General features: G+C 53.6%; 101 protein-coding genes, 2 tRNA genes, 1 riboswitch and 1 other annotated feature (1 of these 105 cut by a window edge). Of the genes, 64 read left to right on the top strand and 39 right to left on the bottom strand.

From position 1 onward, the window contains the following. The 3 genes in view from GVO84_RS15065 to GVO84_RS15055 are tightly spaced (at most 46 nt apart) and all read left to right on the top strand, a layout consistent with a single transcriptional unit that may run on beyond the window. On the top strand, positions 1-474 hold the 3' portion of the coding sequence (locus tag GVO84_RS15065; protein ID WP_032642882.1) for a sensor histidine kinase. It extends 1212 nt beyond the left edge of the window; 474 of the gene's 1686 nt are visible here — the last part of the coding sequence; its start codon lies off the left edge, out of view; the stop codon is at positions 472-474. Further along, positions 468-1187 (top strand): two-component system response regulator BtsR, encoded by a 720-nt coding sequence (gene btsR, locus GVO84_RS15060; RefSeq protein WP_032658907.1) that lies wholly within the window; start codon positions 468-470, stop codon positions 1185-1187. Before GVO84_RS15065 ends, btsR begins: the two co-directional genes overlap by 7 nt. Positions 1188-1233: 46 nt before the next feature. Beyond that, the gene (locus GVO84_RS15055) at positions 1234-1704 is read left to right on the top strand and encodes a DUF1456 family protein (protein WP_058686259.1); all 471 of its coding nucleotides are present in this window, start codon (positions 1234-1236) and stop codon (positions 1702-1704) included. A gap of 107 nt (positions 1705-1811) precedes the next feature. Here the strand turns inward: GVO84_RS15055 and metG are convergent, their stop codons facing one another. Continuing rightward, a complete protein-coding gene (gene metG / locus GVO84_RS15050; protein ID WP_159514558.1) occupies positions 1812-3845 on the bottom strand; it encodes a methionine--tRNA ligase in 2034 nt (677 codons plus the stop codon). Positions 3846-3982: 137 nt separating this feature from the next. Here metG and apbC point away from each other — a divergent pair, with 137 nt between their 5' ends. Then, positions 3983-5092 (top strand): iron-sulfur cluster carrier protein ApbC, encoded by a 1110-nt coding sequence (apbC, locus tag GVO84_RS15045; protein WP_029740176.1) that lies wholly within the window; start codon positions 3983-3985, stop codon positions 5090-5092. 92 nt (positions 5093-5184) lie between these two features. Here apbC and GVO84_RS15040 read toward each other — a convergent pair whose 3' ends face one another. After that, positions 5185-5640 (bottom strand): GNAT family N-acetyltransferase, encoded by a 456-nt coding sequence (locus GVO84_RS15040; RefSeq protein WP_236545864.1) that lies wholly within the window; start codon positions 5638-5640, stop codon positions 5185-5187. Next, positions 5615-5947 carry an RcnB family protein gene (locus GVO84_RS15035; protein ID WP_023336316.1) on the bottom strand — a complete coding sequence of 111 codons (333 nt, stop codon included), beginning with the start codon at positions 5945-5947 and terminating at the stop codon, positions 5615-5617. Before GVO84_RS15035 ends, GVO84_RS15040 begins: the two co-directional genes overlap by 26 nt. Before the next feature lie 486 nt (positions 5948-6433). On the opposite strand from GVO84_RS15035, the gene GVO84_RS15030 reads away from it, so the two are divergent. The 4 genes from GVO84_RS15030 (at position 6434) to GVO84_RS15015 (ending at position 10794) form a co-directional block, all read left to right on the top strand. Then, a complete protein-coding gene (locus GVO84_RS15030; RefSeq protein ID WP_121425340.1) occupies positions 6434-7573 on the top strand; it encodes a polysaccharide export protein in 1140 nt (379 codons plus the stop codon). Beyond that, positions 7573-8022, top strand: a complete 450-nt coding sequence (locus GVO84_RS15025) for a protein tyrosine phosphatase (RefSeq protein WP_159514556.1) — start codon at positions 7573-7575, stop codon at positions 8020-8022. The genes GVO84_RS15030 and GVO84_RS15025 overlap by 1 nt, the downstream gene beginning before the upstream one ends. Then, positions 8022-10202, top strand: a complete 2181-nt coding sequence (locus tag GVO84_RS15020) for a polysaccharide biosynthesis tyrosine autokinase (protein WP_159514555.1) — start codon at positions 8022-8024, stop codon at positions 10200-10202. The genes GVO84_RS15025 and GVO84_RS15020 overlap by 1 nt, the downstream gene beginning before the upstream one ends. Positions 10203-10278: 76 nt before the next feature. Next, the gene (locus GVO84_RS15015) at positions 10279-10794 is read left to right on the top strand and encodes a protein disulfide oxidoreductase (RefSeq protein ID WP_159514554.1); all 516 of its coding nucleotides are present in this window, start codon (positions 10279-10281) and stop codon (positions 10792-10794) included. Between the two features lie 35 nt (positions 10795-10829). On the opposite strand, the gene GVO84_RS15010 is transcribed toward GVO84_RS15015, so the two are convergent. The 3 genes from GVO84_RS15010 to GVO84_RS15000 all read right to left on the bottom strand — a co-directional run bounded on the left by GVO84_RS15010 (position 10830) and on the right by GVO84_RS15000 (position 15032). Next, positions 10830-12296: a pyridoxal phosphate-dependent decarboxylase family protein gene (locus GVO84_RS15010; RefSeq protein ID WP_159514553.1), complete on the bottom strand. Its 1467-nt coding sequence runs from the start codon at positions 12294-12296 to the stop codon at positions 10830-10832. Between the two features lie 18 nt (positions 12297-12314). Further along, positions 12315-13691, bottom strand: coding sequence for a diaminobutyrate--2-oxoglutarate transaminase (locus GVO84_RS15005; protein WP_014884533.1), 1377 nt, complete (start codon positions 13689-13691; stop codon positions 12315-12317). A gap of 333 nt (positions 13692-14024) precedes the next feature. Then, positions 14025-15032: a LacI family DNA-binding transcriptional regulator gene (locus tag GVO84_RS15000; protein WP_159514552.1), complete on the bottom strand. Its 1008-nt coding sequence runs from the start codon at positions 15030-15032 to the stop codon at positions 14025-14027. Positions 15033-15270: 238 nt separating this feature from the next. On the opposite strand from GVO84_RS15000, the gene GVO84_RS14995 reads away from it, so the two are divergent. Continuing rightward, complete coding sequence (locus GVO84_RS14995) at positions 15271-16512, top strand: MFS transporter (RefSeq protein WP_159514551.1); 1242 nt, start codon at positions 15271-15273, stop codon at positions 16510-16512. Between the two features lie 17 nt (positions 16513-16529). Continuing rightward, entirely contained in the window at positions 16530-17963 is a 1434-nt protein-coding gene (locus GVO84_RS14990) for a glycoside hydrolase family 32 protein (protein ID WP_159514550.1), read from the top strand. Between the two features lie 67 nt (positions 17964-18030). Here the strand turns inward: GVO84_RS14990 and GVO84_RS14985 are convergent, their stop codons facing one another. Further along, on the bottom strand, positions 18031-18501 hold the full coding sequence (locus GVO84_RS14985; RefSeq protein WP_159514549.1) for a hypothetical protein: 471 nt from the start codon (positions 18499-18501) through the stop codon (positions 18031-18033). A gap of 159 nt (positions 18502-18660) precedes the next feature. Continuing rightward, positions 18661-19659, bottom strand: a complete 999-nt coding sequence (locus GVO84_RS14980; protein WP_236545861.1) for a YadA C-terminal domain-containing protein — start codon at positions 19657-19659, stop codon at positions 18661-18663. A 618-nt stretch (positions 19660-20277) separates the two neighbouring features. Then, positions 20278-20374, top strand: a riboswitch (TPP riboswitch). Positions 20375-20409: 35 nt separating this feature from the next. Between GVO84_RS14980 and thiM the strand changes: the two genes are divergently transcribed. The 3 genes from thiM to GVO84_RS14965 are packed head-to-tail and all read left to right on the top strand — an operon-like array spanning position 20410 to position 22766. After that, on the top strand, positions 20410-21180 hold the full coding sequence (gene thiM, locus GVO84_RS14975) for a hydroxyethylthiazole kinase (protein WP_159514548.1): 771 nt from the start codon (positions 20410-20412) through the stop codon (positions 21178-21180). Then, complete coding sequence (thiD, locus tag GVO84_RS14970; protein WP_159514547.1) at positions 21177-21977, top strand: bifunctional hydroxymethylpyrimidine kinase/phosphomethylpyrimidine kinase; 801 nt, start codon at positions 21177-21179, stop codon at positions 21975-21977. Before thiM ends, thiD begins: the two co-directional genes overlap by 4 nt. 42 nt (positions 21978-22019) lie before the next feature. Then, entirely contained in the window at positions 22020-22766 is a 747-nt protein-coding gene (locus GVO84_RS14965; RefSeq protein WP_023312428.1) for a GntR family transcriptional regulator, read from the top strand. Here the strand turns inward: GVO84_RS14965 and GVO84_RS14960 are convergent. Genes GVO84_RS14960 through GVO84_RS14950 form a run of 3 tightly spaced genes read right to left on the bottom strand, consistent with a single transcriptional unit; the run spans position 22740 to position 25968 of the window. Beyond that, on the bottom strand, positions 22740-23693 hold the full coding sequence (locus tag GVO84_RS14960; protein ID WP_159514546.1) for a PfkB family carbohydrate kinase: 954 nt from the start codon (positions 23691-23693) through the stop codon (positions 22740-22742). The two genes, GVO84_RS14965 and GVO84_RS14960, sit on opposite strands and share 27 nt — an antisense overlap. After that, positions 23690-24694 carry an ADP-ribosylglycohydrolase family protein gene (locus tag GVO84_RS14955; protein ID WP_159514545.1) on the bottom strand — a complete coding sequence of 335 codons (1005 nt, stop codon included), beginning with the start codon at positions 24692-24694 and terminating at the stop codon, positions 23690-23692. Before GVO84_RS14955 ends, GVO84_RS14960 begins: the two co-directional genes overlap by 4 nt. Further along, positions 24691-25968, bottom strand: coding sequence for a nucleoside permease (locus GVO84_RS14950; protein ID WP_159514544.1), 1278 nt, complete (start codon positions 25966-25968; stop codon positions 24691-24693). The genes GVO84_RS14955 and GVO84_RS14950 overlap by 4 nt, the downstream gene beginning before the upstream one ends. Positions 25969-26218: 250 nt before the next feature. On the opposite strand from GVO84_RS14950, the gene fbaB reads away from it, so the two are divergent. Next, positions 26219-27271 (top strand): class I fructose-bisphosphate aldolase, encoded by a 1053-nt coding sequence (gene fbaB, locus GVO84_RS14945; protein ID WP_023312424.1) that lies wholly within the window; start codon positions 26219-26221, stop codon positions 27269-27271. Between the two features lie 53 nt (positions 27272-27324). On the opposite strand, the gene yegS is transcribed toward fbaB, so the two are convergent. The 12 genes from yegS to yegD form a co-directional block, all read right to left on the bottom strand. Next, a complete protein-coding gene (yegS, locus tag GVO84_RS14940; RefSeq protein ID WP_159514543.1) occupies positions 27325-28224 on the bottom strand; it encodes a lipid kinase YegS in 900 nt (299 codons plus the stop codon). 162 nt (positions 28225-28386) lie between these two features. Next, positions 28387-28992 (bottom strand): hypothetical protein, encoded by a 606-nt coding sequence (locus GVO84_RS14935; RefSeq protein ID WP_159514542.1) that lies wholly within the window; start codon positions 28990-28992, stop codon positions 28387-28389. A gap of 7 nt (positions 28993-28999) precedes the next feature. Beyond that, positions 29000-29965 carry a hypothetical protein gene (locus GVO84_RS14930; protein ID WP_201283069.1) on the bottom strand — a complete coding sequence of 322 codons (966 nt, stop codon included), beginning with the start codon at positions 29963-29965 and terminating at the stop codon, positions 29000-29002. 416 nt (positions 29966-30381) lie between these two features. Then, entirely contained in the window at positions 30382-31743 is a 1362-nt protein-coding gene (yegQ, locus tag GVO84_RS14925) for a tRNA 5-hydroxyuridine modification protein YegQ (RefSeq protein ID WP_023312421.1), read from the bottom strand. A 154-nt stretch (positions 31744-31897) separates the two neighbouring features. Continuing rightward, on the bottom strand, positions 31898-32230 hold the full coding sequence (locus tag GVO84_RS14920) for a YegP family protein (protein WP_159514541.1): 333 nt from the start codon (positions 32228-32230) through the stop codon (positions 31898-31900). 134 nt (positions 32231-32364) lie between these two features. Then, positions 32365-33087, bottom strand: a complete 723-nt coding sequence (gene baeR, locus GVO84_RS14915; protein WP_029741119.1) for a two-component system response regulator BaeR — start codon at positions 33085-33087, stop codon at positions 32365-32367. Continuing rightward, entirely contained in the window at positions 33084-34487 is a 1404-nt protein-coding gene (gene baeS / locus GVO84_RS14910) for a two-component system sensor histidine kinase BaeS (protein ID WP_159514540.1), read from the bottom strand. The genes baeR and baeS overlap by 4 nt, the downstream gene beginning before the upstream one ends. Beyond that, positions 34484-35899 carry an MFS transporter gene (locus GVO84_RS14905; RefSeq protein WP_121425356.1) on the bottom strand — a complete coding sequence of 472 codons (1416 nt, stop codon included), beginning with the start codon at positions 35897-35899 and terminating at the stop codon, positions 34484-34486. The genes baeS and GVO84_RS14905 overlap by 4 nt, the downstream gene beginning before the upstream one ends. Further along, positions 35900-38977: a multidrug efflux RND transporter permease subunit MdtC gene (mdtC, locus tag GVO84_RS14900; RefSeq protein WP_159514539.1), complete on the bottom strand. Its 3078-nt coding sequence runs from the start codon at positions 38975-38977 to the stop codon at positions 35900-35902. Continuing rightward, positions 38978-42100: an MdtB/MuxB family multidrug efflux RND transporter permease subunit gene (locus GVO84_RS14895; RefSeq protein ID WP_159514538.1), complete on the bottom strand. Its 3123-nt coding sequence runs from the start codon at positions 42098-42100 to the stop codon at positions 38978-38980. Then, entirely contained in the window at positions 42100-43302 is a 1203-nt protein-coding gene (locus GVO84_RS14890) for an MdtA/MuxA family multidrug efflux RND transporter periplasmic adaptor subunit (RefSeq protein ID WP_121425359.1), read from the bottom strand. The genes GVO84_RS14895 and GVO84_RS14890 overlap by 1 nt, the downstream gene beginning before the upstream one ends. 255 nt (positions 43303-43557) lie before the next feature. Continuing rightward, positions 43558-44910 carry a molecular chaperone gene (gene yegD / locus GVO84_RS14885; RefSeq protein ID WP_045355491.1) on the bottom strand — a complete coding sequence of 451 codons (1353 nt, stop codon included), beginning with the start codon at positions 44908-44910 and terminating at the stop codon, positions 43558-43560. 255 nt (positions 44911-45165) lie between these two features. Between yegD and alkA the strand changes: the two genes are divergently transcribed. Beyond that, on the top strand, positions 45166-46038 hold the full coding sequence (gene alkA, locus GVO84_RS14880) for a DNA-3-methyladenine glycosylase 2 (RefSeq protein ID WP_121425361.1): 873 nt from the start codon (positions 45166-45168) through the stop codon (positions 46036-46038). Here alkA and GVO84_RS14875 read toward each other — a convergent pair. After that, on the bottom strand, positions 46003-49332 hold the full coding sequence (locus GVO84_RS14875) for a diguanylate cyclase (RefSeq protein WP_159514537.1): 3330 nt from the start codon (positions 49330-49332) through the stop codon (positions 46003-46005). The two genes, alkA and GVO84_RS14875, sit on opposite strands and share 36 nt — an antisense overlap. A 344-nt stretch (positions 49333-49676) precedes the next feature. Between GVO84_RS14875 and udk the strand changes: the two genes are divergently transcribed. The 3 genes from udk to asmA all read left to right on the top strand — a co-directional run bounded on the left by udk (position 49677) and on the right by asmA (position 52864). Continuing rightward, on the top strand, positions 49677-50318 hold the full coding sequence (udk, locus tag GVO84_RS14870; RefSeq protein ID WP_008500855.1) for a uridine kinase: 642 nt from the start codon (positions 49677-49679) through the stop codon (positions 50316-50318). Positions 50319-50409: 91 nt separating this feature from the next. Continuing rightward, positions 50410-50991, top strand: coding sequence for a dCTP deaminase (gene dcd / locus GVO84_RS14865; protein WP_032646484.1), 582 nt, complete (start codon positions 50410-50412; stop codon positions 50989-50991). Positions 50992-51013: 22 nt separating this feature from the next. Then, on the top strand, positions 51014-52864 hold the full coding sequence (asmA, locus tag GVO84_RS14860) for an outer membrane assembly protein AsmA (RefSeq protein ID WP_159514536.1): 1851 nt from the start codon (positions 51014-51016) through the stop codon (positions 52862-52864). Between the two features lie 126 nt (positions 52865-52990). On the opposite strand, the gene GVO84_RS14855 is transcribed toward asmA, so the two are convergent. Beyond that, positions 52991-54574: a TerC family protein gene (locus GVO84_RS14855; protein WP_023312406.1), complete on the bottom strand. Its 1584-nt coding sequence runs from the start codon at positions 54572-54574 to the stop codon at positions 52991-52993. 692 nt (positions 54575-55266) lie between these two features. Here GVO84_RS14855 and GVO84_RS14850 point away from each other — a divergent pair. The 35 genes from GVO84_RS14850 (at position 55267) to ugd (ending at position 94162) form a co-directional block, all read left to right on the top strand. Next, complete coding sequence (locus GVO84_RS14850) at positions 55267-56406, top strand: polysaccharide export protein (protein WP_014170829.1); 1140 nt, start codon at positions 55267-55269, stop codon at positions 56404-56406. Between the two features lie 6 nt (positions 56407-56412). Further along, complete coding sequence (gene wzb / locus GVO84_RS14845; RefSeq protein ID WP_023312405.1) at positions 56413-56856, top strand: low molecular weight protein-tyrosine-phosphatase Wzb; 444 nt, start codon at positions 56413-56415, stop codon at positions 56854-56856. Between the two features lie 2 nt (positions 56857-56858). Continuing rightward, positions 56859-59021: a tyrosine-protein kinase Wzc gene (wzc, locus tag GVO84_RS14840; protein WP_159514535.1), complete on the top strand. Its 2163-nt coding sequence runs from the start codon at positions 56859-56861 to the stop codon at positions 59019-59021. Between the two features lie 96 nt (positions 59022-59117). Then, positions 59118-59960 carry a colanic acid biosynthesis glycosyltransferase WcaA gene (gene wcaA / locus GVO84_RS14835; protein ID WP_023312403.1) on the top strand — a complete coding sequence of 281 codons (843 nt, stop codon included), beginning with the start codon at positions 59118-59120 and terminating at the stop codon, positions 59958-59960. Then, positions 59960-60451, top strand: a complete 492-nt coding sequence (gene wcaB / locus GVO84_RS14830) for a colanic acid biosynthesis acetyltransferase WcaB (protein ID WP_023312402.1) — start codon at positions 59960-59962, stop codon at positions 60449-60451. Before wcaA ends, wcaB begins: the two co-directional genes overlap by 1 nt. Next, on the top strand, positions 60448-61665 hold the full coding sequence (gene wcaC, locus GVO84_RS14825) for a colanic acid biosynthesis glycosyltransferase WcaC (protein WP_121425364.1): 1218 nt from the start codon (positions 60448-60450) through the stop codon (positions 61663-61665). The genes wcaB and wcaC overlap by 4 nt, the downstream gene beginning before the upstream one ends. Then, on the top strand, positions 61640-62860 hold the full coding sequence (gene wcaD, locus GVO84_RS14820) for a colanic acid polymerase WcaD (RefSeq protein ID WP_029742034.1): 1221 nt from the start codon (positions 61640-61642) through the stop codon (positions 62858-62860). Before wcaC ends, wcaD begins: the two co-directional genes overlap by 26 nt. Positions 62861-62876: 16 nt before the next feature. Further along, on the top strand, positions 62877-63623 hold the full coding sequence (gene wcaE, locus GVO84_RS14815) for a colanic acid biosynthesis glycosyltransferase WcaE (protein WP_039263104.1): 747 nt from the start codon (positions 62877-62879) through the stop codon (positions 63621-63623). Between the two features lie 15 nt (positions 63624-63638). Continuing rightward, the gene (gene wcaF / locus GVO84_RS14810) at positions 63639-64187 is read left to right on the top strand and encodes a colanic acid biosynthesis acetyltransferase WcaF (protein WP_023336272.1); all 549 of its coding nucleotides are present in this window, start codon (positions 63639-63641) and stop codon (positions 64185-64187) included. Between the two features lie 24 nt (positions 64188-64211). Further along, positions 64212-65333 carry a GDP-mannose 4,6-dehydratase gene (gene gmd, locus GVO84_RS14805; protein ID WP_121425366.1) on the top strand — a complete coding sequence of 374 codons (1122 nt, stop codon included), beginning with the start codon at positions 64212-64214 and terminating at the stop codon, positions 65331-65333. A 2-nt stretch (positions 65334-65335) separates the two neighbouring features. After that, positions 65336-66301 (top strand): GDP-L-fucose synthase, encoded by a 966-nt coding sequence (gene fcl / locus GVO84_RS14800; RefSeq protein ID WP_024908102.1) that lies wholly within the window; start codon positions 65336-65338, stop codon positions 66299-66301. A gap of 2 nt (positions 66302-66303) precedes the next feature. Beyond that, positions 66304-66783 carry a GDP-mannose mannosyl hydrolase gene (locus tag GVO84_RS14795; RefSeq protein WP_159514534.1) on the top strand — a complete coding sequence of 160 codons (480 nt, stop codon included), beginning with the start codon at positions 66304-66306 and terminating at the stop codon, positions 66781-66783. Beyond that, positions 66780-68003, top strand: a complete 1224-nt coding sequence (gene wcaI, locus GVO84_RS14790) for a colanic acid biosynthesis fucosyltransferase WcaI (protein WP_159514533.1) — start codon at positions 66780-66782, stop codon at positions 68001-68003. Before GVO84_RS14795 ends, wcaI begins: the two co-directional genes overlap by 4 nt. A 3-nt stretch (positions 68004-68006) precedes the next feature. Further along, positions 68007-69443 carry a mannose-1-phosphate guanyltransferase gene (gene cpsB, locus GVO84_RS14785; RefSeq protein WP_121425370.1) on the top strand — a complete coding sequence of 479 codons (1437 nt, stop codon included), beginning with the start codon at positions 68007-68009 and terminating at the stop codon, positions 69441-69443. Between the two features lie 111 nt (positions 69444-69554). Next, positions 69555-70925: a colanic acid biosynthesis phosphomannomutase CpsG gene (gene cpsG, locus GVO84_RS14780; RefSeq protein WP_159514532.1), complete on the top strand. Its 1371-nt coding sequence runs from the start codon at positions 69555-69557 to the stop codon at positions 70923-70925. A 45-nt stretch (positions 70926-70970) separates the two neighbouring features. Further along, positions 70971-72365, top strand: coding sequence for an undecaprenyl-phosphate glucose phosphotransferase (gene wcaJ, locus GVO84_RS14775; RefSeq protein ID WP_121423368.1), 1395 nt, complete (start codon positions 70971-70973; stop codon positions 72363-72365). Position 72366: 1 nt separating this feature from the next. Further along, positions 72367-73845, top strand: a complete 1479-nt coding sequence (gene wzxC / locus GVO84_RS14770; protein ID WP_159514531.1) for a colanic acid undecaprenyl disphosphate flippase WzxC — start codon at positions 72367-72369, stop codon at positions 73843-73845. Between the two features lie 17 nt (positions 73846-73862). Continuing rightward, complete coding sequence (gene wcaK, locus GVO84_RS14765; protein ID WP_033145972.1) at positions 73863-75143, top strand: colanic acid biosynthesis pyruvyl transferase WcaK; 1281 nt, start codon at positions 73863-73865, stop codon at positions 75141-75143. Further along, positions 75140-76360, top strand: coding sequence for a colanic acid biosynthesis glycosyltransferase WcaL (wcaL, locus tag GVO84_RS14760; protein WP_159514530.1), 1221 nt, complete (start codon positions 75140-75142; stop codon positions 76358-76360). The genes wcaK and wcaL overlap by 4 nt, the downstream gene beginning before the upstream one ends. A 12-nt stretch (positions 76361-76372) precedes the next feature. After that, entirely contained in the window at positions 76373-77770 is a 1398-nt protein-coding gene (wcaM, locus tag GVO84_RS14755; RefSeq protein ID WP_159514529.1) for a colanic acid biosynthesis protein WcaM, read from the top strand. A gap of 182 nt (positions 77771-77952) precedes the next feature. After that, positions 77953-78948 (top strand): NAD-dependent epimerase/dehydratase family protein, encoded by a 996-nt coding sequence (locus tag GVO84_RS14750; protein ID WP_159514528.1) that lies wholly within the window; start codon positions 77953-77955, stop codon positions 78946-78948. Positions 78949-79163: 215 nt separating this feature from the next. Further along, positions 79164-80063, top strand: a complete 900-nt coding sequence (galF, locus tag GVO84_RS14745) for a GalU regulator GalF (protein WP_159514527.1) — start codon at positions 79164-79166, stop codon at positions 80061-80063. Between the two features lie 353 nt (positions 80064-80416). Beyond that, complete coding sequence (rfbB, locus tag GVO84_RS14740; RefSeq protein ID WP_061714800.1) at positions 80417-81502, top strand: dTDP-glucose 4,6-dehydratase; 1086 nt, start codon at positions 80417-80419, stop codon at positions 81500-81502. Further along, complete coding sequence (gene rfbA / locus GVO84_RS14735) at positions 81499-82368, top strand: glucose-1-phosphate thymidylyltransferase RfbA (RefSeq protein ID WP_159514526.1); 870 nt, start codon at positions 81499-81501, stop codon at positions 82366-82368. The genes rfbB and rfbA overlap by 4 nt, the downstream gene beginning before the upstream one ends. A 6-nt stretch (positions 82369-82374) precedes the next feature. Continuing rightward, complete coding sequence (locus GVO84_RS14730; protein WP_061714802.1) at positions 82375-82773, top strand: sugar 3,4-ketoisomerase; 399 nt, start codon at positions 82375-82377, stop codon at positions 82771-82773. 81 nt (positions 82774-82854) lie between these two features. Beyond that, a complete protein-coding gene (locus tag GVO84_RS14725) occupies positions 82855-83961 on the top strand; it encodes a DegT/DnrJ/EryC1/StrS family aminotransferase (protein WP_159514525.1) in 1107 nt (368 codons plus the stop codon). Then, positions 83949-85229, top strand: a complete 1281-nt coding sequence (locus GVO84_RS14720) for an O-antigen translocase (RefSeq protein WP_159514524.1) — start codon at positions 83949-83951, stop codon at positions 85227-85229. The genes GVO84_RS14725 and GVO84_RS14720 overlap by 13 nt, the downstream gene beginning before the upstream one ends. Beyond that, the gene (locus tag GVO84_RS14715; RefSeq protein ID WP_159514523.1) at positions 85226-86233 is read left to right on the top strand and encodes a glycosyltransferase family A protein; all 1008 of its coding nucleotides are present in this window, start codon (positions 85226-85228) and stop codon (positions 86231-86233) included. Before GVO84_RS14720 ends, GVO84_RS14715 begins: the two co-directional genes overlap by 4 nt. Further along, a complete protein-coding gene (locus tag GVO84_RS14710) occupies positions 86220-87089 on the top strand; it encodes a glycosyltransferase (RefSeq protein ID WP_159514522.1) in 870 nt (289 codons plus the stop codon). Before GVO84_RS14715 ends, GVO84_RS14710 begins: the two co-directional genes overlap by 14 nt. Beyond that, the gene (locus tag GVO84_RS14705) at positions 87089-88246 is read left to right on the top strand and encodes an EpsG family protein (protein WP_073961499.1); all 1158 of its coding nucleotides are present in this window, start codon (positions 87089-87091) and stop codon (positions 88244-88246) included. The genes GVO84_RS14710 and GVO84_RS14705 overlap by 1 nt, the downstream gene beginning before the upstream one ends. An 8-nt stretch (positions 88247-88254) precedes the next feature. Beyond that, entirely contained in the window at positions 88255-89334 is a 1080-nt protein-coding gene (locus GVO84_RS14700) for a glycosyltransferase family 4 protein (RefSeq protein WP_159514521.1), read from the top strand. After that, positions 89331-90143, top strand: a complete 813-nt coding sequence (locus tag GVO84_RS14695) for a glycosyltransferase (protein WP_100121837.1) — start codon at positions 89331-89333, stop codon at positions 90141-90143. Before GVO84_RS14700 ends, GVO84_RS14695 begins: the two co-directional genes overlap by 4 nt. 21 nt (positions 90144-90164) lie before the next feature. Continuing rightward, entirely contained in the window at positions 90165-91253 is a 1089-nt protein-coding gene (locus tag GVO84_RS14690; RefSeq protein ID WP_159514520.1) for an acyltransferase family protein, read from the top strand. Positions 91254-91362: 109 nt separating this feature from the next. Then, a complete protein-coding gene (gndA, locus tag GVO84_RS14685) occupies positions 91363-92769 on the top strand; it encodes an NADP-dependent phosphogluconate dehydrogenase (RefSeq protein WP_159514519.1) in 1407 nt (468 codons plus the stop codon). A 226-nt stretch (positions 92770-92995) separates the two neighbouring features. Then, positions 92996-94162: a UDP-glucose 6-dehydrogenase gene (ugd, locus tag GVO84_RS14680; RefSeq protein WP_159514518.1), complete on the top strand. Its 1167-nt coding sequence runs from the start codon at positions 92996-92998 to the stop codon at positions 94160-94162. Positions 94163-94240: 78 nt separating this feature from the next. Here the strand turns inward: ugd and GVO84_RS14675 are convergent, their stop codons facing one another. Next, complete coding sequence (locus tag GVO84_RS14675) at positions 94241-94795, bottom strand: GNAT family N-acetyltransferase (RefSeq protein ID WP_159514517.1); 555 nt, start codon at positions 94793-94795, stop codon at positions 94241-94243. Between the two features lie 35 nt (positions 94796-94830). Continuing rightward, positions 94831-95835, bottom strand: coding sequence for an NAD-dependent epimerase (locus GVO84_RS14670; protein WP_159514516.1), 1005 nt, complete (start codon positions 95833-95835; stop codon positions 94831-94833). A 192-nt stretch (positions 95836-96027) separates the two neighbouring features. On the opposite strand from GVO84_RS14670, the gene wzzB reads away from it, so the two are divergent. Beyond that, a complete protein-coding gene (wzzB, locus tag GVO84_RS14665) occupies positions 96028-97008 on the top strand; it encodes an LPS O-antigen chain length determinant protein WzzB (RefSeq protein WP_159514515.1) in 981 nt (326 codons plus the stop codon). Positions 97009-97049: 41 nt separating this feature from the next. Here wzzB and hisIE read toward each other — a convergent pair whose 3' ends face one another. From hisIE to hisL, 9 genes are all read right to left on the bottom strand, one after another. Next, positions 97050-97661 carry a bifunctional phosphoribosyl-AMP cyclohydrolase/phosphoribosyl-ATP diphosphatase HisIE gene (gene hisIE, locus GVO84_RS14660; protein WP_047173629.1) on the bottom strand — a complete coding sequence of 204 codons (612 nt, stop codon included), beginning with the start codon at positions 97659-97661 and terminating at the stop codon, positions 97050-97052. Continuing rightward, positions 97655-98431, bottom strand: coding sequence for an imidazole glycerol phosphate synthase subunit HisF (hisF, locus tag GVO84_RS14655; RefSeq protein ID WP_023330862.1), 777 nt, complete (start codon positions 98429-98431; stop codon positions 97655-97657). The genes hisIE and hisF overlap by 7 nt, the downstream gene beginning before the upstream one ends. Then, positions 98413-99150, bottom strand: coding sequence for a 1-(5-phosphoribosyl)-5-[(5-phosphoribosylamino)methylideneamino]imidazole-4-carboxamide isomerase (gene hisA, locus GVO84_RS14650; protein ID WP_159514514.1), 738 nt, complete (start codon positions 99148-99150; stop codon positions 98413-98415). Before hisA ends, hisF begins: the two co-directional genes overlap by 19 nt. Beyond that, the gene (gene hisH, locus GVO84_RS14645) at positions 99150-99740 is read right to left on the bottom strand and encodes an imidazole glycerol phosphate synthase subunit HisH (RefSeq protein ID WP_032646447.1); all 591 of its coding nucleotides are present in this window, start codon (positions 99738-99740) and stop codon (positions 99150-99152) included. Before hisH ends, hisA begins: the two co-directional genes overlap by 1 nt. Next, entirely contained in the window at positions 99740-100807 is a 1068-nt protein-coding gene (gene hisB, locus GVO84_RS14640) for a bifunctional histidinol-phosphatase/imidazoleglycerol-phosphate dehydratase HisB (protein WP_032642809.1), read from the bottom strand. Before hisB ends, hisH begins: the two co-directional genes overlap by 1 nt. Then, positions 100804-101865 (bottom strand): histidinol-phosphate transaminase, encoded by a 1062-nt coding sequence (gene hisC, locus GVO84_RS14635; RefSeq protein WP_032658765.1) that lies wholly within the window; start codon positions 101863-101865, stop codon positions 100804-100806. The genes hisB and hisC overlap by 4 nt, the downstream gene beginning before the upstream one ends. Beyond that, positions 101862-103166 (bottom strand): histidinol dehydrogenase, encoded by a 1305-nt coding sequence (gene hisD, locus GVO84_RS14630; protein ID WP_159514513.1) that lies wholly within the window; start codon positions 103164-103166, stop codon positions 101862-101864. Before hisD ends, hisC begins: the two co-directional genes overlap by 4 nt. A gap of 5 nt (positions 103167-103171) precedes the next feature. Beyond that, positions 103172-104071, bottom strand: a complete 900-nt coding sequence (hisG, locus tag GVO84_RS14625; RefSeq protein WP_028018500.1) for an ATP phosphoribosyltransferase — start codon at positions 104069-104071, stop codon at positions 103172-103174. Positions 104072-104116: 45 nt separating this feature from the next. Beyond that, positions 104117-104240 (bottom strand) — a sequence feature (His leader region). After that, the gene (gene hisL, locus GVO84_RS14620) at positions 104216-104266 is read right to left on the bottom strand and encodes a his operon leader peptide (protein WP_001364200.1); all 51 of its coding nucleotides are present in this window, start codon (positions 104264-104266) and stop codon (positions 104216-104218) included. It overlaps the preceding feature by 25 nt. Before the next feature lie 175 nt (positions 104267-104441). Between hisL and GVO84_RS14615 the strand changes: the two genes are divergently transcribed. From GVO84_RS14615 to GVO84_RS14600, 4 genes are all read left to right on the top strand, one after another. After that, complete coding sequence (locus GVO84_RS14615) at positions 104442-105266, top strand: SDR family oxidoreductase (protein WP_121424360.1); 825 nt, start codon at positions 104442-104444, stop codon at positions 105264-105266. 42 nt (positions 105267-105308) lie between these two features. Further along, positions 105309-106238 (top strand): LysR substrate-binding domain-containing protein, encoded by a 930-nt coding sequence (locus tag GVO84_RS14610; protein WP_159514512.1) that lies wholly within the window; start codon positions 105309-105311, stop codon positions 106236-106238. A 219-nt stretch (positions 106239-106457) separates the two neighbouring features. Continuing rightward, on the top strand, positions 106458-106520 hold the full coding sequence (gene yoeI / locus GVO84_RS14605) for a membrane protein YoeI (RefSeq protein WP_099458931.1): 63 nt from the start codon (positions 106458-106460) through the stop codon (positions 106518-106520). Then, positions 106510-107868: an APC family permease gene (locus GVO84_RS14600; protein ID WP_023336236.1), complete on the top strand. Its 1359-nt coding sequence runs from the start codon at positions 106510-106512 to the stop codon at positions 107866-107868. Before yoeI ends, GVO84_RS14600 begins: the two co-directional genes overlap by 11 nt. Before the next feature lie 128 nt (positions 107869-107996). Here GVO84_RS14600 and sbcB read toward each other — a convergent pair whose 3' ends face one another. Next, positions 107997-109433: an exodeoxyribonuclease I gene (gene sbcB, locus GVO84_RS14595; RefSeq protein WP_370686479.1), complete on the bottom strand. Its 1437-nt coding sequence runs from the start codon at positions 109431-109433 to the stop codon at positions 107997-107999. Between the two features lie 198 nt (positions 109434-109631). Here sbcB and dacD point away from each other — a divergent pair, with 198 nt between their 5' ends. From dacD to GVO84_RS14575, 4 genes are all read left to right on the top strand, one after another. After that, a complete protein-coding gene (gene dacD / locus GVO84_RS14590) occupies positions 109632-110798 on the top strand; it encodes a serine-type D-Ala-D-Ala carboxypeptidase DacD (protein ID WP_032658759.1) in 1167 nt (388 codons plus the stop codon). A 119-nt stretch (positions 110799-110917) separates the two neighbouring features. Next, the gene (gene sbmC, locus GVO84_RS14585) at positions 110918-111391 is read left to right on the top strand and encodes a DNA gyrase inhibitor SbmC (RefSeq protein WP_032646437.1); all 474 of its coding nucleotides are present in this window, start codon (positions 110918-110920) and stop codon (positions 111389-111391) included. 92 nt (positions 111392-111483) lie between these two features. Continuing rightward, on the top strand, positions 111484-112542 hold the full coding sequence (locus GVO84_RS14580; RefSeq protein ID WP_023312358.1) for an FUSC family protein: 1059 nt from the start codon (positions 111484-111486) through the stop codon (positions 112540-112542). Between the two features lie 158 nt (positions 112543-112700). Beyond that, complete coding sequence (locus tag GVO84_RS14575; RefSeq protein ID WP_008499467.1) at positions 112701-113036, top strand: DUF496 family protein; 336 nt, start codon at positions 112701-112703, stop codon at positions 113034-113036. 47 nt (positions 113037-113083) lie between these two features. On the opposite strand, the gene GVO84_RS14570 is transcribed toward GVO84_RS14575, so the two are convergent. After that, positions 113084-113419, bottom strand: coding sequence for a gamma-glutamylcyclotransferase family protein (locus tag GVO84_RS14570; RefSeq protein WP_159514510.1), 336 nt, complete (start codon positions 113417-113419; stop codon positions 113084-113086). Positions 113420-113472: 53 nt separating this feature from the next. Continuing rightward, positions 113473-113548, bottom strand: a tRNA-Asn gene (locus tag GVO84_RS14565). 161 nt (positions 113549-113709) lie between these two features. Between GVO84_RS14565 and emmdR the strand changes: the two genes are divergently transcribed. Together emmdR and GVO84_RS14555 are read left to right on the top strand one after the other, a co-directional pair. Continuing rightward, complete coding sequence (emmdR, locus tag GVO84_RS14560) at positions 113710-115164, top strand: multidrug efflux MATE transporter EmmdR (protein ID WP_121424357.1); 1455 nt, start codon at positions 113710-113712, stop codon at positions 115162-115164. Positions 115165-115267: 103 nt separating this feature from the next. After that, positions 115268-115343, top strand: a tRNA-Asn gene (locus GVO84_RS14555).

Raw genomic sequence — 115343 nt, 5'->3', positions numbered from 1 at the left:
CTGGTGCAGTTTCTGTCGACCTTTTTCCGCAAGAACCTGAAGCGGCCGTCCGAGATCGTCACCCTCGCCGATGAGATTGAGCACGTAAATGCCTATCTGCAGATTGAGCAGGCGCGTTTCCAGTCGCGCTTGCAGGTGACGCTCTCCGTTCCGGACGAGCTGGCGTATCAGCATCTCCCGGCCTTTACCCTGCAGCCTATTGTCGAAAACGCCATTAAACACGGCACGTCACAGCTTCTGGGGACAGGGGAGATAACCATTGCCGCCAGCCGTTTTAACCACCATCTGGTGCTGGACATTGAAGATAATGCCGGGCTTTATCAGCCTTCCGCCTCCGGCGGTTTAGGGATGAGCCTGGTGGATAAACGCCTGCGCGCGCATTTCGGCGATGACTGTGGCATTACCGTCGCCTGTGAGCCAGACCGATTTACCCGTATTACCGTACGACTGCCACTGGAGGAAAACGCATGTTAAGAGTGCTGATTGTGGATGACGAGCCGCTGGCACGGGAAAACCTGCGCGTTCTGCTGCAGGAGCAGCCTGATATTGAGATTGTGGGGGAGTGCGCGAACGCCATTGAGGCCATCGGAGCGGTTCACAAGCTTCGCCCGGACGTGCTGTTCCTCGACATTCAGATGCCCCGCATCAGCGGGCTGGAGATGGTCGGCATGCTCGACCCGGCGCATCGCCCCTACATCGTGTTCCTGACGGCGTTCGACGAATATGCCGTTAAGGCCTTTGAGGAGCACGCGTTTGACTATTTACTCAAGCCGATTGAAGAGACGCGTCTGGAAAAAACGCTCACCCGTTTACGCCAGGAGCGAACCGTACAGGACGTCACGCTGCTGCCGGAAAACCAGCAGCCGCTGAAGTTTATCCCCTGCACCGGGCACAGCCGAATCTATCTTCTGCAGATGGATGATGTGGCGTTTGTCAGCAGCCGCCTGAGCGGGGTGTTTGTCACCAGCGCGGAAGGGAACGAAGGGTTCACCGAGCTGACCCTACGCACGCTGGAGAGCCGCACGCCGCTGATCCGCTGCCACCGCCAGTATCTGGTGAACATGGCGCACCTGAAGGAGATCCGCCTGGAAGATAACGGCCAGGCCGAGCTGGTACTGCGTGCCGGGCAAACGGTACCCGTCAGCCGTCGCTACCTGAAGAGTTTGAAAGAGGCGATTGGCCTGTAAAACTGGTACACTGCGCGCCATTGCATCATCGACATTCGAAGGCTCTATGCTAAGTAACGATATTCTTCGTAGCCTGCGCTACACCCTGAAAGCAAACAATAACGACATGGTGCGCATTCTTGCGCTGTCCGACATGGAATCCACGTCTGCCGGTTTCGATACCTGGATGACCAAAGAAGATGAAGAGGGGTTTGTTCGCTGCCCTGACATCATTCTGTCGGGATTCCTGAACGGCCTGATTTACGATAAGCGCGGCAAAGATGAGTCTGCGCCTGAGCTGGCGCTGGAGCGTCGCGTGAACAACAATACGGTGCTGAAAAAGCTGCGCATCGCGTTCTCGCTCAAAACGGACGATATTGTGGCGATCATGACCGAGCAAAAATACCGCGTGTCCGTGCCGGAAGTGACCGCCATGATGCGCGCGCCGGACCATAAAAACTACCGCGAGTGTGGGGATCAGTTTCTGCGTAATTTCCTGCGTGGGCTGACCCACCGGGTGCATCATCCGAAGGGGTGATTGCGGAATGGATGCGGCCTGATGCCCTCACCCCGACCCTCTCCCACGGGGAGAGGGAGAAAACAAAATGCCATAAAAAAAGCCGGAGATAATCTCCGGCTTTTTTGTTATTTCACCTGCTGACCCGGCTTAGCGCCTTCGTCTGGGCTTAACAGGAAGATATCTTTCCCGCCAGGGCCTGCGGCCATCACCATCCCCTCGGAGATACCGAAGCGCATTTTGCGCGGTGCCAGGTTCGCCACCATCACGGTCTGACGACCGATCAGCACCTGCGGGTCCGGATACGCTGAGCGGATGCCGGAGAAGACGTTACGCTTCTCGCCGCCAAGATCCAGCGTCAGGCGCAGCAGCTTGTCAGAACCTTCCACGAACTCCGCGTTCTCGATAAGCGCCACGCGCAGGTCGACTTTGGCGAAATCGTCAAAGGTAATGGTTTCCTGAATCGGATCGTCCGCCAGCGGGCCGGTAACCGGTGCCGCAGCCGCCTTCACCTCTTCTTTAGATGCTTCCACCAGGGCTTCAACCTGCTTCATCTCGATGCGGTTGTACAGCGCCTTGAAGGTGTTCACCTTGTGGCCGAGCAGCGGCTGCGCCATGGCATCCCAGGTCAGTTCAGTGTTCAGGAACGCTTCAGCACGGGCTGCCAGCTGCGGCAGAACCGGCTTAAGGTAGGTCATCAGCACGCGGAACAGGTTGATGCCCATGGAGCAGATGGCCTGCAGGTCGGCATCGCGGCCTTCCTGTTTCGCCACCACCCACGGCGCCTGCTCGTCGACATAGCGGTTCGCCAGGTCAGCCAGGGCCATGATTTCACGTACCGCTTTGCCGAACTCGCGCGCTTCCCAGGCTTCGCCAATGGTCGCCGCCGCGTCGGTAAAGGTTTGGTACAGGGCAGGGTCAGCCAGTTCGGCCGCCATCACGCCGTCAAAACGCTTGGCGATAAAGCCCGCGTTACGGGACGCCAGGTTCACCACCTTGTTGACGATGTCCGCGTTCACGCGCTGCACGAAATCTTCCAGGTTCAGGTCGATATCGTCGATGCGGGAAGAGAGCTTCGCGGTGTAGTAGTAGCGCAGGCTGTCCGCGTCGAAGTGGTTCAGCCAGGTGCTGGCTTTGATGAACGTCCCACGGGATTTGGACATCTTCGCGCCGTTCACCGTCACGTAGCCGTGTACGAACAGGTTGGTTGGCTTGCGGAAGTTGCTGCCTTCCAGCATCGCCGGCCAGAACAGGCTGTGGAAGTAAACGATGTCTTTACCGATGAAGTGATACAGCTCGGCAGTGGAATCTTTCTTCCAGTATTCGTCGAAGCTGACGGTATCGCCACGCTTGTCGCACAGGTTCTTGAAGGAGCCCATGTAGCCGATTGGCGCGTCCAGCCAGACGTAGAAGTATTTGCCCGGCGCGTTCGGGATTTCGAAGCCGAAGTACGGCGCATCGCGGGAGATATCCCACTGTTGCAGGCCGGATTCGAACCACTCCTGCATTTTATTCGCCACCTGCTCCTGCAGCGCGCCGCTGCGGGTCCACGCCTGCAGCATTTCGCTGAAGGACGGCAGGTCGAAGAAGAAGTGCTCGGAGTCACGCATCACAGGCGTGGCGCCGGAAACCACGGATTTCGGCTCGATAAGCTCGGTCGGGCTGTAGGTCGCGCCGCACACTTCGCAGTTATCGCCGTACTGGTCCGGGGATTTACATTTCGGACAGGTGCCTTTGACGAAACGGTCCGGCAGGAACATGCCTTTTTCCGGATCGTACAGCTGAGAGATGGTGCGGTTTTTGATAAAACCGTTCTCTTTCAGACGGGTGTAGATCAGCTCCGACAGCTCGCGGTTTTCGTCGCTGTGCGTGGAGTGATAGTTGTCATAGCTGATGTCAAAGCCAGCAAAATCAGTCTGATGCTCCTGACTCATTTCGGCAATCATCTGCTCCGGGGAAATCCCCAGCTGCTGCGCTTTCAGCATGATCGGCGTGCCGTGAGCATCGTCCGCACAGATGAAATTAACCTCGTGGCCGCGCATTCGCTGGTAACGGACCCAGACATCAGCCTGGATATGCTCCAGCATGTGGCCGAGGTGGATTGAGCCGTTGGCGTACGGCAGTGCGCACGTTACCAGAATTTTCTTCGCGACTTGAGTCATAGTAGGCATTACTTCTTTTAACTGTGAAAAGGGTTTTTGATATTACCAAAAGGGGCATTATTAAGTAAGCACAAACCACGGCCTTTCAGGTAAACTTGTTCATCTAAGGTCTTATTCACAAGAACAAAGGAGTCGGGATGAGTTCTCAATCCCAGGCCAAATCACCGGAAGCCTTACGAGCAATGGTCGCCGGGACGCTGGCTAACTTTCAGCATCCAACCCTGAAGCACAATCTCACTACGCTGAAAGCGTTACACCACGTTGCCTGGCTGGACGACACGCTGCACATTGAGCTGCAGATGCCGTTCGTCTGGACCAGCGCCTTTGACGCGCTGAAAGAGCAGACCAGCTCCGAGCTGCTGCGCATTACCGGTGCGAAGGCGATTGACTGGAAGCTGAGCCACAGCATCGCCACGCTGAAGCGCGTGAAAAACCAGCCTGGCGTGAACGGCGTGAAAAACATCATTGCCGTCAGTTCGGGCAAGGGCGGGGTAGGGAAATCCTCTACCGCCGTAAACCTGGCGCTGGCGCTGGCGGCGGAAGGGGCAAAGGTCGGTATTCTGGATGCGGATATCTACGGCCCGTCTATTCCGAACATGCTGGGCGCGGAAAACCAGCGCCCAACCTCGCCGGACGGCACCCACATGGCGCCAATCATGGCGCACGGTCTCGCGACCAACTCCATCGGTTATCTGGTGACCGACGATAACGCGATGGTCTGGCGCGGCCCGATGGCCAGCAAGGCGCTGCTGCAGATGCTGCAGGAGACAATGTGGCCGGATCTGGATTATCTGGTGCTGGACATGCCGCCGGGCACCGGTGACATTCAGCTGACGCTGGCGCAAAACATTCCGGTCACGGGTGCGGTCGTCGTCACCACGCCGCAGGATATCGCGCTGATCGACGCCAAAAAAGGCATCGTGATGTTCGAGAAGGTGGAAGTGCCGGTGCTCGGTATCGTCGAGAACATGAGCATGCACATCTGCAGCAACTGCGGTCACCACGAACCTATTTTCGGTACCGGTGGCGCAGAAAAACTGGCCGCGAAGTATCATACCCAACTGCTGGGACAGATGCCGCTGCACATTACCCTGCGTGAAGATCTGGACAGCGGAAAGCCGACGGTGGTCAGCCGTCCGGACAGCGAATTTGCGGAAATGTATCGCCAGCTGGCGGGACGCGTCGCGGCGCAGCTCTACTGGCAGGGCGAAATCATCCCAGGGGAAATCGCGTTCCGCGCGGTGTAATTCCTCTTCGCTTAGTGCCGGGTGGCGGCTTCGCCTTACCCGGCCTACGAAATGCGGTTTTGTAGGTCAGGTAAGCGAAGCGCCACCTGACTTTACCCAAGCCGATAATGCATCAAATAATACTCTCCGTCCGGAGAATTACCCGTCGCCTCAATGTGCCAGCCGTGTCGCTGGTAAAACGAAATAGCCCGCGCATTCTTCACCAGACACTTAAGCGAACCCGTACTGGTAAACGTCTTCTGTACGTGTTCAAGCAACGCGTGCCCGACGCCCAGGCTTTGATACTGTGGATCGACAAAGAGGTTGTGCAGGAAATTATCGTTTGTCCAGACGGAGGCAAAGCCCAGGCGATGCCCGTTCTGAACAGCAACCCAAATCACTTCGTCACGGGTTGCCGCGTCAAAGTCTTCCAGCTGCCAGTCTGCACTCTCCAGCCATGGCCAGGCTTCGCGCCGGGCGTGGAGGTAGAGCGTGCGCAGGAAAGGACGGTCACTTTCCTGCCAGGGGCGAATCAGGATTGCGTTAGCGGTGATAGAAAATATCTCCATTGTAGGCTTTGTAGATCTTGCCATCAGCATCACCAATCAGCACGTAATTCTCACCCATATAGGTCCAGTGGGTTCCGGCATCCGGCGCCGGCAGGTTACGCAGCTGGTACTGTTTGATGGTGTACTCCGGCGTTTGATACTGCGCCGGTGCCGTGTCGCCAATCTTGAATTTCGTAAAGTCAGCGATGAACTCTTGTTCTTCGTAGGCCTTGATGCCAGATGGCGCAGCGGCCGTTTGCGGGGCAGCGAATGCGGAGCCCGCCAGAGACAGTAATACACCCAGAAGCAGCAATTTACGCTTAGCCATTTTTTCTCCAGTGATATTGTTACAGATACTTTTCGTCTGCGGGTCGTGCAAAGCGGAGCAGACGGTCCATTTTAAGTATCAACGCAGGGTATGTTTGAAAAAAAATGTAACAAAAGTGGACGGTTTTGTGTAGTCGAATGGGATGATGTTTATCACTATGGTGAATATTGTCTGTGCTTAATATTTTTAATATTTATTATTTCATTAATCAATTCTGAAAATAACTTTTCACATCAAAATTGGACTGCTCTGCGAATGCTTTCCCACTATAGAAGATTTAATATTGCCTTCGTGTAAAGCGGGCTTGCTTCCGTTTTTTTTACAGGGTTGAGTATTGCTTTTGTTTTTTAGAGAGCAGTTTGGTCACGTTTTACAATGCCAGAATTTCATATTGCATAAGAATAAGCAATTAAATTTCATGATCTTAGGTGAAGTTTCTTTGCAAGCTTGACGATAAACGCAACGTTAAAAAGAAATATTTATATAATGAAAGCTACAACTGCATTTTCGCTGTTATTTCTTACTGTTAGTCAATTAACAGGGTGTGTATTTTCCCCCGGCCAGAATTTGAGTGTATCCGGGAAAAAAGTCATTGCTGCGGAAGACGCCAATTATCAGCTTGATAAGCGCGTGGAAATTTTTCCTCTGACGCCGGGATTGATTGAAAAACTGCGTCCGGCCGTATCGAAATCTCAGGCAAATCCTAATCTGGATGAGCAGATCAAAAACTGGGAATACCGCATTGGCACAGGCGACATCCTGACGGTCACCGTCTGGGATCACCCGGAATTAACGACGCCCGCGGGGCAATATCGTAGTGCGAGCGATGCCGGTAACTGGGTCAACGCCGATGGTACGCTCTTTTATCCCTACGTCGGTAAACTGCGGGTGGCGGGAAAAACGGTTTCACAGGTACGTGAAGAGATTACAGCGCGACTGGATAAAGTCATTGAGAGCCCGCAGGTGGACGTCAGCATTGCCGCCTTCCGTTCGCAAAAAGCCTACGTTACCGGAGAGGTCGAAAAATCGGGCCAGCAGCCCATAACCAATATTCCGCTGACGGTGATGGATGCGGTCAACGCCGCTGGCGGTCTTTCAGCGGATGCCGACTGGCGTAACGTTGTGCTCACGCATGATGGCCAGGACTCCCGTCTTTCGCTCTATGCGCTGATGCAGCATGGCGATTTGACTCAAAATAAGCTGCTTTATCCTGGCGATATCCTGTTTATTCCCCGCAACGACGCGCTGAAGGTGTTCGTGATGGGCGAGGTGGTTAAGCAGAGCACGCTTAAGATGGATCGTAGCGGCATGACGCTGGCCGAAGCCCTGGGGAATGCCGGGGGGCTTAACCAAAATATGGCCGATGCAACCGGCATTTTTGTTATTCGACAGGTAGCGAAAAAAGGCGACACGGACAAAATTGCCAACATCTATCAACTGAATGCGGAAGACGCCTCAGCCATGGTGCTGGGTACGGAATTCCAGCTGGAACCGTATGACATTGTCTACGTTACCACCGCACCGTTATCACGCTGGAACCGCGTGATTACCCAACTGGTGCCTACCATCAGCGGCGTTCATGACCTGACCGAAACCGTTCGTTACATCAGATCGTGGCCGCAGTAATGTTCCAGTCAATCTTAGTGGTCTGCACCGGCAATATTTGCCGTTCACCGATGGGTGAGCGGCTGTTGCGTCAGCAATTACCCGGCCAGCAGGTGACCTCGGCAGGGATATTGGGGCTTGAAGGGCATCCCGCAGATGCGACTGCGCAGGCTGTGGCCCGGCGTCATGGTGTTTCGCTGGAGGGGCACGTTGCCCGCAAGGTGACGCGCAGCCTGTTGCAAAAATCCGATTTGATTCTGGTCATGGAGCCGGAACATCTCCGTTACATAGCTGCTATGGCCCCGGAGAACCGGGGAAAATCGCTCCTCTTTGGACAATGGCTGGAAACCAGGGACATTCCCGACCCGTATCACAAAAGTCGTGAAGCCTATGAATATGTTTTCGAGCAATTAGGAAAAGCCAGTCAGGAATGGGCTCGTCGTTTGAGTCAACAAGGAATAAAGCAGTAATGTCGTCTTCTAAATCAGAAAAATATAGTGCTGCAACGTCGCAGAATAATGAGATCGATCTTCTTCAGCTGCTTGCTGAGATGTTTGATAACCGGGTGACGATCGCGTGCGTCACGCTGCTGCTCACGGTATGTGCGGGGATCTACGCGTTCAGCACCACGCCAGTTTATCAGGCTGATGCCCTGGTACAGGTTGAAGCGAAGCAAGACAACTCGCTGCTCAAGAACCTGGCCGCGTTCGGGTCCGATCTCTCGCCCGACGTTGCGCCAGAACTTTTACTCCTTAAATCACGAATGATCCTGGGAGAAACCGTCGATCGGCTAGGGCTGACGTACAGCGTTAAGCGGCGCGTGTTCCCTGTCATCGGGACCTTATGGGAAAAGGTTCTGGGACGTAAATCCGATAAAATAACGATTGGCGCGCTGACTATTCCTCTCCTGGAAGGGAAGCCACAAACGCTTTTACTCACCGTACAGGAGCAGGGGCGGTATCGTCTTGAGGGAAAAACGCTTGAGGCAGAGGGCATCGTGGGTAAAACCCTGGCTAAAGACGGCATATCGCTTCTGGTGACATCCCTCAGCGCGGAACCCGGCACCCGGTTTACCCTCGAAACCGTCACAAGGCTTGACGCGATCAACGCCATTCAAAACAGGCTTACGGTTGTAGAGTCGGCGAAACAGAGCGGTATGATCGCATTAACGTTAACGGGTGAAGACCCCGGCAAGATCGCCACGGTGCTTAATACGATTGCTGAAAATTTTCTTAGCCAGAATATTGCGCGCCAGGAAGCGAAAGATTCCCGCAGCCTCACGTTCTTACAGGATCAATTACCTAAGATCAGCCGGGAACTGGATGAAGCCGAAGCGCGACTGAATGCCTACAGAGAGCAGCGCGATTCTGTCGACTTATCTCTGGAGGCAAAATCGGTTCTCGATCAGGTGGTTAACGTGGAAAACCAGCTTAACGAGCTGACGTTTCGCGAAGCAGAGGTTTCCCAGCTTTTCAAAAAGGACCATCCCACCTACCGCGCTTTGCGGGAGAAGAAACAAACGCTTGAGCGTGAGCGCGCGCGTCTGAATAGCCGCGTCTCATCCATGCCTTCCACGCAGCAGGAAATCTTACGCCTGAGTCGTGACGTTGAATCCGGGCGTACCATCTACCTGCAGCTGCTGACGCGTCAGCAAGAGCTGAGTATCTCGCGCTCCAGCGCTATCGGCAACGTGCGGATAATTGACCCGGCCGTGACGCAGCCGGCCCCAATCAAGCCGCGCAAAGCGCTCATTATCGTGCTGGGTATGCTGATGGGCTTGATGCTCTCTGCCGGAACGGTTTTAGTGCGCTCAGCCTTTAAGCGGGGCATTACCTCGTCTGAACAGCTGGAAGTGCAGGGGATACCGCTTCTGGCGACGCTCCCGCGCTCGGTGTGGCTCTGGAAAAAAACGCACCTGCGCAGGAGAAACCTGTTTGCTCCCCACTGGAAGCACAGGACGTCGAACATCCCTTTTCTGCCCGTTGACCGTCCGGCAGATATGTTCGTCGAGGCGGTGCGCGGGCTGCGCACCAGCCTGCATTTTACCATGATGGATGCCGCAAACCGGATCGTCGTGGTGTCTGGCCCCACGCAGGACTGCGGAAAGACGCTGGTCAGTACGTCACTGGCGTCGATTGCCGCTCAGGCCGGACAGCGAGTGCTGTTTATTGATGCGGATATGCGCAAGGGATATGTCCACAATGTTTTCAAACTGAGCAATCATCGGGGACTATCCAGCGTGCTTGGAGGCGCCGTTGAGTGGCAGGAGGCAATTCAACGCGTCGAGAAAGGCGGTTTTGATGTATTGACCTGCGGACCCCAACCTTTGCATCCCGTTGAGCTGCTGATGAGCGAACGCTTCCAGGTTATGGTGTCGCAGATAGACAACCATTATGACATCGTCATTGTAGACACCCCACCTGTGCTTGCCGTGACGGATGCCTTGCTGATAGCCAGAGCAGCGGCTACCACGCTGCTGGTCGCCCGCTTTGGTAAAACCAGCGTCAAGGAGATCGAGCACTGCCTGAAGCGTCTGCAGCAAATGGGTGTGCAGGTGAATGGCGCGATCCTCAATGATATCGTGAAATCGGCAGCGCTCTATTACAACTCGGGATATAGCCATTACGACTACGGCTATACCCAGGAGTAAACCTGGCGCGACACTTCTTTACAGCGTGATGGCGTATTGCCCGTTAAGATGACCTTCGTTAAAACATGAGGTCACAATGGATAACCGCAAAATCAGTCGACTGCGCCGCTGGGCGCGGGAAGGGATCATACTCGTTCTGCTGACGCTGGCCGTGGTATGGGGTGTCGATCGATATCGTAAACCGACACTCCCTGCCAGTTTTAGTACAACACCGATGCAGAGCATCGATGGCAACATTTACGATATCGCGGCGCTCAGCCAGGAGCGTCCGCTGCTGATTTACGTCTGGGCCACCTGGTGCAGTATATGCCGTTACACGACGCCTTCCGTTAATCAGCTGGCAGAAGAGGGCGGGAACGTGGTGAGTATTGCCATGCGTTCCGGCGATAACGCAAAGCTTGCGCGCTGGGTTGAAAAGAAACAGCTGAAAATGCCGGTGATAAACGATGAAAACGGCGCGCTGTCGCAGCAGTGGCAGGTGAGCGTAACGCCGACAATAGTGATTGTGTCGAAGGGTAATGTGGTCAGTACCACGACGGGCTGGACGAGTTACTGGGGATTAAAAACCAGGATGTGGTGGGCAGGGCTTTAAAATAACCCCTCTCCCGGCGGAAGAGGGGTGTTGTATTACTTCGCCAGAACTTCCTGCGCGGTGCGCTCAACCAGAGACAGCAGGATTTTAATATCTTCCAGCGTCACGGTTGGGTTCAGCAGCGTCAGCTTCAGGCAGGTGACGCCGTTATGCTCGGTCACACCGACGTTCGCACGGCCGGATTCCAGCAGCGCATCACCAATTTTCTGGTTCAGCAGGGCGATGCCCGCGTCGTCCATCTGCACCTGTCCGCGGAAGCGGAACAGAACGCTCGCCAGCTGTGGCTGCATCACCAGTTCCAGAGCAGGCTGCTCTTTCACGTAGGCCGCAACCTGCTGTGCCAGCGTTACGCCGCAATCGATGATCGACGCGTACTGCTCCTGACCCAGTGCTTCCAGGCTCATCCACAGCTTCAGCGCGTCGAAACGACGGGTGGTCTGCAGAGATTTGGACACCAGGTTTGGCACGCCTGCCTCTTCGTCGAACTCAGAGTTCAGGTAGGCCGCCTGATAGCGCATCAGCTCATAGTGACGCGCTTCTTTCAGCAGGAACGCGCCGCAGCTGATGGTCTGGAAGAACTGCTTGTGGAAGTCCAGGGTGACGGAATCCACCAGCTCGATGCCGTCCAGGTAGTGACGATACTGCTCAGACATCAGCAGCGCGCCGCCCCAGGCCGCATCAACGTGTACCCAGATGTTCTGCTTCGCGGCCAGCTCTGCAATCGCACGCAGCGGGTCGATAGCACCGGCATCGGTGGTACCTGCCGTCGCGACGATCGCCAGAATCTGCTCGCCGTTTGCATTGCACTGTTCAATTTTCGCCGCCAGATCGGTCAGATCCATGCGGGAGAATTCGTCCGTTTTCACCTGCACCACGGACTGGTAGCCCAACCCCATCAGCGCCATGTTTTTCTGCACGGAGAAGTGTGCGTTTTCGGAGCACAGTACGCGAATTTTGCGCAGATCGCCTACCAGACCGTCCTGCTGAACAGAGTGACCCTGACGCGCGAAGAACGCATCGCGAGCCAGCATCAGGCCCATCAGGTTGCTCTGGGTGCCGCCGCTGGTGAAGACACCTGCGTCGCCGGCCTGATAACCCACGCGGGTACGCAGCCACTCGATCAGTTTGATCTCGATAATGGTTGCGGACGGGCTTTGATCCCAGGAGTCCATACTCTGGTTAGTGGCGTTGATCAGCACTTCCGCCGCCTGGCTTACCACCAGGCTTGGGCAGTGCAGGTGCGCCACACACTGCGGGTGATGAACGGACAAGCTGTCTTTCAGGAAGAACTCCACGGCGCGTTCAATCGCCGCTTCGTTGCCCAGCCCCTTCGGGTTGAAATCCAGCTTAATACGGTCGCGCAGTTCCGCCACCGTTTTGCCCTGGTACATCTCAGGCTGTTTCAGCCACTGCATCACAGCCTGAGTGCTTTGTTCAATCGCCTGCTGGTAAGCTTCAATGCTCTGCGCAGAGGAGAACAAAATTGGGTTTGAATCAGACATCGTAATCAATAACTCCGGTTACGCCGGGCGAACGCCCGCAGCAAGCAGTGCCTGCTCAAATTTATCCAGGAAGATTTTCAGCTCTTCGTCGCTGATCAGCAGAGACGGCAGCAGACGCAGAACGATACCGTTACGGCCACCGCGCTCCAGAATCAGACCGGCTTCGAAGCACTTCTTCTGAATCAGTGCAGACAGCTCGCCGTCGCCCGGGAAGCAGCCCATGTGGTCAGCGGCTTCGTGTGGCTTAACGATCTCAATACCGATCATCATGCCCAGACCGCGCACGTGGCCGATCACCGGATAGCGTTTCGCCATCTCTTTCAGCTGGCCTTTCAGCCATTCGCCCTGTGCAGCCACTTTGCCTGCGATGTTCTGGTCTTTCAGGATTTTCAGCGTCGTCAGACCGGTTGCCATCGCAAGCTGGTTGCCGCGGAAGGTACCGGTGTGGTGACCTGGCGCCCATGCATCGAACTGCTTTTTGATACCGAGCACGGCCAGCGGCAGACCACCACCCACTGCTTTAGACATCACGATGATGTCTGGCTCAATGCCAGCGTGTTCGAAGGCGAAGAATTTACCGGTACGGGCAAAGCCAGCCTGAACTTCGTCGAGGATCAGCAGAATGCCGTGTTCCTGAGTCACTTTACGGATGCGCTGCAGCCACTCAGCCGGAGCCGGGTTCACGCCGCCTTCACCCTGAACGGCTTCCAGAATCACCGCAGCAGGTTTACGCACGCCGCTTTCAACGTCGTTGATCAGGTTATCGAAGTAGTAAGTCAGCGCTTTCACGCCCGCTTCACCACCGATACCCAGCGGGCAACGGTACTCGTGCGGGTAAGGCATGAACTGGACTTCTGGCATCATACCGTCAACCGCTTCTTTCGGAGACAGGTTGCCGGTCACGGACAGCGCGCCGTGGGTCATACCGTGGTAACCACCTGAGAAGCTGATGATACCGCTACGACCGGTCACTTTTTTCGCCAGCTTCAGCGCCGCTTCAACGGCGTCAGCACCGGATGGACCGGTGAACTGCAGGCAGTACTCTTTGCCCTGACCAGGCAGCAGAGAGAGCAGGTATTCAGAAAACGCGTCTTTCAGAGGCGTAGTCAGATCCAGGGTATGTAACGGCAAGCCGCTGGTAATGACATTTTGGATGCTTTTCAGCACATCAGGATGGTTATGGCCAAGCGCAAGGGTCCCCGCGCCTGCTAAACAGTCAAGGTATTCTTTATTGTCTGCATCGGTGATCCACACGCCTTCTGCTTTAGTAATTGCTAAAGGCAGTTTGCGCGGATAACTCCTGACGTTAGATTCAAACTCGGCCTGACGGGCCAGATAGGTTTCGTTGCTTTTGTGGGCATCTACGGTGTCAATACGGACTTTATCCGTCATCATATCACTCCTACAACCGCCGCTTCGTTATGAGCCACGATTGAATAAAAAGTTAAAAAACAGATGGGGGCCTGAAAAAAACGCCGCCAATATAGAGCCTTTTGCCACGGGGCTCAATGGTTAATTTGTTTACTGTTTTGTGACACGAGGCTGTGGGGAGAAATTATCCCCATTTTTAAAATGAAAATTGCATTTTATGCCAAATAAAAACAGCCTGTTACAGGCTGTTTGTCCGGCGTGTAAAGTCGCAGAAAAGAGTGTGACAAAACGTGCCATCGAATGGCAAAAAAGGAGGCTGGCTCTCTCTATTCCTGCGTCATGTGCAAAAAGCGGTGCTCATGATGCATGCACAACGGAATCACGCATTAAAAAAGGACTTTCAACGCGCGTGGTGTTCTGATGCTCTTCGCCGTTAATAATATGCAAGGCGCTCAGGCGGCCAATTTCATAGTGTGGCAGTTGAACCGTAGTGAGAGGAGGCAGGAACAACTCTCCGATCCCCACCATATTGTCATAGCCGATTACCGCGACGTCTTTCGGTATGCGAAGCCCTTGCGCCAGCAGCGTCTGGTACACCATAAACGCGATACGGTCGTTGCCGCAGATAACGGAGTCGAACCCCGGAATGCCATTCTGCATGTGCGCCAGCAGCACTGACGGGATATCACGATAGTGCTCGTCCCCTAACGCCATATAGCTGTGCGCCAGGCTTTGTGGGTCGAGCCCCGCTTCGCGGCATGCGCGTTCCAGTCCCTGACGGCGTCGGGTTGTGGCCAGGAGTCCCGCAGGTAAATGCAGGCAGAGAGGTCGTCGATACCCCTGCGCGAGTAACGCCCGCACGGCGGTATACTGCCCCTGTTCATCATCAGGAATATAGCTGGCGACCTTTTCGCCGTCACTTTCGCAGTTGGCCAGCACGCAGGGAAGGGTGAGGAGTTTGGCCGGGAGAGGAACCTGACGTAACCCCATGGTGGTGTAGATAATCCCGTCAGGCCGATGAGAGAGGAGAAGGTCGACAATGGCGTCCGGGTTGTCATCGGTGAACATATTCATCACGAAGCTGTTCCAGCCGTGCATTCTGGCCGTCTCTTCAATAGACAGCGTGATGTCCACCGAGAAAGGTGTCGTTACCGTATCGAGCGCCAGTACGCCTATGGTTTTCGGCGAGGCATGCGCGCCGCGTATTTTCTTGGCGGACAGGTCAGGAACGTAGCTGGTCTGCTCAATAGCCAGCTGAACGCGCGCCAGCGTTTCCGGTTTAAGGCGCTCCGGGCTGTTAAGCGCGCGGGAAACCGTCATCAGCGATACGTTAGCCAGCTTTGCGACGTCCTTCAAGGAAGCCATTTTGTTACTCCGTTAATGCTCTGTGTGAGAGGGTATACAACTAAGTCGCTGATGTAAAAGGAAGGCTGATGCCCAGGTTTGGTCATGCTGACCTCAGTGATGAATTTTTGATCGCGATCTCATTTCCTTAATGTTAACGTTAACTTTCGTGATTAACATCGTAAATCTTAGCCAAACAGCATGAGAAAGAAATAATGTTAACGTTACCATTGCGTCATTACTCCAACATGAGAATGTCATGATGAAAACGCATCGCTCTCACAGCTACCCTTTACTGAGCGCATTACTGTTTTTCTTTTTTGTCACCTGGTCGTCTTCCGGCTCATTACTCTCCATCTGGCTTCATCAGGAAGTGGGCTTAAAAGCGGGGGATACCGGCGTTATCTATGCCGTGCTTTCCGTCTCCGCGCTTTTTGCACAAATCTGCTATGGATTCATTCAGGACAAACTCGGCCTGCGCAAAAACCTGCTCTGGTTTCTGACCAGCCTGCTTGTTCTTTCTGGTCCGGCTTTTTTGCTGTTTGGCTATCTGCTGAAGATTAACGTGTTGCTCGGCAGCATTTTCGGCGGGATTTTTATCGGCCTGACGTTTAACGGCGGGATAGGAGTGCTCGAGTCCTATACCGAGCGCGTGGCCCGCCAGAGTCAGTTTGAGTTCGGCAAGGCGAGGATGTGGGGATCGCTTGGCTGGGCGGCGGCAACCTTTTTTGCGGGGCTGCTGTTTAACATTAATCCGAAGCTGAACTTTGCCGTCGCGAGCTGCGCAGGGCTGGTGTTTTTTGTTTTGCTGGCGCGTCTCAGGGTCTCTTCCGCCCCGCACGCCATGCAGGAAGCGGTGTCCGGCGGTAAGGTCACGCTGGAAGATGCCTTGCGCCTGCTGACGCTGCCGCGGTTCTGGGCGCTGGTATTTTTCGTTATCGGCACCTGTATTTATGGCGTTTATGACCAGCAGTTCCCGGTCTATTTCTCCTCCCAGTTCCCGACGTTACAGGAAGGAAACGCCATGTACGGCTATCTCAACTCCTTCCAGGTTTTTCTTGAGGCGGCGGGTATGTTTTGTGCCCCGTGGCTGGTGAATCGTCTCGGTGCGAAAAACGGCCTGATTTTCGCGGGAATGGTGATGGCGATGCGTATGGTGGCATCGGGTCTGGTTGAGGGGCCGGTACTGATCTCCATTACCAAGCTATTGCACGCGGTTGAGCTGCCCGTTTTGCTGGTCTCAATCTTTAAATACAACAGCCTGCATTTTGACAAGCGGCTCTCTTCCACCCTCTATCTCGTGGGCTTTGCCTGTACAAGCTCGGTGATTGCCTCGGTTCTGTCGCCGCTGGCCGGTTACAGCTATGAGAAATACGGCTTTGCCCAGTCCTATCTCATTATGGGGCTGTTAGTTTTCAGCACCACGATCATCTCCATCTTCCTGTTGCGCTCGGGTAAGTCCTCTTCTGACCCGTTAATGCCGCAACCATCCACTATCTGACTGAAAAGAGTAGACAAATGACGTATTCCATTGCCAAAGCTGAACAGGAACTGCAGGCCAGACAAGGCACTCTTAACCTGCGCTGGTATCCGCGTTACCACCTCGCCGCGCGTGCCGGCTGGATGAACGACCCGAATGGCCTGGTGTGGTTTGACGGCTGGTATCACGCGTTTTACCAGCATCATCCATACTCGACCCAGTGGGGGCCGATGCACTGGGGTCATGCGCGCAGCAGGGATTTAGTTCACTGGGAGCACCTTCCGGTAGCACTGGCGCCGGAAGGACCAGAAGACAAGGACGGCTGTTTTTCCGGCTCGGCGGTAGTAGATGGTGATACGCTGGCGCTGATTTACACCGGACATAAATTCCACGGCGATCCTGATGATGAGGCTAATCTCTACCAGGTGCAGTGCCTGGCCACCAGCCGTGACGGCGTTCATTTTGCCCGGCAGGGAATGATTGTTGACACGCCGCCTGGGCTGCATCACTTCCGCGATCCGAAAGTGTGGCGTGAAGGGGAGAGCTGGTACATGGTTGTCGGCGCGCGAGACGGTGAGACGGGCCAGGTGCGCGTATACCGTTCTGCCGATCTGCGCGAGTGGCAGGATATGGGCGAACTTGCGGTGGCTGAAAAAGAGATGGGCTACATGTGGGAATGCCCGGACTTTTTCACCCTCAACGGCAAACGTGTGCTGATGTTTTCACCTCAGGGGCTGGCGGCGGACGGATTCAAAAACCGTAATCTTTTCCAGAGCGGCTACCTGCTGGGCGAGTGGCAGCCCGGACAACCTTTCGAGCGTGAAGGGGAATTTGTGGAGATGGATCGCGGGCATGATTTCTATGCGCCACAAAGCTTCCTGACGCCCGACGGCCGCCGCATTGTTATCGGCTGGCTGGACATGTGGGAATCGCCCCTGCCGGAACAGCAGGATGGCTGGGCGGGTATGCTCTCTTTACCGCGCGAGCTGACGCTGAGTGCGGATGACCGTCTGCAAATGCGGCCAGCCAGAGAAGTCGAAAGCCTGCGCAGGGCGTGGTTCCCCTGGCCGGTGAGCACGCTTAACAATCAGCAAATCGCTCAGGTGGAAAGCTGTGACGCGATGGAAGTCATTCTGCAGTGGGATTGCGCCAACAGCAGCGCGGAGCAGTACGGTATTCGTCTCGGAGACGGGTTACGTATTTATGTCGATGCGCAGATGCAGCGCCTGGTGCTGGAGCGTCACTATCCGCAGTATGGCTTGTGCGGGACCCGAAGCGTCGCGCTTAACCTGAACGACACGCTAAACCTGCGCCTGTTCTTTGACAACTCGTCGGTGGAGGTGTTTGTCAATGACGGTGACGCGTGCCTCAGCAGCCGCATTTATCCTGAAGCGGGGGCTCGCGAGCTGGCGTTGTTTGCCTGGACGGGGAGTGCGTCGCTCATTGATGCCGGGGCGTGGCAGTTAGAGTAAATGGGTTACCTCAGAAAAATTCAGTAAGGTCCGCAAATAATAAAGGCGACACCTGTCGCCTTTATTATTATTTAATCTTTCTGGCGTAGCCCTGGAACTGACCTTCTTTACTCACCGCTAATTTGCCTTTAGCAGGATAGTAAATGAAGGTATATAGCCCTTGTGAATAAACCTTTGCCTGAGGCTCGTTTTCATCCAGCGCACCTAATACGCCGTCAACATCTAATATCTCGCCTCTAATCGTGATTTTCATCCCTTCCCATTTAAAGGTGTGTGCTGCTTTAGCAGCCTGGGCATGTTGTTTCGCATCTTTCTTAGCCCAGATACCCGTACCCGCAGCGGCATCACGCGCGTTCGCCCATGCTGCATTTTGTGCGGCTTCATTGTAGGCATTCTGGCGGTTTTGCTCAGCGAGATAGCAGGTATCTTTGCTAATCCCCTGGCGTTCACATTCTGCCATGCGCTGAGCAGGCGACGTACATGCAGAAAGCAGAGCAGTAGCACCCGCCATGATTACCGCTAAAACTGTTTTTTTCATTACGCGAAGACCTTAAATTAAAAATATACAGCCGGAGAATTTTCAATATCCGCAAATATAATAAGAGTGATACATACAACCTAGCCATACGCCAATCAGGATAAGTGCTACGTATAATATTAAAGAGATAAAAATATATTTTGCCATGCTGCTTTTCTATTAAAAGCCGACCCCTACGCCGATGGAGGCACCCATGTTATTCGCGGTGTCATCAGAGAAACTGACTTTCGCGATCGTATGTGAATTGACGTTAACGGATGCCCCGACGGCAAGGGCGCTTTCACTATTGTACGTTGCACCGCCAGCAGAGAACATAACGTGCTGATTCGTTTGTACCTGCGGTAAACCTGCCATCGCCATGGCGCCCGAGATACCGGCGTTGGCCTGTTTCTTATTATTATCCACTTCGTCGTGCAATGATTTGAACTGCTGGCGGGTGTTGTTATTCATTGCCTGTAACGTCTGCTTTGTTGCCTGAAGTTCCTGAGCGGTGGCGGTAACAGCCTGGCTATTGTTGGCCACTTTCGTTTGCGTCGCTGCGTCTACCTGCACGCGCGTCACGGTAGTCGTCACGCCATCTTTACCGTTATGACCATCTGCGCCATCGCGTCCGTTAATTCCTGCTGCCCCCTGTGCGCCCGTATCTCCCTTATCACCTTTCGCGCCATCTTTTCCATCTACGCCGTTGACTGGTTTTGGCACATTCTCTAAAGAGGTGATGCGTTGCTCGTGATCTGTCAATACGTTGCCTTGTAACTGGGTTTGGTTTTGAAGCTGAATGATATCAGAACCATTTTTAACAACGCCTAATAACGCAGTGTCTGCTTTTTGACTAGCGGTATCAGCAAGAGCACCGGCACGTTTAGCCTCACCATCAACACGATTAATTTCATCTACCCGATTACGGGATTCAGCATCTAAATCGCCGCGTAAAAGGGATATTGACGTGGTGTTAGAACTTACTCCACCTCTAAGCTTATCAATATCATCTAAATCATAAGATTTGATCGATTCGTCTTGACCATGGATGGAAAGAAAAACATTGCTACCATCAGTTGTCTGGATCATCGCTTCAGCAGCTGTAGCAACATGGAATGAACTACCCGCAACCACATACAGTGCAAAAACAGAAATAATAAACTTATTCAAAGGTTTCATTTTAAAGGACCACATCATTAACGTATTGAAAAATAATATTTAGCTGAACGGTTTTCATTAGACAGAGATTAAGCATCAATGACGGTTTAACTCTGTCTTAATCTTTTTTAGTAACGTGAATTAACTATCAATTAAACCCAAACTAATGATTTTGATCTAAATCATAAATAATATGAATAAATACAGCGAAAAGGTGCGGTAACTCTATGATTTATTTAATGTATACATTAATCTGTGAATTGCGCGTTAATTTTATAACTCGCTTTAAGTAATTGATTGAATGTGAATATTTAACGTGGTTAAACAGATGAGAGAATTCTTTTTATTTCGTATGAAAGAAGTTCGTATGTCTTATAAAAGAATAAATCACGCGTAAGAGGACAGAAAAAATAATAGCCTCAGTAAAAGTGCCTAATAAAGGTTTTTCAATAAGGTGTTAACAATTATTGAACCAGAATTAACTAAAGCGTAATAAATATAGGCAAATGACTGGAAAGTACGTCTGGAGATTTTCGCTATGACAAGCCCGGCGATAAATCGAAACTCCTTGCGCCTGGCCTACGGCCGCGGTTACACTAAACAACGTTAATGAGTTTTTATAACTCTCTGTTTTAAAAGTATTTTGACTCGGGGTGCCCTTCTTTGTGAAGGCTGAGAAATACCCGTATTACCTGATCTGGATAATGCCAGCGTAGGGAAGTCAGATGCCTTCCCGGTCATCGCTTCTTCACGCAAGGCAGGAGCGAAACCATGCAGCCTGACCTGCTCGATTTACACGTTTTACGCCACTTCCGAACCTGTTCTCCGCTGACCCACTGTATGACCAACGATGTCGTACAAACCTTTACGGCCAACGTTCTGCTCGCGCTTGGCGCATCACCTGCGATGGTGATTGAGGCCGAAGAGGCTGAACAGTTTGCCGCGATCGCCGATGCGCTGCTGATTAACGTTGGCACGCTGACCTCACCGCGTGCTCAGTCGATGCGTCGGGCTATAGAGAGCGCGGTGGCGGCAGGCAGGCCCTGGACGCTGGATCCGGTCGCCGTGGGTGCCCTGACGTTCCGCACCCGCTTTTGCCATCAAATTCTTGCCCTGAAACCGGCCGCCATTCGCGGCAATGCCTCTGAAATTCTTGCCCTTGCCGGAATGAGCGCGGGCGGGCGCGGCGTTGATACGACCGATACCGCCGCCAGCGCGGTGTCCGCCGCACAGGCGCTGGCTCGCCAGACAAATGCCGTTGTGGTTGTCACCGGCGAGGTGGATTACATCACTGACGGGCAACGTACCCGCACGGTAACGGGCGGCGATCCGTTGATGACGCGCGTAGTGGGAACCGGATGCGCGCTTTCTGCCGTTGTGGCGGCGAGCTGTTCACTGCCGGGCGACCGGATGGATAACGTCGCTGCCGCCTGCGGATGGATGAAGCGGGCCGGAACGGTGGCCGTTGCGCAGTCGCGTGGGCCAGGCAGTTTTGCCACCGCGTTCCTGGATGCGCTCTATACGCTGGAGGAGCAGGCATGAAGCGGATTAACGCCCTGACCATTGCTGGCACCGATCCCAGCGGCGGCGCGGGTATCCAGGCTGACCTGAAAACCTTCTCGGCCCTTGGCGCGTATGGCTGCTCGGTCATTACCGCGCTGGTGGCGCAAAACACGCGCGGCGTGCAGTCGGTCTACCGTATCGAGCCGGATTTTGTTGCCGCACAGCTGGATTCGGTGTTCAGCGACGTCCGCATCGACACCACCAAGATCGGCATGCTGGCCGAGACGGACATTGTGGAAGCGGTGGCCGAGCGGCTTAAGCGCTATCAGGTGCAAAACGTGGTGCTGGATACCGTCATGCTGGCAAAAAGCGGCGATCCGCTGCTCTCCGCCTCCGCCGTGGAGACGCTGCGCACAAAGCTGTTGCCGCAGGTGGCGCTCATTACGCCCAATCTGCCGGAAGCCGCCGCGCTGCTGGGCACATCGCATGCGCAAACTGAACGCGAGATGAAAGCGCAGGGGAACGCGCTGCTGGCAATGGGCTGCGGCGCGGTGCTGATGAAAGGCGGACACCTGGATGATGCCGAAAGTCCGGACTGGCTCTTTACCCGCGACGGCGAAGTACGCTTTACCGCGCCGCGCGTGCAGACCAAAAACACCCACGGTACGGGCTGTACGCTCTCTGCCGCGCTGGCGGCGCTGCGTCCCCGGCATGACGGCTGGTCCGATACGGTGCGCGAAGCGAAAATCTGGCTCTCGGCGGCGCTGGCAAAAGCCGATACTCTGGAAGTGGGTCACGGTATTGGGCCGGTTCATCATTTTCATGCGTGGTGGTAACCCAGTATACTGGCAGGAAACACCACGCCTGAGAAAACAGAGATGGAACAAGCGCATACCCGGTTAATCGCTCAACTGAATGAACGGATCGCCGCGCCTGACAACACGCCGCTGTACCTGAAATTTGCCGAAACGGTAAAAAATGCGGTGCGCAGCGGGGTGCTGGAGCACGGGAATATTTTGCCCGGCGAGCGCGATCTGAGCCAGTTAACCGGGGTGTCGCGCATCACCGTGCGAAAAGCGATGCAGGCGCTGGAGGAAGAGGGCGTGGTGACGCGTTCCCGTGGCTATGGCACGCAAATCAACAACATCTTTGAATATTCGCTGAAAGAGGCGCGCGGCTTTTCCCAGCAGGTGGTGCTGCGTGGTCAAAAGCCGAATACGCTATGGGTCAACAAGCGGGTGGTGAAGTGCCCGGAAGAGGTCGCAAACCACCTGTCGATCCCGCCGGACAGCGAAGTCTTTTTGCTCAAGCGCATTCGCTATGTGGATGACGATGCGGTGTCGATTGAAGAGTCCTGGGTACCGGTTGGGCTCATTCCCGATCCGGATGCGATTGGCATTTCGCTGTACGACTACTTCCGCAGTCAGAATATTTTCCCGCAGCGCACCCGTTCACGGGTCAGCGCCCGTATGCCGGACAGCGAGTTTCAGGCGCACATTAAGATGGACGAAAAAATACCGGTGCTGGTGATCAAGCAGGTCGCACTTGACCAGCAGCACCGGCCGATTGAGTACAGCATCAGCTACTGTCGTAGCGATCTATACGTCTTTGTGTGCGAGGAATAATTCTTCGCGAGTCGGGGCGCAGTCCCCGCCGCGGTGGCTGACCACCCATGACGCCACGGCATTCCCCAGCAGAACGGCATCTGCCAGCGACCATCCCGCAGCCAGCCCGGCCAGCGTGCCGCCCGCGTGGCTGTCGCCTGCACCAATGGTATCCACAACTGTCGCCGGAAACGCCGGAACAACGCCCGAGACGTCACCGTCATACCATGCGGCACCGTCTTTATCATGCCGCACAATCAGGGCGGCGCCGAAGCGATGCTGCCACTCCGCACCCAGATTTTCAGCCGCTACACCGAGCCGTTCGGCTGCGATCTCCGCTTCCTGACGATTAAGCGACACGATCGGCCTGCAGGCCATAATCCGCGCCATCAGCGCGTCGGGGATATCCGCGATGCGGGGACCGAAGTCAATAAAGGCCGTCACATCCTGCAACCCCTCCAGCCAGCGTGTCAGCAGCTCGCCGCACGGCGAGGCCAGCTGATAGCCGGATAAATAGACCAGGCTGTTCGACGGGATGTTAAGCACATCAAGCCAGCGCTGCTGCCACTGGTTCTCCACGCCGCTAAAGGACATAAAGGTGCGCTCGCCGTCTGGCTCCACCAGCGCCAGGCACCAGCCGTTATCGCCGGTTTCGGCCTCGATGGCGCTGTGCAGATCCTGCTTCGCCATGGCGTTGCGGATGATATCCGCCCATACGCCGTGGCCGACGGGCAGGGCGTTTTGCGCCGTAATGCCGAGCCGTTTCAGGGCGATGGCAATATTCAGCGCGCAGCCGCCAATATTCACGCCCTGCTGTTTGAGCTCAATATCGCACCCGCGCCAGGGCAGGGCGTAGGCGTCGGCGATGACGTCAATCACCGCTGCGCCCAGCACCGTCACCGGGCGTGCGGCGTGCAGGGTGTCGAGACGTTGGGCAAATGAATTCATACGCCCTCCCTTTGCTCCCGGTAGTGCAGCAGTTTCTCGCAATAGTGGCCGAAATCGAGCCGGTTGACGGCGTCGAGTTCGGCTTTTAGCGCTGGGTCAATCGCCTGCACGCCGTGGAGCGCACCGCAGATGGCCGTCGCCATTGCGCCAATGGTGTCGGTATCGCCGCCCAGATTGGCGCATAAAATGGCGCAGCGGTTTGGGTCGGTTCCCGCTAGTTCGACCATCGCAATGGCCGCCGGAACGGACTCAATGGTGCTGGTTCCGGCCCCCACGAGCTGGTACACCTGCTCGCTGGCGGACTCAACCCCGTTGGCTTCCCGCACGGTCTTAAGCGCCAGCTCAATACGTGCCGCCAGCGACGCGCTGAAGGTGGTGGTTTTCGCCTCCTGCGCATAGCGGGCGATACCCGGCAGCGCATCGACGATGTTCTGCCAGCTTTCGCCGTCGACGGCGCGGGAAATCGCCCAGGCAATCACCACCGCGCCGGCAATGGCGAGATCGGATTTATGGGTCGGGCTGGAGGCCAGCGCCACCTGCTCAACAAAGTGTTCCAGACGCGTGGCCGGAAGCAGGCAGCCCAGCGGAGAGGCGCGCATGGCCGCCCCGTTGGTCACGCCGTTGTTTTCCAGTTCGCTGACCGGTTTCCCGTCGCGAATCGCGTTAAGCGCGATTTTGGAGGTCGGGCCGAGCACGTTCTTATTAAACGCATCGAAATCGAGCGCCCAGCGAAGAATATGCTTGCCGATAACGTCCGCGTTGATGTCTCCCTCACACTCAATAATCGCGTCCGCCAGGCACAGCGCCATTGAGGTATCGTCGGTGAACTCTGCCTGTTTGAAATAGCAGGCCGCATTATTCTCTGCTGGACCGGGTAAAAAGCGGTCGATCCAGCCGAAGTGCGCTTTGACGCGCTTTCTCGGCCACAGCTCCGACGGCATGCCCATCGCATCCCCTAACGCCTGCCCGTAAAGAGCACCGAGAACACGTTCTTGTTTCATTTAACTTCCCCTTGTGTCAGCGCGGCATCGCCATCAACCACCTCAATTGCGGTGATCTCTTTATCCGATTCGCGGAAAAACAGCATAAACAGCACGGCAATCACGGCAATCATGATTGCACCAAACGCCCACATTCCGGCCCAGTTGAAGGTCAGCCCATTCACCGGCTCTTTGTATGCGAACATTTTTTCCATCATCACGCCGCCCAGGCGGTAGCCCAGCAGGCTCCCAAAGCCCTGGCAGCACAGCGTAATCAGGCCCTGCGCGGCGGTGCGCATGTGCACCGGCGCTTTTTTATCCACGTAGATGTACGCGGTAACGTAGTAGAAGTCGTAGCTCACGCCGTGCAGCAGAATACCGAGGAACAGCAGGGCGTAGGTGAAGTACTGTTCCGCTCCGCCGTAAACGAAGAACCCGTAGCGGATGGCGGCAGTGATCAGACCCAGCAGTAAGACCTTCTTAATACCAAAGCGTTTGGTAAAGAACGGCAACGCCAGCATAAAGAAGATTTCGGAGAACTGGCCGAGCGTCATCCAGCCGGTGGCGTTTTTCATCCCCACTTCGGTGAGATAGCCGTTGGCGAAGATGTAGTAGAAGGCCAGCGGCATGGCGAACAGGAACGAGCAGAAGAAGAACACCAGGAAGTTTTTGTCGCGCAGCAGGATCAGCGCGTCCAGCCCCAGCATCACTTTGATATCCAGCTTGCCGGTGCTCTTCGGCGGGGTGTTCGGCAGGAACAGGGCAAACACGCCGAGCAGGGCGGAACTGGCGGCCGTCATCAGCAGCGGAATATTGGTATCAGAAATGTCGCTGTAGCCCATCATCTGTGGCAGGAATCCGCACGCCAGGCCCGAGGCGATCCAGCCGATGGTGCCCATCACGCGGATGCGTGGGAAATCGGCCTCGACGTCGTCCACGTTGGCGAAGGCAATGCTGTTGGTCAGCGCGATGGTCGGCATATAGGTCAGGGAGTAAACCAGCAGCAGCGGGAAGAAGGTGCTGAACTGGGTTTGCTGTGCGGCGAAGTACATCAAAATGGCACCGGCGAACATCAGCACCGCCAGCACTTTCTGGGCGGCGAAGAAGCGGTCCGTCAGCGAGCCGACCAGAATAGGAGAAAGGATCGCGGCAATGGCGGTACAGGCGTAAGACCAGCCGATTTCTCCGGCGGTAAAACCGCTTTTGCTCAGCCACAGCCACAGCGGCACAAACCATGCGCCCCAGATAAACCATTCAACAAACATCATGAATGACAGTTGGACTTTCGTTTTCATTTTTTAATCCTGCATGTCAGAGAGGGTACGCCTTTAACATACCACTCAATAATACCTTTTAAATACCTTTGTGGCGATTGTTTGATCAATGTAACAGTTTTGTTGTACACGAATCGAGCCAGCAGATTGTGCTGAAAAAAAATGCAAAGGGTGGAAAATCTGTTAAGTCGGTACCAGGCTTAGTCTGCCCATAAAAGATGGGACTGGATAAACACACACCGACACGACGTCGGACTTACGGGAGTATCACATGACTGATATTGCGCAGTTGCTTGGCAAAGACGCCGACAGCCTTTTACAGCATCGTTGTATGACCATTCCAGCCGACCAGCTGTATCTGCCTGGTCATGACTACGTTGACCGCGTGATGATCGACAACAACCGTCCGCCTGCGGTCCTGCGAAATATGCAGACGCTCTACAACACCGGGCGGCTCGGCGGCACCGGGTATCTCTCTATTCTGCCGGTGGACCAGGGCGTTGAGCACTCGGCGGGCGCCTCTTTCGCGGCTAATCCGCTCTACTTCGATCCGAAGAACATTGTTGAGCTGGCGATTGAGGCGGGCTGTAACTGTGTCGCCTCCACCTACGGCGTGCTGGCCTCGGTTTCGCGTCGCTATGCCCACCGCATTCCGTTCCTCGTGAAGCTGAACCACAACGAAACCCTCAGCTACCCTACCGAATATGACCAGACCCTTTACGCCAGCGTCGAGCAGGCGTTCAACATGGGGGCGGTGGCGGTAGGGGCGACCATCTATTTCGGTTCTGAGCAGTCTCGCCGTCAGATTGAAGAGATCTCCGCGGCCTTTGAGCGCGCGCACGAGCTGGGCATGGTCACCGTACTGTGGGCGTATCTGCGCAACAACGCGTTCAAGAAAGACGGTGTGGATTACCACGTGTCGGCCGACCTGACCGGGCAGGCGAACCACCTGGCGGCGACCATCGGCGCGGATATCGTGAAGCAGAAAATGGCCGAGAATAACGGCGGCTATAAAGCGGTGAACTTTGGTTACACCGACGATCGCGTTTACAGCAAGCTGACCAGCGATAACCCGATCGACCTGGTGCGCTACCAGCTGGCGAACTGTTACATGGGCCGCGCGGGGCTGATTAACTCCGGCGGCGCGGCGGGTGGAGATACCGACCTGTCAGACGCGGTGCGTACGGCGGTTATCAACAAACGCGCGGGCGGCATGGGGCTGATCCTTGGCCGTAAGGCGTTTAAGAAATCGATGGCCGACGGCGTGAAGCTGATCAATGCGGTGCAGGACGTCTATCTGGACAGCAAAGTCACAATTGCCTGACCTGAGGGTGAAACGTAGGCCGGGTAAGGCGTAGCCGCCACCCGGCAATACAATCAGCGCAAAAGCACACAGTCCGGCGGCAGCCGACACTGCAGCGCGCCGGGCAACACCTCAATGCGGAACTGTGTTCCGCTCAGCGGCTCTCCGTCGAGGTTAAAGGTCATCCCGTGCGGAGCATTCACTTCAAACCACGCCGATTTCCCGGCGATGATATTTGGACTCTCTTCCGGCTGCGTCAGCGTGGTAAACAGCGCGGGCAGCAGGCCGTCGCCCGTGAAAATACGCAGCTGTAGCTGGCCGTCATTGATCAGCGCCTCCGGGCACAGCTGCTGCCCGCCGCCAGCCTGGCGGCCGTTGCCAATCCCAATTACCAGCGCGTCACCCTGCCACTGAAAATCCTCGCCGCGAATTTCGCAGCGGTCAGGCTTGAGGGTGTCCATGCGCATCAGGCCGTGGATCAGGTACGATACGCCGCCCAGCGCCGCCTTCAGCTTTTCCGGCGTTTCGCTGGTGATACGCGTGCCAAACCCGCCCGTCGCCATATTGATAAAACAGGTTTTATCATTCACCTGCGCAATATCCACAGCGGTGGCCTTGCCGAGGATCGCCAGCTGAAGCGCCTTCTCTAACTCCTCCGGGATCCCGGCGCTGGTGGCAAAATCATTGGCGGTGCCGAGCGGTAAAATGCCCATCACCGGCCGGTCCGCCGGGGGCAGGTCGATAAGCGCTGACGCAATCTCATTGATGGTGCCGTCGCCGCCGCCGGAAATGATGGTGTTGACGCCAAGCCCGAGGGCTTCATTGATATAGCGTGCCGCGTCGCCTTTTTCCCACGTCACCCTGACGTGGATGCGCGCGCCGTCGTCACGCAAACCCTGAATGACCTGACGCAGCAGATCGTTGCCCGCACTTTTGCCATTGAGAATCAATAAACTGTCTGGATAGGTTGCCATCCGCGCTGCTCCCTTTTTTAGCGTTAGTAAGAGTGTATAGCAGAGAGGAAAAAAGCGGGTAAGAACAGGATGAAAGGGAAAAAATAAGGCTGTGGAAAGGGGATTTATCCCCCTTCGTGGCGTTTACCTTTTATATGCCGGTCCCTCAATTGACGCTTGCTGTCAACGTTTGAGCCCAGCCATTTGCCTGTTCTCAATTCTCAACTGCTTACGCCACACACGATTATGTAGCGTTAGCGCAATTGAACGGTAAAAGACTGACGTATTCATCCACACGATATTCAGGCCGAAAAATCCCAATCCTAATAGTGAGGTTATTTGCGGTGTGTAATTCTCTACAGAGCCGAATAAAAGCGAAATCCACGTCCAGATAAAATAAACGATGCTCATCAAGCCAGTCAGTGTAATGACAGAAATATGCAGTTTATATCCCGTTAAGGACCCTTTGGCCGTTAAAAACATCGTGCTCATTACAATCATGCAATACACCACTGCTGCAAGGAATACTCCCATCATTACCTTAAATTCAGGTAAGCCGAGCAGGCGAAATAGCAACATCCAGACAGAAACTTGTAGCATAGCGTAGCAAAAAATAGTGAGTAAGGTACTTATTGCTAAGGGAATACCTGTCATATGTACACCCACAGGAACACCGAACTGACCTTTTAAGCGATCTTTCAATGATTCAAGCCCTTGGCAATCGTCAGTCGTCATTTCACCTGTTATCACAGCACTTAATGCAAGGCTCTTTTTGATGTAATTTATCATGTCCGGGTCAATAACTTCCTGTAAATGAAAATGACTGAATCAAACCAAAAACGTATTTACCAGATTGTGTAATATTCTGAGGATTCCGAATTGTACCCGAGATAGCACTGCCAACAAATGCTGAGGAGTTTGAAATAGCATTCAACAGCTCTCGCTGTAAGAGCAGCTGCAGCGCTTCCGAGGGGTAACGTTTAGGGTAAACCCCGGCTTTCATCGCTGCTTTAACCCCTGAATTAGAGATCCCGGGATTTCGGATACGAATGATTTCCTCAGTTAACCGCGTGCGGTCCGCTCGGCTCATTTTTTGTAGTAACGAGAGTAAACTTTCGGACGTCGAGCGATTAAGTAGGCGGTAGGTTAATACTGCGCTTTTTAGACCCGCAGCAGCCCCGGCAAGTGAAATCGCATCAAGAGCAGTATTGGTTGCGGTATACCATTCCTGAGAATCCATCCATGCAACATAGTCGTTATGATTCATGGCAATAAGTGACAAGCGGCCAAGCCCGTTTGCACACTGAATTCCTGTTGCTACACCACCAGCGACAATCACAGCGGCAACTGCACCGGAAGAACCTGCGGTGAGAGGAATGGCCATACCTGCACCTGCAGCAAGTACGACAGTGAGAATTGCGGCTCCGCAGGAAATCGCCGTAGAACCTATTTCAGTCGCTAATGAAGGTGACTGAATCGTCGTCGTCGTTGCCTGGAGAGGATTACTTGATGAGGCGTTTACTTTAGTGATGACGACATGACTCACCGAGCTTTCGTTTGGCGTCGCAATCCGTCTTGAGGGTCTCACTAACCACTGACGCGCACCGTCTGAGTAGATGATCCCAACCTGGCTAAAGTTACGGCTACAGTCCAGCTGATTGGCAAGGGCGGTGAAATCAATATCGCCCCCGGAGGCTAGACCCAGACTGCGGGCGAGTTCGTAATCCGGAATATCCTTTGAAATCTGACCAGGAAAAGTCATGTGTCTCTCCGTCCGTGTGAAATCGTATAACGCTAAGAAATCAAGAGTAAAGGGCATGTTATGGACGGGAATTAGGAATGATCCGAATAACGCGCCATCCTGCCAGAACCAATGAAAATTGTAATGGATATCATATACCCGCCCGATTTTCGTAAAAGATCTTCCAGCAGACGCTGTCGCGAATCAACACCCTTCATTTGGTGGGGCGGTGCAATTTCATTCTGACTCAGTGGACTGAATTGTACAAAAAAATAAGCCCGCGTAAGGGAGATTACGCAGGCTAAGGAGGTGGTTCCTGGTACAGCTAGCATTTATGGGTTATGTTTTTCAGCGGGGGGATAATACCCGTATTGAACGAAGCGGTATGTGATCCGATTCTAAGAATTATCCCAGCGCGAAAAAATTTCCCTGATTAACTATTTGCCGTGTGGGTTTCGGGTGCTTTCACCGTTGAAGTTACGCATCAGCAGCGCGAACTTCAGCTCTACCTCTTCCGGAACCGGCAGCCAGACGGTATGACCGTCACCCGGCGCCACGTCAATCGCTTCGCCTTTGCCGTTTTCCAGATGCTCCAGCGTAAAGTTCATGTTGCCCTGCGGGGTCATCAGCTCCAGGCTGTCGCCTTTGGTGAATTTGTTTTTCACCGCAACGGCCGCCAGCGCGCCTTTGCGCTCGCCGGTGAAGTCGCCGACAAACTGCTGGCGCTCGGAAACGGAGTAGCCGTGCTCGTAGTTCTGGTAGTCGTCATGGGTATGACGGCGCAGGAAGCCTTCGGTATAGCCACGGTGCGCCAGGCCTTCCAGGGTTTCCAGCAGGCTGGTATCGAACGGTTTACCGGCCGCCGCATCGTCGATGGCTTTGCGGTATACCTGTGCGGTGCGCGCGCAGTAGTAATAGGATTTGGTGCGGCCTTCGATCTTCAGGGAGTGCACGCCCATCTGGGTCAGACGCTCAACGTGGGCGATGGCGCGCAGATCTTTCGAGTTCATGATGTAGGTGCCGTGCTCGTCTTCAAAGGCGGTCATGTACTCGCCTGGACGTTTGGCTTCTTCAATCATAAACACGCTGTCGGTTGGCGCGCCGATGCCCAGCGTAGGCTCGACGTTGGTCACCGGGATAGGCTCGTGCTTGTGGACGATGTTGCCGACGTCATCCTCTTTGCCTTCCTGGACGTTATATTCCCAGCGGCAGGCGTTGGTGCAGGTGCCCTGGTTCGGGTCGCGTTTGTTGATATAGCCAGACAGCAGGCAGCGGCCGGAGTAGGCCATGCACAGCGCGCCGTGAACGAAGATTTCGATTTCCATATCCGGCACCTGGGTGCGGATCTCTTCGATCTCTTCAAGAGACAGCTCGCGAGAAAGAATAACGCGGGTCAGCCCCATCTGTTTCCAGAACTTCACCGTCGCCCAGTTGACGGCGTTAGCCTGTACGGAGAGGTGAATATCCATCTCCGGGAAGTTCTCCCGAACCAGCATGATTAAACCCGGGTCCGACATGATCAGCGCGTCCGGCCCCATATCCACAACGGGCTTCAGGTCACGGATAAACGTTTTCAGCTTGGCGTTGTGCGGCGCGATGTTGACCACCACGTAGAATTTCTTGCCCAGGGCATGCGCTTCGTTGATGCCGAGCTGCAGGTTCTCGTGGTTGAATTCGTTGTTACGCACGCGCAGCGAGTAGCGCGGCTGGCCCGCATAAACGGCGTCGGCACCATAGGCGAAAGCGTAACGCATATTTTGCAGCGTTCCCGCCGGGGAAAGGAGTTCCGGTTTAAACATGTTTGTTCTCGTTCTGATGACAGGTCAGATCCGCGTGCACCAGGTGCAGCGGTAAGGGGAGATCCCCCACTTTAAGGGCGGGCATTGTAGCGCTGCGGGGCAGGGAGGTAAAGCGCCGGGTCGCGTCACCACGCTCCCGGCGTGCGTCGTGCTGTCAGATGTTGTCTTTTATCGTCTGGGTAGACCCATTAGTTTTGACCGAAGCGATACCCTTATCACGCGACTGTTCCGTCGCATAAAGCTGGCTGCTGCCAATGACCTGATGATTGCCCGCCTTGAGATTGAAATGGAACTTACCGTTAGAGGCCGTTTTCTTCTCATAGCGCTCGTCCAGGGGGCTGTTCGTGCGTACGGAAGCAATGCCGTTTTCGGCGGCACTTTTGCTGGTGTAAAGCTCGCTGGTCAGAACGATCTCCCCGTTTCCCGCCTTCAGCACAAACCTGAACTGACCATCACTGCTTTTACTTAATTCGAACCAACCAGACATAGGAACTCCTTGATCGAAAGTAAAATTATCAGCACCAGTTATAAATAAGCGAACCGGTAAAAAGAGTATGGTTGAATCCTGGATGGATTCCAGAAAAGAAAAACCCGCCAGGGGCGGGTTTCAGAGATGAAGCGTCACGCAATCCTGCACGCATCCGCTTCCCAGCGATACCCCACGCCATACACCGCGCGAATAAACGACTGTTCGGCGTCCAGCGCTTCCAGCTTGCGCCGCAGGTTTTTGATATGGCTGTCGATGGTGCGGTCGGTTACGACGCGGTAATCGTCATACAGGTGGTTCAGCAGCTGCTCGCGGGAGAAGACTTTCCCCGGCTCGTGGGAGAGGGTTTTCAGCAGACGGAACTCCGCAGGCGTCAGGTCCAGCAGCTTGCTGCGCCAGCTCGCCTGGAAGCGGCTTTCGTCGACAATCAGCGGGCTTTCGGCGTCGAGCACCTGAAGCTCGCGCTGCGGCCTGCAGCGGCGCAGAATGGTTTTCACGCGGGCGACCACTTCACGCGGGCTGTAGGGTTTGCAGATATAATCGTCCGCGCCAATTTCAAGCCCCAGCAGGCGGTCAATCTCTTCAATTTTGGCGGTGACCATGACGATCGGCACGTCGGAGAAGCGACGAATTTCCCGGCACAGGGTCAGTCCGTCAACGCCCGGCAGCATTAAATCCAGCAGGATCAGATCCGGCGGGGTCTGGCGCACGTATGCCAGCACTTTATCGCCGTGACTGATCAGCGACGGGGCGTAGCTGGCCGCGCGTAAATAGTCGATCAGCAGTTGCCCAAGCTTGGGCTCGTCTTCCACAATCAAAATGCGCGGCGTGTTTTCGTCAATCGGTAACTCGGTCATACTTCTCTCGATAAATCCCGTTCCAGAGGTAACTCTACTGTAATGCTAACCCCGCCAAAAGGCGAATGGGCGGCGCGGATCGTGCCATTATGCGCCTCGACGATGTTAACGCAAATCGCCAGCCCCAGGCCGGAACCGCCGCTAGCGCGGTTGCGCGAGCCTTCGGTACGGTAGAAACGTTCAAACAGTTTTTCCAGCTGCGCGTCCTGCACGCTGGGGGCGGAATCCGCGAAGGTGAGGGCAAAGCGCCCGTTTTCTTGCCTGCCGGAGATGTGCAGCCCGCCGCCGCTGTCGGTATAGCGCAGGCTGTTTTCCAGCAGGTTGTTGAACAGCTGCATCAGCCGGTCTTTGTCGCCAAACACCACCGCGCTGTCCGGCAGGGAGAGGTCGATTGTCAGGTTGCGGCTGGCAAACCGCTCGCGGAACGCGCCGCTGATCACTTCCAGAATGTTAATCACGTCCACCGGCGCCTTCTGGTAGGCCAGCGCGCCTTCGTCAGACATGGAGAGCTGGTGGAGGTCATCCACCAGCTTGGTGAGTGTCCCCACCTCCGCCTGCAGAGAGGCCACCGATTCGGGCGTAAACTGACGCACGCCGTCCTGAATGGCCTCCAGCTCGCCGCGCAGCACCGCCAGCGGCGTGCGCAGCTCGTGGGAGATATCGGCCATAAAGTCGCGGCGCATTTGCTGGTTCTTCTCCAGCGTGCTGGCGAGCTGGTTAAAATCCTGCGCCAGCTTGCCCAGTTCGTCCTGGCTGCGGGTATCGACGCGGGTGGTGAAATCCCCGGCGGCCAGCTTGTGCGTGCCTTCCACCAGCCGTTTCACCGGGGCGAGCAGGCCGCGCGCCAGCGGGAAGGTGGCGAGCGCGGCGAGCAGGGTGGAGAGGGCGACAATCAGCCAGCTGGTCCGGCGCTGCTGGCGGTCAAAGTTGATGTCGGTGTTGCGCGTCAGGCGCTCTACCGGCGAGGCGATAACCCAGCCGACGGTCGCATTATTCACCTTAATCGCCCGGCGGGTGCCGTCCGGCGGTATCGGCGCGCGCGGACCCACCAGCGTGCGCATGTCCTGGTCAATCACCCAGAACTGGGTGCGCCAGCCGTGCGGCGGCATGCCTGGCCCCGGGCGATCGTCACCGGTATCGTGCTCCAGCGAGCGCAGGATCTGGAAAATAAAGCGGTCGTTATTGCGTAGAAAACGCCAGTTGCCGTGCTGGGCGTACTGTTCACTCAACGCATCGCTTAAGCCCTGCAAACGCTGCTCGTTGCCATGCTTGATGTAATCAATAAAACCGCGCTCAAAGCTGATCCGCACCGCCCAGTGCATGGTGATCAGCAGGACGATACAGGTGGCAAATATCGCCACGAAGAGCTTGCCGGTAATGCCCGGACGCCAGAATTTCATGAACCACTCCTTTTGCCGCGCCTGATGACGACGTTCTTGCTGGTATCATCCGGCACTCTGGCGAAGATGAAAGCGGGCAGGGCGATGATGACCGCCATGCTGAGATAGGTATACAAAAAGACCTGATGCGCCACCGGCGTGTCGACGCTGAGGTGATGCTGGCCGTACATGCCGAGCAGTAGTCCTGCAATGGTCACGCCGACGCTCATGGAGAGCTGCATGATCATCGACAGCAGGCTGTTGCCGCTGCTCGCCAGATCGTCCGGCAGATCCTTCAGCGTCAGGGTATTCATCGACGAGAAGCGCATGGAGTTGACGATCCCCTGGCAGAACAGCACCAGCGGCAGAACGTAGTACCAGCCCATCAGCGCCACGGTCATAAACAGCAGGCTCACCAGTGCCAGCCCCAGCGTGGCGGTGACCAGCACGTGACGGTAGCCAAAGCGGTTCACGACCTGCACCACGATGCGCTTCATTCCCATGCTGCCGAGCACCATCGGGATCATCATCAGGCCCGCGTGGAACGGCGAAAAACCCATTCCGATTTGCAGGAAAACGGGCGTCATAAACGGCAGCATGCCGCTGCCGACGCGTCCGGCGAAGCTGCCGAACAGGCCAAGGCGGTAGGTAGGGTTTTTAAACAAGTTCAGGCTGAAGAGCGCCTTATCGTTACCTCTGGCATGCCACAGGTACCACAGTATGGCGGTAACGCCGAGCGCGATCAGGAGCCCGAGCGTCAGGGGCGAAATCCCCAGACCTTTTTGCCCGTCGAGCGCCAGGGTCAGCGTGGCCATGCCCGCCGCCAGCAGAATAAAGCCAAAGAAATCAAAGCGCCGCGTCTGCATTTTGTAGTTCGGCATCAGCGTCAGGGTGGCGATGGCGCCGATGATGCCAACAGGAAGATTGATTAAGAAGATCCAGTGCCAGGAGGCGTACTCCACCAGAATGCCGCCGAGCGCCGGGCCCAGCAGCGGCCCCACCTGGCCGGGGAGGGTCACAAAGGTCATCGCCGCCATGTACTGCTCGCGCGGCACAATCTTCATCACCGTTAGCCGCCCGACGGGCACCATCATCGCCCCGCCAACGCCCTGCAGCACGCGCGACATTACCAGCTGGTCGAGGGTGTTGGCCTGGGCGCAAAACAGCGATCCGGTGGTAAACAGCACGATGGCGGTGAAGAAGATATTCCGCACGCCCACTTTGTCCGCCAGCCAGCCGCTGGCAGGCAGCATCACGGCCACCGTCAGCACGTAGGAGACAATCACCATATGCATATGCAGCGGGCTCTCCCCCAGGCTTTTCGCCATGGAGGGGAGGGCGGTGTTGACGATGGTCGTATCCAGCGACTGCATAAAGAAGCCGAAAGCGACTATCCATAGCTGCCAGCGAACGTTAGCGGGGAGATCGGTCATCTACTCGGTCACCGTGGTTCTGTTTTTACGCGAAAAGCGCAGCCGCAGGCGGTCGAAGAACAGATAGACCACCGGCGTGGTGTACAGCGTCAAGAGTTGGCTCATGACCAGGCCGCCGACAATGGTGATCCCCAGCGGCTGGCGCAGCTCTGAGCCGTCTCCGCCCGAGATAACCAGAGGCAGCGCGCCAAACAGCGCCGCCAGGGTGGTCATCATGATCGGACGAAAACGCAGCAGGCAGGCCTGGAAGATCGCCTCTTCCGGCGACAGATTGCCGTTGCGCTGGGCGTCCAGGGCGAAATCGACCATCATGATCGCGTTTTTCTTCACAATGCCGATTAACAGCATGATCCCGATGAGCGCGATAAGGCTGAACGGCGCGCCGAACAGCTCCAGCGCCAGCAGCGCCCCCACGCCCGCCGACGGCAGCGTCGAGAGAATGGTCAGCGGGTGAACGTAGCTCTCGTACAGCACGCCCAGCACAATATAAACCGTGGCGATGGCGGCCAGAATCAAAATCACCTGCGAATTCATCGTCTCCTGGAACACCTGCGCGGTCCCGGCAAAGCTGCCGCGCACGGTGGACGGCACGCCAAGCTGCGTCATCGCGCGATTGATTGCGTCGCTGGCCTCAGAAAGCGACGAACCGGCGGGCAGGTTAAAGGAGATGGTCGACGCCGCCGAAAGCCCCTGATGGTTCACCGACAGCGGCGCGTTGGCAGGCTGCCAGCTGGCAAAGTAGGAGAGCGGAATCGCCTTGCCGTCGTTGTTAATCACAAACATTTTGTCCAGCGCGCTGATGTCCTGGGTATAGCGCGGATCGACTTCCATCACCACCTTGTACTGGTTCATCGGCTGGTAGATGGTGGAGATCTCGCGTTGGCCGAAGGCGTTGTTCAGCAGGCTGTTGGCGGCTTCAACGTTAATGCCCAGCCGCGACATGGTTTCGCGGTCGTAGGTCAGGGCCATCTCGGCGCCATTGTCCTGCTGATCGGAGTTGACGTCCGCCAGCTCCGGCAGGGCGGCCAGCGCCTTGCGGATCTTCGGCTCCCACTCGCGCAGGGCGGCTAAATCATCCGAGAGCAACGTGTACTGATAGCTGGCGTTCGCCTGACGGCCGCCGACGCGGATATCCTGAACGGCCATCAAAAACAGGTTTGCCCCCGGCTCTTTGGCGAGCTTCACCCGCAGGCGGTCAATCACCTGCTGGGCGGTTTCGTTGCGATCGCCGCGCGGTTTCAGGGTAATAAACATCATCCCGCTGTTAACGCGTGACCCGCCGGTAAAGCCGGTGACGTTATCCACGGCTTTGTCTTCACGAATGATCTTCATAAAGTCCTGCAGCTTGCCGCGCATCGCCTGGAACGAAATGCTCTGGTCCGCCTGAATTCCCCCCATCAGCACGCCGGTGTCCTGCTCGGGGAAGAAGGTTTTCGGGATGGTGATGTACATCCAGACGTTGAGCACGATGGTGCCGATCAGCACCAGGCCAACCAGTCGGGTATGGTTCAGCACCCACTTCAGCGATTTGCCGTAGCCTTCCTGCATCGCCATCAGGAAACGGCCAAAGCCTTTGCGGCGCGGCTGCGAATGGGGCTTGCTGCGCTTGAGCATCCAGCCGCACATCATTGGCGTCAGCGTTAGGGAGATAACCAGCGAAATCCCGATGGCGACGGAGAGGGTGACGGCAAACTCGCGCAGCAGCCTGCCCGGCAGCCCGCCCATCAGCAGCAGCGGCAGGAATACCGCCACCAGCGACAGGCTCATGGAGAGCACCGTAAAGCCCACCTCGCGCGTGCCCTGCAGCGCGGCCTGCAGCGGCTTCACGCCCGCTTCCAGATGGCGGGAAATGTTTTCCAGCACCACGATGGCATCATCCACCACGAATCCCGTGGCAATTGTCAGGGCCATCAGCGACAGGTTGTTGAGGCTAAACCCGCACAGGTACATGGCGGCAAAGGTACCGATCAGTGACACCGGCACGGCCACCGCCGGGATAAGCGTCGCGCGGCCGGAGCGCAGGAACAGGAAGACCACCAGGATCACCAGCGCGACGGAGATAATCAGCGTTTGCTCCACCTCTTCAAGCGAGGCGCGAATGGTCGGGGAGCGATCCTGGGCAATTTGCAGATCGATTGCTGCCGGGATGGTCTCCTGCAGATCCGGGAGGCGGGCGCGAATGCTATTCACCGTCTCAATAATGTTCGCTTCCGGCAGCTTGCGGATCATCAGCAGAATGGCCGGCTTAGCGTTGGTCATCCCGGCGTTACGCACGTCCTGCACCGAGTCGGTGACGCTGGCGACATCGCTTAAGCGCACCGCCGCGCCGTTGTTGTAGTGAATAATGAGCGGCTGATACTCGGCGGCGGTTTTCAGCTCGTCGTTAGTGTGGATCTGCCAGCGGTGGCTACCGTCCTCAATCGCCCCCTGCGGCTTGCGGACGTTGGCCGTGCTGATGGCGGAGCGCACGTCATCCAGAGACACGCCCTGGTTGAACAGCGCCTGCGGGTTTAGGCCTACGCGCACGGCGGGCAGGGAACTTCCGCCGACGCTCACGTCACCCACGCCGTTAATTTGTGAGATTGTCTGCGCCAGCTGGGTAGACGCAAAGTCGTAAAGCTGCCCCTGCGAGTACGTATCCGAGGTCAGCGTCAGGATCATGATTGGCGCATCGGACGGGTTGGCCTTGCGGTAGGTTGGGCGGCTCGGCATCCCGCTCGGCAGCAGGCTTTGCGCGGCGTTGATGGCCGCCTGCACGTCACGGGCGGCACCGTTAATATCCCGGTCGAAGCTGAACTCCAGAATGATGCGCGTGCTGCCCAGCGAGCTGCTGGAGGTCATCTCGTTGACCCCCGCAATCCGCCCAAGGGAACGCTCCAGCGGCGTGGCAACCGACGAGGCCATGGTCTCCGGTGACGCACCCGGCAGCGAGGCGCTGACCATGATCACCGGGAAATCTACCTGCGGCAGCGGCGCCACCGGCAGCAGCCGGAAGCCCAGCACGCCGCAGAGGGTAATGGCGAGCGAGATTAAAATCGTCGCCACCGGGCGATAAATGAAGAGGGCGAAAAACTTCACTTATGCCTCCTCTTCACGTTTCGGGAAGCGGCTTTTGGTCCACAGCGCCAGGCGGTCAAACAGCAGGTAGATCACCGGCGTAGTGAAGAGCGTTAGCACCTGGCTCACCAGCAGACCGCCGACCATGCCGATACCCAGCGGACGGCGCAGCTCCGCGCCGACGCCGGTGCTGAGCATCAGCGGCAGCGCGCCCAGCAGCGCGGCCAGCGTGGTCATCAGGATCGGACGAAAACGAAGCAGACAGGCCTGGAAGATGGCATCGCGCGGCGACATACCCTGCTCGCGCTCGGCGGCAAGGGCGAAGTCGATCATCATGATGGCGTTTTTCTTCACGATCCCGATAAGCAGAATAATGCCGATGATGGCAATAACGTCCAGCTCGCTGCCCGCCAGCATCAATGCCAGCAGCGCCCCCACGCCCGCCGTCGGCAGGGTAGAGAGGATGGTGATCGGGTGGATAAAGCTTTCGTACAGGACCCCGAGCACGATATACATCGCCACGACCGCCGCGACGATCAGCCAGATGGTGTTACCCAGCGCGGCCTGAAACGCCAGCGTGCTGCCCTGGAACTGGGTCTGAATATCGGATGGGAAGCTGAGTTCTTTTTCCGCAGCCTGAATGGCCTCCACCGCTTCGCCGAGAGAATAATTGTCCGGCACGTTGAAGGAGATGGTGGTAGACGGGAACTGATCCAGATGGTTAATCGACAGCGGGGTATATCGTTCTTCCACCGTGGCGATAGCGCTCAGCGGCACAATGCCGCCGTCTTTGCCGGTCAGGCGCACCGAGTCCAGCCCCGCCAGGCCGGGCGTATTCTCCGTGTTGTGCTCCAGCACCACGCGATACTGGTTGGCCTGGGTGTAGATGGTGGAGATCAGGCGCTGGCCGAAGGCGTTGTACAGGGCGTTGTCCACATCCGACATGGTAATGCCCAGACGGCTGGCGGTATCGCGGTTGACGTTCACGTACGCCGCCAGCCCTTTGTCCTGCCAGTCGCTGCTGACGTCGGCGAGCTGCGGCAGGGTGTTAAGCTTATTCACCAGCTGCGGCACCCAGGTGCTGAGCGCGTCCAGCGAGGTGGCCTGCAGCGTGAACTGGTACTGCGTGCGGCTGACCTGGGTATCAATGGTCAAATCCTGAATCGGCTGCAGGTAAAGCTCAACGCCCGGCACGCGCGCGACGGCGTTTTGCAGACGCTCAATGACGGCGTTGACGCGATCGTCGCGTTCATCCAGCGGCTTGAGGTTGATCTGCAGACGCGCGCTGTTGAGCGACGGGTTGGTGCCGTCGACGCCCACGTAGGAGGTCAGGCTCTCGACCGCCGGATCTTTCATGATGATCTCAGACACCTGCTGCTGGCGCTGGGCCATATTGGCGAAGGAGACCGACTGCGGGGCCTGAAGCGTACCCTGAATAATGCCGTTGTCCTGGATCGGGAAGAAACCTTTCGGAATGAAAATCCACAGCATCACGCTGAGCGCCAGGGTTCCCAGCGCCACGCCGAGCGTGGCCCACGGATGGTTCAGGACTTTCGCCAGCACGCGACCGTAGGCGGCAATAATCCGCTCGAACATGCGCTCGGAGGCGCGCGAGAAGCGGTTTTGCTTGCGCAGGGACTCGTGGCTCAGCATGCGGGCGCACATCATCGGCGTCAGGGTCAGCGACACCACGGCGGAGATCAAAATGGCGACCGCCAGCGTCACGGCAAACTCGCGGAACAGCCGCCCGACGATATCGCCCATAAACAGCAGCGGGATCAGCACCGCAATCAGCGAGAAGGTCAGCGAGATAATGGTAAAGCCGATTTCGCCCGCGCCCTTCAGCGCGGCCGCCAGCGGTTTTTCACCTTTCTCGATATAGCGCGAAATGTTCTCAATAACGACGATGGCGTCGTCCACCACGAACCCGGTGGCGATGGTGAGCGCCATCAGCGTCAGGTTGTTAATCGAAAAATCGAGGAACACCATCACCGCAAAGGTCCCGACCAGCGAGAGCGGCACGGCGACGGCGGGAATAATGGTGGCCGGAACGTTGCGCAGGAACAGATAGATGATCATCACCACCAGCGCAATCGCCAGCATCAGCTCAAACTGGGTGTCGGTAACCGACGCGCGAATGTTCGTGGTGCGGTCGGAAAGCACCTTCACGCTGACCGATTTCGGCAGGCTTTCGATCAGCTGCGGCAGCATGGTGCGGATGCTGTCGGCGGTTTCGATGATGTTAGCGCCCGGCTGGCGCTGAACGTTCATCACGATCGCCTGCTGTTTGTTGGCCCAGGCGCCGAGCCAGCTGTTTTCGGCACCTTGCTCCACGGTCGCCACGTCGCCCAGACGCACCGGAGCGCCGTTCTGGTAAGCAATAATCAGCTGGCGGTATTCATCGGCTGACTGCATCTGATCGTTGGCAGAGAGCGTCACGGCGCGGGTGGGGCCGTCCAGCGAGCCTTTTGCCGAGTTAACGTTGGCACTGCTGATGGCGGTGCGGATGGTTTCGCTGGTCAGACCCAGCGCGGCAATTGCCTGCGCGTTAAGCTTCACGCGAACGGCCGGGCGCTGGCCGCCCGCCAGCGTAACGAGGCCCACGCCCGAAACCTGCGAAATTTTCTGCGCCACGCGGGTTTCAACCATGTCTTCCACCTGCGTCATCGGCATGGCGGAGGAGGTGACGGCAAGCGTCATGATCGGCGGATCCGCCGGGTTCACCTTGCTGTAGACCGGCGGGTTAGGCAGGTCAGACGGCAGCAGGTTGGTGGCGGCGTTAATCGCGGCCTGCACCTCCTGCTCGGCGACGTCCAGCGACAGCGTCAGCTGGAACTGCAGCGTCACAACGGATGCCCCGCCGGAACTCTGGGAGGACATCTGTTTTAGCCCCGACATCTGGCCGAACTGGCGCTCCAGCGGGGCGGTAATGGCGGACGTCACCACGTCCGGGCTGGCGCCGGGATAAAGCGTCACTACCTGAATGGTTGGATAATCCACCTCCGGCAGTGCCGACACGGGCAGGAAGCGATAGCCGATAATCCCGGCGAGCAGGATCGCCACCATCAGCAGCGTGGTGGCGACAGGACGGAGGATAAACAGGCGTGACGGCCCACCTGTAGAGCCTGGGGACATAACCTGCATCAGGATTTCTCTCCCTGTTTCGCAGGTTCTACCACTTCCACTTTGGCCCCTTCGGTCAGACGGTCAATGCCGTCGGTGACTACGCGGTCGCCTGCGGAAAGTCCTGCGGCGATGACTACCGTCTGGCTGTCCTGGATACCGGTTTTGACCAGGTGCTTGCTGACCTTATTGTCGCTGTTAAGTACCCAGACGAAGTTACCTTCGTTACCCATCTGCAGCGCAGCCGTTGGGATCACCACTGCGTTCTCTTCGGTGGCGACCAGCATGCGCGCGTTGACGAACTGGTTCGGGAAGAGGGCATCGTCCTGGTTGTTAAAGCGCGCCTTCAGCTTGATGGTGCCGGTGGTGGTATCGATCTGGTTATCCAGGCTGAGCAGGGCGCCTTCGCTCAATTTCTGCTTATTGGTGCGGTCCCAGGCTTCCACCACCAGACCTTTACCGGCTTTTTGCGCCTGCACCACCGTCGCAATGTCGCTTTCCGGCAGGGTAAAGACTAAATCAATCGGGTGAGTCTGGGTGATCACCACGATGCCCGTGGTGTCGCCGCTGGAGATCTGGTTGCCGATATCGACCTGCTTCAAGCCCACGCGTCCGTCAATCGGCGCGGTGATGCGGCTCCAGTCCAGCTGCAGCTGTGCGCTGGCCACGGCGGCCTCGTCGGCTTTGATGGTGCCCTGCGTTTCGCTGACCAGCGACTGCTGGGTATCCAGCTCCTGACGAGACACGAGGTTGGTTTTCACCAACTGCTGGTAGCGCGCCAAATCGCGACGGGCGTTGGCGAGGGTGGCTTTGTCTTTCGCGAGCTGTCCCTGCGCCTGAGCGAGAGCGACCTTAAACTGGCTCGGGTCGATTTCCGCCAGCAGATCACCGGCTTTGACCTGCTGCCCTTCCTGGAAGTGAATGGCCATCAGCTGGCCGTCGACGCGGCTGCGCACCGTCACGGTGTTGGCGGCGGTAATGGTTCCGAGACCGGTAAGGTAGCGAGGAACGGCTTTATTCACCGCCGTCGCCGCCTGTACCGGCGCCAGCGCGCCGCCGCGCATGCCGTGACGCCCTCCGCCTGCCGGGCGCTGTGCCTGACTGCTGGCACCGGCGGGAGCGGCGGAGTTCGCGGATTGACTGTGCCAGTACCAGGCGGCGGCAAGGACCACCACAATGATGCCAGCGACGATTGCCCAGCGGGATTTGTTACTGCCTTTCATCGTTATACGTTCTCATCCTGAAGACTTCGGGGAATGATACTAGTTTAGTCAGCTAACACAGCGGAAAAATGGAGGAAATATGGAAGACTGTCAGGAATGGTCTGAGTGTTGCGATCTTTTTAGCCGGGTGGCGCTTCGCTTACCCGGCCTACAAGGTAAATGCAAACGGCAACGGATGTTGCCGTTTTTGGTGTTTGCACCCTCTCCCTGTGGGAGAGGGCCGGGGTGAGGGCACCAGACCGCACCGCAAGCGCACTAGCTAAACATCACCTGCGCCCAGCGCGCCAGCCCTGCGGTAACGGAGCCAAAGTCATCCCCACCGGCAATCGGAATGCCCGGCAGCTGCTCCGCCAGCGCCTTCTTGATCAGCGGCGAACGGGCGCTACCCCCGGTCAGGTAGATAACGTCCGGCTTCTCTTTGCCGTTCTCCAGCGCCAGCTGCACCTGCTCCAGAATACGCTGCAGCGGCTGCGCGAGCGCCGTCTCCAGCCCGTCCTGCGAAATCGCGGTGGCCAGATCGTCGCTGATAAACGGCAGGGAGACCGCATGCTCCGCGCGGTCGGAAAGGGCAATTTTGCTCTCTTCAGCCGTACGCACCACGCGGTAGCTCAGGCGCTGACGCCACACCTTATACAGCAGGGCGACTTTTTCGGCGTCCTGCGCGTCACGCACCAGATCGTTAAGGAAGCGGCCGTTCGCAGTGCTGTAAAAATCACTCTGCGCCGGCACGTCGTTAATGGCAATCGCGTTCCACCACGGCAGGATCGGCAGGGCGATGCCTTTTTCGGTTTGCCCGCCCATGCCCAGCAGCGGCATCAGGCTCTTGAACGCCAGGGCGATATCGAGATCGTTACCGCCTACGCGGCAGCCGCTGTGCCCGAGCAGGCTGTTTTCGCGGTCGCGACGGTTATGCCACTGCGGTCCCATCAGCAGCAGCGAGCAGTCCGTTGTGCCCCCGCCGATATCCACGACCAGCACGCGCTTCTCTTCCGTCAGCGTGGCTTCAAAATCCAGCCCCGCCGCAACCGGCTCGTACTGGAACACCACGTCGCGGAAGCCTGCACGGTGCGCCGCGCGTTCAAGGATCCCCTGCGCCTGCTGGTTGGCCTCGTCGCCGCCCAGCCCCTGGAAGTTGATTGGTCGACCAATCACCGCCTGGGTAATCGCATCGGAGACCTGCGTCTGTGCCTGATTGCGAATGTGCAGCATCATCGCGCACACCAGGTCTTCGAACATCGCCACCTGCTGCGGCTTCAGCCCGCTGGCGCCGAGGAAGGATTTTGGCGACTTAACGAAGTAGACCTCTTCCGGGTCTTCAATGTAGTGCCCGAGCGAAGAGAGGCCGAACTGCACGCTGGACGGCGAAACGTCGATGTCTTCCTCGCGGTTAAAGCTGACCGCCCGGCGCAGCAGCGCCTGGGTCTCCGCCGCCGTGGCCGGAACCTGGTGGTGGCGGAACAGCCATTCGCTTACCGCTTCACGCGTCGGCGCGCAGAGCATTGAGGGCAGCAGCGTGCTCTCTTTTTCCATTTTCAGGAGCTGTGGCTGCCCGTTTTGCATAATCGCAACCGAGCAGTTTGCCGTACCGTAGTCGAATCCAATAAACACGATAAATCCCCATGCCAGTGAGAAGGGGCGAGACTTTAACGAAATGTCTTCATGGCGACAACAGGAATATGAAAGCAAGGCAATACAAGGTCTTTCCGTTTATGCTGATATACCCGTCATACTTCAAGTTGCAGGTGTGTTGGCTGCGCTCGCTCACCCCAGTCACATAGTTATCTATGCTCCCGGGGATTCGCTCTCTTGCCGCCTTCCTGCAACTCGAATTATTTAGGGTATAAGAATGAAAAAGGAGCAACGATGTACACCCTGAACTGGCAACCCCCTTACGACTGGCAGTGGATGTTTGGCTTTCTTGGCGCGCGTGCGGTGACGGGCATTGAAACCGTCACGCACGACTACTACGAGCGCAGTTTTGACTGCGAAGGGCATCAGGGGATATTTCGCGTCACGCCGGATATCGCTACCCATACGCTGAACGTGACGCTCAGTCCGGGGTTAATCCCGGTTGCTCAGACGTGCCTTGAACGCATCGAACGCCTGTTCGATCTCGCCTGCAACCCGCAGCACGTCGCGGATACGCTGGGCGACCTCGGCGCTGCCCGGCCAGGCTTGCGTTTGCCGGGGGCAGTGGATGCGTACGAGCAGGGCGTCCGGGCGATCCTCGGACAGCTGGTGAGCGTGGCGATGGCGGCGAAACTGACGTCGCGCGTGGTGGCGCTGTGCGGCGAACCGCTGGTGGACTGTCCGGGCTATCTCTGCTTCCCTACGCCGGACGCGCTGGCGGCAACGGACCCGCTGGCGCTGAAAGCGTTAGGGATGCCGGTAAAGCGGGCGGAATCGTTAATTCATCTGGCACAGTCGGTCATCGACGGGACGTTTCCGCTTTTCCCGCCCGCAAATATTGAGGCCGGGATAAAGGCGCTACAGCAGCGGCCAGGGATAGGGCGCTGGACGGCAAACTACCTGGCCCTGCGCGGCTGGCAGGCGAAAGATGTCTTTCTGCCGGATGATTATCTGATTAAGCAACGCTTTGCCGGGATGACGCCCGCGCAAATTCGTCGTTATGCCGAGCGCTGGCAGCCGTGGCGATCTTACGCGCTGCTGCACATCTGGTATACCGACGGCTGGACGCCGTCAGTTGATGGCGAAATAGCTGGTGTTGAGCAGTAGATCCAGCGGCTGCGGCTCGGCGATGGTATCACCAAAGATAAAATCAATGCCGATGCCGGAGAGCGTATCCATCATGATGGGCTGGTTGCAGGGGCCCGCGATGGTTTTCATTCCCAGACGCTGGGCGTGGCCCTGCACAATGGTCACCATCATCTCATCCATCAGGTTGCCATACACGTTGCTTACCACCTCTGCGTCCAGCATCAGATAGTCAGCCATATTGGCGGTCAGGTGGGTAAAGACGTTCATGTCGCGGCCCACCTGGCTGAAGATCACGCGGCAGCCCGCCTGGCGAAGCTTTTGCAGACTCCGCTGCAGGTTTTTATCCGGGCTGCACACCACGTCGGCAGAGATAACCAGATGCAGGAGACGGCCCGGCATGGGGCTTTTATCCAGCAGGTCGAGAAGTTCATCAACCAGCGTTACGCTGGCTAAACCGGCCTCAGAAAGCGGCAGTGCCACCCCCATGCCTTTACTGGCGACCTGTGCGGCAGAAGCGCGGAAAAACTCATTAAAAATACGTCTGTCGAGGGCGTGAAAAAGCTCAGGCTCCGCCAGGCCCGAGCGGAACGCATGCTCCTCCTGGACTTCGCCCTGGCTGGTCCACAGGCGTAACGACAGCAGCCAGAAATTACTGCTTTCCGGAATGCGCGGAGAGGCGACGCTGCGGGCAATCATCAGCAGGTGATTGTCTTTAATCATGTGCCACTGTTCATCAAGCGACATCATGCTGCGCGTGTTGTGATCCCGCTCCTGCTGGGGTTCGTAAACCGTCACCATGCCGCGCCCGCTGTTTTTCGAGGCATAACAGGCAATATCTGCCTGCGACATGATCTCCGACGCCTGATGGTTATTTTCATCAATCAGCGTGATACCTGCGCTGGCGCCGATCCGGTGCAGGCGGCCTTCCCACATAAAGTGATAGTCATTGATCGCCTGGATCAGGCGCCCGGCGATATAGCGCGCGCTTTCAATATTGCAGTCCGGTAACAGTAACCCGAACTCATCCCCACCCAGACGCGCCAGCACGTCGCTGGAGCGGAGCATGGTCAACATCAGGGAAGAGAGTTCCCGCAGCAGGGCATCGCCCGCCGCGTGGCCTGCCGTATCGTTGACGGCTTTAAAGCGATCGAGATCGATAAACACCAGAGCATGACGCTGGCGCGTTTCACAAACGGTCTGCAGGAGGCGTTTGAGATGATTTTCAAAGCTGACCCGGTTTGCCAGGTGGGTCAGGGCATCGTGGGAGGCGCTGTAGCTCAGCTGACGCAGCATTTTGCGCGACTCGGTCACGTCCTGAATCACGATAACCGAGCCAATATTCTGCCCATCCAGCGTGCTGAGCGGCGTAATGCTGTAGTGAATATCAAAATTCCCGCCGGTACGGCAGTTCAGCACCACGTCCTGATCGATATCGGAACGGGACATATCGCCGCTGTGAATATTCTCCATCAGCGGCCCTTTTTCACCAAAGGTGATGTGTAACACCTTCAGAATCGGCTGGCCGATAGCCTCGGTCTGCAGCCAGCCGCTCATTTTCTCGGCCACCGGGTTCATAAAGGTGACGTTCATGTTGATATCGGTACACAGCACCGCTTCACCGATGGAATCGAGGGTGATGTGCAGACGCTCTTTTTCCTGGAAGAGGGCCTCGTTGAGCTGCTTAACCTCGGTCATGTCCATGTTGATCCCGAGCAGCCGTTCGACCTCACCCTGCTTATTGAGCACCCGGTTCGCCAGGGAGCGAATATGGCGCACGCCTTCCTTCACGCGGATGCGGAATTCCAGCTTAAACGGCAGGCGGGAAATCAGCGAGTCCCGCAGCACCTTCTCTGCGTGGGCACGATCTTCCGGCAGCATCGTGTCATGCCAGAGCTGCCAGGTGGGCTTGATGTGCGGCGGGATTTCATACAGCTCAAACATCCGCTTGTCCCAGCTGATAATGTCTGGCTCCAGATCCCACTCCCAGATGCCGATGCCGCCCGCTTCGTTAGCCAGCGTAATGCGCTCCATCAGGCGCTTATTGACCCATTCGGTCTGCTTCAGGTCGTTAATGTCTTCAATCTGGGCGATAAAATAGAGCGGCGAGCCGTCGGTGTGACGCACGACGGAGACGGCAAGCAGCGCCCAGACTACTTCTCCGTTGCGGGTGTAGTAGCGCTTCTCGAGGGTGTAGGTATTGATGTCGCCGTTGACCAGCTGTTCGAGCTGTTCCAGGTCGGTGTGCAGATCTTCCGGCCAGGTGAGCTGCTGGAAGGTCAGCGACTGGAGCTCGGTCTGGCTGTAACCGAGGAAATTGCACAGCGCCTTGTTAGCCTGAAGCCATTTGCCTTCAATACTGACCAGCGCCATACCGATGGCGGAATATTCCATCGCATTGCGGAAGCGCTCCTCGCTTTCGGTGATGTGCTTGCGCTCGGCGCGGAAGGCGTACATCACCATGGTCATCACGTTAGCAGGCAGGAGCAGCATCAGGAACGGCAGCCAGGGGGCGTTCAGCATCGCCCCGACGTGCTGGGTTGTCAGCGCCACCGGGTTTTGGGCAATCATCAGCGACACAACCATCACGGTGACCAGAAACACCAGGAACGCTTCCATTCGCGGCAGGCGCACGGCGCTCCACATAAGCAAAACGATAACGCAGGTGAAAGGCCACGGCAGCCAGGTGATGGCTGCCCAGCTGAGAGCCAGCGTCACGGCCAGCGTCGTCAGGGTTTCCAGCAGCAGTCTCGGGTCACGGTGGCGCAGCAGATAGTGCGGCTTAAACAACAGTCCCAACGGTACTACCGCCAGCGCGCCAATGGCTTCGGACAACACCCAGACGAAGAAATTTCGCAGGGGTTCGGGGCCGGGAGCCAGCAGAGACACCAGGACGCCACCCACCAGCGGCGGTATCACGGCGCTGCCGATGGCCACGCGGACCCAGTCATTCAGATTCTGCAGCGGGTTGTACCACGGGAGCAATTTGCGCAGCAATAGCGCGCCGGTAAAAGCTTCAACCACGTTAATTGAGGTGTAGGTGAGGCTTATCGATCCCCACGAAAACAGCATCCAGGTGGCCAGAATATTGCCGAACGAACAGGCCAGGGCGATTCCCGGCCACATTTTTCCTGCATGACGGTAAAACGCCACCATCATAATCGCAGTGGGGAACCAGAGCGGGGCAAGCAGGGTGCCGAACCGGGTGAGCTCCAGCGAAAATAAGGTAAAGATAAAGGTGACCAGGCCCAGACAGACAAGTCGTATTAAAGGATGTGGGGTGGTAACCAAAACCCGCTGGTATTGTTTATTCATTACCGCTTTATCCAGAGACGCCATGCCGTCAGGGAAGATGTCCGAACGCGTGAATTTGATAATTTGGTTTATGCTAGTACAAAAAATTTACAATTCATATGGTGACCGCTCAGAATTTGACACCGCAGACTTATTAAATAGAGACTCCGTGAGAAAAAAACGGTTAAACGCTGAAAAAACGGTCATTTAAATTTCACTCAGGGAATAAAGCGTCACTTTTCGGCCAGTCTCGCAGAACCTGTGCATTCGACTGGTATCACGCCCGCGAAATCCCTATAATTGCCGCGTTTGACGCTCCGGCGTCGTCCTTCCTTAACATCCAGGTTAATCAGGTCGCTAAATTTATGACTGATAAGTCTCATCAGTGCGTCATTATAGGCATCGCCGGCGCATCGGCTTCAGGTAAAAGTCTAATTGCCAGTACGCTTTATCGCGAACTGCGTGAACAAGTAGGTGATGAGCATATCGGCGTCATTCCCGAAGACAGCTATTACAAAGATCAATCCCATCTGTCGATGGAAGAACGCGTCAAAACCAACTATGACCACCCCAATGCGATGGATCACAGCTTGCTGTTCCAGCATTTAGAAGCGCTTAAGAGCGGCCAGGCGATTGAGCTGCCCGTTTACAGTTACGTAGAACACACCCGCACCCAGGAAACCATCCGCATCGAGCCGAAAAAGGTCATTATCCTTGAAGGCATCCTGCTGCTGACCGACGCCCGCCTGCGTGAATCCATGAACTTCTCGATTTTCGTTGATACCCCGCTGGATATCTGCCTGATGCGCCGCATTAAGCGTGACGTGAACGAACGCGGCCGTTCGATGGACTCCGTCATGGCGCAGTACCAGAAAACCGTCCGCCCGATGTTCCTGCAGTTTATTGAGCCATCCAAACAATACGCCGATATCATCGTGCCGCGCGGGGGTAAAAACCGCATTGCTATTGATATCTTAAAAGCGAAAATCAGCCAGTTTTTTGAATAAGCCGCGCGAATTGTGTACCGTTCAGAGATAACCTGGTTTTACCCTGAGTGCTTACCGCCTCAGGGTATGATGCATGAAAGGAGAAAGTGCCGTGCGTCTTTGCGATCGCGATATAGAAGCCTGGCTGGATGAAGGCCGTTTGTCTATTACCCCACGTCCACCCGTTGAGCGTATCAATGGCGTGACCGTTGATGTACGGTTAGGGAATAAATTCCGCACCTTTAGCGGTCATACCGCACCGTTCATTGACCTTAGCGGGCCGAAGGATGAAGTCAGCGCCGCGCTCGATCGCGTGATGAGTGACGAAATCGTTATCGACGAGGGCGAAGCCTTTTATCTGCACCCAGGTGAACTGGCCCTGGCGGTGACGTTTGAATCCGTCACTCTGCCTTCGGACCTGGTCGGCTGGCTTGATGGCCGTTCTTCGCTGGCGCGACTGGGGCTGATGGTTCACGTGACCGCGCACCGTATCGATCCAGGCTGGTCGGGGCGTATCGTGCTGGAGTTCTTCAACGCCGGTAAATTGCCGCTGGCGCTGCGTCCGGGCATGATGATCGGCGCGTTAAGCTTTGAACCGCTGTCAGGCCCGGCAGATCGTCCTTATAACCGTCGGCAGGACGCAAAATATCGCGACCAGCAGGGCGCGGTTGCCAGCCGTATTGATAAAGACTGATCGTTAGCCCATTGAGGATGCCATGAGAAGAGTTCTGACAACGCTGATGATTTTGCTGGTGGTGCTGGTGGCCGGCCTTTCGGCGTTGGTTCTGCTGGTTAACCCCAACGATTTCCGCGCTTACATGGTGCGGCAGGTCGAGGCACGCAGTGGTTATCAACTGAAGCTTGACGGGCCGCTGCGCTGGCACGTCTGGCCGCAACTCAGCATTCTCTCTGGCCGCATGTCGCTCACGGCGCCGGGGGCGTCCCAGCCGCTGGTGTCCGCAGACAACATGCGCCTTGATGTGGCGCTGATCCCGCTCATTTCCCATCAGCTGCAGGTTAAACAGGTGATGCTGAAAGGCGCGGTGATCCAGCTCACCCCGCAATCCGAAGCCGTGCGTGATGCCAATGCGCCGGTTGCGCCGCGCGAAAATACCCTGCCTGATGAACCCTCTGATACAGGCTGGTCCTTTGATATCGGCAAGCTGAAAGTCGCCGATAGCGTGCTGGTTTTTCAGCATGAGCATGCAGAACAGGTGACCGTCCGCAACATTAACCTGCAGATGGAACAGGATGCTCAGCATCTTGCGTCGGTGGAGTTTAGCGGGCGGGTGAATCGCGATCAGCGCGATTTGACCCTGTCGTTGAATGCTAATGTGAACGCCTCAGACTATCCGCATCAGCTTACGGCCGACATTCAGCAGCTTAACTGGCAGCTGACGGGGGCCGATCTTCCTGCCCAGGGGATTACCGGCCAGGGAACGCTGCAGGCCGTGTGGCGCGAAGAACAGAAGCAGCTGGAGCTGGATAACCTCAACCTGCAGGCAAATGACAGTAGCCTGAAGGGGCAGGCGAGCGTCACGCTGGAAGAGAAGCCGAAGTGGGTGCTGAATCTGCAGTTTGACAAGCTCAACCTGGAAAATCTGCTGCCACCGCTGCCGGCCAGCGCCACGGACAACGATGCCACGCAGACGGGACAAAGCCAGGCACCGGTATCGCGTCCGGTTATCTCGTCGAATCTTGATCAACCTGACTATAACGCCCTGCGCGGATTCACGGCGGATATTCTGCTGAAGGCCAATAGCCTGCGCTGGCGCGGCATTGATTTTACCGACGTGAGCAGCCAGATGTTTAACCATAACGGTTTGCTGGTGATCTCCGAACTGAGCGGTAAGATGGGCGCCGGGAACATCTCGCTGCCCGGCACGCTGGACGTCCGTAAAGACGTTGCCAGCGCCGAATTCCAGCCGCGTCTCGATAACATTGAGATAGGCACCATTCTGAAAGCGTTTAACTACCCGATATCCCTGACGGGGCAGCTGACGCTTGCGGGTGACTTCTCAGGCACGAAAATTGATGCCGATGCTTTCCGCCGCGAATGGCAGGGGCAGGCGCATCTTGATCTGAAAAACTCCCGTATGGAAGGGCTTAACTTCCAGCAGCTGGTGCAGCAGGCGGTCGAGCGCAGCAGCGATGTGAAAGCTCAGGATAACTACGACAGCGCCACGCGTCTCGACAGCTTCACCACGGATCTGACGCTGGACAACGGGCAGCTCTCTCTCGATGGAATGCAGGGCACCTCTTCACTGTTATCAATAACCGGTGAAGGTAAGCTGGATCTGGTGAAAGAGACGGCGGACACGCGCTTTAACGTACGGGTTCTTTCCGGCTGGCAGGGTGAAAGCAAGCTCATCGACTTCCTGAAAGAGACGCCGGTTCCGCTGACCGTATATGGCAAATGGCAGGCCCTGAATTACAGCCTGCAGGTGGATCAGATCTTGCGTAAGCATCTGCAGGATGAAGCGAAACGTCGGCTTAGCGGCTGGGCGGATCGTAATAAAGATTCACAGGACGGCAAGGATGTGAAGAAGCTGCTGGATAAGCTTTGATGCCCGTTGTGCCGGGGGGCGGCTTCGCCTGACCCGGCCTACAAAACCCTGACGCGGTTGTGCCGGGTGGGGGCCAACAAAAATCTGATGTCGCAGGCCGGGTAAGCGCAGCGCCACCCGGCTTTTTTACACCTCAAAATCCAGTTCTTCCTCATCCCGCAGTGGAATGAGCTGAACCTTCTGCACGCGATGGTTTTCAATTTGCAGGGTTTTGAGCAGATAGTCTCCCACCTGAACCTCTTCCCCCGGCTGCGGGATACGCTGCAAATACTCCATCAGCAGGCCGGCAATAGTGTGATACTCCCGTTTTTCATCCAGCGGCAGCGGTACATATTGCACCAGGTCTTCCAGCGGCATATGGCCGTTAGCCGTCCACGAACCGTCTGCGTTTTTCTGAATGTCATGGCGGGCGTCAATTTCATCCACCTCGTTAGGCAAATTACCGGCGATGGTTTCCATTACGTCGCTGAGCGTGACCAGCCCTTCCACCGATCCAAACTCATCCACCACAAAAGCAAAGTGCGTGCGCGCGTTACGGAATTGCTCAAGGGCGGAGAGAAGCGGTAGTCCCTCCGGGAAAACCAGCGGCTGGCGGACCAGGACGCGCAGATTGAGCGCCTCGCCGTGCAGCTGCTGCTGGAGCAGGTCAATAACGTGCACCACGCCCAGCAGCTCCTCTTCCTCTTCACCGCCGGTCACCACCACGCGGGTGTGCTGGTTTTTATCCAGCAGGGCGCGAATGTGCTCTTCCGGTGCCGTCAGGTCGATATGTTCAATGTCATGCCGCGAGGTCATGATGCTGCTGACCGTCCGCTGGTTCAGATTGAGCACCCGCTCGATCATCCGTCGCTCCTGCGGGTCGAAGATCAGCCCGTCGCTGTGATCGGCCAGCATGGCGGAGGATTCGGCGTCCAGCTCCGCATCCTCTTTCTTACCGCTTAACAGGCGCATAACCGTGTCGGCCGTGCGCTGACGCAGGGTCTGATTCGCGGACAGGAAGCGGCGGCGGTTAAATATCGCCAGCTGGTTAAGCGCTTCAATCATGACGGAGAACCCGATGGCGGCGTACAGGTAGCCTTTCGGAATATGGAAGCCAAAACCGTCGGCCACCAGGCTAAAGCCAATCATCAGCAGGAAGCTCAGACAGAGGATCACGATGGTCGGGTGACTGTTCACAAAGCGGGTCAGCGCCTTGCTGGCCATGACCATCAGCGTGATGGCAATAATCACCGCGGCCATCATCACCGCAAGGTGGTCCACCATCCCGACGGCGGTGATCACCGAGTCCAGGGAGAAGACCGCATCCAGCACCACGATTTGCGCCACGACCGGCCAGAATTTCGCCCCTCGGCGCTGGGTCGGGTTCTCGCTGTCTTTGCCCTCCAGCCGCTCGTTGAGTTCTACCGTGGCTTTGAACAGCAGGAACAACCCGCCGAAGAGCATGATCAGATCGCGGGCGCTAAAGCTCAGACCGTGAATGGAGAACAGAGGCTGAGTGAGCGTGACCAGCCAGGAGATAGAGGCCAGCAGCAGTAATCGCATCACCATCGCCAGCAGCAGACCCGTCACGCGCGCGCGGTCGCGCTGGGAAGGGGGCAGTTTTTCAGCGAGGATGGCGATAAAGACCAGATTATCAATCCCGAGCACGAGCTCGATGACGACCAGCGTAACCAGCCCGGCCCAGATTGAGGGATCGGCAATCCATTCCATAGTAATAGCAATACCTTCTGTTATATGACGAATGTCACACTTCGATCATGGATAAAGCTGGGGGAAATTGCAATGCCAGGCTGAGATTTCTCTTAATACGAGGGGTAAAAAAGAGAGCATTCTCAACAGGGTGTAAATAAGCGAAATACGTATATTTAATTACAAAGAAAGCATTTTAGGATATATCGCAGGTGATGATTTTTACTTTAATTTTGTCAATATAAAGAAAATCCTAAAAGCTCAAAAATTTGCTCTTAATATTAATCTTAAAAACCGATATTAGGACAGTTGTCTCCTTGCCTGCTATTAGGTTAGCTGCAACAATTCTCCCAGCATCAAATGTTAAATCTCGGTGTTGCTATTAATGTTCGGTCTTCAGGGATGGTTATTCATTATCCGTCGGGTTTCTCAAGCGACTGATATATTTCCAGAAGACCTTGCTCAAGAGGGTGTCTATCCATAACACATTGTTTAGTCAGTGGATTGGTAACTGAAAGCCAAGGGCGGTAGCGTGCCTGAAAGCGTGTGAATCAGCCTCGATTATTCTGTCAATAGCCAATGGATGAATAAGCTTTTTTTAGGACTGATGCCAGTTATATTTCTATTTGATTAACTGCATGCTGAAACCCAATACGACTCGAGCTTATTTAAATTGCACAGGATAATTACTCTGCCAAAGTGATAAATAATCAATGATGAAATCCAAAATGAAATTGATGCCATTATTGGTGTCTGTGACCTTGATGAGTGGTTGCACGGTCTTTCCCGGCAGCAATATGTCAACTATGGGTAAGGATGTGATCAAGCAACAGGATGCCGATTTTGATCTCGACAAAATGGTGAATGTTTATCCACTTACGCCTCGTCTGGTCGAACAATTACGTCCACGTCCGAATGTTGCCCAGCCGAATATGTCGCTGGACCAGGAAATTGCCTCCTACCAGTACCGCGTGGGTCCGGGTGACGTAATCAACGTGACCGTCTGGGACCACCCCGAACTGACCACGCCAGCGGGCCAGTACCGTAGCTCAAGCGACACCGGTAACTGGGTGCAGTCAGATGGCACCATGTTCTATCCCTACATTGGTAAAGTCCATGTTGCAGGGAAAACGCTTGCCGAGATCCGTAGTGATATTACCGGCCGCTTAGCGCAGTACATCGCCGATCCGCAGGTGGACGTTAATATCGCCGCATTCCGCTCGCAAAAAGCCTATATCTCCGGCCAGGTGAACAAATCCGGCCAGCAGGCCATCACCAACGTTCCTCTGACCGTACTGGATGCCATCAACGCCGCGGGCGGGTTAACCGACGGCGCCGACTGGCGCAACGTCGTGCTCACCCACAACGGGAAGGAGCAGCGCATTTCGCTGCAGGCGCTGATGCAAAACGGCGATCTGACCCAGAACCGTCTGCTCTATCCGGGCGATATTCTCTACGTGCCGCGCAATGACGATCTGAAAGTCTTCGTGATGGGTGAAGTGAAGAAACAGAGCACCCTCAAAATGGACTTCAGCGGTATGACGCTGACCGAAGCGCTGGGCAATGCTGAAGGTATCGATCTGACGACCTCTAACGCGACCGGTATCTTCGTCATTCGTCCGCTGAAAGGTGAGGGCAGTGCGAAAGGCAAGATCGCCAACATCTACCAGCTGGATATGTCCGATGCGACCTCTCTGGTGATGGCAACGGAGTTCCGTCTCCAGCCATACGATGTGGTGTACGTCACCACCGCGCCGGTTGCCCGCTGGAACCGTCTGATCAACCAGTTGCTGCCAACCATCAGTGGCGTTCGCTACATGACGGATACGGCGCGCGACATTCATACCTGGTAATCCGCGATGTTTAACAAAATTCTGGTGGTATGCGTGGGGAACATCTGCCGTTCCCCTACGGCTGAACGGTTGTTGAAACACTACCAGCCCGAACTGACCGTTGATTCGGCCGGGCTGGGTGCACTGGTCGGAAAAGGTGCCGATGAGCGCGCAACGAGCGTGGCGCGGGATCATCACCTCTCTCTCGACGGCCACGTGGCCCGCCAGGTCACTGGCCGCATGTGCCGGGAGTATGACCTGATCCTGACGATGGAAAAACGCCATATTCATGCGCTGTGCGATATCGCTCCTGAGATGCGCGGCAAGGTGATGCTGTTTGGTCACTGGGACAATGAACGTGAAATCCCCGATCCGTATCGCAAAAGCCATGAGGCCTTTGAGGCGGTTTACACCTTACTTGACCAGTCTGCCCAACAGTGGGCGCAGGCACTGAAAGTTCAGCAGGGATAACAATGACAGAAAAAACAAGACCTTCTGCCGCCCCGACTTCGGGCAGTGATGAAATTGATATTGGGCGCCTGGTCGGCACTGTTGTAGAGGCAAAGTGGTGGGTGCTTGGCATTACCGCCGTGTTCGCCGCGGCGGCCGTCGTCTACACGCTGTTCGCCACCCCTATCTACAGTGCCGACGCGCTGGTGCAGATCGAGCAGAATACCGGCAACTCGCTGGTGCAGGACATCGGTTCCGCGCTGGCCAACAAACCGCCGGCATCCGACGCCGAAATTCAGCTCATCCAGTCACGTCTGGTGCTGGGTAAAACGGTTCACGACCTCGGGCTCGATATCTCCGTCACCAAGAATACTTTCCCAGTCTTTGGTGCCGGCTGGGATCGTCTGATGGGACGAAACAACGACACGGTGAAAGTCACTGACTTCGTGCTGCCGAAAGGGGCTGCCGATCAGACGTTTACCCTGACGGTGCTTGGTCCTAAACAGTACCAGCTAACCAGCGACGCAGGTTTTAGCGCGCGCGGTGAAGTGGGGCAGATGCTGACCAAAGACGGAGTCAGCATGATGGTCAGCGCGATTAATGCCCAGGAGGGCGGTGAATTTACCGTCACCAAATTCTCCACGCTGGGGATGATCAACAATCTGCAAAACAACCTGACCGTCACCGAAAACGGTAAGGACACCGGCGTGCTGAGCATGACCTTTACCGGTGAAGATAAGGATCAAATCCGCGACATCCTGAACAGCATTACGCGCAACTATCTTGAGCAGAACGTTGAGCGTAAGTCGGCGGAAGCGGCGAAAAGCCTGGCCTTCCTCGCCAAACAGCTCCCGGAAGTGCGCGCCCATCTGGATGATGCCGAGAACAAGCTGAACGCCTATCGTCAGGATAAAGACTCTGTTGACCTGCCGCTGGAGGCGAAATCGGTCCTTGATTCGATGGTCAACATTGATGCGCAGCTCAACGAGCTGACCTTCAAAGAGGCGGAGATTTCCAAGCTTTATACCAAACGTCACCCGGCCTACCGCACGCTGCTGGAGAAACGCCGTACCCTGGAAGAGGAGAAAGCGAAGCTTAATGACCGCGTGACCGCGATGCCGAAAACGCAGCAGGAGATCGTGCGTCTGACACGGGACGTCGAGTCCGGACAGCAGGTTTACATGCAGCTGCTGAACAAGCAGCAGGAGCTGAAAATCACCGAAGCCAGTACCGTCGGTGACGTGCGCATCGTCGACCCGGCCATTACCCAGCCTGGCGTACTGAAGCCGAAGAAAGCGCTGATTATTCTCGGCAGCATTATTCTCGGCCTGATGCTCTCCATCGTGGGCGTGCTGCTGCGTTCGCTGTTCAACCGCGGCATCGAAAGCCCGCAGGTGCTGGAAGAGAGCGGTATCAACGTCTATGCCAGCATTCCGCTGTCTGAGTGGCAAAAATCCCGCGACAGTGTCAAAACCATCAAGGGCGTTAAGCGTTACAAACAGAGCCAGCTTCTGGCGGTGGGTAACCCGACCGACCTCGCTATCGAAGCGATCCGTAGCCTGCGTACCAGTCTGCACTTCGCCATGATGCAGGCCAAAAACAACGTCCTGATGTTAACCGGTGTTAGCCCGTCAATCGGTAAAACCTTCGTCTGCGCCAACCTGGCGGCGGTGGTCAGCCAGACCAACAAACGCGTGCTGCTGATCGACTGTGATATGCGTAAGGGCTATACCCACGAACTGCTGGGTACCAACAACGTTAACGGTCTGTCGGAAATCCTGCTCGGCAAAGGTGAAATCAGCCAGAGCGCGAAACCTACAACGGTGCCGAAATTTGACCTGATCCCACGCGGTCAGGTGCCGCCTAACCCGTCCGAGCTGCTGATGAGCGAACGCTTCACCGAGCTGGTGGAGTGGGCGAGCAAAAACTACGACCTGGTGCTGATCGATACGCCGCCAATTCTGGCCGTGACCGACGCGGCCGTTGTGGGCCGCCTGGCAGGCACCACGTTGATGGTAGCGCGTTACGCGGTGAACACCCTGAAAGAGGTGGAAACCAGCCTGAGCCGCTTCGAGCAGAACGGCATTGAGGTGAAAGGGGTGATCCTGAACTCCATCTTCCGCCGCGCGACCGGGTACCAGGATTACGGGTATTACGAGTACGAATATAAATCTGACAGTAAATAAAAATCCCCCTCACCCTAACCCTCTCCTCTGAGGGGAGAGCAGCTTTTCTCCCTCTCCCTCCGGGAGAGGGGCGGGGTGAGGGATAAGGGGAAGACCATGACCACACAACGCCCTTTAGTTTCAATCTATATGCCGACATGGAATCGTCAGCAGCTGGCGATCCGCGCAATCAAATCCGTCCTGCGACAGGATTACGATAACTGGGAGCTGATCATCGTTGATGACTGCTCTTCCTCGTATGAACAGCTGCAAAAGTTTGTGACTGACCTCAACGACCCGCGGGTGGTCTATACGCATAACGCCATTAACTCCGGTGCATGTGCGGTGCGAAATCAGGCGATTATGCAGGCCAAGGGGCAGTATCTGACCGGGATCGACGACGATGACGAATGGACGCCGAACCGCCTGTCTATCTTCCTGTCGCATAAAGAACAGCTGGTCACGCACGCTTTCCTGTATGCCAACGACTATGTCTGCCAGGGCGAGGTTTACTCGCAGCCTGCGAGTTTGCCGCTGTATCCGAAATCACCGTACTCTCGCCGCCTGTTCTACAAGCGCAACATTATTGGTAACCAGGTCTTCACCTGGGCGTGGCGTTTCAAAGAGTGCCTGTTCGATACCGAACTCAAGGCCGCGCAGGATTACGATATCTTCCTGCGTATGGTGGTGGAATACGGCGAGCCGTGGAAAGTGGAAGAGGCCACGCAGATCCTGCACATCAACCACGGGGAGATGCAAATCACCTCCTCGCCGAAGAAGTTCTCCGGCTACTTCCATTTTTACCGCAAGCACAAGGACAAGTTTGACCGTGCCAGCCGTAAATATCAGCTCTTTACCCTCTATCAGATCCGCAATAAGCGCATGAACTGGCGCACGCTGCTGACGCTGCTTTCCGTGCGTAACGGCAAGCGCCTGGCTGACGGGCTTCGGGGGAAATAATGTTTCTGGAAGATTGCCGCGCTAACAGCTGGAGCCTGCGACCGTGCTGCATGGTTCTGGCGTACCGCATCGCGCACTTTTGCTCGGTGTGGCGTAAGAAAAACGTGCTGAACAATATCTGGGCGGCACCCGTGCTGGTGCTGTATCGCATCATCACCGAATGCTTTTTTGGCTATGAAATTCAGGCCGCTGCCACCATTGGCCGCCGCTTTACCATCCATCACGGCTATGCGGTGGTGATCAACAAGTTCGTGGTCGCCGGGGATGATTTCACCATTCGTCATGCGGTCACGATTGGCAACCGTGGGCCTGACAGCCTGGCCTGCCCGGTCATCGGCAATAACGTCGAGCTGGGGGCGAACGTGGTAATCATCGGTGACATTACGATTGGCAATAACGTCACGATTGGTGCTGGCAGCGTGGTGCTGGACAGCATTCCGGATAACGCGCTGGTGGTGGGAGAAAAAGCCCGCGTGAAGGTGATTAAATGAACATTCTGCAATTTAACGTACGCCTCGCAGAAGGCGGAGCGGCAGGCGTGGCCCTGGATCTGCACCAGCGCGCGCTGCAAAAAGGACTTCAGTCTCGTTTTATCTACGGCTACGGCAAAGGCGGCAAGAAAAGCGTCAGCCACGATAACTTCCCGCAGGTGCACAAGCACACGCCGCGTCTGACCTCGATTGCCAACATTGCGCTGTTCCGCCTGTTTAACCGCGATCTGTTTGGCAACCTGAACAACCTTTACCGCACCGTGACGCGCACGACCGGCCCGGTTGTGCTGCATTTTCACGTGCTGCACAGTTACTGGCTGAATCTTGAAGAGGTGGTGGTGTTTTGTCAGAAGGTGCAGGCCCACAAGCCCGACACCCGCTTTGTCTGGACGCTGCACGATCACTGGAGCGTGACCGGACGCTGCGCCTTTACCGACGGCTGCGAAGGCTGGAAAGATAACTGCCAGAAGTGCCCGACGTTAAGCAACTACCCGCCGGTGAAGGTGGATCGCGCGCATCAGCTGGTCGCCGGAAAGCGTCAGCTGTTCCGTGACATGCTTTCGCTCGGCTGTACCTTTATCTCCCCGAGCCAGCACGTGGCCGATGCCTTCAACAGCCTGTACGGGGCAGGGCGCTGTCAGATTATCAACAACGGCATAGACGTGGCGACGGAAGCCATTCTTGCCGAGCTGACCCCGGTGGCGGAAACCGCGGGCAAACCGAAAATCGCTATCGTTGCGCATGACCTGCGTTACGACGGTAAAACCAACCAGCAGCTGGTGCGCGACATGATGGCGCTGGGTGACAAGATAGAGCTTCACACCTTCGGCAAGTTTTCGCCGTTCGAAGGGGCCAACGTGGTGAACCACGGGTTTGAGACCGACAAGCGCAAGCTGATGAGCGCGCTGAATGAAATGGACGCGCTGGTGTTCAGTTCCCGCGTGGATAACTACCCGCTGATCCTCTGCGAAGCGCTCTCAATCGGCGTGCCGGTGATTGCCACCCACAGCGATGCGGCGCGTGAAGTGCTGGAAAAGTCCGGCGGGAAAACCTTCACGGAGCAGGAGGTCCTGCCCCTGGTGCAGCTGCCGAAGGCGCAGATTGCTGAGATCGTTTTTGGCACTGACCTGGAATCGTTCCGCAACCGCAGCCGCAAGGCCTACAGTGGACAACAGATGCTGGAGGAGTATGTCTCGTTCTATCAGAATCTGTAGTTATCTGCTGCTGCCGCTGATCTACCTGCTGGTCAACGTCAAAATTGCCCAGCTCGGCGAAAGCTTCCCGATAACCATCGTGACCTTCTTGCCCGTTCTGCTTCTGCTGTATGTCGATAAAATTAACCTGAAGAAGCTGATGATTGCCTTAGGGCTGGGCACGGGCCTGACGCTGTTTAACTACATCTTTGGCCAGTCGCTGGATGCCAGTAAATACGTCACGTCGACCATGCTGTTTGTTTATATTGTTATTATTATCGGAATGGTCTGGAGTATTCGGTTTAAAACTATTTCTCCGCACAATTATCGGAAAATCCTTAGGTTCTTTTATATTGCCGTTGCGTTAATTGTTATGCTTGCCGCACTGGAGATGGCGCAAATTATTCTGACCGGTGGCAGCAGCCTGATGGAGATAATTTCGAAATATCTCATTTACAGTAACAGCTATGTATTGAACTTCATCAAGTTTGGCGGGAAGCGTACTACGGCCCTCTATTTTGAACCGGCGTTTTTCGCTCTGGCGTTAATCTCAATTTGGCTCAGCATCAAACAGTTTGGTATCAAAACGCCTAAGACCGATGCTATGATTCTTGCAGGAATTGTTCTGTCTGGATCGTTCTCAGGGGTAATGACATTTATCCTGTTTTACCTGCTGGAGTGGGCGTTCCAGTACCTGAACAAAGATGCGATTAAGAAAAAACTGCCGCTGGCGATTATCTCCCTGACGGTATTTATGGTAGGCGTGATATTTGCCTTCCCGTACATCTCAGAACGTCTGGGAGATTTGGGAACGGAAGGATCTTCGTCCTATTATCGCATCATTGGGCCACTGGTGATGGTGGGTTATTCCTTAACCCATATCGATGGGGTAGTAAGATTCGGCTCACTTTACGAATATGTTGCATCATTCGGAATCTTTAACGGTGCGGATGTCGGTAAAACCATAGACAATGGTCTGTATCTGTTAATTATTTATTTTTCGTGGTTCGCCGTACTGTTGACCCTGTGGTATCTGTTTAAAGTTTTTAAAATGATGATTAACGCGTTTGGTGATAACCAGAATTTTCGCGTTCAGCTTTATCTGTTTACTCCGGTGTCGCTGTTTTTTACCGGGTCAATATTTAGCCCGGAATATGCTTTCTTGATTGTCTGTCCGTTTATTCTGCGCAAGGCGCTTAATATTACGAACGTATGACGAAATGAGGTGATTTATGTTTCTTAGCGTCATTACTGTCGCTTTTCGTAATTACGAAGGGGTGGTAAAAACCTGGCGCTCGCTGCGCAACCTGGCGCGCGATCCAAGCCTCACCTTTGAGTGGATTGTGGTCGACGGCGGCTCGAACGATGGCACGGCGGAGTTTCTGGAAAAACTCAACGGTGAGTTCAACTTACGCTACATCAGCGAGAAAGATAAAGGCATCTACGATGCGATGAATAAAGGCATCAACATGGCGCAAGGCCGCTATGCCATCTTTCTGAACTCGGGCGACATTTTCCATGATGACGTGGCGCTGTTTGCCCGCCAGCTGGCTCGGCAGAAAGAAGATGCCATGTATATTGGCGATGCGCTGCTCGATTTTGGCGACGGACATAAAGTGTGCCGCAGCGCGAAGCCAGGCTGGTATATCTATCACAGCTTGCCGGCCAGCCATCAGGCCATTTTCTTCCCGGTAAAAGGTCTGAAAAAACAGCCTTACGATTTGCAGTATAAAGTGTCTTCGGATTATGCACTGGCGGCCAGCCTGTATAAGTCAGGTTACCCGTTCCGCCGAATTAAAGGCCTGGTATCTGAATTCTCAATGGGCGGCGTGTCAACCTCGAATAATCTGGAATTGTGCCAGGATGCCAAAAACGTACAGCGTAAAATATTACGCGTGCCGGGGTTCTGGGCGGAATTGTCTTATTTATTGCGCCTGCGTACCACAGGCAAAACGAAAACCTTATATAACAAAGCCTGAATATAAGGAAACGCAATGCAGGATTTAAAAGGTTTCTCCGTGCCGAAAGGCTTTCGGGGCGGGAACGGTATTAAGGTACAGCTGTGGTGGGCCGTTCAGGCAACCTTATTTGCCTGGTCGCCGCAAATACTGTACCGCTGGCGTGCCTTCTTATTACGCCTGTTTGGCGCAAAAATAGGAAAAAACGTAGTCATCCGACCTTCTGTGAAAATTACCTATCCGTGGAAATTAACGCTTGGGGATTACGCATGGGTTGGGGATGACGCGGTGTTATATACCCTTGGCGAAATTACGATTGGCGCAAATTCGGTGGTTTCACAGAAATGTTATTTGTGCACCGGCAGCCACGATTTTATGAGTCAGCATTTTGATATTACCGCTTCGCCTATTGCGATCGGTGAAAAATGCTGGCTGGCAACGGATGTTTTTGTTGCACCGGGTGTTTCTGTTGGCGATGGCACGGTAGTCGGTGCCCGCAGCAGCGTTTTTAAATCGCTACCGGCAAATAAAGTTTGCCGTGGCAACCCCGCAGTGGTGATACGCGAACGCGTTGAAACTGATTAAATTCATAAGTAGAGGAATATAAACATGTCTAAAGTCGCTCTCATCACCGGCGTTACCGGGCAGGATGGTTCTTACCTGGCAGAGTTCCTGCTGGAAAAAGGGTATGAAGTGCATGGTATTAAACGTCGTGCGTCTTCTTTCAACACCGAACGTGTGGACCATATCTATCAGGATCCTCATGCGGCGAACCCGAAATTCCACCTGCACTACGGCGACCTGACCGATACCTCCAACCTGACCCGTATCCTGCAGGAAGTGCAGCCGGATGAAGTCTACAACCTGGGCGCGATGAGCCACGTAGCGGTCTCCTTCGAGTCCCCGGAATACACCGCTGACGTTGATGCCATGGGTACCCTGCGTCTGCTGGAAGCGATCCGCTTCCTCGGCCTTGAGAAGAAAACGCGCTTCTACCAGGCATCCACCTCTGAGCTGTACGGCCTGGTGCAGGAAATCCCACAGAAAGAGACGACGCCGTTCTACCCGCGCTCTCCGTATGCGGTAGCAAAACTGTATGCCTACTGGATCACCGTGAACTACCGTGAATCCTACGGCATGTACGCCTGTAACGGCATTCTGTTCAACCACGAATCTCCGCGCCGCGGCGAAACCTTCGTGACCCGCAAAATCACCCGCGCTATCGCCAACATCGCGCAGGGTCTGGAGTCTTGCCTGCACCTCGGCAACATGGATTCCCTGCGTGACTGGGGCCATGCCAAAGACTACGTGAAAATGCAGTGGATGATGCTGCAGCAGGAACAGCCAGAAGACTTCGTGATTGCGACCGGCGTGCAGTACTCCGTACGTCAGTTCGTTGAAATGGCCGCGGCACAGCTGGGCATCAAACTGCGCTTCGAAGGTACCGGCGTGGAAGAGAAAGGTGTCGTGGTTTCCGTGACCGGCCACGATGCACCGGGCGTGAAGCCAGGCGACGTGATTGTGCAGGTTGACCCGCGCTACTTCCGTCCTGCTGAAGTGGAAACCCTGCTGGGCGACCCAACCAAAGCGCACGAGAAGCTGGGCTGGAAACCAGAAATCACTCTGCAGGAGATGGTTTCCGAGATGGTAGCCAAAGATCTTGAAGCAGCGAAAAAACACTCTCTGCTTAAGTCTCATGGCTACGAGGTTGCCATCGCGCTGGAGTCCTGAGAATGACAAAACAACGTATTTTTGTCGCCGGTCATCGCGGAATGGTGGGTTCCGCGATTGTTCGCCAACTGGAGCAGCGCGGTGACGTAGAGGTGATTGTCCGCACCCGCGACGAGCTGAACCTGCTCGACAGCCGTGCGGTACAGGACTTCTTTGCTAACGAACGCATTGACCAGGTGTATCTGGCGGCGGCGAAGGTGGGCGGCATTGTTGCTAACAACACCTACCCGGCGGATTTCATCTACGAAAACATGATGATCGAGAGCAACATCATTCACGCTGCGCATCTGCACAACGTGAATAAGCTGCTGTTCCTCGGGTCGTCCTGTATTTACCCGAAAATGGCGAAGCAGCCGATCGCCGAGAGCGAACTGCTGCAGGGCACGCTGGAGGCCACCAACGAGCCGTACGCGATTGCCAAGATTGCCGGGATCAAGCTGTGCGAGTCCTACAACCGTCAGTACAACCGCGACTATCGCTCGGTGATGCCGACCAACCTGTACGGACCGCACGACAACTTCCACCCGAGCAACTCGCACGTGATCCCGGCGCTGCTGCGCCGCTTCCACGAGGCGACCGCCGAGAACGCGCCGGACGTGGTGGTGTGGGGCAGCGGTACGCCGATGCGCGAGTTCCTGCACGTGGACGACATGGCTGCGGCCAGCATTCACGTGATGGAGCTGGATCGCGAGGTGTGGCAGGAGAACACCGAGCCGATGCTGTCGCACATCAACGTCGGTACCGGCGTGGACTGCACCATTCGCGAGCTGGCGCAAACCATCGCGCAGGTGGTGGGCTACAAAGGCCGCGTGGTGTTTGACGCCACGAAACCGGACGGCACGCCGCGCAAGCTGCTGGACGTGACCCGTCTGCATCAGCTGGGCTGGTATCACGAGGTGTCACTGGAGCAGGGTCTGGCCAGTACCTACCAGTGGTTCCTGGAAAACCAGCACCGCTTCCGGGGGTAACGATGTTTTTAAGTCAGGAAGATTTTGCCACGGTAGTGCGTTCCACTCCGCTCATCTCAATTGATTTGATCGTGGAGAACGAACGCGGCGAGTTCTTGCTGGGGAAACGAACCAACCGTCCTGCACAGGGCTTCTGGTTCGTGCCCGGCGGGCGCGTGCAGAAGGATGAGCGGCTCAGCGATGCGTTTGAGCGTCTCACTCTGGCGGAACTGGGCCTGCAGCTGCCGATGGCAGCGGGCCAGTTTTACGGGGTCTGGCAGCACTTCTATGACGATAACTTTTCAGGCACCGGGTTCACCACGCACTACATCGTGCTGGGGTTCCGCCTGAAGGTGAGTGAGGCAGACCTGCGTCTGCCTGATTCTCAGCATGACGACTACTGCTGGCAGACGCCAGAGGCGCTGCTGGCCAGCGACAATGTGCATGACAACAGTCGTGCCTATTTCCTGGCCGATCGTCAGTCCGGAGTGCCGGGCTTATGAAAATTTTAGTGTACGGAATCAACTACTCGCCGGAGCTAACCGGCATCGGGAAATACACCGGCGAGATGGTCGAGTGGATGGCGAGCCAGGGACATGACGTGCGGGTCATTACCGCGCCGCCGTACTACCCGGAGTGGAAAGTTGGGGAGCGCTACTCAAGCTGGCGCTACCGTCGCGAAGAGGGTGCAGCGACCGTCTGGCGCTGCCCGCTGTATGTGCCCAGGCAGCCCTCGACGCTGAAACGCTTACTTCATCTGGGCAGCTTTGCCCTGAGCAGTTTTTTCCCGCTGATGGCGCAGCGTCGCTGGAAGCCGGATCGCATCATCGGCGTGGTGCCGACGCTGTTTTGCACGCCGGGCATGCGCCTGCTGGGCAAACTCTCCGGTGCGCGCACGTTGCTGCACATTCAGGATTATGAAGTTGACGCCATGCTGGGCCTGGGGATGGCAGGCAAAAGCAAAGGCGGCAAAGTGGCGAAGCTCGCCAGCGCGTTTGAGCGCAGTGGTTTACACAACGTGGATTACGTCTCGACTATCTCGCGCTCGATGATGAACAAGGCGCAGGAGAAGGGCGTCCCGGCGGAGAAAGTCATTTTCTTCCCGAACTGGTCCGAAGTGGCGCGTTTTCGCGATGTAACTGAGCAAGATGCTCATGCGCTGCGCGCGCAGCTCGGTTTGCCTGAAGATCAAAAAATCATTCTTTACTCAGGCAACATCGGCGAAAAACAGGGGCTGGAGAGCGTGATTGAAGCGGCCCAGCTGCTGAGTGAACATCCGTGGACCTTTGTGATTGTCGGGCAGGGCGGTGGAAAGGCGCGGCTGGAGAAAATGGTCGGCGAACGCGGCCTGACCAACGTGAAATTTTTCCCGCTTCAGTCTTACGAGGCATTGCCTGCGCTGCTGAAGATGGGCGACTGCCATCTGGTGGTGCAAAAACGCGGCGCCGCGGATGCGGTGCTGCCGTCCAAGCTGACCAACATTCTGGCAGTGGGCGGCAACGCGGTGATTACGGCAGAAGCCGAAACAGAATTAGGCCAGCTGTGCGACAGCTATCCGGGAATTGCCGTGTGCGTGGAGCCGGAATCGGTCCCGGCGCTGGTAACCGGAATTGAGCAGGCACTTGCCATGCCAAAAGTGAACACGGTGGCACGTGAATATGCCGAACGCACGCTCGAGAAAGAGAACGTGCTGAGCCAATTTATTGCAGATATACGGGGATAAATCATGAGTCAAACCACTTTGTATCCGGTTGTGATGGCTGGTGGCTCTGGTAGCCGGTTGTGGCCGCTGTCCCGCGTGCTTTATCCAAAACAGTTCCTCTGCTTGAAAGGGGATCTCACCATGCTGCAGACGACGGTAAACCGTCTGCACGGCGTGGAGTGTGAAAGCCCGGTGGTGATTTGTAACGAACAGCACCGCTTTATTGTTGCCGAGCAACTGCGCCAGCTGAATAAACTCACCGAAAACATCATCCTGGAGCCTGCAGGACGCAATACCGCGCCTGCGATCGCCCTGGCGGCGCTGGCGGCAAAACGCAGCAGCCCGGACTGTGACCCGCTGATGCTGGTCCTGGCGGCGGACCACGTTATCCAGCAGGAAGACGCATTCCGCGACGCGGTGCGTGCGGCCATTCCTTACGCCGAGAGCGGCAAGCTGGTGACCTTCGGCATCGTGCCGGATCTGCCGGAAACCGGCTATGGCTACATCCGCCGCGGCAGCGTGACGCCGGGTGAAGGCGACAGCGTGGCGTTTGACGTGGCGCAGTTTGTTGAAAAACCGAATCTGGAAACCGCGCAGGCGTATGTCGCCAGCGGGGAGTATTACTGGAACAGCGGGATGTTCCTGTTCCGCGCCGGACGCTATCTGGAAGAGCTGCGCAAATACCGCCCGGATATTCTGAACGCCTGCGAGAAAGCAATGGCGGTGGTGGACCCGGATCTCGACTTCATCCGCGTGGATGAAGAGGCGTTCCTCGCCTGCCCGGAAGAGTCCATTGACTACGCGGTGATGGAACGTACGGCAGACGCCGTCGTGGTACCTATGGATGCGGGCTGGAGCGATGTAGGCTCCTGGTCCTCCCTGTGGGAGATTAGCGCCCATACCCCGGAGGGTAACGTCCATCACGGCGATGTTATTAGCCACAAAACGGAAAACAGCTACGTCTACGCCGAGTCCGGCCTGGTGACCACGGTCGGGGTGAAAGATCTGGTGGTTGTCCAGACTAAAGACGCCGTGCTGATTGCTGACCGTAACGCCGTGCAGGACGTTAAAAAAGTGGTGGAGAAGATCAAGGCGGACGGTCGCCATGAACACCATATTCACCGCGAAGTCTACCGTCCGTGGGGGAAATATGACTCCATTGACTCCGGTGACCGCTATCAGGTGAAACGTATCACCGTGAAGCCGGGCGAGGGGCTGTCGGTGCAGATGCACCACCACCGCGCCGAGCACTGGGTGGTGGTCGCGGGTACCGCTAAAGTCACCATCGACGGTGAAGTCAAACTGCTCGGTGAAAACGAGTCCATTTATATTCCGCTGGGGGCGACGCACTGTCTGGAGAACCCGGGGAAAATTCCTCTCGACTTAATTGAGGTGCGCTCCGGCTCGTATCTGGAAGAGGACGATATCGTGCGCTTCCAGGACCGCTACGGGCGGGTTTAGCACTCTGCATTATGCCCGGTGGCGCTGCGCTTGCCGGGCCTACGAATGACAAAAAAATCAATTTGGCCATTTAGTGGTCAGGGCCGACTGTTGCCTGAAAAAGGGGTCATCATGGAAAAATTAACCTGTTTTAAAGCCTACGATATTCGCGGCAAGCTGGGCGAAGAGCTGAATGAAGACATCGCGTGGCGCATTGGCCGCGCGTACGGCGAATATTTAAAACCGCAGACCATCGTGCTGGGCGGCGACGTGCGTCTGACCAGTGAATCCCTCAAGCTGGCCCTGGCGAAAGGGCTGCAGGACGCGGGGGTGGACGTGCTGGATATCGGCCTTTCCGGGACCGAAGAGATTTACTTTGCCACCTTCCACCTGGGCGTGGACGGCGGTATCGAAGTGACGGCCAGCCACAACCCGATGGACTACAACGGCATGAAGCTGGTGCGCAAGGGCGCGCGTCCTATCAGCGGCGACACCGGCCTGCGCGACGTGCAGCGCCTGGCGGAAGCCAACGATTTCCCGCCGGTGAACGACGCGAAGCGCGGCAGCTACAAAAAAATCAACCTGCAGAAAGAGTACATTGACCACCTGCTGGGCTACATCAACGTGGCGAACCTCAAGCCGCTGAAGCTGGTGATTAACTCCGGTAACGGCGCGGCCGGCCCGGTGGTGGACGCGCTGGAAGCCCGCTTTAAGGCGCTGAACGTGCCGGTGACCTTCGTCAAAGTGCACAACACCCCGGACGGCAACTTCCCGAACGGTATTCCTAACCCGCTGCTTCCGGAGTGCCGCGACGACACCCGTAACGCGGTGATTGAGCACGGCGCGGACATGGGCATCGCCTTTGACGGCGATTTCGACCGCTGCTTCCTGTTCGACGAGAAAGGGCAGTTCATCGAGGGCTACTACATTGTCGGCCTGCTGGCGGAAGCCTTCCTCGAGAAAAACCCGGGCGCGAAAATCATTCATGACCCGCGCCTTTCCTGGAACACCGTCGACGTGGTGTCAGCGGCGGGCGGCACGCCGGTGATGTCCAAAACCGGCCACGCCTTCATCAAAGAGCGCATGCGCGAAGAAGACGCCATTTACGGCGGCGAGATGAGCGCCCACCACTACTTCCGTGATTTTGCCTACTGCGACAGCGGGATGATCCCGTGGCTGCTGGTGACCGAGCTGCTGTGCCTGAAGGGGCAGACGCTGGGCGAGCTGGTGCGCGACCGCATGGCGGCGTTCCCGGCGAGCGGGGAGATCAACAGCAAGCTGGCGGAGCCAGCCGAGGCCATTGCCCGCGTGGAGCAGCACTTTGCAATTCACGCGCTGGAAATTGACCGTACGGACGGCATCAGCATGGCGTTCCCGCAGTGGCGCTTTAACCTGCGCTCGTCCAACACCGAGCCGGTGGTGCGCCTGAACGTGGAATCCCGTGCTGATACGGCGCTGATGGAAGCCCGAACGAAGGACATTCTGGCGCTGTTGAATCAGTAACAATTGCCCCTCCTGCGGGAGGGGGAACCGAATACAGGAACAACGATGACGAATCTAAAAAAACGCGAACGAGCGAGAACGAATGCATCGTTAATCTCTATGGTGCAGCGTTTTTCTGATATCACCATCATGGTCGGTGGATTGTGGGCGGTGTGTCGGATCGGCGGGCTGCCGTTCTTATACATGCATCTGCTGATGGCTCTGATTGCGCTGGTCGTGTTTCAGATGATCGGCGGGATGACCGATTTCTACCGCTCGTGGCGCGGCGTCAAAATGACCACCGAACTGATGCTGTTGCTGCAGAACTGGACCCTGAGCCTGATTTTCAGCGCTGGCCTGGTGGCGTTTAGCCATGATTTTGACAATCGCCTCGTCACCTATCTCTGCTGGTATCTGCTGACCAGTGTTGGCATGGTTGTGTGCCGTTCCCTGATCCGCTTTGGCGCGGGCTGGCTGCGTAACCGGGGCTATAACCGTCGCTTCGTTGCCGTGGCGGGCGATCTGCCGGTCGGGAAGGTGCTGCTCGACAGCTTCCGCAAAGAGCCGTGGTTAGGGTTTGAAGTGGTCGGGATTTATCACGACGCGAAGCCGGGCGGCGTACCTGCGGACTGGGCGGGCAATTACGAACAGCTTATTGAAGACGCGAAAGCGGGCAAGATTCATAACGTCTACATCGCCATGCAGATGAGAGACGAATCCCGCATTAAGCAGCTGATGCGCGAGCTGGCGGACACCACCTGTTCGGTGATCCTGATCCCGGACGTGTTTACCTTTAACATCCTCCATTCACGCATTGAAGAAGTGAACGGCGTGCCGGTGGTACCGCTGTACGACACCCCGCTGTCGGGCATTAACCGCGTGCTGAAGCGCGCAGAAGATATTGTGCTCTCTTCGCTGATTTTACTGCTCATCTCCCCGGTGCTGTGCTGCATTGCCCTGGCGGTGAAGCTGAGCTCTCCCGGCCCGGTTATCTTCCGCCAGACCCGCTACGGTATGGACGGTAAGCCGATTATGGTGTGGAAATTCCGCTCCATGAAGGTGATGGAAAACGACAAGGTGGTGACCCAGGCAACGCAGAACGATCCGCGCGTCACCCGCGTGGGGAACTTCCTGCGCCGCACCTCGCTGGATGAACTCCCGCAGTTTATCAACGTCTTCACCGGCGGCATGTCGATTGTTGGCCCGCGTCCGCACGCGGTGGCGCACAACGAGCAGTACCGCTCGCTGATTGAAGGCTACATGCTGCGCCATAAGGTGAAGCCGGGCATTACCGGTTGGGCGCAGATCAACGGCTGGCGCGGCGAAACCGACACGCTGGAAAAAATGGAAAAACGTATCGAATTCGATCTGGAGTACATCCGTGAATGGAGTATCTGGTTCGATATCAAGATTGTTTTTCTGACCATCTTCAAAGGTTTCGTGAACAAAGCGGCGTACTAAGATGAGCTTACGTGAAAAAACCATCAGCGGGGCGAAGTGGTCAGCGATGGCGACCATCGTCATCATTGGCCTCGGTCTGGTGCAGATGACCGTGCTGGCGCGCATTATTGATAATCACCAGTTCGGTCTGCTGACCGTCTCGCTGGTGATTATCGCGCTGGCCGATACGCTGTCTGATTTTGGTATTGCCAACTCGATTATCCAGCGCAAAGAGATTAGCCATCTTGAGTTGACCACCCTCTACTGGCTGAACGTGGGGCTGGGGATTTTCGTGTTCGTGCTGGTGTTCCTGCTGAGCGACACTATCGCCAGCGTGCTGCATAACCCGGATCTGGCACCGCTGATGCGCACGCTGTCGTTTGCTTTCGTGGTGATCCCGCACGGGCAGCAGTTCCGCGCGCTGATGCAGAAAGAGCTGGAGTTCAACAAGATCGGCATGATCGAGACCAGCGCGGTGCTGGCGGGCTTTACCTTCACCGTGGTGAGCGCCCATTTCTGGCCGCTGGCGATGACGGCCATTCTGGGATACCTGGTTAACTCCTCCGTGCGCACGCTGCTGTTCGGCTACTTTGGCCGCAAGATCTACCGTCCGGGGCTGCATTTCTCTCTCGCTTCCGTCTCGTCCAACCTGCGCTTTGGCGCGTGGCTGACGGCGGACAGCATCATCAACTATGTGAATACCAACCTGTCGACGCTGGTGCTGGCGCGTATTCTTGGCGCGAGCGTGGCGGGGGGCTACAACCTGGCCTACAACGTCGCGGTGGTACCGCCGATGAAGCTGAACCCGATTATCACCCGCGTCCTGTTCCCGGCGTTCGCCAAGATTCAGGACGACACCGAGAAGCTGCGCGTCAACTTCTACAAGCTGCTTTCCGTAGTGGGGATCATTAACTTCCCGGTGCTGCTGGGGCTGATGGTGGTTTCCAGCAACTTCGTGCCGCTGGTGTTTGGTGAGAAGTGGAACGGCATCATCCCGATCCTGCAGCTGCTGTGCGTGGTGGGGCTGCTGCGCTCCGTGGGGAATCCGATTGGTTCCCTGCTGATGGCAAAAGCGCGTGTGGACATCAGCTTTAAGTTCAACGTGTTCAAAACCTTCCTGTTTATTCCGGCGATTATCGTCGGCGGGCATATGGCGGGTGCCATCGGCGTTACGCTGGGCTTCCTGCTGGTGCAGGTAGTCAATACCGTTCTGAGCTACTTCATCATGATCAAGCCGGTGCTGGGCTCCAGCTACCGTCAGTACATCCTGAGCCTGTGGCTGCCGTTCTATCTCTCATTGCCGACCCTGGCGGTGAGCTACGGCCTGGGCATCATCCTCACTGGCCACCTGCCGCTGGCCGCGCTGCTGGCGGTACAGGTTGCCGCGGGGGCGCTGGCATTCGTCGTGATGATTGTGCTGTCGCGCAATGCACTGGTGGTAGAGATGAAGCGCCAGTTTTGCCGTAACGAAAAAATGAAAACGCTGCTTCGCGCAGGCTAGTTATTTAAGAGGCCATTATGAAATTATTAATTCTTGGCAACCATACCTGCGGCAACCGTGGCGACAGCGCCATCCTGCGCGGTTTACTGGATGCAATTAACACCCTTAAGCCTGAGACCGAAGTGGATGTGATGAGCCGTTATCCGGTCAGCTCATCCTGGTTACTGAACCGCCCGGTGATGGGCGACCCGCTCTACAGCCAGATGAAACAGCATAACAACGCCGCGGGCGTGATGGGCCGCGTGAAGAAGGTGCTGCGTCGTCGCTACCAGCACCAGGTGCTGCTTTCCCGTGTGACCGATACCGGCAAGCTGCGCAATATCGCTATCGCGCAGGGCTTTACCGATTTTGTTCGTCTGCTGTCCGGCTATGACGCCATTATCCAGGTGGGCGGTTCGTTCTTCGTCGATCTCTACGGCGTGCCGCAGTTTGAGCATGCGCTTTGTACGTTCATGGCGAAAAAACCGCTGTTTATGATTGGTCACAGCGTCGGGCCATTCCAGGATCCGCAGTTTAACCAGCTCGCGAACTACGTCTTCGGCCACTGCGATGCCCTGATCCTGCGCGAGTCGGTCAGCCTCGACATGATGAAGCGTAGCGAAATTGACACCTCAAAAGTTGAGCACGGCGTGGATACCGCCTGGCTGGTGGATCACCAGGACGACAGCTTCCAGCCGAGCTACGCGGTGCAGCACTGGCTCGACGTGGCGGCGAAACAGAAAACCGTCGCCATAACCCTGCGCGAGCTGGCGCCTTTTGATAAACGCTTAGGCACAACGCAGGCGGCGTATGAGAAAGCCTTCGCCGACGTGGTGAACCGCGTGCTGGACAGCGGTTACCAGGTGCTGGCGCTCTCAACCTGTACCGGTATCGACAGCTACAACAAAGATGACCGCATGGTGGCGCTGAACCTGCGCAGCCTGGTGAACGATCCGTCCCGCTATCACGTGGTGATGGACGAACTGAACGACCTGGAGATGGGCAAGCTGCTCTCCGCCTGCGACCTGACCGTGGGCACGCGTCTGCACTCCGCCATTATCTCCATGAACTTTGGCACGCCGGCCATTGCCATCAACTATGAGCACAAATCAGCAGGCATCATGCAGCAGCTTGGCATGCCTGAAATGGCCGTGGATATCCGTCATCTGCTGGATGGTTCGCTGGGTGCGATGGTGGGGGACACCCTGGGTCAACTGCCTGCCATCAATGAACGCCTGGCCGTGGCGGTGAAAGCCGAGCGCGAGAAGGGCATTGGGATGGTGAAATCGGTACTTGACCGCGTGCGGGAGGGGAAATGAAGGTTGGTTTCTTCTTACTGAAATTTCCGCTGTCGTCTGAAACGTTTGTCCTGAACCAAATCACCGCGTTTATCGATATGGGATATGACGTGGAGATTATCGCCCTGCAAAAGGGCGATACCCAAAATACCCATGCAGCGTATACCCAGTATGGGCTGGAGGGGAAAACCCGCTGGCTGCAGGATGAGCCGTCCGGGAAGCTGAGTAAGCTGCGCCACCGGGCCAGCCAGACCTTACGCGGGATCCACCGCGCGTCGACGTGGCGGGCGCTGAATGTTTCCCGCTATGGGTCCGAATCTCGCAATCTGATCCTGTCGGCCATCTGCGGGCAAACGACGCAGCCGTATCGTGCCGACGTGTTTATCGCCCACTTTGGCCCGGCGGGCGTCACCGCCGCGAAGCTGCGTGAGCTGGGCGTGATTGACGGTAAAATTGCGACCATCTTCCACGGTATCGACATTTCCAGCCGCGAAGTGTTGAACCACTACACGCCGGAGTATCAGCAGCTTTTCCGCCGCGGCGACATGATGTTGCCGATCAGCGACCTGTGGGCCGGACGCCTGAAAAACATGGGCTGCCCGGGAGAAAAAATTGCCGTTTCGCGAATGGGCGTGGACTTAACGCGCTTCACTCGCCGTCCTGTAAAGGTGCCGGGAAAACCGCTGCAGATCATCTCCGTTGCTCGTCTGACCGAGAAGAAAGGCCTCCATGTGGCCATTGAAGCCTGCCGCCAGCTGAAAGCGCGCGGGGTGGATTTCCACTATCGCATTCTCGGCATTGGGCCGTGGGAGCGTCGTCTGCGCACGCTTATCGAACAGTATCAGCTGGAAGATGTCGTAGAGATGCCGGGCTTCAAGCCGAGCCACGAGGTCAAGGCCATGCTCGATGAGGCGGATGTGTTTCTGCTGCCCTCGGTGACGGGCGCCGATGGCGATATGGAAGGCATTCCGGTGGCGTTGATGGAGGCGATGGCCGTAGGTATTCCTGTGGTATCAACCCTGCACAGTGGGATCCCGGAGCTGATTAAGTCTGACCATTCCGGCTGGCTGGTGCCGGAGAATAACGCGATGGCCCTTGCGGACCGATTAGCTGCCTTCAGCGACATCGACCAGCAGGCGCTGGAGCCCGTGCTCCATAATGCCCGACAAAAAGTGGAAGCCGATTTTAACCAGCAGGTGATTAACCGCCAGTTAGCGAGCCTGCTGCAAACGTTGTAACGCCGAGGATGTATGCTGAAAAAGATTACCCGACGCACCTTTGTCTCTTCTTTGTCCGTTCTGGCGGCCACGCCGCTGCTGTCGTCACGCATTGCGCGGGCGGCAGCCGGAAGAACGGTCTCTGTTAATCAGTACAATAATAACGACTGGATCGCCGCCTTTAAGCAGGCGTTTAATGACGGCGACACCGTCGTTGTCCCTGCCGGGCTTACCTGCGAAAACATCAATACGGGCATTTTCATTCCCGATGGTAAAACGCTGTTGATCCGCGGGGCGTTAACCGGCAACGGGCGCGGCCGCTTTGTTCTGCAGGAAGGCAGCAAAGTAATAGGCGAAGGTGCTGGTCGCACGGAGAACATTACGCTCGACGTTCGCGGCTCTGACTGCGTCATCAAAGGGCTGGCCATGAGCGGATTTGGCCCGGTGACGCAGATCTACATCGGCGGCAAGAAACCGAGCGTGATGCGCAATTTGCTGATTGATAACATCAGCGTAAGCCAGGCCAACTACGCCATCCTGCGCCAGGGTTTCCACAACCAGGTGGATGGCGCCCGCATCACCAACAGCAAATTTAGCCATCTGCAGGGGGATGCGATCGAGTGGAACGTCGCCATCAACGATCGCAATATCCTGATCTCCGATCATGTCATCGACAACATCAACTGCACCAACGGCAAGATCAACTGGGGCATCGGCATTGGCCTTGCCGGCAGCACCTACGATAACGACTATCCGGAGAAGCAAACCGTCAAGAACTTCGTGGTGGCCAACATCACCGGCAGCAACTGTCGCCAGTTAGTGCATGTTGAAAACGGTAAGCATTTTGTTATCCGCAATATTAAGGCCAAAAATATTACTCCCGACTTCAGTAAAAAGGCGGGAATTGATAACGCCACGGTGGCTATTTATGGCTGTGATAATTTCATTATTGATAATGTCGATATGGTTGACAGTGCCGGAATGTTAATCGGCTATGGGGTGATAAAAGGCGATTATTTGTCCATCCCGCAGAACTTTAAGCTCAATAATATCCACCTCGATAATCGCCAGCTTGCGTATAAATTGCGCGGAATACAGATTTCATCCGGTAACGCCACCTCGTTTGTGGCGATAACCAACGTGGAAATGCAGCGTGCAACGCTGGAATTACACAACAAGCCGCAACATCTTTTCTTACGCAACATCAATGTGATGCAGGAAGCCGCTGTGGGGCCTGCCCTGAAGATTAACTTCGACCTGCGCAAGGATGTGCGGGGTAAATTCATGGCGAAAGACGAGACCCTGCTGTCGCTGGCGAACATAAAAGCTGTGAATGAGAAGGGGCAGAGTTCGGTGGATATTGACAGGGTCGACCAGCAGGTGGTGAATGCGGAAAGGCTGAACTTTGCGCTTCCTTCCTTCAGAAAGTAAGTCTTGACGTCACATCTCATTGAGTGCGCGGTAACTCCTAAAATTTGTTACTGAACTCAGCGATTTTAGGGTTTATAATCCGTGCCACATTTTCGTCAGTTCTGTCTTATCATTAGCGATACCTCAGGGAATACAGTGATTACCGGAGGTTTGCCAAACACACATAACGCACTGAGTGGTTTATGAACGATAAAGTTTTGTTTATTGGCGCGTCCGGTTTCGTTGGGACTCGTTTGATCGAGATTTCTAAGGCTGAGTTTGATGTCACCAACTTCGACAAACAGCAAAGCCATTTCTACCCTGACATTACTGTTTCCGGGGATGTGCGCAATCAGGAGCAACTCGATCACGCTCTTGCCGGTTTCGACACGGTGGTATTACTCGCTGCCGAGCATCGTGATGATGTTAGCCCAACCTCGCTCTACTATGATGTAAACGTTCAGGGGACACGTAACGTACTGGCAGCTATGGAAAAAAATAATGTTAAGAACATTATTTTTACCAGCTCAGTTGCCGTTTATGGTCTCAATAAAGTCAATCCTGATGAATCCCACCCGCACGATCCTTTTAACCACTATGGTAAAAGTAAGTGGCAGGCGGAAGAGGTACTGCGCGAATGGTTCAACAAAGCTCCAGAAGAGCGATCTCTGACAATTGTTCGCCCAACGGTCATTTTTGGTGAACGCAATCGAGGCAATGTCTTCAATCTTCTTAAGCAAATTGCGGGTGGAAAATTCGCAATGGTAGGAGCCGGAACTAACTATAAGTCTATGGCTTATGTCGGTAATATTGTTGAGTTTATCAAATTCCGATTGAGCAACGTCAAACCTGGCTACGACGTATACAACTATGTCGATAAACCCGATCTGAATATGAATCAGCTGGTTGCCGAGGTAGAAAAGAGCCTTAGCAAAAAAATCCCATCAGTTCATCTCCCTTACCCTTTAGGGATGCTTGGCGGTTATTGCTTTGATATTCTTAGCAAAGTTACCGGAAAGAAGTATGCGATAAGTTCCGTACGTGTCAAAAAATTCTGTGCCACCACTCAGTTTGATGCCACGAAAGTGCACACCTCAGGTTTTAAAGCGCCTTATACCTTATCTCAAGGGCTGGACCGTACGTTGAAGTATGAGTTCGTTCATGAGAAGAAAGATGACATCACGTTCGTTTCTGAGTAATGACTTAGAATCTGGGATTTGTCGGAAACAGACTCTGCGTCTCCTTTATTGATATGGTTTCCGACGATTCTGGGTCACACTCATAGCGTAATGAGCTTAAGTTATGAGAGTTCTGGACTAAACGTGATTTGCATTCGACGTAGTAGACTTTCTTCATCAGGCATTTTTCCTGACACGGTTTATACTTCGTCAACCATTTTAAGGTGGAAGAGATAATGATCAATTTGAAAGCAGTCATTCCGGTAGCAGGTTTGGGCATGCATATGCTGCCAGCCACAAAAGCCATTCCTAAAGAGATGCTGCCGATTGTCGACAAGCCAATGATTCAGTACATTGTCGACGAGATTGTTGCTGCAGGAATCAAAGAAATCGTTCTGGTTACGCACTCGTCCAAGAACGCGGTAGAAAACCACTTCGACACCTCTTACGAACTCGAAGCGTTGCTTGAGCAGCGCGTTAAGCGCCAGCTGCTGGCGGAAGTTCAGTCTATTTGTCCTCCAGGCGTGACCATCATGAACGTGCGCCAGGCGCAGCCGCTGGGTCTTGGCCACTCGATTTTGTGTGCCCGTCCGGTTGTGGGTGATAATCCATTCATCGTTGTGCTGCCGGATATTATTATTGATACCGCTTCTGCCGATCCGCTACGTTACAACCTGGCGGCAATGGTGGCACGTTTCAATGAAACGGGTCGTAGCCAGGTGTTGGCGAAACGCATGAAAGGTGATCTCTCCGAGTACTCCGTTATTCAGACTAAAGAGCCGCTGGAGACGGAAGGGCAGGTGAGCCGCATCGTTGAGTTCATTGAAAAACCGGATCAGCCACAGACGCTTGATTCGGACCTGATGGCGGTTGGTCGTTATGTTCTGAACGCAGATATCTGGGCGGAACTTGAAAAAACCGAGCCAGGCGCCTGGGACCGTATTCAACTGACCGACGCGATAGCTGAGCTAGCGAAGAAGCAGTCCGTGGACGCCATGCTGATGACCGGCGATAGCTATGACTGCGGTAAGAAAATGGGGTATATGCAGGCGTTCGTGAACTATGGGCTGCGTAACCTGAAAGAAGGGGCGAAGTTCAGAACCCGTATTGAAAAGTTGCTGGCTAATAACGACTGATATTCCTGCCACGGCTTGAACCAGCGGCAGTCATCATTAAGGTGTGTTGAAGCATATCCATAATGATGACTGCCGTTTTTCGTTATTAATACTAATGATAACATTGAGTTATCTGATTCAAGCCTGAGCAGGTTTGTAGCGATTTGTGCTTGTTTCTAAGGTCGTTTAGGACGACAATTAACGCCAGTTTTTGTCTGTATCCAGACAAGAAAAATCATTTAATCAAACACCGCTCAGTACACTGGTAGCTGTTAAGCCAGGGGCGGTAGCGTGCTCAATTTCTGAAACGTTTCTAAATGGTCAGGTTTCAGAGCGTCAGTATCCAGACATTTCCAACAGACGGAACAGATAACGTGAAAATTCTTGTGACGGGCGGTGCCGGCTTTATCGGCTCAGCAGTTGTACGACATATTATTAAAAATACCCAGGACGACGTCGTCAATGTGGATAAGCTGACCTATGCCGGTAATCTTGAGTCGCTTAGTGAAGTCAGCGAAAGCGACCGCTATGCCTTTGAACATGCAGATATTTGCGACAAAGACGCTATGGATCGCATTTTCGCAAAACACAAGCCTGATGCGGTGATGCACCTGGCAGCTGAAAGTCACGTCGATCGTTCAATTACCGGCCCGGCTGCGTTTATCGAAACCAATATCGTCGGCACCTATGTGCTTCTGGAAGCCGCTCGAGCGTACTGGTCTACGTTGGATGAGCAGGCGAAGAAAACGTTTCGTTTCCATCACATCTCTACCGACGAAGTGTATGGTGATTTACCGCATCCTGATGAACATCCGGAATCAACTGAGCTGCCACTCTTCACAGAAACCACCGCGTATGCACCAAGCAGCCCGTATTCAGCGTCGAAAGCCTCCAGTGACCATCTCGTGCGTGCCTGGCTTCGTACCTACGGTTTCCCGACTATCGTCACCAACTGTTCGAATAACTACGGCCCGTACCATTTCCCGGAAAAACTGATCCCGTTGGTTATTCTGAATGCGCTGGAAGGTAAAGCTCTGCCAATTTACGGTAAAGGCGATCAAATCCGTGACTGGCTGTATGTAGAAGATCATGCGCGTGCACTCTACACCGTTGTCACTCAAGGGAAACCGGGTGAAACGTACAACATTGGCGGCCATAACGAGAAGCAGAACCTGGACGTGGTCCATACGATTTGCGATCTGTTGGATGAAATTGTACCTAAAGGGACATCTTACCGCAGTCAGATCCGTTATGTAGCTGATCGCCCAGGCCATGACAGAAGATATGCAATCGATGCGCACAAAATAGCTGAAGAATTAGGCTGGAAACCACAAGAGACTTTTTACAGTGGCATTCGTAAAACGGTTGAATGGTATCTCAATAATCAAGGGTGGATTAATAATGTGAAAAGTGGTGCTTACACATCTTGGTTATCAAAACAATATGGAGATAATGAATGAAGGGTATAATTCTCGCTGGTGGCTCTGGTACCAGGCTGTATCCTGTAACTTTAGGAGTATCTAAACAACTTCTTCCCGTTTATGATAAACCAATGATTTATTATCCCTTGTCCGTTTTAATGCTGGCAGGTATCAAAGATATACTTATAATAACAACACCTGAAGATCAGAGCGGTTTTGTAAGACTTTTGGGGGATGGCAGTCAATTTGGTATTAATTTGAGTTACGCTATTCAACCAAATCCTGATGGTTTGGCACAGGCTTTCATTATAGGTGAGAATTTTATTGGGCAAGAGCCAGTCTGTTTAGTACTAGGCGATAATATTTTCTTCGGACAAGGATTCACACCTAAATTAAAGCTGGCGAGTAGTAGAATAAGTGGGGCAACAGTCTTCGGCTACCAAGTCATGGATCCACAGCGGTTCGGTGTGGTTGAATTTAATAGTGATTTCAAAGCAATAAGTATAGAGGAAAAACCAGCTCAGCCTAAGTCTAATTGGGCGGTGACGGGACTCTATTTTTATGACAATAACGTCATTGATATTGCAAAAAATATAAAACCGTCGGCAAGAGGCGAGTTAGAAATAACAACAGTCAATGAAATTTACCTTAACAATAATAATTTAAATGTCGAATTGTTAGGTCGCGGTTTTGCATGGCTTGATACCGGCACCCATGATAGTTTAATTGAGGCCGGAAGTTTTGTCGAAACAGTTCAAAAACGTCAGGGTATGATGGTAGCTTGTCCAGAAGAGATTGCTTGGCGAAATGGATGGTTAAATGATGAGACCCTTACGGCTATTGGTTCTAAATTAGCAAAAAACCATTATGGACAGTATTTATTAAAATTAGTAAAAGGGCATTAAAATACAATGAATTTGATTCAGCTAAACAAAAAAGGTGATGACAGGGGTGCATTGGTAGTTATTGAGCAAGAAAAAGACATACCGCTTGATATCAAGCGGGTCTACTACATGTTTGATACGACACCAGGCGTCAGAAGAGGCTTTCATGCCCATAAAAAACTAACGCAAATAGCTGTTCCTGTTAAGGGATCTTGTAAGTTCTTGCTTGATGATGGAAAACAAGTTGAGCATGTGCTTTTGGATTCACCGACGGTTGGATTAATAATCGAACCCATGGTTTGGCATGAAATGTATGATTTCAGCGACGATTGTGTCTTAATGGTTCTGGCCGATGATTATTATGATGAAAGTGATTATATTCGAGACTATGCTTCTTTCAAAGCGATCACTGACCTCAAAAATTAAAACGACTAGGGTTAGTGAAAAGCCAACATTAAAAAAATTTACTTTTTGATATACAGTACAAATTATAGGGTGTGTTATTAGATGATTAAATTTCTTGATCTTCAAAAAATAAATCAGGTTTATCATGCGGAGTTAATGAGTGCATTCGAATCTGTGTTAGATTCGGGATGGTATGTAATGGGAAATCATCTCCAAAAGTTTGAGTCTGAATTTGCTAATTACTGTGGTGTTAAACACTGTATTGGTGTAGCGAACGGCTTAGAAGCTCTGGTGTTGGTTTTACGCGCCTGGAAAGTAATGGGTAAATTGCAAGAAGGTGACGAGGTTATCGTACCATCTAATACATATATTGCTTCTATTCTTGCAATATCTGAAAATAATTTAACTCCAATACTTGTAGAACCTGATGTAAATACTTTTAACTTATCTCTAGAAAATATAAAAGCAGCTGTTACGACAAAAACAAAAGTGATCCTTCCTGTTCATCTTTACGGTCAGATTTCACCGATGAAAGAAATACAGGAATATGCTGCTGCAAACAATATATTAGTTCTTGAGGATTGTGCGCAATCACAAGGAGCTGAGCAGTTTAAAATCAAGGCAGGCAGTTGGGGGGATGCAGGTGCGTTTAGTTTCTACCCGGGGAAAAATTTAGGTGCTCTGGGTGATGCTGGTGCGATCACAACGAGTGATGATGGCTTAGCAGATACACTAAAAGCTCTTCGTAATTATGGCTCACATGTAAAATATCAAAATCTCTATAAAGGGGTAAATAGTCGACTGGATGAATTACAGGCAGCGCTTTTAAGCGTCAAATTACCAAATTTAGATAATGAAAATAAACGCAGAAGAGATATAGCTAAGAAATATCAAGAGAATATTACTAACGAAAATATTACTCTTCCAGTTCATCCTGACAATGAAGTTTCACACGTATGGCATTTATATGTTATTAAAACAGTAAATAGGGATAGTCTTGTTAACTATTTGAATGATCAGGGAATACAAACCCTTGTACACTATCCGATACCTCCTCATCATCAAAAGGCTTACTCAGAAATTTCACATTTATCCTTACCTGTCTCAGAAATGTTGCATAATTCCGTACTCTCTTTGCCAATTTCGCCAGTTATGACCGATGATGAGGTCGACTTTGTCATTCATAAAATAAATGGATGGCAAATTTGAATTTTGCAAAAGTAACTATTTTTAGCGGAATATTGACACTTCTGCGACTATTATGCGGTTTCGCGATATCAAAAGTTGTTGCAATATATACAGGTCCAGTGGGGATTGCGGGATTAGGGCAATTACAAAATCTGGTGACGTTCATAAATGGTTTTGTATCCTCTCAGGTTTCACAGGGGATAAACAGATATTCCGCAGAAAATAAAAATGATTATGAAAGTGCAAAATACTACTGGAGAGCTGCCTTAAAGCTCTCTGTAGTAGCATGCCTGTTTATCATTTGCTTGGGGTGCATTCTATCAAGTAATATATCAATGCTTTTATTTTCAACGAAAGCTTATTATTGGATAGTCATACTTGCTTTGATTGTTGTACCGCTAAATGTTATAAATAATATATTCTTGGGTGTGCTCAATGGTCTTGGAGACCATTATAGGTTTTTTGTTGCTAATGGATGTGCTGTTGTTTTTTCTGCCATCTCTATGATGTTATTGGTATATCTTTTTGGGTTAAAGGGAGCATTGATTGCTGCGGCATTGAATAATGCAATTGCAGGCCTATGGCTTGTATTTGTAGTCATGAAATGCGATTGGTTCAAATATCATTTCTGGGTTGGTAAAACAACCTCGTCTCATATATCTGAAATGAGAAATTATTTTTTCATGGGCATAATTGGCGCACTGACCGGCCCTGTATCTCTCATTCTAGTGAGGACTATTTTAACCAAAGATTTTTCAGCAGAATATGCTGGCTATTGGCAGTCTGTATCGAAGTTATCTGAAGCTTACCTGGCAGTCCTGACAACCGCACTAACTGTATATTATTTCCCCAAAACAGCAGCCGCCAAGACAGTTAAAGAACATATTTCTGTTTTAAAAACAGGCTGTCTCATTGTTATTCCCTTTGCCTGCATGTTTGCTATGAGTATATTTTGGGGTAAAGAATATATATTGAAGATATTATTCAGTTCGGAATTTATTGCAGCAAAACAATTGTTCTTATTTCAGAATTTGGGTGATGTTTTCAGAATAACAAGTTGGTTATTTGCAACAGTGTTATTAGCTAAGGGATATTTTAAGATTAATGCTATACTGGAGATCACCTTTTCAATCTTATTTCCCTTATTAACGTGGGGGTTAACAAAGTATTTCTCATTTACTGGGGTAAGCATTGCATACTGTATAACCTATTTAGGTTATTTAATAGTTTCTATACTTATATATATTGCTCATATTAAGAGGCTACAAAAGGTTAGTGATATAGCATGAGTGAAGAATATCCATATAAATGTTCAGTCATAACACCAGTATATAATGAAGAGCGAAATATTAATGCTTTTCTAAACATGCTGTGTGAAATATATGACCCTCAAATACAGTTCGTACTCATTGATGATGGTTCTACTGATAAAACATTTGAGATCATCTCTAATGACTCTTTTATACGTAATAATAAAAATATCAGGGTTATTAGCAAAAAAAATGGAGGTGCTGCAGAGGCGCGCCTTGTAGGGATTAATAACTCCGAAAGTAATTTTATTGTTTTTTGTGATTGCGATGACAAACTTGATCAATTTTCTATAAAAAAAGCATTGGCCGAATTTGAGAACAATAAAGAAATTGATCTGGCTTTATTTGATTATTATGTGTGTTCTACTCAAAAGGAGCCCACACGTTTTAACTACACAATTCAAAATTGGCCGATTTCTGGATATACTGCATTCGAGAATACAATTTCGTTATGGGGTATTCATGCGTTTGGTATATATCGGAAAGAGACGATTCTGGCTGGCTATAATGCAATCAAAAATATTGCTGGAGGTTTAGCTAATAATGTCAATGATGATGAGTTAATAGCTCGGATGGCTATGTTAAATGCCCGAAAAATTACTCTATCTGAAGGGAAGTATTATTATGCAGAAAACACACTTTCAACAACCAGAAGAGTTAATAGAAATTTGTTTAAAATGGCATTTACAGCTCAACGATTAGCAGACATCATCACCGATACTCCATCATTAAGCTTGTTAATTCCTGCCGTTCATTTGTATATGATCAGAGTTGCTACTAATTTAACAATAAAAAGGTCCCTCTGGCGAAAAAAAATAAATAATAAAAGTGAATGGGATCTGGCGGTTTCCAGTTTAATTCAGAAAGTTAAGCTTAAAAATATAATAGAAATTACTAAGCATAATAAAAAATTACTAACTTGGTCTCTCTTCAAGTTTATGGTACTTAAGGCTATATATGGATTTCGAAATGTTAAACCATGAAGAAATGGTGTCTATCGTAATAGTGACATATAATTCTGCTGATTTTATTGAAGAAACGCTAGATAGTTGTTTAAAACAGACTTATTCTAACATTGAAATTATAGTTTCTGATGATAACTCGGCAGATAATACTGTCAATTGTTGTAAACAATGGAATGAAAAAAATAATTCACAAGTTAAATTTAAACTGATCACTAGTGAACTACGAGCTGGGATACCTGCTAATTGTAATAGAGGTGCGATGGCTTCATCTGGTAGCTGGATTAAGTTTTTAGGTGCAGATGATCTGTTAGAAGCTACAGCAATTGAAGATCTAATGGCTTCAAGAAAAAGTAATACCGGTATTGTGTTTTCCCGATTTGAAACATTTGGAGAAAATGTTTCAACTGAAGTTTTCCCATATTCCTTTACATGGAATTTAATAAAGAATAAGTCGGAACAAAATTCTAAATACTCAGACTGGCTCTTCTTACTTGGTTTTTCAAATGTTGCTCCAGGGGTAATGATATCCAGAGAAACATTTGACAAGTATCATGGGTATGATGAAAGTTATTACTTGCTAGAAGATTTACCTCTTTGGTATAAATTATTTTCGAATAATGAATGTATTTCATATTGTTCAGTAATAACTGTAAAGTATCGTATTCATCAAAACCAGGTAACGTCTTCGGGCATCAGCGAGTTATTAAAAAAAGATTTATTAAAGTTTAATGTTTCAGTAAGAAAAAGATACAAAGCTCCTTATGTTCATAACTTAATTCAGATCATAGCTAATTCAAATAAAAGATTGAGGTTCTTGAAATATATTGATCTTTTTCAATGGTATATATCTTTATATAATAGGTTATGTAAATAATGTTTATTTTATCGCAATGTATGCCGCTTCTGTTTTTGTCATTACTTTGGCCAAACTTTAAGGCTTCTTTAAAAAGAATAGTCGCTTATTCTTTGGTTTTTTTATTGGGCGTGGCTTACACCGCTTTTTACCTTAATGGAGAAGATTGGGTAAATTATTATGTAAACTTTTTCACTCGTGAAGGAACTGCATGGTTTGAGCCTGGATTTTATTTATTGTATTCATGCTTGTCATTCTTGTCTCATTATAACTTTGGCATCACAACGCTCCTGTTTTTCCTGTTGTCATTTGCTATACTTACTAAGTTTGTCCTTGATAATAAAGACTGTAATTTACCATTTTTTTTACTATTGCTTATTATTTGTTTTGGTAATACATTAATTTTAGAGCAGTTAAGACAGTTTGTTTCCGCAATATTAGCACTATGTGCATTAACTACTAGATTAAATTTAAACAAAAAAAAGTCTAATTTCTATCTTTTGCTTGCAATAGCATTTCATGCATCAGCAGTTATTGTCGGATGTGCATTTCTTTTGGCGAGCATAAAGAATTCTAAAGCTTTTATATTTATTTCTCTCTCTATAGCCTCCTTTCTTTTGCTGTTGCTGACCAGTGACTCTCTGGTGAATATAGGTGTGCAGTTACTGCCTGTTATTTTTCTCAAGATTAAAGTTTATCGTGAAATCACAGATTTAACATTACATGTTGGACCTTCTCTTATTTTCTCAATTATTTACTTATTATATCAATTTAAAAACATTGGAGAGCTAAAATATACTGGAGATTATTCAGTTGTATTCTTAAAAAGACAGCTTTTCTTTGGAGGCTTGGTCTTCTTGGTCGGTATTTTTATACCTTTCATGTCACGAATGTCGACTTTTTTTATTATATTTTTATTTTATGATGTCGCGATTAATAACTACTTTAAATATTTTCAGATAGGTAGAAAAGTTGTGTTGAAGTTTGTGTTGGTTTTGTTTTATAGCTTATTTAGTATGGCTTCATATTTTAAAAACGATATAGCTCCTATTTCCTTTGATAACTTAACATTTAATTTCATCCCGTTTGTATTAAATGATGTCAACTATGATTCATTAGTATATGAAACCTATTTCAAAAATGCTCTGGTGACAAGCGAGCTCATATCGGATAAGTAATGATACCTATGAAAATAGCAATGATATTACCTAGCCTTGCAAAAAGTGGTCCTGGGATTCAAGTGGAAGCTTTGTGCAAGCTGCTTACAGCACAGGGTTGTTATGTAGAAATATTTTATTTGCGTGAAAACACAAAGAACAAACTCAGTTTTGTTGGGATAAAGAAAAATAGGGTGGATTTTTCTTTAGGTACCATTAATAAATTTCGTGGGTTCGATATTGTTCACAGCCATGGTTTTTTCCCTGATTTATTACTTGTATTGCTGCGCTGCTCTGGAGTTAGAGCAGCATTTGTAACAACAATGCATAACTTTCTTAAAGAGGATATATTTTCAAGATATAAACCAATGAAAGCAAGAATATCTGTCTTTTTATGGAAGCTTGTTCTCTCATTTATCCCTAATAAATTTGTATTCACATCGATAGCGAAAAATTATTACAGTTCTTTTTCAAATGGAGATGTTTATATTGTTAGCAGTGGAATCGATGTGTTAGCAGTTGAAAGTAAAATTGAGGAAAGCTCAGTTCTTGAAGATGAATATATTGAAGCCGCCGCCTCTTTAGTAAAACGAAATCTGAAAATTATTGGTTCAACTTCTATTATTACATCAGGGAAGCATCTGGATACCATCGTCCATGCCCTACCTTTTTTACCGAATCATGCCGCTATTTTTGTCGGCGGTGGTGCCAGGGAAAAAGAGTTAATAGATCTAGCCATTAGTTTGAAGGTTTATGATCGTTGCATATTTACTGGGTTTAGAGCAAACCCACTCCCTTATCTTAAGACATTTGATATTTATGCAATGCCAAGTTCAAGTGAATCCTTTGGGCTAAGTTTATTTGAAGCCATAATTGCTAAGCTTCCAATTATATGTCGTGATTTGCCAGTTTATAGAGAACTCCTGGAAAATGACAATATCTGTTTCTTTGATGGTACTGTTTCAGATTTCGTTAAAGTAGTTAACTCCATGGATACTTGCAATGAAGAATTGATTTCGTCTTTATATAATATGGTTAGTCAAAATTATGACATGTCAGTCGTTGCATCAAAATACCGTGCTTGCTATAGGGATTTAATAAAGAAATGATCGATTTTAGTGTTCTAATGTCCTTATATACTAAAGAGACCCCTGGTAATTTGGAGCAATGCTTTGAAAGTCTTTTTAATCAAACCTATCAAGCTAACGAAATTATTGTAGTGCTGGATGGGCCGATAAACGAACAATTACACTCCGTCATAAATAAGTGGGCGGAGTTTTTACCACTACATATTGTTCCACTACCAAATAATGTTGGTTTAGGCAATGCGCTTAATATTGGAATGAAGAGTTGTAATCATGCTCTAATTGCGAGAATGGATACCGATGATATTTGTGTGCCAAATCGCTTTGAGCTTCAGATAAGAAAGTTTAGTGAATCCCCTGAACTTTGTATTTTAGGAGGGGCAATCAGCGAATTTGAAAACGACATTAATATTTCTACCGGCGTTCGAAAAGTACCTGAAACGCATGTGGATATTTTGAAATATGCAGTTTTAAAAAACCCCTTTAATCATATGACGGTTATGTTCAAAAAAGATGAAATTATGAGCGTTGGTGGTTATATGCATCACCATTTTATGGAGGACTATAATTTATGGCTAAGAGTTTTATCAAAAGGGAAAACTGTAGGTAATATAGCTGATATATTAGTCTACGCAAGAACTGGAAATGCTATGTTAAACCGTCGTCGTGGTTTGTCTTATATCCACAGCGAGTTAATACTGGCGAGACTTAAACATAAACTTGGTTTTCAAAATTTTTTATCCGCTTCGTGCATCTTGTTGTTGCGCTCTCTTCCAAGATTGTTGCCAATAACCTTATTTAGAAAAATATATTCAGTCATGCGGAAGCAATGAAAATTCATAGGTTATTTTTTAATGTTAAATAAACATATTTTTAGTTTAACATCACTACGTTTTTTTGCAGCAGTTGGCGTATTTCTGCATCATCTAGGCGTTCTTAATTCAGTTGACAATCCAATAATAAAATCTTTCGCAAGATATTTTTTTTCTGGCTATGCTGGAGTTACTTTTTTTTATATATTGTCCGGTTTTATAATATCGTATAGCTTCAGGAAACATAAAGCGGATGGGTATTTTGATTCTAAGGATTTTATTTTCTTTAGAGTCGTTAGGATATTTCCTGTCCATTGGTTAACATTGTTGTTTTCTTTTTTTGTTTTTAGCCATTTCTCTAATTTTGACTTTTTGAACATCATTGCTCTTATTTTTAACTTTTTTTTGCTGCATGCATTTATTCCGTTGGAAGATGTTTATTTTTCATTTAATCCAGTGAGTTGGAGTCTTTCTTGCGAACTTTTCTTTTATTGTAGCTTTGTATTTTTAGTAGTGTTAAAAACTCGTTTTTTACTAATTTTGTTAGCAATGATACTAGTGCTTCAATTTTATTTCTTGATTCACCCACAAGACCTAGTATCTGATCACTGGCTGTTCTACATAAACCCTTTCTTTAGAATTAATGGATTCATTATTGGTATGCTTTTATGTCGCATGCATGTTTCAAAAATGCCTGTATTGTCTGAAAGTATGTTTAGTTTCATGGAGATATTATCAGTTATTTTGTTAGGGTTGACGTTGTATCTTTCTACTAATTTTATTTCTGATATGAATTTACGCTATGATTTGCTATTTATACCCGCAATGGCATTTATGGTGTTTGTTTTTTCTTATGACGGCGGGGTCATTTCTAAATTATTATCGCATCGTTGTTTTGTTCTTTTAGGAGAGGCATCATTCTCTTTTTATATGATTCATTTAATTGTCATAAGGGTTATTTTTAAAATAACAAATGACAATCATACTGATGATATCTTAGCTATAATGTTGACGGCTTTAACTGCATTTATTTTGTCTGTTTTAGGATCTGTTATTATATTTAAATTATTCGAGGTTCCTGTTAATAAAGCACTGCGAAATCGATGGTTAAAATTCAGATACAAAAAATAAGGGTTTAGTGTCATCGCTATACTTTGTTCCCAAACTCACATCTTAACTGTATAATCACCATATCTCATATTTAGAAATTACAACTATTCACACCTGACAGGAGTATGTAATGTCCAAGCAACAGATCGGCGTTGTCGGTATGGCAGTGATGGGGCGCAACCTGGCGCTCAACATCGAAAGCCGTGGTTATACCGTCTCCGTTTTCAACCGCTCCCGTGATAAGACCGAAGAAGTGATTGCCGAGAATCCAGGCAAGAAACTGGTTCCTTTCTATACGGTGAAAGAGTTCGTTGAGTCTCTGGAAACGCCTCGTCGTATCCTGTTAATGGTGAAAGCGGGCGCAGGTACCGATGCAGCTATCGACTCCCTGAAGCCTTACCTCGAAAAAGGTGACATCATCATTGATGGCGGTAACACCTTCTTCCAGGATACCATTCGTCGTAACCGTGAGCTGTCCGCAGAAGGCTTCAACTTCATCGGTACCGGTGTTTCCGGTGGTGAAGAGGGCGCGCTGAAAGGCCCATCCATCATGCCTGGCGGCCAGAAAGATGCATACGAACTGGTTGCACCTATCCTGACCAAAATCGCAGCCGTGGCTGAAGATGGTGAGCCTTGCGTAACCTATATCGGTGCAGACGGTGCAGGTCACTATGTGAAAATGGTGCACAACGGTATCGAATACGGCGACATGCAGTTGATCGCTGAAGCTTATTCCCTGCTGAAAGGCGGTCTGAACCTCTCTAACGAAGAGCTGGCTGAAACCTTTACCGAGTGGAACAAAGGCGAGCTTAACAGCTACCTGATTGACATCACCAAAGATATCTTCACGAAAAAAGATGAAGAGGGTAAATACCTGGTTGATGTGATTCTGGATGAAGCAGCGAACAAAGGTACCGGTAAATGGACCAGCCAGAGCTCTCTGGATCTGGGCGAACCGCTGTCTCTGATCACCGAATCCGTATTTGCGCGTTACATCTCTTCTCTGAAAGAGCAGCGCGTCGCGGCATCTAAAGTGCTGTCTGGCCCACAGGCCAAACCTGCTGGTGATAAAGCCGAATTCGTTGAAAAAGTGCGTCGTGCACTGTACCTGGGTAAAATCGTTTCTTACGCGCAGGGCTTCTCTCAGCTGCGTGCGGCGTCAGACGAGAACAACTGGGACCTGAACTACGGTGAAATCGCGAAGATCTTCCGCGCGGGTTGCATCATTCGTGCGCAGTTCCTGCAGAAAATCACCGATGCCTATGCTGAAAACGCCGGTATCGCCAACCTGCTTCTGGCACCGTACTTCAAGAAAATTGCGGATGAATATCAGCAGGCGCTGCGTGACGTGGTTGCCTACGCTGTTCAGAACGGTATCCCGGCTCCGACCTTCTCTGCAGCAGTCGCCTACTACGACAGCTACCGTGCGGCTGTTCTGCCTGCTAACCTGATTCAGGCACAGCGTGACTACTTTGGTGCGCATACTTACAAACGTACCGATAAAGAAGGCGTGTTCCATACCGAATGGATGGAATAAGTTAGCTTACTCGCTTTAATCAAAACCCGGAGCCTGTCTCCGGGTTTTTTTATGCAAAAAATGTCGCCTGTTATTCGAAGTAGTCTGAATCTCGGCCCGCTCGTAGTGATTACTCCTGGTTTGCCTTGACAGTTCAGTTTGCCAGGAGGTACAAAGCCCAACAGTTATGTTTATCGCGATGGTCTGGCGGCCATCAGTACAGTTAACTCACAGAAGTCATTAGCGAATGAAAATAACAATCTCCGGAACAGGGTATGTCGGTCTTTCTAACGGCATTTTGATTGCTCAGAATCATGAAGTGGTTGCGCTGGATATCGTGCAGGCCAAAGTGGATATGCTCAATCAGAAACAATCGCCGATTGTGGATAAAGAAATTCAGGACTATCTCAGCAATAAACCGCTGAATTTCCGCGCCACGACAGATAAAGAAGATGCATACCGCAATGCGGATTACGTCATCATTGCGACGCCTACTGACTACGATCCTAAAACCAACTACTTCAACACCTCAACTGTAGAAGCGGTGATCAAAGACGTTATCGCGATCAACCCTGATGCGGTGATGGTCATTAAGTCAACGATTCCTGTTGGTTTCACTAAATCCATCAAAGAGAAGTTTGGGATTGATAACATCTTCTTCTCGCCGGAGTTCCTGCGCGAGGGGAGAGCACTTTACGATAACCTGCATCCTTCGCGTATTGTTATTGGCGAACGCTCTGAGCGTGCTGAGCGCTTTGCCGCGCTGCTTCAGGAAGGGGCGCTTAAGAAAGATATTCAGGTGTTGTTTACCGACTCCACTGAAGCTGAGGCGATTAAGCTCTTCGCGAATACCTATCTGGCAATGCGAGTGGCTTATTTCAATGAGCTCGACAGTTACGCAGAGAGTCTTGGACTGAACACCCGTCAGATTATTGAAGGGGTGTGTCTCGATCCGCGCATTGGTAATCACTACAACAACCCTTCATTTGGCTACGGTGGCTACTGTCTGCCAAAAGACACCAAGCAACTGCTGGCAAACTACCAGGCTGTGCCAAACAACCTGATATCGGCGATTGTTGATGCTAACCGTACACGTAAAGATTTTATCTCCGATTCCATCCTTGCGCGTCAACCGAAAGTCGTCGGTGTATACCGTCTGATCATGAAGAGTGGCTCCGATAACTTCCGCGCTTCTTCTATTCAGGGGATCATGAAGCGCATTAAGGCGAAAGGGGTTGAGGTTGTTATCTATGAGCCAGCCATGCCGGAGGATCAGTTCTTCAATTCACGGGTGATCCGCGATCTGGACGCATTTAAGAAAGAAGCCGATGTCATCATTTCAAACCGCATGGCGGAAGAGTTGGCTGACGTGGCGGATAAAGTGTATACCCGCGATCTGTTTGGTAGTGATTAATAAAAAATGTTCTTTAAAAGGACAGACCGTAATGGTCTGTCCTTTTTTATATTTGATGTTAATTGAGGAAAATGTCTTTTATTTAATTAAAATATGCTGAGGAAGGTATTTCTTAAATTTATTCATTGAGTCCTGAATACTGTCTTTCGAAATAGTGAAAAGAATATCATCTTCTGTTTCTTTTTGACGAACAGCACCGAAACGCTCGTGGAACCTAATGACAGAAAGATTACCTTTACGGACATCGAAGTGGGCGCGGGTAAAACCTAATCTCAACGCGTAGTAGTAGACTAAAAGCGCCGACTCAATTGCGAAATGTGAAGGTGCATCCTCATGAATGACCCATGATCCCCAGCAGAAAGAATCTTGTTGCTGATCATAAATTCTTACCGTACCAAAAGGTATATCTTCGAGATCGGTAATGATAAAGTAGGCTTGACCCTCACTTTTCAGATAACCTTCGATCCATTTTTCTTGTGCCTTAGTATCATCAGAGGTCGTGCTTATAAATCGACCCTTTTTCTCATTCGTTCTCAGCGCAACAATGAAAGCTGCGTCATCGATTTTTACATTTCGAAGTTTAACAGAGCGACCTACGATAAGATCTGTCTGGTGAATTACTGGAATAGACATAGCAGTTCCTTTTTGCGTAGACATATTGAATGTATTCAAATTTTATAGAAACGTTTGTACCAGTCTACAAAGTTCTTCACCCCATCTTTAACCGAGGTTTGTGGTTTAAATCCGATTACCTCATAAAGCGCCTGTGTATCGGCACTGGTCTCCAGGACATCGCCTGGCTGGAGAGGCAGCATATTTTTCTCTGCCTTTTTACCCAGCGCGTCTTCCAGCGCGGTGATGTAATCCATCAGTTCTACTGGCGAACTGTTACCGATGTTGTAAACCCGGTAAGGCGCTGAGCTGGTCGCCGGGGAGCCGGTCTCAACGGTCCAGTTTGTGTCAGACTGAGGAATAACATCCTGCAGACGAACAATGGCTTCAGCGATATCATCAATGTACGTGAAGTCGCGCTTCATCTTACCGTAGTTATAGACATCAATGCTTTTGCCCTCAATCATCGCCTTAGTAAACTTAAACAGGGCCATGTCCGGGCGTCCCCACGGACCGTATACGGTAAAGAAGCGCAGGCCGGTGGTTGGCAAGTTGTACAGATGCGAATAGGTGTGCGACATCAGCTCATTGGCTTTTTTGGTCGCAGCATAGAGTGAGACCGGGTGATCCACGGAATCGTCTGTGGAGAAGGGCATCTTGCGGTTAAGGCCATATACAGAGCTGGATGAGGCATACAGCAGGTGCTGAACGTTATTATGGCGGCAGCCTTCCAGCACGTTGAGATGGCCGATAAGGTTGGCATCCGCATACGCGTGAGGGTTTTCCAGGGAGTAGCGTACGCCCGCCTGCGCGGCCAGATGAATCACACGATCAAACTTCTCACCAGCGAAAAGTGCGGCCATACCTTCGCGGTCGGCTAATTCCAGCTTGTGGAAGGTGAAACGCTCAGATTTTAACAGTTCCAGGCGTGCCAGCTTCAGGTTGACATCGTAGTATTCATTGAGGTTATCGATACCAATAACCTGATGACCAGCCTCAAGGAGGCGTTTACTGACATTCGCACCGATAAAACCTGCGGCACCCGTGACTAAAAATTTCATAGCTTCCCTCATAAAACCTGTTCTTACAGATGCCATAGCGCATCACATAGCGTTTATGATAGCGCGAAGGATGTAAGTTACATAACCCATCTTTCCGATATTACTCATCGGATTCTTATAGAAAAATCGCCAGTAATAGATAAACTATACAAACAAAATTATGTTTGCCCTTTTTCATCTGTTAGGGATTGTATGACGCAAAACAACAATAGCCAGGTCAGCCGAAGCAATGACCCTGAGCAAATTGATTTACTTGATTTAGTGCTGCAACTGTGGCGTGGAAAGTGGACGATAGCAGTCTTTGTTGTTGTTTTTATTGCCCTTGCTATTGGTTTTTTATCTATTGTAAAGGAAAAATGGACGTCAAGTGCAATTATTGCACAACCTGATGCTGCTCAGATAGCCAGCTATTCTAATGCATTGAATATCCTCTACGGTACCGCAGCACCTTCAATGCTTGATAATCAAACACGTGCTATTGGTCGTTTTAACTCCTCATTCTCCGCGTTGTCGCAGGCGCTGGAAAATCAGTCAGTGCCTGAAAAACTTACCATTGAGCCCACGGTTAAAGGACAGCCGTTACCATTAAGCGTCTCCTATACCAGTACATCCGCAGAAGCCGCACAAAAGCAATTGGCGCAGTATATCCAGCAGGTCGATGAGCAAACGGCGAAAGAACTTGCCGTTGACCTTAAGGACAACATCAAGGAACAGATAAAAACCCTGAATGACTCCCTGCAAAACCAGGAGAAGGTTGCTCAGGAGCAAAAAGATCTGCGTATCAAACAGATTGCTGAGGCACTCAAGAACGCTGAAGCAGCGAAAATAACCTCGCCGCAGGTCCAGCAAACCCAGGAGGTGACTCAGGAAACATTGTTCCTGCTGGGTAGCGAGGGGCTGAAATCGATGATTGACAATGAGGCTTCTCGTCCGCTGGTCTTCCCAACGGCCTATTACCAGACCAGGCGAAATCTGTTGGACATCCAGAATCTGAATGTAAACCCTGACACGATCCACGTTTACCGGTATGTCATGAAGCCGGAACTCCCAGTACATCGTGACAGTCCGAAAAAAGCGGTTGTTCTGATTCTTGCCGTGCTGCTGGGTGGTATTATCGGTTCAGGTTTCGTGCTTGGCCGTAACGCCTTACGCAACTACAAACCAAAAGCCTGATTTGCAGATTAAAAAAAACCGGGGATATACCCCGGTTTTTTTTATTTGTGACGCTTACGAAGATTCTCTATCACCGCCGTCAAATCCAGCTCCTGATCCTGCAGCAGCACCAGCAGGTGATACATCAAATCAGACGCTTCATTCGTCAGTTCCTCGCGGTCATGCACCGTCGCGGCCAGCGCGGTCTCAACGCCTTCTTCTCCTACCTTCTGTGCGATACGCTTGGTTCCGCTGGCGTACAGCTTCGCGGTATAAGAACTCTCCGGATCCGCCGTTTTACGCTCTGCCAGCAGCTGTTCCAGTTGATACAGGAACAACCACTGGTGGCTCGTCTCGCCGAAGCAGCTGCTGGTCCCTTTGTGGCACGTTGGCCCAATCGGGTTTGCCAGCACCAGCAGGGTGTCGTTATCGCAGTCGGGCGCCATGCTGACCACATTGAGGAAATGGCCCGAGGTTTCCCCTTTGGTCCACAGGCGCTGTTTCGTGCGGGAGTAGAAGGTCACTTTGCCGCTGTCGATCGTTTTCGCCAGCGCGTCCTGGTTCATATACCCTAGCATCAGCACTTCACCTGAGACGGCGTGCTGGACCACCACCGGCAGTAATCCGTCCGTTTTTTCCCAGTCCAGCTGCGCCTGTTGTTGCTCTGTTAACATACCCTGATCTCCACGCCCTGGTCGGCCAGGTACGTTTTTAACTCACCAATATTAATAATCTGTTTGTGGAACACGGAAGCGGCCAGCGCACCGTCCACGTTGGCATCGCGGAAGGCTTCGAGGAAGTGTTCCATAGTGCCCGCGCCGCCGGAGGCAATCAGCGGAACGTGGCAGACCGCACGGACTTTTTTCAGCTGCTCGAGGTCATACCCGTTACGCACGCCGTCCTGGTTCATCATGTTGAGGACAATCTCGCCCGCGCCACGCTTCTGCACCTCCTGCACCCAGTCGAGCGTTTCCCACTGCGTCACGCGCGTGCGGCTTTCATCTCCAGTGTACTGGTTGACGTGGTACTTGCCCGTTGCGGCGTCATACCAGGTGTCGATCCCAACCACAATACACTGTACGCCAAAACGATCGGCAAGGCGGGTGATCAGCTCCGGGTCGGCCAGGGCGGGAGAGTTGATAGAAATCTTGTCGGCGCCAAACGAGAGAATTTTGGCGGCGTCGTCTGCGGACTTAATCCCGCCCGCCACGCAGAACGGAATGTCGATCACCTCTGCCACGCGTGCCACCCAGCTTTTGTCGACCACGCGGCCATCGCTGGACGCGGTGATATCATAAAAGACCAGCTCGTCTGCACCTTCATCGGCATAGCGTTTTGCCAGCGGGACGATGTCGCCAATGATCTCGTGGTTGCGGAACTGCACGCCTTTCACGACCTGACCATCGCGTACGTCAAGACAAGGAATTATCCGTTTTGCCAGCATTGAATCGCCTCCGTCACAGTAAATTTACCTTCCAGCAGAGCCCGGCCCACAATCACACCCTGTACACCGGTACCGCGGAGTGCGGCCACGTCGGCAATATCACCGATACCGCCAGAAGACTGGAACGCTACCTGCGGATAACGCGCACAGACCTCTTCATACAGCGAGACGTTAGAACCCGCCAGCGTTCCGTCCCGGGAGATATCCGTGCATAGCACGTGCTTCAGGCCGACGGGCAGATAGATATCGACCAGCTCTTCCAGCGTTACGCCGGAGTTTTCCTGCCAGCCGCTAACGGCCACCTGTTTGTTACCCTGTTCGTCAATACGCACGTCCAGCGCCAGTACAAGGGCGTCGGCGCCAAAGCGGCGGAACCAGCCTTTCACCGTTTCAGGTTCTTTCACCGCGGTTGAACCCACCACCACGCGGGCCACGCCAGCGTCCAGCAGCGCCGCAACGTCATCTTCCGTGCGCACGCCGCCGCCGACCTGCACGGGCACATCAACACCGGCGACCAGATTTTTCAGCAGCGGGATTTGGCGTTTCGCCGGGTCTTTCGCGCCCGTCAAATCCACCAGATGCAGCACCTGAGCCCCCTGGGCGGCATAATCCTGCAGACGCGGCAGCGGGTCGTTTCCGTAGTCTCGCTGCTGGCCGTAATCGCCCTGGTGGAGACGGACAACCGTGCCGTCAATTAAATCTAAAGCGGGAATTATCATCACATCTCCAGGAAGTTTTTCAGCAGCTGCGCGCCCGCAGCACCAGAGCGCTCCGGGTGAAACTGCACGCCGAAGAAATTGTCTTTTTGTACGGCTGCCGTAAACGCCTCGCCGTAGGTGCACTGGGCGATCGTATTCACGTTCACCGGCATGGCGTAGCTGTGCACGAAGTAAAAATACGCGCCGTCTTCGATGCCGCGAAACAGCCTGTCGCCCGCTTTGGCGTAAACGCGGTTCCAGCCCATATGCGGCAGAGGCAGGCCGTGGTCGGTCATTTTCGGCACGTCTTCGTCAATAATGCCCAGCAGGTCAACGCCGTTACTCTCTTCGCTGCGGCGGCCCAGGATCTGCATGCCAAGACAAATGCCCAGCACCGGCTGGGTACAGGCTTTGATCAGATCGACCAGCTCGCGTTCGCGAATCTGATCCATCGCGGCCTGCGCGGTTCCCACGCCCGGTAAAAAGAGTTTGTCGGCGCGCAGCACCACGTCCGGGTCACGGCTCACCACCGGCTCATAGCCGTGGCGCGCAATCGCCGATTTCACGGAGTTCAGGTTGGCGCATCCGGTATCCAGAATCACCACGTTCATTACAGCACTCCTTTCGACGAGGGCAGTGCGTCGCCTTCCACGCGAATCGCCTGGCGAAGGGTACGGCCAAAGGCTTTGAAGAGACTCTCCACGCGGTGGTGATCGTTCTTACCTTTGGTCTTCAGGTGCAGCGTCAGGCCCATGGTGTAGGACAGTGAGCGGAAGAAGTGCTCCACCATTTCTGTGCTCAGATCGCCCACGCGCTGATAGGTGAAATCGGCTTTATATTCCAGGTGCGGACGACCGGAGATGTCCATCGCGCAGCGCGCCAGACACTCGTCCATCGGCAGGACAAAGCCAAAACGGTTAATACCGCGCTTATCGCCAAGCGCCAGCTTCAGGGCTTCGCCCAGCGCCAGGCCGGTATCTTCCACGGTGTGGTGATCGTCGATATAAAGGTCGCCTTTTACCGCGATCTCCATGCGGAAGCCACCGTGGGTGGCAATCTGGTCCAGCATATGGTCGAAGAAACCGACGCCGGTGTGGATCTTGCTGCCGCCTTCACGGTCCAGCCAGACCTTCACATCAATCTGCGTCTCTTTGGTGTTGCGCTCAACGTGGGAATAGCGGTCGCGCTTTGTCAGCTGCTCGCCAATCTTCGCCCAGTTAAGGTTGTTGCGGTCGTAGCGCAGCCCCGCGATGCCCATGTTTTCCGCCAGCGTGATATCGGTGATACGATCGCCGATGACATAGCTGTTGGTTTTATCCAGCGCATCTTCAGCCAGGTAGCGCTCTACCAGCTTCACCTTTGGCTTACGGCAGTCACACTCGTCGGCTGGCATGTGCGGGCAAATTAGCACGTCATCAAATACCACGCCCTGAGAGGTCAGCACCTGCATCATCAGGTTGTGCGGGCCGTCAAAATCCGCCTGCGGGAAGCTGTCGGTACCCAGACCGTCCTGGTTGGTGATCATCACCAGCTTAAAGCCTGCTTTTTGCAGATTAAGCAGCACCGGGATCACGTCCGGTTCAAAAGCCAGCTTGTCGAATCGATCGACCTGAAAATCGGCTGGTGGCTCCGAAATAAGGGTGCCGTCACGATCGATGAAAAGGATCTTCTGGGTCATACTTTCTCCGCTTTCAGGGCGTCAATCACGCGCTGGCTCTCTGCACGGGTGCCTACGGTAATGCGCAGGCATCCGCTCAGAGAAGGTTGTTTATTCTGGTCTCGTAAGATAATGCCCTGATCCCACAAAGATTTAAATACGGCGCTGGAGGCGGTGAAGCGTACCAGGATGTAGTTGGTTTCCGAGTCGAACACCTGCTCCACGCAGGGAATATCCTTCAGAGCGGTCACCAGATACTGACGTTCCTCCAGGATTTGCGCCACGCGCTCGCGCATCGCGTTGATTCCCTGAGGCGTCAACGCCTGTGCTGCAATATCGGCAACCGGCGTCGAGAGCGGGTACGGGGCGATCACTTTCAGCAGCAGGTCTATGACTTCTTTATTCGCCAGGGTGAATCCGCAGCGCAAACCCGCAAGGGCAAAGGCTTTCGACAGCGTACGCAGTACCACCAGGTGCGGGTACTCCTCCAGCCAGCCTGCAAGCGTTGCCTGCGGGCAGAACTCGATGTAGGCTTCGTCGGCCACCACCAGGGCTTTACCGCGCGTCATCTCCAGCAGGGTGCGGATATCCTGCGGGTTGATAATCTGTCCGGTCGGGTTGTTCGGGCTACAGACAAAGACGACTTTTACGCCATCAAGATTGTCTGCAATGCCCTGCAGATCCAACTGCCAGTTCTCCAGCGCCTGCACGTTGCGGCACGCCACGCCGAAGGTTTCCGCGCTGACGCTGTACATGCCGTAGGTAGGCTGGCAGTACATCACCGCGTCTTTGCCCGGCTCGCAGAAGGCGCGGATCAGCAGTTCAATACCCTCATCCGCACCGCGGCTGACCAGTACCTGCTCCGGCTTCACGCCCGCGTACTGCGCGTAGTTTTCAATAACGGCCTTTGGCTGACACTCCGGATAGCGGTTCAGCGTTTGCTGGGACAGCTCAAACTGCACCGCCGTTGGAAATTCGTTGGCGTTCAGCCAGACATCCCCTTTGCCGCCGAGACGACGCGCGGACTGGTAAGGCGTCAGGCGACGGACATTTTCGCGGGCTAACTCTTCAATGTTCATGCTTGCTCCTTCAGGGCTGCAACGCGCAGCGTAACGGCATTTTTGTGGGCGGTCAGCCGCTCGGCGGCAGCGAGGGTTTCAATAGTCGAAGCCAGTGACGCAAACCCTTCGCGGGAGAGTTCCTGCACGGTCATGCGTTTCTGGAAATCCGCCAGGCCCAGACTGGAGCAGGTAGAGGTGTAGCCATACGTGGGCAGCACGTGGTTGGTGCCGGAGGCGTAATCCCCCGCGGACTCTGGGGACCAGTCGCCGAGGAACACCGAGCCCGCGCTGGTAATGCTATCGACCAGATCGCGCGCGCTGCGGGTCTGAATAATCAGGTGCTCCGGACCGTACTGGTTGGAGATGGCAATGCACTGGTCCAGATCGCGCGCCACAATCAGGCGGCTGGCCGCGAGCGCCTGGCGCGCCGTGTCGGCGCGGGGCAGGTCGGCAAGCTGACGCTCAACGGCTTCGCCTACGCGTTTCGCCATATCGGCATCCGGCGTCAGCAGGATGACCTGCGAGTCCGGGCCGTGTTCCGCCTGAGAAAGCAGGTCGGAGGCAACGAAGTCTGGCGTTGCGCCGCTGTCGGCAATCACCAGTACTTCAGACGGGCCGGCAGGCATATCGATGGCCGCGCCGTCCAGGCGCTGGCTGACCTGACGCTTGGCTTCGGTCACGTACGCATTGCCCGGGCCAAAGATTTTGTCGACCTTCGGAATGGATTCCGTGCCGAACGCCAGGGCTGAAATCGCCTGCGCACCGCCCACTTTATATACCGCCTGCACGCCGCACAGCTTCGCCGCATAAAGGATCTCGTCGGCAATCGGTGGCGGTGAGCAAAGCACCACTTTCTGACACCCGGCAATGCGTGCGGGAGTCGCCAGCATCAGCACGGTGGAGAAAAGCGGGGCAGAGCCGCCAGGAATATAGAGGCCGACGGAGGCAACCGGGCGCGTGACCTGCTGGCAACGCACGCCGGGCAGGGTTTCGACATCGACGCTCTGCAGCTTTTGCGCGGTGTGGAAGGTATCAATGTTTTTCACCGCGACGGCCATCGCCTGTTTGATGTCGTCACCCAGACGGTTGCTGGCGTCAATGATTTCCTGCTCGGTTACCCGTAATGCGCCGACTTCCGTCTTATCAAATTTTGCACTGTATTCACGCAGTGCGTCATCGCCACGGGCTTTGACGTTGTCCAGGATCTCCGCCACGGTGCGTGAGATGCTTTCTGAGGCGGAAATCGCCGGGCGCATCAGCAGCTCGCGCTGCTGTGCGTCGCTACAGGTATTCCAGTCGATGATTGTGTTAAAGCTCATGGCCATTACTCCATCATCTTCTCAATAGGCAGCACCAGGATGGAGCTTGCGCCCAGCGCCTTCAGTTTTTCCATGGTTTCCCAGAACAGGGTTTCGCTGCTCACCATGTGCATCGCCACGCGCTGCTGGTCGCCCGCCAGCGGCAGGATGGTTGGGCGCTCAGCGCCCGGCAGCAGGGCAATCACTTCATCCAGACGCTCGGTTGGGGCGTGCATCATGATGTATTTGGACTCACGCGCCTGAATCACGCCCTGAATACGTGTCAGCAGCTTGTCAATCAGCTGCTGCTTGGCGTCGGCCATGTCGCCGTCGCGCTGAATCAGGCACGCTTTAGAGCGGTAGATGACTTCAACTTCGCGCAGACCGTTCGCTTCCAGCGTCGCGCCGGTAGAGACGAGATCGCAGATGGCGTCCGCCAGACCCGCACGCGGTGCCACTTCAACGGAACCGTTCAGCAGGCAGGATTTAAACTGCACGCCTTTCTGGTCGAGATAACGCTTTAACAGGTGAGGGTAAGAGGTGGCGATACGTTTGCCGTTCAGCGCGGCCGGGCCGTCCCACGCTTCATCCACCGGCGTAGCCAGTGACAGGCGGCAGCCGCCGAAGTCCAGACGACGCAGGGTGAAGTAACGCGGATCTTCGCCCTGCGCGCGGCGGGTCAGCAGCTCTTCTTCCAGCACGTTTTCACCGATGATGCCGAGGTCAACGACGCCGTCCATAACCAGACCGGGAATATCGTCATCACGCACGCGCAGAATGTCGATGGGCATGTTTTCAGCCAGAGCAATCAGGCGCTGGGTGTGCAGGTTAATTTTAATCCCGCAGCGGGCCAGCAGTTCGCGTGAGTCGTCGCTCAAACGGCCTGATTTTTGAATAGCTATGCGTAAGCGTGAGTTATCTAACATTCTTTATTCCTCGTTAACCTGTTTTAACCTGTCTGAATTCGGTCCAAAAAAAAGCCCCCGGAAGAAGATCTTCCGGGGGCTTTCTCATGCGTTCATGCACCACTGGAAGATCCAAACGTCTTCCAGCACACATCGCCTGAAAGACTAGTCAGGATGATGGTGATGATGGTGGTGTTTAAATTGAACGCGTGTCATATAAATTCTCGATGAATGCTTATTCATTTGATGTCTTTTAACCTAAACCAGTTGTACGACATATTGCAAGGGCTTTTTTTGATCATTAATTCATTTCATATTGATGCTATGAATTGTGTGTTCTGCCAGGCTGGCGTAGCCTTATAAAAGACGAGTGAGAGTCAGGAGAATTCGCATGAAAAAGGTCGCGATTGTCGGTTTAGGATGGCTGGGAATGCCGCTGGCGATGTCATTAGCCACGAAAGGCTGGCAGGTGACCGGGAGCAAAACCACGGCGGATGGGGTAGAGGCAGCTCGCATGTGCGGTATTGATGGCGTTGAACTGCGTCTTGAACCGGAGCTGGTGTGTGATGCTGACGATCTGGACACGCTGATGAACGTCGATGCGCTGGTGATCACGTTACCCGCGCGGCGCAGCGGGCCGGGCGAGTCGTTTTATCTGCAGGCGATGCAGGAGATTGTCGACAGCGCGCTGGCGCACCATGTTCCGCGCATCATTTTTACCAGCTCAACGTCGGTCTATGGCGAAGTTGAGGGCGTGGTGAAAGAAAGTTCCGAGCGCCGTCCCGTGACGGCGAGCGGTCAGGTTCTGAAAGAGCTGGAAGACTGGCTGCATCATCTTCCCGGCACGCAGGTCGATATCGTACGTCTGGCGGGGCTGGTGGGCCCTGGTCGCCATCCGGGACGCTTTTTTGCCGGGAAATCCGCGCCAGACGGCCAGCATGTCGTCAATCTTGTACATCTTGACGATGTTGTTGGCGCAATTGAGCTACTCCTACAGGCTCCGAAAGGTGGACACATCTATAATATATGTGCACCGTCTCATCCGGCGCGCAGCACGTTTTACCCGCTGATGGCACGTCAGCTGGGCCTGGCGGCGCCGGTTTTCGGTGAGGCAAAGGATGACAGTAAAGGCAAAATTGTTGATGGCAATCGCATTTGTCATGAGCTGGGGTTTGAGTATCAGTATCCCGATCCGCTGGTGATGCCCATGGAATAAGTCCCGCAGCGGAGACGATCGCACACCAGAAGGGGGGCGAGCATGAAACCGCTGCTGGATGTTCTTATTATTCTGGATGCACTGGAAAAAGAGGGGAGCTTTGCCGCTGCGTCGGCAAAGCTCTACAAAACCCCATCTGCGTTGAGCTATACCGTTCAAAAACTGGAAAGCGATCTTAATATCCAGATCCTCGATCGCTCCGGGCACCGCGCTCGTTTTACCCGTACCGGTCAGATGCTGCTGGAAAAAGGCCGCGAAGTCCTTCATACCGTCCGTGAACTCGAAAAACAGGCCGTTAAACTCCATCAGGGGTGGGAAAACGAGCTGGTTATTGGCGTGGATGATACCTTTCCGTTTTCTCTCCTGACGCCGCTGATTGAAGCCTTTTATCAACACCACAGCGTCACCCGGCTTATCTTTATCAACGGCGTGCTGGGGGGCTCCTGGGATGCCTTAACGCAGGGCAGGGCGGATATTTTTGTCGGTGCACTCCATGAGCCTCCCCAGCTGAGTGATTTTGGTTTTGCCCGGCTGGGCGTGCTCGAGCAGGTGTTTGCCATAGCGCCCCATCATCCCCTGGCTCAGGAGCCCGAGCCTATTAACCGTCGCGTGATTAAAGGCTACCGCGCCATCGTGGTCGGGGACAGCTCGCGTCCGGAATGTTCGGTCTCCTCACAGCTGCTTGATGAGCAGGAGGCCATTACTGTTTTCGACTATAAAACCAAGCTGGAACTGCAAATAAGCGGCCTGGGCTGCGGCTATTTACCCCGCTATCTGGCGCAGCGATTTATTGACAGCGGTGCGCTTGTTGAAAAACAGGTGCTTGCTCAAAGCAGTAATGACTCGGTGTGGGTAGGCTGGAATGAACAAACTGCCGGGTTGGCCAGCGCATGGTGGCGGGACGAGATTTTAGCAAATAGTGCTATCGCCGCCGTTTACTCTCAGCCCGGCGTCCAGAAATCAGCCAGTTAGCAAAAAGAAAATTGTCCCGTGCTTTGCAAAGTATTGCCTTTTGTATCCGATGTGGGGCAAAATGCCGCCGCTGCAACCAAATGAATAATCGACGATATAAAAGGCGTCGGTTATTTTTTTTTGCATGTACGAAACGAAACTAAAAACCAAGAGGCCGGGCTTCGTACCGGATAGATATTTACTAAAATCCGACAGTTGTTGTCGCTGAGGAAGAAAGAAATGGGGCAATTTTTCGCTTACGTGGCGGTTATCACCGTAAAGGAGAATAACTATGTCGCATAACGCAACTCCAAACACCTCTCGCGTGGAATTACGTAAAACGCTTACGTTGATTCCGGTTGTTATGATGGGCCTCGCCTATATGCAACCGATGACGCTGTTCGATACATTCGGTATCGTATCGGGCCTCACAGACGGTCACGTGGCAACGGCTTACGCCTTTGCGCTGGTCGCTATTCTCTTTACTGCGCTGAGCTACGGTAAACTGGTTCGCCGTTTCCCGTCTGCAGGCTCTGCCTACACCTATGCCCAAAAATCCATCAGCCCGGCGGTTGGCTTTATGGTGGGCTGGTCATCTCTGCTGGACTACCTGTTCATGCCGATGATCAACATTCTGCTGGCAAAAATTTACTTCGAAGCGCTGGTGCCTTCTGTTCCATCGTGGATCTTCGTTGTCGCGCTGGTGGCCTTTATGACCATCTCTAACCTGCGCAGCATCAAGACCGTGGCGAACTTCAACACCCTGATTGTTATTCTGCAGATGGGCATTGTGGCGGTTATCGTTGGCCTGATCATCTACGGTGTTTCTCACGGTGAAGGTGCAGGTACGCTGACCAGCACGCGTCCATTCTGGTCTGAAGGTGCGCACGTTGTGCCGATGATTACCGGTGCGACAATTCTGTGCTTCTCGTTCCTGGGCTTTGACGGTATCTCTTCTCTGTCCGAAGAGACCAAAGATGCTGAGCGCGTGATCCCGAAAGCGATTTTCCTGACAGCGCTGATTGGCGGCCTGATCTTTATCGGCGCTTCCTACTTCCTGCAGCTGTACTTCCCGGACATCTCTCGCTTTAAAGATCCGGATGCGTCACAGCCTGAAATCATGCTGTATGTTGCGGGTAAAACCTTCCAGTGGGGCGTGCTGATCTTCTCCAGCGTGACCGTACTGGCGTCCGGCATGGCGGCACACGCAGGCGTTTCTCGTCTGATGTACGTGATGGGACGTGACGGCGTATTCCCGACCCGTTTCTTCGGCTACGTGCATCCGAAATGGCGTACTCCGGCGTGGAACGTGCTGCTGGTTGGCGCTATTGCCCTGCTGGCGATTAAATTCGACCTGGTGACGGCGACCGCGCTGATCAACTTCGGTGCGCTGGTGGCGTTTACCTTCGTTAACCTCTCCGTGATCTCCCAGTTCTGGATCCGTGAGAAGCGCAACAAAACGCTGAAAGACCACTTCAACTATCTGGTGCTGCCAGTGTGTGGTGCCCTGACCGTGGGCGCGCTGTGGATTAACCTGGAAGAGAGCTCTATGGTTCTGGGTCTGATCTGGGGTGCTATCGGTTTGGTTTACCTGGCCTGCGTCACGAAGAGCTTCCGTAACCCGGTTCCTCAGTACGAAGACGTCGCATAATGACTCGCCGGGTGGCGCTAGCGCTTACCCGGCCTACAAAAAAACACACCCGTAGGCCCGCGTAAGCGCAGCGCCACCGGGCAAAAAAAACCGGAGACTTTTGTCTCCGGTTTTTTTATCTGGGAATTTCAGACTATCTCTTGCGCGTACTGGAACAGGGATTTCAACAGTGCCTGTTTTTCAGCATTCCCTTCATACTGGCCATAAAGCATTTCCAGCTCCTGGGCATAGCTATTAAGGAACTCAGGGGTAAAGACATTGCGACGATGCTGCAGCCAGCGATCCTGCTCTGCCTCGTCCAGCGTGCCGGGGTAGTTACGCGCGCGGTAATTAAACATCAGCCTTTCGATGCGTTTATCGGCGAAGGTAATATCCAGCGCAGGCAAGTTGCGCGGCTCGGTTTGCAGAACGATATTCATCGCCGCGCGATCGGCATCGCTGAAGAAACCGTTATAGAGCTGGGCATCTACGTTTTCTGACGGTACGAAAGGCTCCGCCTCGGCAAAGATGGCGACCACTTTCTCGCGCACCTGAGGATTATCGCGCAGCACTTTCAGATTATCGAGGCAGTGCTGCCGGTTTATGCCCAGTCTGTCCGCATCTTCCGGGCGCAGCGTATTGGCCTGCGCCAGGACCGGACATTTATTGATATGCACCAGTTTGACCGGCACCGCAGGCAGATCCCCGAGTTCATTTTTCGGGGTATAAAGCCGTTCACGCAGGGTATCGCTGTCAAGCTCCAGCAGCGGTGAAATATCGCCGGCCAAATCCACCATGATGACCGCATTACGGTTATCCGGATGCCAGGCCAGCGGGGCGACCCAGCTGGTATTTCCGCGCCAGGCGCCAAACATGCCGGAAATATGCACCAGCGGCTTCATCTGCGGCACATCAATCAGCGTGGTCAACTTCTGTTTACTGCGGTGGCTCAGCAGATACTCAAACAGCCGGGGCTGCGCGCTTTTCACCAGCTTCGCCATGGCAATGGTGGCATAGACATCCGCCATAGCGTCGTGGGCATTGCTGTGCTCGATGCCGTTGGCGCGCGTCAGATGTTCCAACCGGAAGCTGGTCAGCCCTTCCTCATTTTCTGGCCAGTTAATGCCTTCAGGACGCAGGGCATAACAGGTGCGCATGATGTCGAGTAAATCCCAGCGTGAGTTGCGGTTCTGCCAGCTCCAGGCATAGGGATCGTAAAAGTTACGATAGAAGATGTTGCGCGTCACTTCGTCATCGAAGCGGATGTTGTTGTAACCGACCACGCAGGTATTGGGGACGGTAAACAGATCGTGGATGCGTCGGGCGAATTCTGCCTCGTTAACGCCTTTCTCACGCGCTTCCTGAGGGGTGATCCCGGTGACCATGACCGCCCCGGGCTGAGGCAGGTAGTCATCCGCAGGCTTGCAGTAAAAGACCTCAGGCTCGCCAATGATGTTGAATTCGTCGTCGGTACGGATGGCGGCAAACTGCGCCGGTCGGTCCAGCGCCGGGTGCGTGCCAAAGGTTTCGTAGTCGTGGAACAAAAAAGTCGGGCGAGCGGCAGAGTCAGACACCAGTAATACCATCCTGTTAAAAAATGACGTCACTATGGTAAACGATCGTGCGGTCCAGACCGAATAAAAAGCACCGCCATGGCGCAAATTTGCGCGCCAGCTTCAGAGAAAAATCAGCGTTCTGTCACATTTTTTTGCAATTAAGCCAGGTAACGACATCAGAACTCCCGTAAAAAGGTCATCGATTTTTAATGACCTGAGGATATACCGTTGAAACGCCGTCTGTTTATTGCTGTTTCTTTACTCGCTTCGAGTGTCTCATCTGCTTTTGCGGCCGAACCACTGGATTTTTCGCCGCAGCCTCCGGCCATTCAGGCTGGCTCCTGGGTGCTGATGGACTACACGACTGGTCAGATCTTAACGGCGGGCAACGAACATCAACAACGTAATCCGGCGAGCCTGACCAAGCTGATGACGGGGTATGTGGTTGATCGGGCCATTGATAGCCACCGCATTACGCCGGACGACATTGTCACCGTAGGGCGTGACGCGTGGGCTAAAGGCAACCCGGTTTTTGACGGCTCGTCGCTCATGTTCCTGAAAGAGGGCGATCGCGTCTCCGTACGTGACTTAAGCCGTGGCCTGATTGTCGATTCCGGCAACGACGCCTGCGTGGCGCTGGCCGATCACGTGGCGGGCGGTCAGCCGCAGTTTGTGAAGATGATGAACGACTACGTGCAAAAGTTGAATCTGCGCGATACGCATTTTGAAACCGTCCACGGGCTGGACGCGCCGGGCCAGCACAGCTCGGCCTATGACCTGGCCGTACTCTCCCGCGCCATCATCCACGGCGAGCCTGAGTTTTATCATATGTACAGTGAAAAGAGCCTGACCTGGAACGGGATCACCCAGCAGAACCGTAACGGCCTGCTGTGGGATAAAACCATGAACGTGGACGGCCTTAAAACGGGACATACCTCGGGGGCGGGCTTTAACCTGATTGCGTCCGCCGTTGACGGGCAGCGCCGTTTAATCGCGGTGGTCATGGGGGCGGACAGCCCGAAAGGGCGCGAGGACCAGGCCCGAAAACTGCTGCACTGGGGGCAGCAGAATTTCGATACGGTGCAGATCCTGCATAGCGGTAAAAAAGTGGGGACAGAACGTATCTGGTACGGCGATAAGGAGCAGGTGAAACTGGGTACCGACCAGGACTTCTGGCTGGCACTGCCGAAAGCGGAAGTGCCGAACATCAAAGCCAAATACGTGCTGGATAAAAAAGAGCTGGAAGCGCCGATCGCCGCGCACCAGCGGGTGGGTGAGATCCAGCTCTACGACCGCGACAAAGTGGTGGCGCACTGGCCGCTGGTGACGCTGGAAGCCGTTGATAAAGGCGGCCTGTTCTCTCGCATGAGCGATTATCTGCACCACACGCTTTAACTGTTGCTGAGCAGGCTGGCAGGGTTGCGAGTCTGCTCACATAATAAACACTCCTCGTTTGCCGATAATAGTCATCCAGTTTTATAGTGTATGAATATACAGTGATAGGTGGAGGCAGCATGGACTACAGCATTAAGCAGCAACAGAAACGTAAGATTGCCGGTTTTCATTTGGTCGGACCGTGGGAACAAACGGTAAAACAGGGTTTTGAACAGCTGGTGATGTGGGTGGACGGGCGTCACATTGAGCCGCTGGAGTGGGTTGCGGTCTACTACGATAACCCCGACGAGGTCCCGGCAGAAAAACTGCGCTGCGATACGGCGGTTACGGTACCGGATGATTTCGTCATCCCGGAAAACAGCGAAGGCGTCATGATGACGGAAATCGCGGCCGGGGATTATGCCGTGGCGACGGCGCGCGTGGAAAACTACGACTTCGCCACGCCGTGGTATCAGTTCTTTAATTCCCTGCTGCAGGACAATAAGTACCAGATGGCGCTCAAACCCTGCTTCGAGCGCTATCTCAATGACGGCAATGCAGACGGCTACTGGGATATCGAAATGTATATCGCGGTAGAGCATAAAACGGTTTAAGCCTGCGAAGTGAAGGGTTTTTCAGCCGGGAGCGATCCGCCCGGCTGAAAACACAGTACAATTGTGATTTGCCGTGTAGCTGGAGAGCGGGTGTGCGTCCCGACAAATCATTAACCCCTTTTGAAATTCGGTTGTACAAACATTACCGCGTGGTGCACGGGTGTCGCATCGCGCTGGCTTTCGTATTAACGTTTGTGCTGGTCCGTTTGCTGGACGTTCCCGAAGGGACGTGGCCGCTGATCACGCTGGTGGTGGTGATGGGGCCCATCTCGTTTTGGGGAAACGTTGTTCCGCGCGCTTTTGAGCGAATTGGCGGGACGGTTTTAGGCTCGGCGCTTGGGCTTATCGCCCTGAAGCTGGAGCTCATCTCATTTCCCGTGATGCTGGCATGGTGCGGTGCCGCCATGTTCCTGTGCGGCTGGCTGGCGCTGGGCAAAAGACCGTATCAGGCGCTGCTGATTGGTATTACGCTCGCGGTGGTTGTCGGTGCGCCCGCCGGGGATATGACCACGGCGCTGTGGCGAAGCGGGGATGTCATCCTGGGGTCACTGCTGGCCATGCTCTTCACCGGTATCTGGCCACAGCGTGCTTTTCTGCACTGGCGTATTCAGATGGCTAACTACGTCACCGCCTTTAACCGCGTCTATCAGGCCGGTTTTTCCCCGAATCTGGTTGAGCGTCCCCGGCTGGAAAAGCATCTGCAAACGATCCTCAACGACGTGGTTAAAATGCGCGGCCTGATCACGCCCGCCAGCAAAGAAACCCATATTCAGAAATCGATTTTTGAAGCTATCCAGACGGTAAGCCGCAATTTGGTCTGCATGCTTGAACTGCAAATCAACGCCCACTGGGCCTCGCGTCCCAGCCATCTGCTGATGCTTAACGCGCAGACCCTTAAAGAGACCCAGCAGATGACGCAGCAAACGCTGTTGACCATCGCCCATGCGCTCTATGAAGGGAACCCGCAGCCGATACTGGCCAACAGCGAGCGGCTGAATGAGATCGTCGCGGAGCTGAAGCAGCTCATCAACGAGCGCCAGAGCGATAACGTGGCGGAAACGCCTATTCATGGCTACGTCTGGCTGAGCATGGAACTGGCGCGGCAGCTTGAGCTGTTATCGCACCTTATTTGCCGGGCGCTGCGCAAATAAAAGGCGTATGTGACGGCTGCTGCTTCGATTCAGCAGCAATTGGGGTTATGATAGCTTTAAACGATATACTCATTGTCATTCGCAGCCGCTGTCAGTAAGGTTATTGTTACAACGGTTGCCTTAACGAATCCGAATCTCACATTATCAGGGGTGTAAAAATGGAAACTACCAAGCCTTCGTTCCAGGATGTTCTGGAATTCGTCCGCCTGTTCCGCCGCAAAAACAAGCTGCAGCGTGAAATCCAGGACGTTGAGAAGAAGATCCGTGACAACCAGAAACGTGTTCTGCTGCTCGACAACCTGAGCGACTACATCAAGCCAGGTATGAGCGTTGAAGCTATTCAGGGCATCATCGCCAGCATGAAGAGCGACTATGAAGACCGCGTTGATGACTACATCATCAAAAACGCTGAGCTGTCCAAAGAGCGTCGTGACATCTCCAAGAAGCTGAAAGTGATGGGCGAAATCAAAAACGGCGAAGCAAAAAGCGAGTAATCGCAGCGAATAGTGAAAAAGGCTCTCTGGTGACAGAGAGCCTTTTTTTATGACGCAGAACGCGGCTGTAGCTGATAAATCCAGGCCTTAACCTGCTTGCCTTCAAGGGTGGTCACCGTGACCTCAACCCGATCGTAGCCATCTTCAAATTCATCCAGCATTTGCCAGTGTGCGTCAAGGTTATCAGAGATAAACAGATAGCCTTCGACGCGGGGGCCATCAGGGTGGAGCACAATCCCCGGGAAGTCCGCCGCAGCGCCCCAGCCGCGTTCGTAAAACGTACCGGATACGAAGCCGGACAGCCATTCACCGCCAATGTGTTCAAGAATATGCGCATTAGAGTGACCGGGGCGTAGTGTGCCGTAAACAAACAGTGCGTCCATTTATCCTCACCGGAAAAGCAAAAAGCCCGCTCGAAAGCAGGCTTTTCTAAATGTGGCTCCTCTGACTGGACTCGAACCAGTGACATACGGATTAACAGTCCGCCGTTCTACCGACTGAACTACAGAGGAATCGTTGTGGAGGCTTATCTTAGCGGCGAAAAAACTTTTGTCAAACCTGATCTTAGGGAAAATAGACCGATTGCTGATTCTGTCGTCAGTTTGTTGTAAATCCACACATCTTTTTCTGGAAAATACTTTGCAGGATTAGCATTTGTCCCCCATCATTTGAAATGGAGTTTCAACTTTTCTCTCTAAGGTCCATTTTGAACGTCACTGCCTCCTTACGCCAGGCGATAGCGCGCACGCCATGGTATGCAAAACGTAAAAGCTATCGTGTCCTGTTCTGGCGTGAAATCACCCCTCTCGCTGTGCCTATCTTCCTGGAAAATACCTGCGTTCTGCTGATGGGGGTCCTGAGCACCTTCCTGGTGAGTTGGCTGGGGAAAGAGGCGATGGCAGGGGTTGGGCTGGCGGACAGCTTTAACATGGTGGTGATCTCGTTCTTTGCCGCCATAGATCTCGGGACGACGGTGGTGGTGGCTTTTAGCCTCGGCAAGCTTGACCCCAAACGTGCACGCGAGGCGGCCCGCCAGTCGCTGATGATCATGACCATTTTTTCGATCGTTCTGGCGGCGGTGATCCACTATTTCGGTAAAGAGATTATCGATTTTGTCGCCGGGGAGGCCACGAACGAGGTTAAAGACCTGGCGCTGACCTACCTGGAAATGACCGTCTTAAGCTATCCGGCGGCGGCCATTGCGCTGATTGGCAGCGGCGCGCTGCGCGGGGCGGGCAACACCAAAATTCCGCTGCTGATCAACGGCGGGATGAATATCCTGAATATCGTGATCAGCAGTGTGCTGATCTACGGCGCGTTCTCGTGGGAGGGGCTGGGGTTCGTCGGTGCGGGGCTGGGCTTAACCATTTCACGCTATATCGGCGCGGTAGCCATCATTGGGGTGCTGATGGCGGGGATTACCCCCTCGCTGCGTCTGACGCTGAAAAGCTATTTCCGCCCCTTTAATTTCGCCATTATCTGGGAAGTTATGGGGATCGGCATTCCCGCGAGCATTGAATCGGTGTTGTTCAACGGCGGGAAGCTGCTCACGCAGATGTTTGTTGCCGGAATGGGGACCGACGTTATCGCCGGTAACTTTATCGCCTTTTCTATTGCCTCGCTGATTAACCTGCCGGGTAACGCGCTGGGTTCGGCATCGACCATCATCACGGGTAAACGGCTCGGGAAAGGGCAGATAGGCCAGGCGGAGCGTCAGCTGCGGCACGTCTTCTGGCTGTCGACCATAGGGCTGACGCTGATCGCCTGGGGAACCGCGCCGTTTGCCGGGCTGATGGCCTCGTTTTATACCCACGAAGACGACGTTAAAGAGGTCGTTAAGATCCTCATCTGGCTCAACGCGGCCTTTATGCCCATCTGGGCGGCCTCATGGGTATTGCCCGCCGGGCTGAAAGGGGCGCGCGATGCCCGCTTTGCAATGTGGGTATCGATGCTCGGCATGTGGGGATGTCGCGTTGTCGCGGGGTATACGCTCGGGGTGATGCTCGGATGGGGTGTGGTCGGCGTCTGGCTGGGGATGTTCCTCGACTGGGCCGTGCGGGGCGCGCTGTTCTACTGGCGGATGGTCAGCGGCCGCTGGCTGTGGAAATATCCGCGAAAGAGTGCCTGACAATTGCGCGAAGTGGAGAATAATTCGGCAAACGATCGGAAATATGCATTCTGCCTTTGACATCATGGGGGAGCATCGATAATATGCGCCCCGTTCACACGATTCCTCTGTAGTTCAGTCGGTAGAACGGCGGACTGTTAATCCGTATGTCACTGGTTCGAGTCCAGTCAGAGGAGCCA

The organism is Enterobacter sp. SM3, assembly GCF_009811935.2.
In the GTDB taxonomy this organism is placed as follows: domain Bacteria; phylum Pseudomonadota; class Gammaproteobacteria; order Enterobacterales; family Enterobacteriaceae; genus Enterobacter; species Enterobacter asburiae_D.
This window is presented reverse-complemented; position numbering and strand designations above follow the sequence as displayed.

What these genes read in the sequence shown, in the direction of transcription:
- btsR (WP_032658907.1), top strand. Translation starts at nt 468, where the DNA reads ATGTTAAGAGTGCTGATTGTGGATGACGAGCCGCTGGCACGGGAAAAC.
- GVO84_RS15055 (WP_058686259.1), top strand. Translation starts at nt 1,234, where the DNA reads ATGCTAAGTAACGATATTCTTCGTAGCCTGCGCTACACCCTGAAAGCA.
- metG (WP_159514558.1), bottom strand. Translation starts at nt 3,845, where the DNA reads ATGACTCAAGTCGCGAAGAAAATTCTGGTAACGTGCGCACTGCCGTAC.
- apbC (WP_029740176.1), top strand. Translation starts at nt 3,983, where the DNA reads ATGAGTTCTCAATCCCAGGCCAAATCACCGGAAGCCTTACGAGCAATG.
- GVO84_RS15040 (WP_236545864.1), bottom strand. Translation starts at nt 5,640, where the DNA reads ATGGAGATATTTTCTATCACCGCTAACGCAATCCTGATTCGCCCCTGG.
- GVO84_RS15035 (WP_023336316.1), bottom strand. Translation starts at nt 5,947, where the DNA reads ATGGCTAAGCGTAAATTGCTGCTTCTGGGTGTATTACTGTCTCTGGCG.
- GVO84_RS15030 (WP_121425340.1), top strand. Translation starts at nt 6,434, where the DNA reads ATGAAAGCTACAACTGCATTTTCGCTGTTATTTCTTACTGTTAGTCAA.
- GVO84_RS15025 (WP_159514556.1), top strand. Translation starts at nt 7,573, where the DNA reads ATGTTCCAGTCAATCTTAGTGGTCTGCACCGGCAATATTTGCCGTTCA.
- GVO84_RS15020 (WP_159514555.1), top strand. Translation starts at nt 8,022, where the DNA reads ATGTCGTCTTCTAAATCAGAAAAATATAGTGCTGCAACGTCGCAGAAT.
- GVO84_RS15015 (WP_159514554.1), top strand. Translation starts at nt 10,279, where the DNA reads ATGGATAACCGCAAAATCAGTCGACTGCGCCGCTGGGCGCGGGAAGGG.
- GVO84_RS15010 (WP_159514553.1), bottom strand. Translation starts at nt 12,296, where the DNA reads ATGTCTGATTCAAACCCAATTTTGTTCTCCTCTGCGCAGAGCATTGAA.
- GVO84_RS15005 (WP_014884533.1), bottom strand. Translation starts at nt 13,691, where the DNA reads ATGATGACGGATAAAGTCCGTATTGACACCGTAGATGCCCACAAAAGC.
- GVO84_RS15000 (WP_159514552.1), bottom strand. Translation starts at nt 15,032, where the DNA reads ATGGCTTCCTTGAAGGACGTCGCAAAGCTGGCTAACGTATCGCTGATG.
- GVO84_RS14995 (WP_159514551.1), top strand. Translation starts at nt 15,271, where the DNA reads ATGATGAAAACGCATCGCTCTCACAGCTACCCTTTACTGAGCGCATTA.
- GVO84_RS14990 (WP_159514550.1), top strand. Translation starts at nt 16,530, where the DNA reads ATGACGTATTCCATTGCCAAAGCTGAACAGGAACTGCAGGCCAGACAA.
- GVO84_RS14985 (WP_159514549.1), bottom strand. Translation starts at nt 18,501, where the DNA reads ATGAAAAAAACAGTTTTAGCGGTAATCATGGCGGGTGCTACTGCTCTG.
- GVO84_RS14980 (WP_236545861.1), bottom strand. Translation starts at nt 19,659, where the DNA reads ATGAAACCTTTGAATAAGTTTATTATTTCTGTTTTTGCACTGTATGTG.
- thiM (WP_159514548.1), top strand. Translation starts at nt 20,410, where the DNA reads ATGCAGCCTGACCTGCTCGATTTACACGTTTTACGCCACTTCCGAACC.
- thiD (WP_159514547.1), top strand. Translation starts at nt 21,177, where the DNA reads ATGAAGCGGATTAACGCCCTGACCATTGCTGGCACCGATCCCAGCGGC.
- GVO84_RS14965 (WP_023312428.1), top strand. Translation starts at nt 22,020, where the DNA reads ATGGAACAAGCGCATACCCGGTTAATCGCTCAACTGAATGAACGGATC.
- GVO84_RS14960 (WP_159514546.1), bottom strand. Translation starts at nt 23,693, where the DNA reads ATGAATTCATTTGCCCAACGTCTCGACACCCTGCACGCCGCACGCCCG.
- GVO84_RS14955 (WP_159514545.1), bottom strand. Translation starts at nt 24,694, where the DNA reads ATGAAACAAGAACGTGTTCTCGGTGCTCTTTACGGGCAGGCGTTAGGG.
- GVO84_RS14950 (WP_159514544.1), bottom strand. Translation starts at nt 25,968, where the DNA reads ATGAAAACGAAAGTCCAACTGTCATTCATGATGTTTGTTGAATGGTTT.
- fbaB (WP_023312424.1), top strand. Translation starts at nt 26,219, where the DNA reads ATGACTGATATTGCGCAGTTGCTTGGCAAAGACGCCGACAGCCTTTTA.
- yegS (WP_159514543.1), bottom strand. Translation starts at nt 28,224, where the DNA reads ATGGCAACCTATCCAGACAGTTTATTGATTCTCAATGGCAAAAGTGCG.
- GVO84_RS14935 (WP_159514542.1), bottom strand. Translation starts at nt 28,992, where the DNA reads ATGATAAATTACATCAAAAAGAGCCTTGCATTAAGTGCTGTGATAACA.
- GVO84_RS14930 (WP_201283069.1), bottom strand. Translation starts at nt 29,965, where the DNA reads ATGACTTTTCCTGGTCAGATTTCAAAGGATATTCCGGATTACGAACTC.
- yegQ (WP_023312421.1), bottom strand. Translation starts at nt 31,743, where the DNA reads ATGTTTAAACCGGAACTCCTTTCCCCGGCGGGAACGCTGCAAAATATG.
- GVO84_RS14920 (WP_159514541.1), bottom strand. Translation starts at nt 32,230, where the DNA reads ATGTCTGGTTGGTTCGAATTAAGTAAAAGCAGTGATGGTCAGTTCAGG.
- baeR (WP_029741119.1), bottom strand. Translation starts at nt 33,087, where the DNA reads ATGACCGAGTTACCGATTGACGAAAACACGCCGCGCATTTTGATTGTG.
- baeS (WP_159514540.1), bottom strand. Translation starts at nt 34,487, where the DNA reads ATGAAATTCTGGCGTCCGGGCATTACCGGCAAGCTCTTCGTGGCGATA.
- GVO84_RS14905 (WP_121425356.1), bottom strand. Translation starts at nt 35,899, where the DNA reads ATGACCGATCTCCCCGCTAACGTTCGCTGGCAGCTATGGATAGTCGCT.
- GVO84_RS14895 (WP_159514538.1), bottom strand. Translation starts at nt 42,100, where the DNA reads ATGCAGGTTATGTCCCCAGGCTCTACAGGTGGGCCGTCACGCCTGTTT.
- GVO84_RS14890 (WP_121425359.1), bottom strand. Translation starts at nt 43,302, where the DNA reads ATGAAAGGCAGTAACAAATCCCGCTGGGCAATCGTCGCTGGCATCATT.
- alkA (WP_121425361.1), top strand. Translation starts at nt 45,166, where the DNA reads ATGTACACCCTGAACTGGCAACCCCCTTACGACTGGCAGTGGATGTTT.
- GVO84_RS14875 (WP_159514537.1), bottom strand. Translation starts at nt 49,332, where the DNA reads ATGAATAAACAATACCAGCGGGTTTTGGTTACCACCCCACATCCTTTA.
- udk (WP_008500855.1), top strand. Translation starts at nt 49,677, where the DNA reads ATGACTGATAAGTCTCATCAGTGCGTCATTATAGGCATCGCCGGCGCA.
- asmA (WP_159514536.1), top strand. Translation starts at nt 51,014, where the DNA reads ATGAGAAGAGTTCTGACAACGCTGATGATTTTGCTGGTGGTGCTGGTG.
- GVO84_RS14855 (WP_023312406.1), bottom strand. Translation starts at nt 54,574, where the DNA reads ATGGAATGGATTGCCGATCCCTCAATCTGGGCCGGGCTGGTTACGCTG.
- GVO84_RS14850 (WP_014170829.1), top strand. Translation starts at nt 55,267, where the DNA reads ATGATGAAATCCAAAATGAAATTGATGCCATTATTGGTGTCTGTGACC.
- wzb (WP_023312405.1), top strand. Translation starts at nt 56,413, where the DNA reads ATGTTTAACAAAATTCTGGTGGTATGCGTGGGGAACATCTGCCGTTCC.
- wzc (WP_159514535.1), top strand. Translation starts at nt 56,859, where the DNA reads ATGACAGAAAAAACAAGACCTTCTGCCGCCCCGACTTCGGGCAGTGAT.
- wcaA (WP_023312403.1), top strand. Translation starts at nt 59,118, where the DNA reads ATGACCACACAACGCCCTTTAGTTTCAATCTATATGCCGACATGGAAT.
- wcaB (WP_023312402.1), top strand. Translation starts at nt 59,960, where the DNA reads ATGTTTCTGGAAGATTGCCGCGCTAACAGCTGGAGCCTGCGACCGTGC.
- wcaC (WP_121425364.1), top strand. Translation starts at nt 60,448, where the DNA reads ATGAACATTCTGCAATTTAACGTACGCCTCGCAGAAGGCGGAGCGGCA.
- wcaD (WP_029742034.1), top strand. Translation starts at nt 61,640, where the DNA reads ATGTCTCGTTCTATCAGAATCTGTAGTTATCTGCTGCTGCCGCTGATC.
- wcaE (WP_039263104.1), top strand. Translation starts at nt 62,877, where the DNA reads ATGTTTCTTAGCGTCATTACTGTCGCTTTTCGTAATTACGAAGGGGTG.
- wcaF (WP_023336272.1), top strand. Translation starts at nt 63,639, where the DNA reads ATGCAGGATTTAAAAGGTTTCTCCGTGCCGAAAGGCTTTCGGGGCGGG.
- gmd (WP_121425366.1), top strand. Translation starts at nt 64,212, where the DNA reads ATGTCTAAAGTCGCTCTCATCACCGGCGTTACCGGGCAGGATGGTTCT.
- fcl (WP_024908102.1), top strand. Translation starts at nt 65,336, where the DNA reads ATGACAAAACAACGTATTTTTGTCGCCGGTCATCGCGGAATGGTGGGT.
- GVO84_RS14795 (WP_159514534.1), top strand. Translation starts at nt 66,304, where the DNA reads ATGTTTTTAAGTCAGGAAGATTTTGCCACGGTAGTGCGTTCCACTCCG.
- wcaI (WP_159514533.1), top strand. Translation starts at nt 66,780, where the DNA reads ATGAAAATTTTAGTGTACGGAATCAACTACTCGCCGGAGCTAACCGGC.
- cpsB (WP_121425370.1), top strand. Translation starts at nt 68,007, where the DNA reads ATGAGTCAAACCACTTTGTATCCGGTTGTGATGGCTGGTGGCTCTGGT.
- cpsG (WP_159514532.1), top strand. Translation starts at nt 69,555, where the DNA reads ATGGAAAAATTAACCTGTTTTAAAGCCTACGATATTCGCGGCAAGCTG.
- wcaJ (WP_121423368.1), top strand. Translation starts at nt 70,971, where the DNA reads ATGACGAATCTAAAAAAACGCGAACGAGCGAGAACGAATGCATCGTTA.
- wzxC (WP_159514531.1), top strand. Translation starts at nt 72,367, where the DNA reads ATGAGCTTACGTGAAAAAACCATCAGCGGGGCGAAGTGGTCAGCGATG.
- wcaK (WP_033145972.1), top strand. Translation starts at nt 73,863, where the DNA reads ATGAAATTATTAATTCTTGGCAACCATACCTGCGGCAACCGTGGCGAC.
- wcaL (WP_159514530.1), top strand. Translation starts at nt 75,140, where the DNA reads ATGAAGGTTGGTTTCTTCTTACTGAAATTTCCGCTGTCGTCTGAAACG.
- wcaM (WP_159514529.1), top strand. Translation starts at nt 76,373, where the DNA reads ATGCTGAAAAAGATTACCCGACGCACCTTTGTCTCTTCTTTGTCCGTT.
- GVO84_RS14750 (WP_159514528.1), top strand. Translation starts at nt 77,953, where the DNA reads ATGAACGATAAAGTTTTGTTTATTGGCGCGTCCGGTTTCGTTGGGACT.
- galF (WP_159514527.1), top strand. Translation starts at nt 79,164, where the DNA reads ATGATCAATTTGAAAGCAGTCATTCCGGTAGCAGGTTTGGGCATGCAT.
- rfbA (WP_159514526.1), top strand. Translation starts at nt 81,499, where the DNA reads ATGAAGGGTATAATTCTCGCTGGTGGCTCTGGTACCAGGCTGTATCCT.
- GVO84_RS14730 (WP_061714802.1), top strand. Translation starts at nt 82,375, where the DNA reads ATGAATTTGATTCAGCTAAACAAAAAAGGTGATGACAGGGGTGCATTG.
- GVO84_RS14725 (WP_159514525.1), top strand. Translation starts at nt 82,855, where the DNA reads ATGATTAAATTTCTTGATCTTCAAAAAATAAATCAGGTTTATCATGCG.
- GVO84_RS14720 (WP_159514524.1), top strand. Translation starts at nt 83,949, where the DNA reads ATGGCAAATTTGAATTTTGCAAAAGTAACTATTTTTAGCGGAATATTG.
- GVO84_RS14715 (WP_159514523.1), top strand. Translation starts at nt 85,226, where the DNA reads ATGAGTGAAGAATATCCATATAAATGTTCAGTCATAACACCAGTATAT.
- GVO84_RS14710 (WP_159514522.1), top strand. Translation starts at nt 86,220, where the DNA reads ATGTTAAACCATGAAGAAATGGTGTCTATCGTAATAGTGACATATAAT.
- GVO84_RS14705 (WP_073961499.1), top strand. Translation starts at nt 87,089, where the DNA reads ATGTTTATTTTATCGCAATGTATGCCGCTTCTGTTTTTGTCATTACTT.
- GVO84_RS14700 (WP_159514521.1), top strand. Translation starts at nt 88,255, where the DNA reads ATGAAAATAGCAATGATATTACCTAGCCTTGCAAAAAGTGGTCCTGGG.
- GVO84_RS14695 (WP_100121837.1), top strand. Translation starts at nt 89,331, where the DNA reads ATGATCGATTTTAGTGTTCTAATGTCCTTATATACTAAAGAGACCCCT.
- GVO84_RS14690 (WP_159514520.1), top strand. Translation starts at nt 90,165, where the DNA reads ATGTTAAATAAACATATTTTTAGTTTAACATCACTACGTTTTTTTGCA.
- gndA (WP_159514519.1), top strand. Translation starts at nt 91,363, where the DNA reads ATGTCCAAGCAACAGATCGGCGTTGTCGGTATGGCAGTGATGGGGCGC.
- ugd (WP_159514518.1), top strand. Translation starts at nt 92,996, where the DNA reads ATGAAAATAACAATCTCCGGAACAGGGTATGTCGGTCTTTCTAACGGC.
- GVO84_RS14675 (WP_159514517.1), bottom strand. Translation starts at nt 94,795, where the DNA reads ATGTCTATTCCAGTAATTCACCAGACAGATCTTATCGTAGGTCGCTCT.
- GVO84_RS14670 (WP_159514516.1), bottom strand. Translation starts at nt 95,835, where the DNA reads ATGAAATTTTTAGTCACGGGTGCCGCAGGTTTTATCGGTGCGAATGTC.
- wzzB (WP_159514515.1), top strand. Translation starts at nt 96,028, where the DNA reads ATGACGCAAAACAACAATAGCCAGGTCAGCCGAAGCAATGACCCTGAG.
- hisIE (WP_047173629.1), bottom strand. Translation starts at nt 97,661, where the DNA reads ATGTTAACAGAGCAACAACAGGCGCAGCTGGACTGGGAAAAAACGGAC.
- hisF (WP_023330862.1), bottom strand. Translation starts at nt 98,431, where the DNA reads ATGCTGGCAAAACGGATAATTCCTTGTCTTGACGTACGCGATGGTCAG.
- hisA (WP_159514514.1), bottom strand. Translation starts at nt 99,150, where the DNA reads ATGATAATTCCCGCTTTAGATTTAATTGACGGCACGGTTGTCCGTCTC.
- hisH (WP_032646447.1), bottom strand. Translation starts at nt 99,740, where the DNA reads ATGAACGTGGTGATTCTGGATACCGGATGCGCCAACCTGAACTCCGTG.
- hisB (WP_032642809.1), bottom strand. Translation starts at nt 100,807, where the DNA reads ATGACCCAGAAGATCCTTTTCATCGATCGTGACGGCACCCTTATTTCG.
- hisC (WP_032658765.1), bottom strand. Translation starts at nt 101,865, where the DNA reads ATGAACATTGAAGAGTTAGCCCGCGAAAATGTCCGTCGCCTGACGCCT.
- hisD (WP_159514513.1), bottom strand. Translation starts at nt 103,166, where the DNA reads ATGAGCTTTAACACAATCATCGACTGGAATACCTGTAGCGACGCACAG.
- hisG (WP_028018500.1), bottom strand. Translation starts at nt 104,071, where the DNA reads ATGTTAGATAACTCACGCTTACGCATAGCTATTCAAAAATCAGGCCGT.
- GVO84_RS14615 (WP_121424360.1), top strand. Translation starts at nt 104,442, where the DNA reads ATGAAAAAGGTCGCGATTGTCGGTTTAGGATGGCTGGGAATGCCGCTG.
- GVO84_RS14610 (WP_159514512.1), top strand. Translation starts at nt 105,309, where the DNA reads ATGAAACCGCTGCTGGATGTTCTTATTATTCTGGATGCACTGGAAAAA.
- GVO84_RS14600 (WP_023336236.1), top strand. Translation starts at nt 106,510, where the DNA reads ATGTCGCATAACGCAACTCCAAACACCTCTCGCGTGGAATTACGTAAA.
- sbcB (WP_370686479.1), bottom strand. Translation starts at nt 109,433, where the DNA reads ATGGTATTACTGGTGTCTGACTCTGCCGCTCGCCCGACTTTTTTGTTC.
- sbmC (WP_032646437.1), top strand. Translation starts at nt 110,918, where the DNA reads ATGGACTACAGCATTAAGCAGCAACAGAAACGTAAGATTGCCGGTTTT.
- GVO84_RS14575 (WP_008499467.1), top strand. Translation starts at nt 112,701, where the DNA reads ATGGAAACTACCAAGCCTTCGTTCCAGGATGTTCTGGAATTCGTCCGC.
- GVO84_RS14570 (WP_159514510.1), bottom strand. Translation starts at nt 113,419, where the DNA reads ATGGACGCACTGTTTGTTTACGGCACACTACGCCCCGGTCACTCTAAT.
- emmdR (WP_121424357.1), top strand. Translation starts at nt 113,710, where the DNA reads ATGGAGTTTCAACTTTTCTCTCTAAGGTCCATTTTGAACGTCACTGCC.